The organism is Treponema maltophilum ATCC 51939 (genome assembly GCF_000413055.1).
Taxonomy (GTDB): Bacteria; Spirochaetota; Spirochaetia; order Treponematales; family Treponemataceae; genus Treponema_C; species Treponema_C maltophilum.
The window spans coordinates 304,598-419,940 of record NZ_KE332518.1 but is presented as its reverse complement, the minus strand read 5'-3'; the positions used below and the strand labels follow the sequence as shown (position 1 = coordinate 419,940).

Sequence of the window (115,343 nt, the reverse complement as noted above, 5' to 3'; positions counted from 1 at the left end):
CGACACTGTTTTGGGGCGACAGGTAGACAATCTTCCCGATTTTATCGGATAAAACCATTTCAAGGAACTCTTTGCAAATGCCTTCGTTCTGCATGACTTTACAAAACATAAAGTCATCGGCGATGGTTAAGTCATCAAAGCTTTTTGCCATAATGTACCTCCGTCCCTTATTATAGGCGCGGACGGATTAAAAATTTGATTTTTTCCGTCGGATGCCGTATAATGAGCGCATTGGTTTAATATTCTAAAACGGAAGGTATACGATGGTTATTTTGACGCTGAATTGCGGAAGTTCGTCCGCAAAATATCAAGTTTACGACTGGGACACAAAAGACGTTCTCGCATCGGGAATTGTAGAGCGCGTAACGCAAACGGGTTCCGGAATTACGCACGACGCGAAGGGCAAAGACGAATATGTAAAATTGCGGGAATGCCCCACTCATAAAGAAGCCATAGAACTGATTATGGAAACGATAACCGATAAAGATGTCGGCGTTATATCGGATATGAGCGTTATAAAGGCCGTAGGGCACCGCGTTTTGCACGGCGGCGATAAATTTACCAAATCGGTAAAGGTTACGCCGGAAGTTTTGGAAACATTCCGTTCGGTCGAAGACTTGGGGCCGCTGCACAACCCGGCAAATATTATGGGAATCGAAGCGGCGCAAAAGGTTTTGCCCGACGTTCCCCACTGCGCCGTCCTCGACACGGCATGGCACCAGACGATGCCGCCTTCTTCGTTTATGTATGCGATTCCGCACGAATGGTACGAAAAATATGCGGCGCGCCGATACGGCTTTCACGGAACGTCGTTCCTGTACACGGCAAAACGCGCGAGCGTGCTTTTAGGCAAAAAACCCGCGGACACGAACGTTATCATCGCCCACATCGGGAACGGCGCGTCCATGTGCGCGGTAAAAGAAGGCAAATGCTTCGACACGTCGATGGGTATAACCCCGCTTGAAGGTTTGGTTATGGGAACGCGCTGCGGCGATATGGACTGCGCCCTGCCCTTTTACATTATGCGCAAAACGGGCATGAGCGCCGCCGAAATGGACACCGCGCTGAACAAAAAAAGCGGCCTTTTGGGAATAACCGGCAAATACGTGGATCGGCGCGACGTTACCAAAGCCGCCGCCGAAGGCGACGAAAAAGCGCGCCTCGCACTCGAAATGGAATGTTACCGTTTACGCAAATATTTCGGCGCCTACCTTGCCGCTATCGGACCGGTGGACGCGATTGTCTTTACCGCGGGCGTCGGCGAGTTCGCTCCGCATATCAGGGCAAAAGCGGTTGCAGGCCTTGAGTTTTTAGGCATAAAGATGGATCCCGCGAAAAACGAACTTGCCCACACGCGCAACGCCGAAACCTGCATAAGCGCCGACGATTCGAAAATAAAAATCTTCGTCATTCCCACCGATGAAGAACTGGTTATGACCGAAGACGCATACGCGCTTATGAAAGGCACCTACGACGTTCACACGAATTTTACGTACAGCTTCCAAAGTAAAGACTATGTAAATAAGGCGCGCGAGGAAGGCTTAAAAAAAGATTTGGAAAAAAATCCGGAGCTTAAACGCATTCTTGCGCTGCCCCGGTAATTTTATGCGTTTTTAAGCAAAAAGCATGCCTTTTTGCACTTCGGCGGCCGTTTTTTCATCCGTGAGCATGGCCGCCAATGCAAAGCCCAAATCCGAAGCGGTTGCCGGCCCGCGCGATGTTACGAGGGTACCGGAACGCACGACTTTTTCCGCTGCAAAGCCTTCGGGTTTTGCAGCCGGCGCGTATTTCGTAAGATTTTCCATTCCCGGATAGCAGGTAAACGTTTTCCCGTCCAATAAGCCCAGCGGCGCAAGCACGACGGCCGGAGCGGCGCATATCGCCGCGATAATGCGCTTATGACGCTGCGCTTCTTTAAGCACAAAGGCGACATCGGCGTTTTGTGCCAAATTCGTACTGCCCGGCATTCCTCCCGGACAAAACACCGCATCGGGAAGCGTGCCGTTTTTTACTTCGCCGGCAAGTTCGGCGCAGCTTACGTCGGCCATTACCTTAATACCGTGCGCACCCGGAATTAACAGCGAACCGTTGGAAACGCCGGCCAAACGCACATCGACGCCCGCTCGGCGCAAAATATCGGCGGGAACGATCGCTTCGGTTTCTTCAAAACCTTCAGCCAATAAAACAACACAAGTCATAAAAACTCCTTTTCTTAGGGGAAGGAAGACACTTTTGCGACTAAAAGTTTCTTCCTTCCCCTAAAACCCCTTCCATCTTCCAAATAACGCTTAAGGGCTATCGCCCTTAAGAATCCCGACTTACAGCTATTGTTCCGGCATGGATGCCGGGAAAGCTGTATGGAATCGACGTTTTTGCAAAGCCGTTAGGCTTTGTAAAAACTCGCGTTGAAAATCGTACACGGATGTACGATTTTCAAACCCGCACTGCCAAAGGCCTCGCCGGCCTTTGGAATCCGGCGCCATTTGAGCCGCGAACTTGGGCACGGCCACGGATGGCAGTAAAAGCAATACGTTTCCGAGTTTGGTGAAGCCAAACTCGCGATGGGAATTGCACACGGAGGCGCAATTCCCATACCATCTTCCAAATAACGCTTAGGGCTTCGCACATTGTCTTGTAATAATAAACCTTTTGCGATAAAATGTATACGTATGAAACAGGTGTTGCTTATAGATACGCCGCCGCTGTTCCGCGAGTTCTTTAAGGAAAAGCTTACCTCGGAAAAAATCGGCGTGGAAACGCTGGGCAAAAGGGGCGACGCGTTCGCCAAAACGGTTTCGTTGCTGCCCGACCTTATCATTATAGATGTATCCGAAAGCATCGACGACCTGACCGATTTTTTTGAAAAAAAGCGCGCGGATCCGAACGCGTTTTCGATTCCGATAATACTGACCGGCCCCGATCCGTCGCGGGAGGTGCTTGCAAAACTGCCCACCTATCAGGTAATAAAATATTTTAACAAGCCGATTAAATTCGACATTTTTTTCGAGTTTATCGGGCAAACGCTGCGCACGCCCCTTTCGATAGACACGACGCCTTCCATTATGGAACTTCATTTAAATAAAAACATCATATTTATCGAAATCGCGCAAGCGCTGAACAGAGACAAACTTTCTTTGCTCAAATATAAAATCGACGAAATGATCGAAGCGAACAAACTGACTTCACCCAAAATCGTATTGATGATAAGCAATTTGACGCTGACCTTTATGGATGCCGTGAATGTGGAACTTCTTTTGCATAATGTTTCCTCCGATTCGCGCATTCAGCGTAAAAACATCAAAATATTGTCTACCGATCCTTTTATACGCGATTTTATAGACGGGCACGAAGAATTCAGAGGAATCGAAGTTGCCGAAGAATTGTCGCAGGTGCTCAAAACGCTCGTGAATCGGGAATCGCCGGGCAACATCGCCGACATAATAAACGAAGACATTTTGAGTACAACCGAGGCGGCGAACGAAGGTACGGTGGAAATGCGGTTTTTCTCCGAAAGCGGCGTTTTAAATACGAACGACCCGAACGCAAAAGCGCAAAAACTGCAAGCGGCGATAGTCGACGACGATCCGATTACACGGAAGATTCTCGAAAAAGCGTTTTCTTCTTTGAACAGCAGCACGGACATGTTCGATTCCGGCTCGAAATTCCTTGCCGCCGCAAACCAAAAAATATACGACATCGTTATTTTGGATATCTTTATGCCGGGAATTTCGGGTTTCGACATTCTTGCCAATTTGCAGGCAAAGCGCTACCCCAGCCCCGTCATCATATATTCTTCGACCGCGCAAAAAACGTCCGTTATGCAGGCGTTGAGTTTGGGTGCAAAAGCATATCTGGTAAAGCCGATGAAACCGGAGGCATTTATTCAAAAGGTTTTGGAGGTTTTGAATACCAGGATATAGGCTATGAAAGATTCGAAAAGCGATAACGCGGCCGACAGTCAATTTCTTGCAAACGCGATTCACGAAATTCGCACGCCGATTCAAACCATCATCGGTACCTTGGAACTTTTACAGCAAACCAAACTGGATTCCGAACAAACCGAATACGCGCGCCAAATACAGTTCGGTGCGGACATTTTGCTGTCTTTGGCAAACAATATTTTGGACTTTACGAAAATCCAATCAGGAAAATTTGCCATAGAAAAAATAGCGATGAACCTCATCGATCTTACCGAACAAACCGTCGACGTCATCTGCATCGAAGCGCACAACCGCGGCTTGGAAATCGTTACCGATATCGATTACCGCATGCCGCCGGTTATAAAGGGAGACCCGGTGCGTATTCAGCAGGTTTTGCTGAATTTTATAAAAAATGCGGTAAAATTTACCGCGCACGGCTACATACGCATACGCTTGTCGCAAGTCGAAGAAGAAAACGGCCGGCAGCTGCTTTTTGAAGTTGAAGATTCGGGCATAGGAATTCCCGCAGAAAAACAAAAAAACTTATTTAAGAATTTTTACCAAGCCGATCTTTCGACAACGCGCAGGTACGGCGGCACCGGGTTGGGGCTTTCCATATCGAAAAGTTTGGTCGCCGCAATGCACGGACAAATCGGCATGAGGCCGAACCCTTCAGGCGGTTCCGTATTTTGGTTTACCGTTCCGGCCGAATATCCGGCGCCGGATGAAGCGGCGTCTTTTTTTAACGAAAGCCGGTATTTTTCCGCGCTGCCGGACATTCCGGAAAACGTGTCCATTTTGCTTGTTGACGACAATCGACTTGCTTTAAAAAGTTTGTGCACCAAATTGCGGCTTTTCAATATCGAACACATAGATACCGCTTCGTCGGGCGAAGAAGCGCTCGGATGCATGAGAAAATCCGCTTCGGAAGGCAAGCCGTATTCGTTGGTGTTTATCGACATGCTTATGCCGAAGATGGACGGCTGGTACCTTGCAACCGAAATCAACAACGATACGAGCATAAACGACACCAAACTGTATTTGATGGTTCCCGAAGGGCAGATGGGCGGTGAAGCGAAAATGAAGCTGCTCGATTGGTTCAACGGCTATTTATATAAACCGATCAAATTCAATATGCTCAAAAAAGTGCTGCTCGACCATTTCGATACGCCGCTCGATTTGGAAGTCGTCGAACCGTCGGAAACGGAAGACGGGTTTTCGGCTTCGGGTCTTACGGTTTTGGCGGCCGAAGATCATCCGATAAATCAAAAACTCATACAAACGTTTATAACGCAGTTCGGAGCGAAAGTGCTGACGGCGGCAAACGGACAGGAAGCGGCCGACTGCATAAAAGAACACCCCGAAGTCGATTTGATTTTTATGGATATTTTAATGCCGATAAAAACGGGGCTGCAGGCGACAATCGAAATACGCGAAGGCGGCTATAAGGGACTTATCATCGCGTGCACGGCAAATACCGACGCGGACGACTTTAACCTGTACTTGGAAAACGGCATAGACGATATTTTAACCAAACCGTTTAAGCGCAAAAGCATCGAAGCGATTTTTAAAAAATGGGAAAAACGCCTGCGCGAAAAAAAGGCCGAACCGCAACAAGCGCCGGATCCGGCAAAAGCTTTTTGGGATACTTCCGTCTTCGAGAACAAAGCGAATCGCGACAAGGCAAAGGCCGCCGAACTTGTAGAGCGCTGCCTTTTCCTAAACGGACATCTTGTGCGGCGGGCATACGATTGTTGCAGCAAAAAAGAATTTTCACGGCTGCGCAACATCGGCTCGTGCATAAGGTCAAGTTCGGCCGAGCTCGGCCTCACCTTTTTGGCTCAGACGGGAAAAGATTTGGAAGACGCCGCTTTAAAAGCCGATGTCGACGCTTCCCGCGCAATACTGCAGCGCGCGGAAACCGCCCTTGGCGATTTTAAAAAAGCGGCAAAACGGCTGCAAGCCGATTGGTAAGGCTGCTGCATATGATTGCGCGGAATTTTTGAAAGGAGTTCCATGTATCTTTTAACCAACTATCACACGCACTCCGTTTTTTGCGACGGACAAAGCACGCTCGAAGAAATCGTCGCGGCGGCAAAAGCGCAAAAACTTTCGGTGCTTGGTTTTTCGTCGCACATGGCCTGGCCGTTTTGCATGGACTGCCAGATCGCCCCGAACGACTGCGCATCGTATTTTAACGCCGTGCGCGAGCTTGCACAAAAAGAAGCGCCCGCACTCGAAATTCTTGCCGGCACCGAAGCCGAATACATAAGCGGCATCACCTCTCCCGACAAAACTTTGTATGCTCAGTTTAAGCCGGACTTCATTATCGGCTCGGTGCACTATATTTTTTCCGATATACGGCAAAAACACCCTGTGCCGGAATTTTTTGCCGTCGATCAGGGAGCCGATGAAGTGCAAAACGGAATCGACCGCTTTTTTAACGGGAACGCAAAAAAGGCCGTGCAAACCTATTTTGCCCTTGAGCGCGACATGATACGCAATTGCGATTTCGATATCATCGGGCACGCCGACCTTGTCCGCAAGCGCAACGGCGTCTTACGCCTTTTTGACGAAAATGAAAGCTGGTACCGCCGCGAGCTGAAAGAAACGGCAAAAACGATTGCGCACAGCGGCAAAGTCACCGAAATAAATACCGGCGGTATGAGCCGTGCCGGCATGACAAGCCCCTACCCTTCGGCCGATTTTTTGTCGCTTTTAAAATCCTACGATGCGCCGATTATGCTCAATTCCGACAGCCACAAAAGCACAACCCTCACCGATCATTTTGCCGACGGACTGAACGCCGCGCGCAGCGCAGGCTATAAAGAACTGTGGTATTTAAGCGGCGGAAAATGGCTGCACCGGGAAATTCCTGCCGCCGTATAAATCCCGGCCGGAAGTCGGCATCGGATAAAACTATTCCGAACGTTTGCGTTTTTCGTCGGCGGTTTTGCAGTCGATGCATAAAAGCGCATACGGAATCGCTTTTAAGCGCTCCTTCGGAATCTTTTTGCCGCACTTCATGCACAAGCCGTATTTGCCCTGCTCGATGCGCGTCAAAGCCGAATCGATGAGCTTTAAGCGGTTTACGTCTTTTGACCCGACGGCGTCGAGCATTTTGCGGTCGATATCGTCGGATGCAATATCTATAACATCCTTGGCTTCCATGCTTTCGACGATTTGCCGAAAGTCGCTGCTGTTAGCCATGAGCTGGTCGATAATCTGTTTTTTTAAATCCAAAAGAGATTGCTTCATCTTTTCGGTAAATTCTTTTTCCATTACAAAACTCCCATAGTTGACAACATGTAGATTTACTCATAGAATTATATGCATGAATTCGTAAAAAGGCAAATTTTTTTTATCTTTTTTGGGCGTTTTTTGCCGAAAAGAATTCGTATGTCGATTTTGGAGGAATTGTGGCTAAGGAAGAAGCAATTGAAGTTGAAGGAATTGTAAAAGAAGCGTTGCCGAATACAATGTTCCGCGTAGAATTACAAAACAAACACATCATTCTTGCGCATTTATCGGGAAAGATGCGCAAACACTACATCCGTATCGTTCCCGGCGACAGCGTAAAAGTCGCCCTATCGCCCTATGATTTAAATCGGGGCAGAATTATTTTCCGCGAAAGATAAAAGGACATCCCGAAAAACCCGCCTTTAGTGTTTTTCCGAGATGCCGCCGTTTCCAACGCGCTCAGCGTTTGTCAAACGAAAAAAGTATTTTAAGCGAACGCACTATGCCGACAAAGCCGTTTACAACGGCCGCAAGGCATAGAATCGGGCCGAAGGGCAAAAGTATAATCGAATAGCGGAAAAACAAAAGTCCGGCGCCGAAGCTGAGTATATGACGCAAAAGTACGGCAAACACGTCTTTTTTGTGCGTTTGACCGTCATTTTCTTCCGTATAGGAATAGCGGTAAAAAGAGCTTCGGTTTTGACTTGACGCCTCTTTTTGCGCCTGCTCGTACCACGACCAAAAATCAAAACCGAAAGGATTGTCTTCGTTAAAGCCGTGGCCGTTCGTACCGTAAAATCCGCCGTTGTACGCCGATTGATTGTATGCCGACTGCGCGTATGCATCTGCCGAACCGAAACGATCGTAATCCGCACGCTTTTTTTCATCGCCCAAAACGGAATACGCGGCGCTCAGTTTTTTGAATTTTTCTTCCGCCGCCGCGTTCCCCGGATTGCGGTCGGGATGATATTTAAAGGCCGCGTCGCGATATGCTTTTTTTATTTCGTCGGCCGATGCGTTTTTGCTCACGCCCAGCACCGTGTATAAATCATCCATAATTTTTGTCCGAATCTTTGCCTATAAAATACCGCAGATACGCAAATGTTACAAGCGAAAAGACAAAAAAAGACCGCCTGTTATTGAGAAAGAAGGGAGAGGTTGGCGCGGATTATTACCCACGTTGCGCCGCTGCCGCCGTCAACTCCGCCCGGATGTCCGGAAGTGCCGAGTCTTTTATCCCGTTCAATAAAAGACCGCACAAGGTTTTTTAAAACGGGTTCTTCTTCGGAATGATTGCCCTTGCCGTGCACGATGAGCACTTTTTTTAAACGCCGCGAACTGCATTCGCTTATAAAGGCTCCGAGGCGGCTCCACGCTTCTTCTCTCGTAAGACCGTGCAAATCGATCTGCGCTTCGACCGGAAGATTTTTCAGTTCGGCGGCGCTTGTGTACTTCCGTTTATTTTCGGCACGTTCGAAATCTTTGTCTTTGTCGAAAACGCCGTAGCGGCGCAGCCAAAAATCCATCGGATTTACGCGGACTTCGTTTTCGCCGCTCCTGCGGTGCACTGACGATTCATTCCGCGCGGAATCCGCACACCGGCTTGACTGCGTTTTTTGCCCCGTGCTGCGAACCGCTTCGGACAATTTATGCGGGCGGCTCTTTTTTTGTCCTTCTTCCCATTCTTTTAATATGTCCGCAAAATCCACGCCGCGCCGTCCTTAATTCCGACAATATTCACTGCCGGCATTATTCTTATTCAATAATAATACATTCGTCTTTTAATATCCAGCCGCTGTGCCCGCCGGACACGGATACGAGGTACCAAGCGCCGCTTGCGCGTAGCACTTTTAAACGCATCCCGGCCGTTAAGCTTATCGTGCCCTTTGCATCCGGCTCGGGGATGGTGCGAAGCGGCGCAGACCTTGTAATAACGGCGCCGCGCGCCGATTCGGGAACGTTTTTTATAAGTACAAAGACGCACGCGATTTGCAGCGCAAGACAGAACACGGCAAAAAAAACAAAACGTCCGCCGATTTTATGACGGCGCACAAAAAGAGCGTATAAAACGATGAGCGATACAACGAGGATTCCGGCACACAAAAACGTCCAAACAAGCGACGGCTCATCCGGGTTTTGCAAAGAGGCTTCGCGTTCAAGATGTTTCCGTTCGGTGCGCACCGGCCACACAAAAATCGCAGTGCGTTCTTTTTTGCGAAGATCGGCCACGCGCCGGGCAAGAGCTTCCCGCTCCTTATTTTTTTCTTCAGACGAAGAAGCGCTCGCCGCGGACACAGACACCGCGCTCGCTGCGGGAGCGGAAGTCCCGGACGAATTCACTGCAGACAACGCGGCGGAACTTTGCCGAGCCCGTTTTGCAGACATGTTTTTTTTCGGAAGTACGGTCAATTCAAAATCGGCGACGGCAATCGTATACGGCTGTCCGTCGTATGCACGCGCTTTGACGCTGACGGCCGGCAATTTTTCCTTTCCTTCAAAAAAAGGCGTATAAACGAATTGGGCAATTTCGGTATCGGCGGTAAAATTTTCGGCCGTAGACGGAAGGTTTGTTTTTTCGCCGATTTTTTCAAACAAGCCTCGCTCAGGCACCTCCCAATCGATCGATTCGACTTTTTCAAAAAAACGCCCCGTAAGACGGATTGTCAGCGGCTCGCCCGCACGCGCCTGTCCGTCAACGACAAAAAAGAATTCGGGTACAAGAAGATAAGGGTTTTCGTACACGTCGACACGCTCAAAGGGAACGGTGACGGTTTTTCCGCCGAACGATACTCGTGCGGGCAAAAGCGAAAAAGCACCCGTTTCGCGAAAGCGGACGGTGTATTCAAAAAGAGTGCCCCTCTGAGCGCCGGCGCTGCCCCGTCCGCTGTCCGTACCGCTTTCACGGCCGGCGCTGCCGCCCTGCCTGTTATCGCCGGAAGCAAAAAGTTCCCTTTTTTCCGATCCGCGGAATTCGGTTCCGGAAGGAAGGGCGGCAAAGCGCACCGATACGGCGGAAGGCGGAATTCCGGGAAGCGCCAGCTCAAAAACGCAGTCTTCGCCTTTTTGTACGCCGCCTTTCGGAATACTGCCGTTCGAAACGTTTGAAGTATCCGAAGCGTTTGGCGAGGCGGACGAATCGCGCAAAACAAACCGTAGAGATTCATTCTGCACGGATTGCGCAGGCAAAGGAAATATGCAGGCGGCGCAAAGGCCGGCTAAAAGCGGCGCGGAATTCAACAAATTCAATAATCGATTGTTTCGTTTTGCGCGGGTTCCGCGTATTGACTTTTCCATCTTTTTTTATCGTTCTCCCTGATAAGCGAAAATACGGCGTCTTCGGCGCCCGGCGGCGCGCTTTGCGTTTGGGCGGGAACAAGTTCCCGAATGGCGCTTTTCGGCTTTAAGTGTTTTTGTTGAAGACTTAATTCGAGGTTTACCTTTGCGTCGAGGCTTGTTCCGTCGACGGCAAGGGCGCTTTTAAAGCAATCGGCGGCGGCGGCAAAATCTCCGGCGCGGTACGCGATAATTCCTTTATTGTAGCGCAGCGCGTACAAAAGCGGATCCGGCGCATCGGGCGCGACTTGATCGAATTTTGCAAGAGCCGCGGCATTTTCGTCCTGCATGAGGTACGAAGCGCCGAGCGCGTACAGCGCATAATTTAAAAGTTCTTCGCTGTGTATCTGTTCCGCGCGGGCGGCAGCCGCCAAAAACGCCGCCGCCGCTTTTTGATAATCGCGCCGCGACCAATAGTAAGAACCGAGCAGTACGGTTCCCTGTTCTTTTTTCCACGAAGAGCAGCCCGAAAGCGTCAAAAGCAGGCACAAAAATACAAGCGGCGCTTTTTTTACCGGCCCCAACTGCACGCAGATAAATCCCGCAAGAAAAAGAAAAATGCCGGCAAGCAAAAACCACGCGTGATGTTTTGCTTTTTGCATTTCGTATCCCGTTGCCGAATCTTTTGTACCGGAAAGCGGTGACGAAAAAGAGGCGACGGCATCCGCAATACGAGAGGCCGCCTTTTCGTCGGAAGCGGAAATATAATGCACCGTATCGGACTCGGCGGCCTTTTCCAAACGAGCTTTACGCAAAGCGGTTTTTACCGGCGTTTTGCCGTCGCCTGCAAGGATTTCGGTTTCGGCATCGGTTCCCGTTCCGACTAAAAACACATGCACGCCGAAGCTTGAAGAGCGCAAAATCGAACGCGCGATATTGCCTTCGGTTTCATCGCCGTCGGTAAAAACGACGATAAACGAATTGCGCGCCGATTGCGGCGGGAAAGCGTCCAATGCCCGTTCTATGCCGGAGGCGATGTTCGAACCGGGCGCCGAAAGCATCGCAGGCGAGAGCACCGAAATAAGATTTTCGAGGGCATTGTAATCTTCGGTAAGCGGCAGCGCCAAAATGCCGCCGCCCTTCGCCAAAACGACCGCGGCGGACGCACCGTTTATGCGTTCCGAAAGCGAAAGCGCAATGCGCTTGGAAGCATCCAAGCGCGAAAGCTTTTCCTTTTTGATAAACACGTCTTCGGCAGTCATACTGTACGAAATATCGAACACAAAGCAAAGCGCGCTACCGCTGCGCTCAACCGGCACCGGTTCGATTCCCCATGTAGGGCCGGCAAGTGCGATAACGATGCACAGCCAGGCGAGCGCCCACAGTACCGAGCGCACGCGCAGCTTAAACAGCTTCGTTTTGCCGTGAGGGTCGGACGCGGCGATGCGCGCAATGTTCCGTATATGAGCAAAAACATAAATGAGGGCGATCGGAATTGCCGCCGAAAGCAGCAGAACTTCGGGGCGTTCAAAAAGCATCATAGGCTCCTCACATTTCCTTTAAATACACGCGGCGTAAAAGCCATGCGGCGCAAAAGCACAAAAGAGCGGCTGCCGCACAGTGCGGATAAAACGATATTTTTTTTTGCTTTATGCTGTACGTTTGCCGTACCGAATTTTTTATCGTGATATTTTGCAGCGCCGCCGAAAGCGAAGAAAGGGTTTCCACCGAATAATAGCTGCCGCCGCCTGCCGAAGCGAGAGCGCGCAAAGACGCATCGTTAAAGCCCGAATCCAAATAACCTGAATAGATTTTCCCGCTTGCAGGATCGGTGTACTCGATGGGAACGGAACCCTTTGTTCCGATTCCGGCAATATACAGCAAAATCCCGTTGTCTTTTGCGAGAGCGGCCGCCGTGTTCGGATGGACGGCTCCGGCGTTGTTTTCTCCGTCGGTTAAAAGCACAATGATTTTTACCGGAGCGGCAGAGGATTCAAGATGGTAGACCGCCGTGCTTATGCCGACCCCTAAAGCCGAGCCGTCGCCCATTTCGCCGACACCCATTGCCGCAAGCCGTTCGAAAAACGTTTTTTGGTCCAAAGTCGGCGGAACCAAAAGTGCGGCTTGCGAAGCGCAGGCGACAAGCCCGTACGAAATACCCTTGTTTTCGCGCGCTAAAAGCGAAATCGCCTGCTTTGCCGCCTGCAAACGGCTCGCGCCGGCTATATCGAGCGCCGCCATCGAAGGACTTGTATCCACGACAAAAACAACGTCCGCACCGCGCGACATAAAAAGCTTTTCCTTTTCCAAAACCGTCGGTTCGGCGAGGGCCGCGACAAGGGCAAAATAGCCCAAGGCAAACAGCGTCTTCGACATAAAACGCACCGTCGTACCGACGGAACTTTTCCATTCAAATGCCCGGCCGTTCCAATCGGCAAAAGAGAATGAAAACACCGGCGGAGAAGCCGCATTCAATTTGTGCAAAATAAAATACAACAACGGAGTCAGCAAAAAAAACAGCGCAAAAGGATGCTCGAACCCGCTCATACCGCCTCCTCCGTTTTTTGATTTTCGGCTTCCCGCTCTTCCGGCTGTTCAAAATAAAGCAGGGCGGAACGCACGCGCTGCACCGAGTCGATTCTTTCTTCCCGGGAAAAAACGCTTTCACCGGAAAAACGGATGTAATCGCAGCGCGCGCACACTTCATACAAATCCTGCATATACGCGTAAGAGCGCTCGGATGCGCTGTGCGCAAAAAACTCGGAAAAAGCGGGAACCAATTCGGAGCTCGTTTTCGCCGTAAACGGATAGGAAAAACGGTTTTCAAGATAGCTGCGTATAAGGCGCGACACACGTGTGCAAAAAACGCCGGACGGAAGCGCTTGTCCCCTTTTTTCCAAAAACAAAAGCTCGCGGCACACCGCGCGAAAACTTTGCGAAGAAAACATGCGTTCAAAAAAGGCTTGAAAAAAACCGCGGATAAGAGCAAAGCGGATAAGCAGCGCCGTTACAACCGCAAAAAAAAGCAACAGTACGGCGCAAAATGCTGCCACCGCGTAGGTTGTGCCCGGAATGATAATCGGTCCCTTAACGGGCCGCAACTGTTTTTCGCCGGTTTTTTCCGTGATGGATTGAATATGTACCGGCGGAATGTCCGTTAAAAACGGACGCACGGAAAGGCCGAGTACCGACGACAAATCAAAGGCGCTCATGTCGATTTCGCCCGTTTTCCACGGAATAAAAACAATCGACAGCACGTATGACGGAGGACTTCCTTTCAGCCGCATGCTTTGAATCGTATAATCGTCCGTAAAAAAGATACGTTTAAGTTCTTCGTTTTCGGAACGCGATCCGGGCGATACATCCGACATATCGGATACATCCGTAAAGGCCTGCACATTCAGCGAAGGAGAATCGCCTTCGAATAATTTTTCGGCAAAAGAAAATTCAAAACGGATTTCCGCCTCATCGCCGACATACACGTCTTTGGGCATAACGGAAACCCGGCCGTCCGGCACGCAAAAAAGAGCCGCAGCGCACAAAAAAAAGGAAAGGAGGCAAAGCGTAAAACGCGCACGCATAGGCTACCAATCCCTCGACGAAAAAAAGCGCATAAGCTCATAAAGCGGATCGTCTTTTACGGAAATATTCATATACGAAGCGCCGCGTCGCAAAAAAACGCTTTGCAGGCGTTCGGTATGCCGCCGGTGGAAATTTTTCCATTCGCGCTTAAACGGTTCGGAAGACGTCGGCAAAACCGTGCGCATGCCGCTTTCCGTATCCGAAACGGGAAGTCCGCCGCACGAAGGGATTTCTTCGTCGAACGGATCGCTTATATGAATGCCGACCGTTTCATGCTTGTGGCTCAGCAGGGCAAGTTCTTCTTCGTAGCCGCCGCAGCGGAAGTCCGAAATAACGGCGACGAGAGAACGGTTTTTTAAAAGTTTTGACGCGCCGCGCAACGCTTGAGCCAGAGCGGTGCCTTCTTTTTCCCGCGGCGGAACGGCATTCACTTTGGTAAACAAAAGCATTGCGTGATCTTTTTTGTTTTTGGGGGCCGCCGAAAAAAGGATTTCTCCGTCAAAAAAAACGGCGCCGACGGGGCCCGCGTTGTACAGCGACGAAAGAATTAAAAGCGAAGCCGTTTCCGCAGCCGTGTCGAGGCGGCTTTTGCCTTCGGCACCGCCGTCCATCGAAGCGGACATATCGACAACCAAAAAGAGGATAAGTTCGCGGTTTTCTTCGAACAGTTTTATAAAGGGCTTTCCCATGCGCGCGGTTACGTTCCAGTCTATGGAACGCACATCGTCGCCCCACAGGTATTCGCGCACGCCGGCAAAATCGGCGCCGCGCCCCTTGTAAAAAGAACGCGAAGAACCCGAATGAAAACTGTCCGAAAGCGTGCGCGCGCGAAGATGAAGCAGGCGCGCTTTTTCGGCAAGGGCGCCGGTATTTTGCGGTTTTCCGTTTTGCGGCTTTCCGTCGGGACTTTTCATAATCAAGGCACCGGCATCAGCGAAAGGATTTTTTCGATTAAGTCGTCGGCGCTTACATTGTCTGCGGCCGCTTCGTACGATAAAATCAAACGATGGCGCAGCACGTCCGGCGCGGCCGCTTTAACGTCTTCGGGCAAAACGAAGGAACGGCCGGCAAAAAGCGCACGCACCTTTGCGCAGCGGTTCAAAGCGATGCTTGCGCGCGGAGAAGCGCCGAACGAAAGATATTTAAGCACGGCGGAGCCGGAAGCCGAGCCGGTGTTCTTTTTGTCTTTGTCGGGGCGGGTTACGTTTACAATCGACACGATGTAGCGCACAATGTCGTCGGTAACGGTAACGTCGTCCAAAAGCGAACGGCACAATTCGATCGATTCGGCATCGAAAACGCGCGCGACGGGCACTTCTTCAAGCCGGCCGCCGCTTTTTACGATGCGCTGTTCTTCTTCGCCCGACGGATAATTCAGCAGGATTTTAAGCAAAAAGCGGTCGAGTTCGGCTTCGGGTAAATTGTACGTTCCTTCCTGATCTATCGGGTTTTGCGTCGCCATAACGAAAAAGGGCTTGGGAAGTTCAAAGCTTTGTTCGCCGATCGTAACCTGATATTCGCCCATAGCTTCGAGCAGGGCCGACTGCACTTTTGCGGGCGAACGGTTTATTTCGTCCGCCAAAAGCAAATTCGTAAATACCGGCCCCTTGCGCACCGAAAAGCGTCCGGCGCCCTGTTCGTAAATAAGCGTACCCGTTACGTCGGCGGGCAAAAGATCGGGCGTAAACTGAATGCGCTTAAAAGAGAGGCCGGACATATCGGCAAAGGTTTTTACCGCCAGCGTTTTTGCCAAACCCGGAACGCCTTCAAGCAAAATATGACCGCCGGCGATGAGGGCCGTCAAAATGCCGTCTATAACATGCGTTTGGCCAACAATCCGCTTTGCGGCTTCAATGCGGCAGTTTTCGATTATCGAGCGGCAGCGCTCGAATTCCTTTTGATTTTTTTCCGTACCCTTGGTTCCGTCAGCCATATTTTATTCCTTAACTTTGTTTTTTCATTGACACAGTTGCCCGCGTCGCATATTATACCATATCATGATACACGCATTAGCACAAGAATTAAATACCGTACTCGACGGCACCAGTTTGGGCTGTCTGCTTTCCGATTTGGGGCGCAGAATTTATTTTCCGAAAGGAATCATCGCCCAAAGCGCGGAAGCAAAGGCTTCGGCTTACAAAGCGAACGGCACAATCGGTATGGCATGCGTGAAAGGAAAAGCCGTAACGCTTCCGTCCGTGCAAAAGCACTTGCCTTTTTTAACGGCGGACGAAGCGGTCGCCTATGCGCCGACTGCGGGTATTCCGAAACTGCGCGAACTGTGGAAACAAAAAATCATCGAAAAAAACCCCACGCTTAAAGGGAAAACCTTTTCGCTGCCGGTCGTTGTGCCGGGCCTTACGGCGGGCGTTTCGTATTTGTGCGATCTTTTTATATCGGAAAACGATGTGTTGCTTGCCGGAGACCCTTCGTGGGACAATTACGCCCTTATTATAAAAGCGCGGCGCAATGCGCAGTTTTTGCAGTTTCCGATGTTTTCCGGCAGCGGCTTTAACCTCGACGCGTTTCGCGCCGTTATGAACGAAGAAAGCAAAATGGGCAAAATACGCGTTTTGCTCAACTTTCCGCAAAATCCTTCGGGCTATTCTCCGACAAGATCCGAAGCGAAGGAAATCTGTTCGATTATCCGCGGAGCGGCCGAAAAAGGCGCGTACGTTATGGTGTGGTGCGATGATGCGTATTTCGGGCTCAATTACGAAAAAGACGTCGAAACCGAGTCGCTGTTCGCTTTTTTGGCCGACATTCACGAACGCGTTGTCGCCGTTAAAATAGACGGCCCGACCAAGGAAGACTATATTTGGGGCTTCCGCACCGGTTTTTTAACCTTTGCCGGCAAGGGCTTAACCGAGACGCATTACGAAGCGCTTTCGAAAAAAATAACGGGAATTATCCGATCTTCGGTTTCATGCGCATCGACGCCCGCGCAGTCCATTATGATAAAGGCGATCGAAAGTCCCGAATTGGAAAGCGAAAAAAACGTTTTCCGCGCCATGCTCGAAAAACGCTACCGCAAAGTGCGCGCCTTTGTCGACGCAAAACCGAACCATCCCGTGCTCGAACCGCTGCCGTTCAATTCGGGCTATTTTATGAGTTTGCGCTGTAAAACGGTCAGTGCCGAAATTCTTCGGCGCAAGCTCCTTTCCGAATACGGTATCGGCACAATCGCAATCGACAACGAAACGCTGCGCATCGCATTTTCGAGTCTCGACGAAAATACCGTAACCGGCGTGTACGAAGCCGTATACAAAGCCGCCGAGGATTTGGCAAATGAATAAGATTGTGCGTGCGTGCGTCTTCGCGTGCGCCATTGTCTGTGTTTTGTTTGTATCGTGCAAGGGCGCAAACGGCGCATACGAAGATCCGGTCGTTTTATGGACGAACCAAAGCGAATTCGTTACCTATGCCGAATTATTCAACGCATCGAGCGAAAAGGTAAAAGTGCTTGTCGTCTACAAAGAAAATCCGCTGGAATCTTTACCGCCGGCAAAAGACGAACGGCTGCCCGACATCATCGTCGGCCCGTGGCTTAAAAACAGACGGCTGCGCGCCAACTTTTTGCCGCTCGATTACCTGTTCGACGACCAGCTTTTAAAACGCGCAATATTTTATCCGCAGCTTTTAAAACCGGGAAACGTCAACGGCAAGCAATACCTTTTGCCGGTCAGCTTCAATTTGGGCGCGCTCATTTTTTCGACCGATTACACCGACCTGATTCCCGACAATTACATGCTGAGTCCCGACCAAATACGCGATGCGGGCGCTCTGCTGAATAAACAAAATGCAAAAGGCGTATACACGTCGATGGGTTTTGCCCCGCGCTGGATCCCCGAATTTTTATACCAAACGGCCAAGCTGAACGGAGCCGATTTTTCCGAATCTTCAAGGCAGCGGAGTTCGTTCGCATGGAACCAAAGCGCGCTCGATAAAACCGTCGATTACCTTCGCTCATGGACAACAAGTATAAACACGTCCGCAGCGGCCGAAGACGATTATCAGTTTAAATATCTGTACAATCCGCACATAAAATGGGTAACCGAAAAACACTGCCTGTTCGCTTACATTACCAGCGACACGCTGTTCGGTACGGCGCCCGAAAAACTGCAGGACGTGGATTTCCGCTGGATTCGAAAAGACGAAATGCTCCCCGTCGAAGACGATATGATTTCGATGGGAATGTACAAATACGCAAAAAATTCCGCCGCCGCCGAACTTTTTATCATTTGGTTTATGAACGCGACGAATCAAAAAGCCATGCTCGAATGGCGGTCGAGCCTGAATTTATATACGCGGACATTCGGCATTTCCGGCGGATTTTCGTCCGTACGCAGCGTAAACGAACGCATCTTCCCGATTTTTTATCCCGAACTGCTGGGCAATCTGCCGGCAGCCGACTATCTTTCGGTGCCGAATATTTTGCCGACGAACTGGAACCAAATAAAAGCGAACGTCATTCTGCCGTATTTGCTTGCCGAAGCGAACGCAAGCAATCCGCTGCACGGAAAAACAATCGACCAGTTCACGGCCGAATGGAAACGCCGCCTGTATTAAAATTCATTTAACTGATTATTTTTTCTTCCGATAATTAAAACAGGAGGAGATATGATCAGCACACTCGGTGATTTAAACGGTATCGCGCAATCGCGCTACAGCTTTGCCGCCGTGTCGTCCGTCTCATCCGCGGCGGGAAAACTATACGTTCCCGTAGCGCCCGCCCTCGTCGGCTACAGCCAATTCAAACACGTTGCGGGCGTTGCCGCCGGAAAAGGCCAAAGCGGCGTCAACATAAGCAAAATAAGCATTTTAAACGCGCTCATCGAGCGTTTGGCGGGCATCAAAAAAGGCTCCGCCCCCGCTGCGGACACGTCGCAGCTGACCGACAACCAAATCGACAATCTTATACGGGACTATCAAAGCCGCATACAAAACATCGTCGGCATTGCAAAATCAAACCCCTACGCTTTAGGCGGCGCCCCGGCAAACAAAACCGCCGTTCTTTTTTCAATCAGCGCATAAAAGCCCGATTTATCCAGGGAGAGAGGAAACCCCGTTCAGAGCAGGGTTTCCTCTCTCCCTAAAACCCTCTCTCCTTCCCGCACTGCCAAAGGGGACACCCCTTTGGAAACCCCTTCTTACAGCTGACAATTGTAAATCCAATATAAAGTATGAGCAATTCTTCAGAATTGCGAACTTAAAGTTCTATGTATGCGATGGTTGAAGTGAAATAAACAAAGACTGACGCACCGGCACTGCCCTGCCGCGAGGTGAGAAAGAATTGTACTGCCTGTACAATTCTTTCTTCGAGTTTATGCGATGCATAAACTCGCATATTTAAAGCTCTTCCGACATCCATGTCGATACAATCCCCCAGCAGGATAAGATATGAGTGATTTAGTTCTGTCAGGACGCCAGACAAGTTGTATGTGTGCGAGTTTTAGGCTTGTGCCTAAAACTCGAATTCAAAACCGAACCTCCTGTTCGGTTTTGAAACGTGATTTTGCTCTAAAAACGTAACCGCGCCGCATGCGGGCAGAGGCATTGCCGTATGCATTATTTTGCTTATTTCCTCTTTCCTTTTCCTCTTGTAACGATCGGCAAAATACGCTATAGTTTTACCGATACGGCGTAAGTTTTTATCAATTATATAAAATACGGCTCGCCGCCGGACAAAGGAGTAGCGATAAAACAAAACGTCCGCAATGCCGCCGCTTTGTTTTATCCCGGATTTGCGTTGCAAACCCGCATATCGATTGCGCTTTCTCAACGGATGTTTGTGAAAGCGCCGCTAAAAACTTTTTCGGGAATCCACATCCCCTGCAAAAGTTTTTAATAGGAGTTTATATGAAAATAGATGAGATCAAAAACCCGAAAGCACGCGCTTGGGTGGATGAATGTGTAAAAATGTGCCAGCCGGACAGCGTATACGTATGCGACGGCTCCAAGGAAGAATACGATCGCCTTATGAAACTTGCCGTTGATGCGGGTTTGGCAATTCCGCTTAAGAAAAAACCGAACAGCTTTTTGTTCCGTTCTCTGCCTTCGGACGTTGCACGCGTTGAAGCGCGTACCTATATCGCAAGCCGGAAAAAAGAAGACGCCGGTCCCACAAACAACTGGATCGACCCGACCGAATTAAAAGCCACGATGAAAGGCTTGTACACCGGCTGCATGAAAGGCCGCACGATGTATGTTATTCCGTTTTCAATGGGGCCGGTCGGTTCCGGCATCGCCAAAAACGGTATTGAATTAACCGATTCGGCATACGTTGTCTGCAATATGGATATTATGACCCGCGTCGGAACCGCCGTTTTGGACATCATCAATAAAACGGGCGAATTCGTTCCCTGTCTGCACTCGGTCGGAAAGCCGCTTGCAAAGGGCGAATCGGACAACGGCATTTGGCCCTGCGCCGATATGGAACACAAATACATTTCGCAGTTCCCGGAAGAACGGCTTATCTGGTCGTACGGTTCCGGCTACGGCGGAAACGCGTTGCTGGGCAAAAAGTGCTTTGCGCTTCGCATCGCATCGGTTTTGGCGCGCGACGAAGGCTGGCTTGCCGAGCACATGCTCATCTTAAAACTGACCAACCCCGAAGGCAAGGTAAAATACGTTACCGGCGCTTTCCCCTCGGCATGCGGTAAAACGAACTTGGCTATGCTCATTCCTTCGATTCCCGGATGGAAGGTTGAAACGGTCGGCGACGACATCGCATGGATGAAATTCGGTTCGGACGGCAGATTGTACGCGATTAACCCTGAAGCGGGATTCTTCGGCGTCGCTCCCGGAACATCGGAACATTCCAACAAAAACGCGATGGAATCGTGCAAAAAGAACAGCATCTTCACCAACTGCGCACTCACCGAAGACGGCGATGTGTGGTGGGAACAAATCGGCTACCCCGCCAAAGGCAAATTGGTTGACTGGAAGGGCAATACCCGCGATGCGCTGCCCACCGACAAGAGCCCCAAAGGCGAAGAATTTGCTCACCCGAACGCGCGCTTTACGGCTCCGGCAAAACAGTGCCCGTGCATTGCAAAAGAATGGGAAGATCCCAAAGGCGTGCCGATTTCCGCATTTTTGTTCGGCGGACGCCGCCCCTCGACGATTCCGCTGGTACACCAGGCACGCGATTGGAACCACGGCGTATTCCTCGGTTCGATTGTCGGCTCGGAAGTTACGGCAGCCGTTATTTCCGATCAAGTCGGACAAGTGCGCCGCGATCCTTTTGCCATGCTGCCCTTCTGCGGCTACAACATGGGTGACTACTTCCAGCACTGGATCAACATCGGCAAAAAATCGAGCGCGGACAAATTGCCCAAAATCTTCTACGTTAACTGGTTCCGCAAAGATGCCGACGGCAACTTCATTTGGCCCGGCTACGGCGAAAACAGCCGCGTATTGGCGTGGGTATTCGACCGCTGCGACGGCAAAGACAACTACGTGGACACCGCCATCGGCTATATGCCCAAAGAAGGCGCGATCAACACCGACGGTCTTAAAATCAGCGCCGCGGCAATGAAAGAAATCACTTCGGTCGATAAAGAAGGCTGGAAAAAAGAAATCGCGGACATCCGCGCAAACCACTATCCGAAATTCGGCAGCCACTTGCCCAAAGAATTGGCCGCCCAGTTGGACGTTTTGGAAAACAATTTGAAAAAGATGTAAAAACTTTTCCCGTCCGCATTAAGGCGGGAATGAGAACAAAGAGCCGGGTCTGTCAAAAAGCGGTATGCTTTTTGACGGATTCGGCTTTTTTTTACGGATTTTTCGGCTTTTGTGTATTCCCGGATTATACGAACCCGCATTGACCATTTTTACTCCGAACGCTATGATGACTCCATGAATAAAATACAACCCATCTTTTCCGAAGCGTTTACCGAACTCTCATCACAAACGCTTGCCGCCTTTGAGCGCGATTTCGACGCGGAAAGGGCATATACGCTTGCGATGAACGGTGCGGTAAAAAACGGTATTGCCGCAAGCTGCATCGATTACAAAGAAAACCGCAGCATGCAAAACAACTTTTCGGTTTCCATAGACTCCGGCGACATAACCGACCAAAAACAATCCGGCCGCTGCTGGATGTTCGCGGCGCTCAACGTTATGCGTTTAAAAGTTATGAAAAAGCTGAAGCTTAAAAACATGGAACTGTCGCAAAGCTATCCGCTGTTTTGGGATAAATTGGAAAAGTCGAACTGGTTTTTGGAAAACATTTTAGCCACGCTCGACGAACCGCTTAACGGCCGGCTTTTGCACTTTTTGCTTGAAGCGCCCGTCGCCGACGGCGGACAATGGTCGATGTTTGCCGACTTAATAAAAAAATACGGCGTTATTCCCAAAGACGCGATGAACGAAAGCTTCGATTCGTCGGCTACCAAAGACTTGACAAAATACTTGACGCTCAAGCTGCGCGAATACGCCTGCACGCTGCGCGAGGAACACCGGTCGGGCAAAAGCATCCGCGAACTGCGCTCCCGCAAACAGGCGATGATGAACGAAGTCTACCGCATGCTGTGCATATCGTTAGGCAAACCGCCGGCATCCTTTACGTGGGAAACGCGCGACAAAGACGATAAATTTATCCGTATCCGTTCAACCCCGCAGCAATTTTTTGCCGATTACGTGGACATGAAATTGGACGATTACGTAAGCCTCATCAACGCGCCGACAAAGGACAAACCCTTCGGCAAAACCTATACGGTAAAGTATTTGGGCAATGTCGCGGGCGGAACACCCGTTATCTATTTGAATCTTCCGATTGAAGACTTAAAAAAAGCCGCCGTAGCCCAAATGAAAGCGGGAGAAGCCGTGTGGTTCGGAAGCGACGTTCAGCAGTGGTTTTTAAAAACCGAAGGCTTGTTGTCGATGAACGCACTGCGTCCCGACCTTTTATTCGATACCGGCTTCCCGCTTACCAAAGAACAGCGCTTGGATTACCGCGAAAGTTTAATGACGCACGCGATGACCTTTACGGGAGTCAACCTTGACGAAAACGGCAAAGCCGACCGCTGGCGCGTGCAAAACAGCTGGGGCAAAGATGTGGGCAAAGAAGGCTTTTGGGTAATGAGCGACGAATGGTTCGATCAATTCACCTATCAAATCGTCGTCAATAAAAAATACCTGACCAAAGCGCAGCGCGAACTTTTCACACAAAGCCCCATAGAACTTGAACCTTGGGATCCGATGGGCAGCTTGGCAAGAAGGTAAAATGCGGTATGAAGAAAAGACTTTCGGCATTTCTTGAGCCCTGCGCGCATTCTCTTGCCTATACGATAACGATGCACCCCGAAAACGATCCCGTCATCGAGTCGCTTGCCTTCGATTCGCGGCACGTGCGGGAAGGTTCGCTTTTTTTTGCGCTGCCCGGCATTCACGTTCACGGAAACGAGTTTGCCGAAAAAGCGATCGCCGCGGGAGCCCGTGCGGTCGTATACGAGGGACGGCTGCCGGATGCGGCGGTTGCGGCCGCAAAAGCTCATAAAACGGTACTGGTTCACACGCCGGACAGCCGTTTTGCGATGTCGCCCCTGTCGGCAGCCTTTTACGACTATCCGGGCAACAAGCTCTGCGTTGCGGGCGTAACGGGAACCGAAGGGAAAAGCACTACAGTCTTTTTTTGCTGGCAGCTTTTGCGCTTTGCCGGCAAAAAAGCGGGCTTTATTTCAACCGTGCAGCATTCCTTCGGCGGCGAAGCCTGCGACAACAGCGAGCATCAAACCACTCCGGAAGCGCCGATCGTACAGGAATATTTGTATAACATGGTTCAAAACGGCTGCGAATACGCCGTTATCGAAGCGTCGTCCCACGGCCTTTCGGTAAAAACAAACAGACTCGGCGACGTTCCTTTCGACGCCGCGGCTATGATGAATGTCAATCACGAACACTTGGAATTTCACGGCACGTACGAACAATATAAAAGCGATAAAGCCAATTTATTCAGAAACCTTGCGCGGCACGCTCACGAAAAATTTATTTTGAACACCGAACGCACAATCGAACCGGTTGCCGTTGTCAATGCCGCGGATCCGGCCGCGCAGTATTTTGTGCAGGCCGCCTCCGGCTTTCCGGTCGCCGGTTTTATTCCGCCGGACATACTGCAAACGTCCGCAAAATCGCAAGAGCCGGATGAGGCTTTGTTCAAAGCCGGCCTATACGCGATAGAAAACCTTGAAGAAACGCGGCACGGCATAGGTTTTACGCTTAAAAAAGGCGAAACGGCAATCAGTGTGAACGCGCCCGTTGCGGGTTCCTTTAACGCATGCAATATTACCGCCGCGCTGATTATCGTATCCGGCATAACGGGAATACCGGGCGAAGAGCTTGCCCGCTCGGCGCGGTCGCTTACACCCGTCAAGGGCCGCATGTGCCGTATAACAAAGGGGCAAAACTTCGACGTATTTATAGACTATGCACACACGCCCTCGTCGTTTATGATTGTATTTCCGCCGATGCGCAAAAAAACAAAGGGGCGCATTATCAGCGTGTTCGGTTCCGGCGGAGAGCGTGACACGCAAAAGCGGCCGCTCCAAGGCAAAATCGCGTCCGAATACAGCGATATCGTTATTTTAACCGACGAAGATCCGCGCGGCGAAGATTCCATGGAACTGCTCGAAATGATTGCACAGGGCTGCGAGGGCATGACGCGCGGTAAAAATCTTTTTTTAATTCCCGACCGGCCGCAGGCAATCCGCAAAGCGTTTTCTTTGGCGCAAAAAGACGACGCGGTATTGCTTTTGGGAAAGTCGCACGAAAATTCCATCATCTATAAAAATAAAACCGTTCCCTATGACGAAACGCGCGAAGCCGAAACGGCTTTGGCCGAAATGGGCTTCGGAGAAAACTAAGGCATTACGATTCAGAGGTTTATTATGACTGTTGCAGTATTATTCGGCGGAAAAAGCGGCGAACATGAAGTATCCCTTGTATCCGCATCTTCGGTTGTGCGCCGCATCGACCGCACAAAACACTCGCTCGTTCTTATCGGAATTGCAAAAGACGGCGTTTGGTATGTGCAGGACGAAAGCGAAGCAGAGCGCGTCGTCCGCGATACGAATGCGGTACTCAAAATCGCGCAGGACTCATCGCGTATCGTCAGTCTCGTGCCCGGAGGTGGCACCGAGCGAGCCCTGCAAATCGGTCAAATCGACACAAACAAAGACGGCGCAAAACAGGCGAAGAAACTTGCGGTCGATATAGTTTTTCCCGTTTTACACGGTTCGTACGGCGAAGACGGGCTTGTGCAGGGGCTTTTGGAAATGGCCGAACTTCCCTACTGCGGCTGTTCCGTAGCAAGCAGCGCGATTGCGATGGACAAAGCGCAAGCAAAAAAAATTTGGGCCTATGAAGGACTTCCGGTTGTGCCGTTCGCGTGCATAAAAAAGAGAGCGCTTGAAGACGAAACGCTGCAAAAAAAATTGGACGAGGCGGAAAAACGCTTCGGCTATCCTTTGTTCGTAAAGCCCTCCAGTGCGGGAAGCTCGGTCGGCGCGGCGAAGGCGGGCAATCGAAAAGAGTTCGAGCGTGCCGTGCACGAAGCGTTTTTATGGGACGAAAAAATATTGATTGAAGAATGCATCGATGCGCGCGAAATCGAATGTTCCGTTACCGGCGACAGCCTATCCTGCGGAAGCGCATCCTGTGGAAGCGGCGCCGAAAAAGCAAGCGCCGTATGCTCCTACGAGCCGGGTGAAATCGCGCCGACTCACGGCTTTTACGATTACGAAGCAAAATATACCGACCCGAACGGCGCGCGTCTTTTAATTCCCGCTCCGATAACGGCCGAACAGCGTACAGAAGTACAGGCGATGGCCGAACGCGCATACGCGGCCTTGGACTGCAGCGGCCTTGCGCGCGTCGATTTTTTTATCGATAAAAAAAGCGGCAAACTGTATTTGAACGAAATAAACACCATGCCCGGTTTTACGCCGATAAGCATGTTCCCCAAAATGTGCGAACAATCGGGCCTCCCGTACGACCGGCTGATAGAACTGCTTTTGGAACAGGGCTTAGACCGCTTTAAAAAACGCCGCGCGCTTAAAACAAGTTTTACATAAACGTACACGCTATCATTTTTTTTTGCTGCCGCGCAGGTTGTACAAATAACGCTTGATTTTTTGACTCGCGGTTTTTTCGAACGATGTTACCGGCTTTACCGAGCCGACCTTTGAAAAACGGTTTACCTTATTGTTTACAAAATATTTTATTTCGGAAAGTATTTCCTCCTGCTTGTATAAAAGACCTTCTTTGATGTCTTCGACCGCTTGGCCGACGGAACTTAAAAGGCCGCGGCTTTTCAGCTTTTCTTCGTCGAGCTGGACGAGGGCGACAAGACCGTCCTCATCTTCAACAACCAGCGATTCGACAACGTCGGGGTGCTGGTTAAGCACAAACTCGATATCTTCGGGATAAATATTTTCGCCGCCGGAACCTAAAATCATGTTTTTCAATCGGCCTTTGAGCGAAAGCCACATACCGTTGTGCAGCTTTCCCAAATCGCCCGTCTTAAACCAGCCGGGCCCGCAGGAATCTTCTTCCGTAGTAAAAGCCGCTTGCGTTAAAGCGCTTTCGTTGTAATAACCTCGCATAACGTTTTCGCCGCGTGCAATAACTTCGCCGACACCGCTTTCGGGATCGGGATCCAAAATTGTAAGCTCGACACCTTGAAGTATCGGGCCGATGGTTCCGGGAACCGTGTTGCCGGGATTCGAGCCTGCAAGCAGCGGCGATGTTTCGGTAAGTCCGTAGCCGACGGCGTACGGGAATTTCGCATCTTTCATAAAAATTTCTACGGCGGGATCTATCTTTGCGCCGCCGATGCCGAAAAACTTAAGCCGGCCGCCGAACAGTTTTTTAAGGGAAGATCCCGCGATGCGATGAAATATCTTTTGAAAAAAACGCTTGCGGTACAATCTGCGTAAAAGCTCGCTTTTCGTAAAAGTCGGCACCACCTTATTTTTATAGATTTTTTCCATAATCATCGGGACGCTTAAAACAACGGTCGGCCGCACCTTTTTGAATGCCGGCAGCAGGGTCGATATTGCCGGCGCCCGTTCCAAATAATACACGCAAGCCCCGTTTAAAAACTGCATCACAAAGCCGATCGTAAACTCGTACACATGCGACAGCGGCAAAAAGGACAGGCACTTGTCCATCTTGTTTACGCGGTGGACGGTTTGACACTGGATGGCCGTGAACACGAGATTTTTATGCGTGAGTACGACGCCCTTTGAGCGGCCGGTGGTTCCCGAGGTATAAATTATCGATGCGATGTCGTCTTCTTTTACCGCAACTTCCGGCAGCGGCTCCCCGTCCTCGGAAGCGGCGGCACAAACCGAAGCGGAAACGGACAGCGGGCTCGAAAGGTCCGCGCCGGCGTTTTTGTCATTGCCGGTAAGGGTCGATTGCACAAGGTCTTTGCCGTTTTCGCGCAAAACGCAAAAGTCTTCCATGCGTATGATGTTTTGCACCTGTGCGGAAGGAATTGCGTCGAGCTTTACCTTCAGTTTTTCGGAAACGATAATCGTCGAAACGCCCGCATGAGTAAGAATGGTTTGAACTTCGCCTGAAGTAAAATCGGGCAAAAGCGGAACGGCGATCGCCCCGGAATTGACTATCGCAAAATAAGATGCGCCCCAATTCGGCGAACTTGCCCCGTATACGGCAACCTTTGCGCCCTGCCGTATGCCGATGCGATATAACACGCGCGCCATGTGCGCAACAAGCCCTTCGATTTGGGCATAGGTAAGCGGCTTGCCGTTTGCAAACGATAATGCGGGACGGTCTTTAAAACAGGAAACCGAGTGCTTAAAAAGCGCCGGAAAAGTGTAAGAACCTAAATCGTATACGGTTACCATTAACGGCTCCGCGCAAAAGATTCGATACGCATAAGCGTTTCGGCGCGCTCATAGCCGACCGACACAATGTTTACGGGAGTATCGCAATAATCTTCGATAAACGATATATAAGAGGCGGCTTCTTTCGGAAGTTCCGAAAACGAGCGGCAGTTCTTTAAAACGGTTTTCCAGCCTTTGAATTTTTCGAGTACGGGTTTAGCCCGATTTAAAGCACCTATGTCGGCGGGAAAATCGGTTACGATGCTTCCGTCAATATCGTAAGCAATGCACGCTTCGATTGTATCAAGGCTGTCGTAAATATCGAGATGGGTGAGCACCAAATCGGAAACCGAATTAACGCGGCACGCATAGCGCAGGGCGACCAAATCCAAATAACCGCAGCGCCTCGGGCGGCCGGTCGTAACACCGTATTCGCGGCCGGTTTCGCGCACAAAGCGGTACAGTTCGCTTTGGCTGGCTTCATCGAATTCGGTCGGTAAGGGGCCGTTCCCGACGCGCGTCGAATACGCTTTAAACACGCCGAGCACGCGGTCTATGTCGCGCGGCCCGATTCCCGCTCCGACTGCGGCGCCGGACGAACCCGACATTCCCGACGATACGTAGGGGTATGTTCCCGAATCCAAATCGAGCATAGCGCCCTGAGCCCCCTCGAGCAGCACGCGGCTTTGCCGCAGGCGGTACATGTGCGAGCACATGTCGATTTTCATATCTTTAAGCCGATCTTTATACGGTTCGATAAAGGCCGTATCTTCGGCCGGCATTTCGGCCGCTTTTTCTTTCCAAAACAAATCTGCAATACGTATGCCGTCGCGCTCCGACTTCATCGAATACGCGGTGCCTATGCCGCGTCCCGTAGTGCCTATCGGATGTTTGCGTTCGCTGTCCCGTTTTTTATCTTCGGCACGGTAACGCGGGAATACCACATGCGCGCGATCGGAAATAAACACGCGGCCTTCCCAGTCTACACCCTGTTCTTTAAGCATAGCCAATTCGGCAAACAGAGCTTCCGGATCTATAACCATGCCCGTTCCCAAATACACTTTTTTGCCGGGATACAAAATTCCCGAAGGAACCAAGTGCAGGGCGTATTGCTTTCCGCCCGCGACAATCGTATGGCCGGCATTCGCTCCGCCCGAATAGCGGACAATCACGTCGGCTTCGGCGGCAAGGTAATCGACTATTTTTCCCTTACCTTCATCTCCCCATTGAGCGCCGATAACTACAGTATTCATACGCGCAGTATAACACAAGTGCCCCCGCGTGCATAGACTTGCGCAATAAAAGCGCACGGAGTATACTCAATGCGTTTATGAACATCGTACTGTTTTCGGAAAGCGACGGCTGTTTTTTCCCGGCCGGTGATGCCCGCGCACGCCACATTCGCACCGTACTCAAAAAAAAAGAAGGCGACACCTTTGAAGCCGGCATTGAAAACGGAAAAGCCGGAACGGCGCGCATTATCCGCTCGGACGAAACGGGTGTGCGTTTTGAATTTACACCGCTTTCGGACGGCAAAAAGCCCTACCCGCTCGATTTGATTGTCGGCTTTGTGCGCCCCATTCAGCTTAAAAGGCTTTTTCGCGACGCGGCAGGTTTGGGCGTATCGCGTATTTTGCTTTGCGGAACCGAAACGGGCGAAAAATCATATATGGAATCGAAGATTGTCGAACGGGGCTCCGCATACGAAGCTTTAAAAGAAGGCAGCATGCAGGCAAAGAGCACGCACATTCCGAAGCTCGAACTTTTTCCGTCGGTAAAAAGCTGTCTCGGCGCGCTGCACGGCGAAGAACGGAATTTGCCGGAAGCCGCGCGGCATAGCGCGTACAAGTACATCAACGCGGCCTTGGATAACGTAACACCCGAGGAGCCTTTAAGTTCGTACATACGACGCGAGCTTGCTGCCGCAGCCGCTAAAGGCCTTTTTGAAGAATATCCGTTCCGCATCAGGGCCGCAATCGGAAGCGAGCGCGGATGGACCGACAACGAGCGTTCCCTTTTTAAGCAAGCGGGTTTTACGCTCTGCGGCATGGGAGAACGCGTTTTGCGGACGGAAACGGCGGCAACAACGGCAGCCGCAATCATTTTAAACGCGCTGGGGGTATTATGAATCGCGATCAAATCAAAGAACTTTTGCTTTCGCTCGAAAACAGCGATTTGGATTTCGAAGTGATTTTCAGCGGAAAATCGAGCAAAAAGGTAAACGGTTTGTACAAGTGCGAAACGCGCGAAATTATTTTGCACAATAAGAATTTCAATACGGACAATCAGCTCATCTATACCGCGATCCACGAATACACACACCATTTGTTGTATGAAGCGGAAGCCGCGCAAAACGGCGGATTAAAACCGCGTAAATACGCGAAAGCGCACGGCAACGCTTTTTGGGCGAAATTCCATTCGCTTTTGGAAATCGCCGAAAAAAAAGGCCTGTACAGCATCGGACTTGAAAACTCGCCGGAATTGGCCGAACTGACCGAACGCATTAAAAAAGATTACCTTGAAAAAAACGGCGTGCTTATGCAGGAATTCGGCAGACTTTTGCTGAAAGCGCATGAATTGTGCACCGCCGCAAACATACGCTACGAAGATTACATAGACCGCTATTTGAAAATCCCGCGTCAAGCCGCGCATAGCATTGTGCAGGTTTCTTCGGCCGATTTGAATCCGGCCGTCGGTTTTGAAAACATGAAAATGCTTTCGGCGATACGTTCAAAAGAAAAGCGTGCACAAGCCCAAGAGCGGCTCGAACAGGGAAACAGTCCCGATTCGGTGCGCGCCTTTATGAAAAAAAAGGCCGAAACCGTCGACATAAAAACAAACCTCGAACGGGAAAAGCTGCGCCTTGAAAAAACGATTAAAACGCTCAGCGACCGTTTGGAAGCCGTGGAGGAAAGCCTTGCAAAACTTTGACAGCCGCGCAGTCGCTGTATGCGCCCAGCTCTGTTTCGGTGCGGTATGCTTTGCCCAATCGGTGCAGGCGCCCACACCGCCCGAAGTTCCGACGGTAAACGTTCCTTCGGTGAGCGCTCCGACGTTGAGCGCACCTGCGCTCAGCGCGCCGACTTTCAATGCGGGTGCGGGTACGGCTCAAAAACAGCCTCAATCGAACGAACAAAAAAAGGCGCAAAACTCTTCCGCGGCAGCCGCAAGCGGCAAGCTCGTCTCCCCTTCCCTGAGCGCCGCGGACATAAGCATGCTTTCAAACCTTTTCGGTTCGGGAAACCCGCTTTCGCTCAATGCGCTCGGCGGCAATACTGCCGCGGCGAATGCGGCCTCTCTTTCCGCATCACAGGGTGAAACCGCCGCTCTTTTGCAGGCGGTATTGGAAAAGCTCGACACCCTTCAAAAAACGGTTGAACAAAAATCGGCCGCGCCATCCTCGCCGCACGAGGCGGCAAACGGCGGAAAAATCCTTCGTTTTATATCGGGTTCGTACAATATTTTAGCCGGCTGTACCGCCGTTTTTATTTCAAAGCCGGAAGCCGACGGCAGTTTTTTGCTGACCGGCGACCGCACCTACCGCACGGGCGGCGGCACCTTCGGCGAAACCTTTTACATGCTTTTTAAATCGCGTGCGGACGGTATGTTCAACGTGGCGGTCAGCGTAAATCAGCACACGGAAAATCCGCAGTCCGTACTCAAAAGTCTTGAAAAATGCCCCGTACTCACCGCCGCAAAAACCGGCAATTTGGTAACGATGCGCACGCAAACGCCGAACGGTACGATCGATTTACTGCTCGACATCGATTTCGAACCGCAAAGGAAGACCCGATGAGCCGCGCATCAAACGGAAACGAGGGCAAACTCCATGCCGGTTTAATTGAACTCGGCATTTCGGGCAGTGAAGCCGCACAATACGGCAAAAAATTGCTCGCATATGTGAAAGAACTGCAGCTGTTCAATTCGGCCTACGATTTAACGGCGGCAAAAACCGAAGACGACATTATCGTGCGCCACGTTTTGGACAGCCTTTCGGCGCGCAGCGAATTGCTTAAATTAAAAGAGCGTATTTTAAAAAGCCGCGGCGCCACCGATACGAATGCGCCTCCCGACATAAATCCCGCAAATAAGACAAATGATCCAGCCGGCGGCCATTTTGTGATTGCCGATATCGGAAGCGGAGGCGGCTTACCCGGCATTCCCCTCGCAATTACTATGCCCGATACGCATTTTGTCCTCGCCGAACGGATGAGCAAGCGCTGCGCCTTTTTGGAAAACTGCGCGGCAATCCTCGGCTTAAAAAACGTCCGCGTACAAAACGTCGAAGCCGAACGGATCGAACCGAACAGCTTCGATATTGCCGTTTTTAGGGCATTCCGTCCCTTGGACAAAAAAATGCTTAAGGTGCTGCTCCGGACATTAAAAGACGGCGGCGTTTTGGCCGCTTATAAAGCGAAGCGCTCCAAAATCGAAGAAGAAGCGGCAAACGCATTGTCCGTCCTAAACTGCGGCAGTGCGCACGGCATTGAAATCGTCCCGCTGCACGTTCCCTTTTTGGAAGACCGCGAACGCCACTTATTGATAATCCCGTCGCTGCAATAACTCTGCGTTCAAACTCCAACATTGCTATAACTTATTAAATATTTTCAGCAGTTGCGCCTGCAATAACTCCGCGTTCGAACTCCGACGACTTAAGCCCTATAGACAGATGTGATTTTTCTTTTTTCAGCATTTTAGGCTGAGAATTATTGATTTTTATGGTATAATGAAGAAGGATTGAAAGGATGTTATACGCACAGCCCACTGGGCTAGTAGCGAAAGTTAAAAAAAATTGGAGAAATTTATGAAAAGACATTTATTAGTAATTGTTGTTTTATTCTTAAATATTTTAGTATTTGCACAAAATAAAGGAATTAATGTTGATTTACAAGTTGGCGAAGAAGATTTATTTATCGAATTCATAGATGAAAAAACATATACATTTTACTCTCCTTTTGGCGGTCACCTTTGGGGAAATTATCCGTACACATTAGAAAAAGGTGTCCTTACATTAAAAAATAACGGAACGAAAGTTTTTGATATAGAACGATTGAACAATTTAATTTTTCCAAAAGGAAACAGCAGTACTTTTGTTTATGATGAAAATTATAGAGATTTTTATTGTACAGGTATTTATAAAAACGAAAAGCTCATTCTTCGTGATTTTAAGAATCCGACATCGGTAGGAAGCGAATGCTTCCTGAATGGGATAAAAGTGATAAAGTATGATAAAAGTAAGTCAAATATTATAGCAAAGGAAAATTTGAAAATAAGAAATGCTCCAAATCTCAATGCTGAAACTGGTAAGTTTAACTACAGTACATATTTTTGTCCTGCACCACCATCCGTTTCAAGACATCCATTGGGAAATTCATTTACACCATATTCAGATTATATTGTTCAAGATAATGGATATTTACCATTACTTCTTGCGGGCTTAGTCGTTTACTACGATGCAGTTACTGTTCAAAAAGATACGATAGATGGAATTACTGCTCCTTGGTACAGAATTGCAATGTATGATCGCAGTGATGAAGGTACTGACCAATATTTCTGGGTTTTCGGCGGATATATAAAGGAAGTCACAGATCCTGATAATCCAGAATATGTAAAAGTTTTAGTTCAAAATGCTGTAGGTAAAGGTGTTTTGAAAAAAGAATAATTCTTTTTTGTGATAAAAGTATTTATTCAGATAATAAAAAATTTATCTGTAAGAAAGATAAATCGTATAACAAAGGTTCGTAGCCGACAGCGAGTCAAGCCCGCTGCAGTACAACCAGTTGTTAGACTTTTTGGGTTAAAATATATATGGCAATATAAAGCAAGTACTAAAAGATATGTATATTGAATATATAGAAGCAGAAGGTAGATTGAATGTTAAATAAAAAGCTAATGGAATACTTTCATAAATACTTTATAGAAGAAAGAAAATATATAGATAGGATTGAAGCTGGTGATTTTAGTTCATGTGAATTGCCTGGTTTTTCATATAAGCTTTTTTCAGATAAAAACAGCATTCTTATTCAGGAAATTATTCCTAATATTAGAGAAAACACGACCGAATATGAGAAAGATATTAAAAATTCTTTTTTTAAATATTTAGATGAGTGCATATATGAAAATAATCGAAAAATAAAAGAAACGAAAGAAAACTACAAAAGTAATTTATCTGAATTTAAAGATAATAACTTAAGATTAGGCATATTAATTAAACCTTATCAAGAGGGAATCGATATATTCAACGAACTTAAAAAAATTAATACTGCTACTGAAATAATTACATACTATACTAATTATTTTGAAAAAATAAAAAATAATGGATACTGTGATGAGGATGCTGATATCTATGCGTATTATAGAATTTTTGAGAACTTATATAGACTCTACAAATTGGAAAAAGAGCCTGAACTTGATTACATTTCTCCCAATAAACTAGAAAATATTTATTCAAATAACGGTATATCTTTATTTGAAAACGACAAAATGTATTCCCAATGGAATTTGTTAACATTCAATCCGAAATATATGACAATAAAGGAGCTTAATCCACCTAGAATATATGATAAACGAATTAATTCATTGATATATCCTAAAAATATGAATTTAGAGTCTTTAAAATTAATAAAAAACAGTATTGCTACCAAAGAAATTGTTGACTTTTCATTTAGACCAAATTACTTTTCAGTAGGCGAAAATCAAGAAGATGGTGCTTATTCTATGGAAGAACTTGAATTTGGAAAGAAAATCGAATTATCTAATTTAAATGAAAATATTGTGTCAAAGTTATATTCTACGGAATTTGATACGCTGTGGGTCAAAAAGGAAAATAATGAAATTATTTTTGAAGAGTTGCCAAATAAAGAACGGTATTATCATGATGATAGTATTGTTTTTACAAGGATGGTCCATCTTGTATTTTTTCAAAATGAGAATTGCTGTTTTATAAAGCACATAGATTATGAGCTGATATATTATTCTATAGATGAGTATATCGCTAGGTTGGATGATGTAAAGCAAAAAGGAACTATAAAGAAAAGAAACAAAATATTCAAAATAGATAATTCCCGTATACCATTATTAAAAGATAAGGATACTGATTTTTTGATACACATATTATATACATATTTTGAATTTGAAGAACTAATTACTGAGTATTTTGAAAAAATTTAAAATTATAAGTAACTTATAAGACAATAATTAGAGAACTCACAAAATTTTTGATTTAAAGATAAAAATCAAATATGAACAGATATTCATAGTATTATTCATGCTTATTACAAAATAAAAAGGAAGCAGACAACTATTCCTAGAAAAATAGTTATTGATTCTCAAAAGTCTAACACTCGCTTCAACCTGACATTTGTTTTGTCACGAAAGTTGCTTGACGGTCGCCTACGGCTCCCTTTTGGTGCAACTTTCGCGCCAACTTTGCCTTACGCTTTGCGTCGGCAAAGCCACAAATGCAGGTCAAGCGAATGTTAGGTGCACGCCTTCGGCGGGCAAGAAAGAAGATTATTTACACATAAAGATAAATGCGGTAAATATATATCTGTAATAATCGAGAGGAGAAAAGGCCGGAAATGAACATATAAGATTTATATAAATTATCTTCACCATAATAATTATAGGAGTTTTATATGTACGGTCCTCAACCCAATGAAATACACCCCATGAAGGGGTTTGATCAAGTATGTTTTATTAAGAATATAATTACTAATCCAAATATAATCGTTGGTGATTATTCGTATTACGATGATCCGGTAAATTCGGAAAACTTTGAAAATAATGTTCTGTATCATTATCCATTCATTGGAGACAAATTAATTATTGGAAAGTTTTGTGCCATTGCCCGAGATGTTAAGTTCATAATGAATGGTGCAAATCATAAAATGAATTGTTTCACAACATATCCATTTTCAATATTTAGAAATGGATGGGAAAAAGTAACACCGGAAATGGAAGAATTACCAATTAAAGGGGATACGGTAATTCAGAATGATGTGTGGATTGGTTATAATTCTTTAATAATGCCCGGAATAAAGATAGGCAATGGTTCAATAATTGCATCAAATTCTGTTGTAATAAAAGATGTAGAACCATATTCAATCGTTGGAGGAAATCCTGCAAAATTAATACGAAAAAGATTTGATAATGAAATTATTGATCTTTTAGAAAGTATAAAATGGTGGGATTGGCCAATAGAAAAAATAACGACAAATCTCGAGATACTTACCTCAAATGATGTAAGTAAATTACGAGAAATTAGTGATATGAAAATCACCTAACCCCCGCTTCAACGCTGACATTGCGGACGAGCCACAAAGCAGGTTAAGCGGATGTTATGTGGACGCCTCACGGCGCGGGTATTTAGATGTATTGAATGTTTTATGAGGTAAAAATGAAGAAATATATTCCCGGTTAATAAGTCTATTTATCTTATGTAGTTGCCAAAGTACAGGATTTCTAATGGCTAAAGCAAAGATTACAGTGATAAATGGAGCATATCCCTTCTGAACAATATATTGAATTGACTTAGATTACTTGTGATGATTATGAATGATTTAGGCAGTGGAGCAAACCCGCTTTTTTGAAAAAAATCCTTGACAAAAAGGCTATACAATGTATATGCTAAAAAATAATGGAGGTTTATTATGCAGGTTGTAGTTCAGAAATGGGGTAATAGTCTCGGATTTAGAATACCCTCTCTTTGGGCAAAAGATAATAATGTAAAGAATGGAAGCAAAATAGAAGTACTCGCAGAAAAAGGAAAAATAGTAATTCTTCCTCAGAAAAAAACTCTTGATGATATGCTGGCAATGGTTACTTCTGAAAATGTTCATTCGGAAATCTCGACAGATTATTCAGTAGGTAACGAAGAATGGTGAATTCAAATTATGTTCCCGATAGAGGCGATTTAGTTTGGCTTGATTTTAATCCGCAAGCAAGATATGAGCAGAAAGGTCGTCGTCCTGCAATTTGCATTTCACAAAAAAGATACAATCAAAAAGTCGGACTTGCTTTATTTTGTCCTATTACGAGCCATATAAAAGGCTATCCTTTTGAAATTGTATTGGATAATCATTCGATAAATGGCTGTATTCTTAGCGACCAAGTAAAGAACCTTGATTATAAAAAAAGAAGTTGTGATTTTATAGAAAAAACAACAGAAGAAGAGATAAATGCTGTTGTAGATAATATAAAGTTGTTGATTGAGTAATCACCTAACACCCACTTAAACGCTGACAACACGGTCAAGCCGCAAATGCAGGTTAAGCGGAAGTTATGTGGATTACCCTGTGGACAACAGAGGAAAAAATTAATGAAAGTAAAAATAGTGCTATTCCTTTTTATATCTTCCATTAGTCTTCTTTCTTGTAAAAAGAGATCTGCAAATGATTTATTTGAAAGTTTTGTGCATAAAAAACTTAATGAGAAATATATTGTATTAAAAACAGCCAATGTAAATTCTATCGAAGCCTTGGATAAGACTTATCGAAAGATAATAGAAAATCATAGTAACACAACTTTGCTACTTGAAAAGGCAAAATCTACAAAAGAAACGAAATATTGCATTCCCAATTTGGTTTGTCCTATGACGGAGGGTGATGTTGCTATTTGTATGCTTCTCGATATGTATAAAATGTCTGATGATTACTTTAAAAATGTAATGTATAAAAATATAAAAAGAGAAGTACATAGTGCAGCAGATTTCTGGCATTATATTCATGTATCCGAAGATAACAGAAATGAAATTATAAAGAAAATTACCAACTGGATTGAAATTTATACAAGCAGTGATTTATTATTCCATTGGAGTGAAGAAGAAATTATCAATCATCGTTTTGAGCTTATATCCGATACGAAAATAGAAACTTTTGTATTTCATAAGGCGGATGATGGAATGCAAACAGTAACTTGTACTTATGGCAAAAAGGATTCTTTTATTACCGGTCCAATTGAATATTGGGGTATAGAAAACGGTTTACTTTGCATTTATCAGTATGGAAATATGCCTTCAAAAAAACAAATTAGAATCGGTAAAATTCGAATTGATGAAGAAAAAGGAATTCTATATGCCTATAGAAATAATAAAAAAGTTGAATATCAATATATAAAAAAATAAACTCACATAACCCCCGTTTCAACACTGACAAACGGGTCGAGCCCGTTTGCAGGTTAAGCGCATGTTATGGCGACAGCCTATCGGCTTGCTTTTTAGGAGGAAAATGAAAAAAGTATTTTTGGTATTTTCAGCATTGATTGTCATATCTTTATCGGTTTTTGCGCAAAAAATAAAATTTAGAATCGATGGGAAGCTATATAATAAGCAAATATATGACGAAAACAATAATCAGATTACAAATTTTAAGAACTGGGAACTAATTCAAGATTTCTACATTTCTCCTGACAATAAAAAAATGCTTGTTTATCATAGACCTGATAAGGCTAAAGCCTTCCTTATGACATTATATAATCTGGAAACAAAGAAAATAATAGCTGAATGTGAGCCTGGATGGGCATGTAATGATGTAAAATGGACAAAGAATTACTTGATTAAAGTTTGGGGCACTTCCGGAGGAGGAATAAGATTTGAATACAGGAGCTACGAAGATCTTTCTATTGTCAGAGTAGTAAGCTCATACTATCCATTTGAAGATGTCGAAGGCAACATTTTAATTAACCCAGACTCTATGATGAAAAAGATTGTATTTTACCATTATTCTGATGGGACTGAAATAAAAACAATTGATTGTATAAAAGAATTAGCAGATAAAAAGATTTATGCCGGTTGGATACAAATCTATGAAGTTAAAAAAGTAGGAAAGCAGAAATATAAATTTTATATTGAAGGCAATCTAAACATAGAAGGAAGACAAGAAGAGGAATTCAAAACCGTTATCGAAATTGAAATAAAATGTAAACTTTAGGGCGGAATAAGGATTATTATGGATTATATAGCATTGCTCAGGGGTATCAATGTCGGAACCTCGGTAAAAATCAATATGAAAGAATTGAAAACATTGTTTGAGCAATGCGGTTTTTCAAACGTTTCAACATACATCAATTCCGGGAATGTGATTTTTAAATCACATGATAAGAAAAACAGTATCACGGAGAATATTGAAAAAGCATTACATATAACGACCGGGAATGAAGTAAAAGTATTGGTAAAGACAAAAAGTGAGATGGTGAAAATAGCAAACAGCATCCCCGGTGATTGGCGAAATAATGATAATCAAAAAACCGATGTAGCGTATTTATTTGAATCAATAGATACTGAAAACATAATAAATGAATTACCGATAAAAAAAGAATATATACACTTAATATATGTTAAGGGTGCGTTAATTTGGAATGTTCGACGGGAAGATTATAATAAAAGCCGTTTGAATAAAATAATATCGCATAAAGTATATAAAGATATGACAATACGAAATGTTAATACGGCTCGGTATCTTGCAACGTGCTGATAAAAAAATTACCTAACATCCGCACTGCGCCACTTATCGTTAATAACGCTGTTTCAAAAAAATTCAAGTATAGAGAGCGGTTTAATCCCGCACGTTCTTAATTATATTCAATCAATTATGGAAAAACTTAACAATCTGTGCTATATTGAAAATGGTAAGGAGTGTAAAATAAAAGCCGTATAAATAGCACGACTTTTATGGGAGGTTATGTATGCCGTTAACTGCTGTTCAGGAAAAATTGAAGACAATTCCGGATGAATACATGGATGAAGTGTATAATTATTTGGAATTTTTACAATATAAAATACTCTATAAAAAACAACATGAAGAATCTGTAAAAAGATTTCCTAATCGTCGCCCGGATATTTTAAAGCAACGGAATTTCTATATGTCACCGGCGTTTGACGAACCATTGGAAGATTTTAAGGAGTATATGTGAAATATTTTTTAGATACTCATGCACTTCTTTGGTATTTGTTTGATAGTGAAAATCTATCTAGAACGGCTAAAGAAATAATCAATAATGAATTTTGCTACTACAGTAAAGTTTCATTATGGGAAATTGCGATAAAACAGGCCCGTAATCTTCTTCAATATAAAAATTCAATCCAAGATATTATAGATGCCTGCAGGGAAGAAGAATTTGCAGAACTTTTAGTTTCCGGTCAATCTTTAGAATTAATAAAAAACCTGCCTGATATTCACAGCGACCCATTTGATAGGCTTCTCATTACAATGGCACAAGAAAATAATTTAACGATTGTTACAAAAGACACAAAGATTCCGTTGTATGATGTAAAAACCGTTTGGTAAAACAGAATAAAACAAATGAACGCAGTTATTTCCGTGTTGAATATAACTAAAATAAAGGATGTTGAAAGAGTTAGAATATTAGAGCCGTAGCCTAAAAAAATATAAATAGTTTCGTTAAAGAAAAATAATGAAATAGAAATATTTATAATTACGGTTGGATATTTCTACTCATTTACTTTCATTTTTCTACAAAAGATGATACGGTAATCTACAAATGTCTATAAGTGCTTTAGGTAATCGAAATAGTCCCGGGAGTAATTATGAAAATAGAACATGTTGCGTTATATGTAAATAATTTGGAAAAATGCAAAGATTTCTTTTTAAAATATTTCAACGGAAAATCAAATAACGGCTACCATAATAAAACAACAAATTTCCGCTCCTACTTCATTACATTTGAAGACGGAACTCGTCTTGAATTAATGAATAAACCGGAAATAATTGATGATGAAAAGAATCTTACAAGAACGGGATTTGTTCATATTGCATTCAGTGTAGGAAGTAAAGAAAACGTAGATACTCTTACGGAAAGATTAAGTAATGACGGATTCAAAGTAATCAGCGGTCCGAGAACTACCGGAGACGGATATTACGAAAGTTGTATACTTGGAATAGAAGATAATCAAATAGAAATTACTGTTTGATGTCATTTTGCCGGAACATAGATTCGTAGCCGACAGCGGGTCCCCCCGCTGCACGCTGCAATATCTCCGCGTGCAAAATTCAACGTCTTTAAAGCTTATTGAATATTTTCAGCAGTTGCGCCTTGTCCACCAAATCTATGGGGCGGCCTTCGACGTATTTCTTCGCATCTTCCGAATAGGTGCCGGCCGTTACGCAAATGCCGCGCCCGGCTTTTAAATCGCGGATACGTCCGTGAAAATCGCGAATAAACAATTCGCCTGTGGATCCGGTGTTGCGGTAAAAACGGAATACAACGGAATCTTCCCATTTTATCGTATCGATTTCGGTTTGGATTTCGGCAACGTCGGGCTTGGCGTCCACCGCAAGAATTCGAACCGTCGCCTTCGAATAAAACACCGAAACGATTTTGCGGCACAGCGCGACAAAGTCGCTGTTCGTTGCCATCAAGTATGTTTTGAGCGTATTGTTTTGGCTTAATTCCTGATATCGCGTGATCAGAGCGCGCACATCTTTATAGCCGGGAACGGTCATTTGAATGGTTTGAAGCAGGGCCAGCGCTTTCACCATGTCGTTTTCCTGCAGATAAATCTGTGCCAGGTTATAACGGATTTGCGTGAGCACATCGAGCGGAGCGTCTTCATGCTTGAGGCCGATTTCGTAATCCTGAATAGCCTGCGCGTTTTGATTGCCGAACGAATGAATGCTGCCGGCCAAAAGGCAGGCTTTCGCACCGTATTCGGGATCGGGGCGCAAATGCATAAAAACCTTCAGCGCTTTATCGCCCATACTGCACGCATACATCGAATCGGCCAACGAAAACAAAATCTCGCGGCTTTCGGGCTTTACTTCCAAAGCGCGCTTCAAATACGGCAGCGCTTCGCGGAACAAGCGGCCGCGGTACAACGACAGTCCCAAATATTCAAACACTTCGGGAATTTCACTTCCCTGCGATAACGCTTTTTTAAAGCACGGAATCGCCTTATCGTAATCTTTATTAAGATAAAAAGCCTGCCCCAAATAAAAGTTCGTTTCAAAACTGTCGGGCTTTTCGCGGCGCGCAACCGAAAGCGCCTTGAGCGCATCGGAAAGTTTTCCGAGCTTTACGGAACAAATTCCGTAGCGCAAAGCGGTTTGGAACATATCTATTTCGGGATACATCGGTACGAGTTCGGCAAGCGTCACAAGCAGCGGGAACGCTTTTTCCCATTGTTGTTCTTTATAGTACAACTCGCTCAAAGGAAGGAGCGCTGCCGGATCGCGCGGATCCTGTGCAAGCCTTTTTTCAGCCGCTCGTATAATGGAACCGCGGCTTTTCGGTTTTTGTTTTTTTTGCTGCCCGTTTTTGGACGAGGCAAAAATAAGAATCAAAGCAACTACGGCGCATGCGGCTCCAATTCCAATTAATATAGGAAATAATGAATCCATAAAGGACATTATGCCTTCGATTAAACATAATGTCAAGAAAAGAAATTTAGCCATTGACAAGATTGTTCAAGCATACTACGATTAAGTGAGGTTTTTATGAGTAACGAAATTATCGGAATAAAACAGGCGGACGGATCGTTTTACCCCATTTTGCAGGACGGAAAGCCGGATAATAAAACAATCGAACTGACGACCGTACGCGACGGACAAACGACAGCCCGAATCCATTTGTATAAAAAAGAACCGGGCAGCATCGACGAGCCCGCTTACGTCGACACTCTGCTCATAGAACATCTCGTTCCGCATCCCAAACGGGAACCGACGATGAATCTCAACATCAACCTCGATGAAAACAATGTGCTTACGGCAAAGGTTGTCGACTCCGAAACCGGCAACAGCTCCGACATCCGCGTTTCATTGGTAAATATGCCCGAATCGCAGCTGCAAACTCAAAGCGATTTTACGGTAACCGATGCCGAACCGGTTTTTGCCGAAGATGTACACACGGCAATGCCCGATTTCGACACGGACGAATTCGCAGTTCCGACTGCCGATGAGCCGAAAGAAAAGCCGGTGAAAGATGAACCGGTCGATCTTAAAGATGCACCGGATACGCCTGTTGAAAAAAGTACCGAATCAAAAGACGATTTTGCCGACTTCGGCGACTTCGATTTGGAAGACAGCGATTTGAACTTTGACGATTCCGACGGCGAAAAATCCGCAGCGGCCGCGATGCCGGAAATCCCCGATTTTTCCGAAGAAACCGAAAGTACCGAAGGATCCGAAGCACTCGGCGATGACGCAGCCGACAGCACAATGCCGGGCGACACGGAAATGGCCGCCGGCAAAACCGACGATTTTTCGTTCGACATGCCCGACTTCGACGCCGATGAATTCGATGTATCGACTGACGAGTCGAAAGAACGGCAGACGGAAGAAAAACCGACCGATATTGGAAGTGTACCGGAGACGTCTGCCGAACAAACCGCCGAATCCGAAGACAATTTTGCCGATTTCGGCGACTTCAATTTGGAAGACAGCGACTTGAACTTTGACTCGGCTGAAGATAAAGAAAACGATTTTGTAAAATCACCATCCGCAGCAAAGGAGAATCCGCCCTTGTACGATTTGAATTTACCCGACGACATAGACGAAAACGCCGGCAAAAAAAAGTGCCGCATTCCGATGCTCATCTGCATTATCTGCGCACTTTTGTGCATCCTCGCCGTCATCGGCATCTTTTTACGTCTTCCGTGGAAAAATCGCGGCGGCACGCAAAACGCCGATGCGAATATCGTTACGGTTGAGCCGCCCGATCAAAAGGAGCAGCCGAAAGACGCCGTTCCTCCCGCTCCCGAAGAAAACACAATCGTTATTGTGGAACAGGAAAAGGTGGAAAAGCAGGAAGTCATCCCCGAAAAAACCGAACCCGCTCCCGAAGCAAAACCGCAAACGGTTCGTTATCTTATAAAATGGGGCGATACGCTCTGGGACCTTTCGGATACGTACTATCGGAATCCGTGGCTGTATCCGATTATCGCGCGCGAAAACAAGATAAAAAATCCCGATTTGATTATCGCGGGAACCTATATCAACATTCCGCCCCGATAACGAGTATGCCGCGCACGAAATTCTTTTTTCCGCTCTTATTAGTTTGTTCCCTTGTGTCGTGTGCGGCGCGCAAACATGATTCTTCACCTTCCTTATATGTTGAAGGATTACAGGCCCTCGGCAAAAACAACGGACAAGCCCTGCGTTGTTTCCGTGAAAGTTTAAAAACCGACGGCAGCCTGTGCGCGCTGTTGAGCAAAGAAGAACTTTTACCCTTGCTGTATGAACAGCTTTCTTTCAATGAAATCATCTCCCTTACGGAACCGCAAAACATCGCGCCGCAACGGTCTTCCCCAGCGCCGCAAAACGCCGCGGGAAAAAATACCGAAATCGATTTTATTGCACAAATCGAAAACAAAAATCTGTTGCGGCGCTGGCGCATCGCAGCCTTAATCCGCAGCGGAAACCCGCACGCGGAAGAAGAACTTTCACAGTGGCTCGCTTCCGAACCCTTCGGCACCGAACATGCACGTTTTTCGGCAGACGAACATCTTATCCCGTTTTTTTCCGATATGTCGGATAGGCTCCAAAACCTTATCGCGTTTAAAAACACCCTGTACGCCAAAAACTATGCGCGCGCACTCGACATTTTAAAAGACCGGGCACAAAACGCAGAGAGAGCGGAACGTACGGACGAATCGAAAAACACCGTATCGCGCTTTTTCGATTTTTGCGGCCGAAGCGAAAATGCCGTATCGGAGGTATGTGCCGCAGTCCTGTACGGAAGCCGCGATGCGGCCGAGCGCGCGGACTATGCCGCACAAATGCAAGATGCCGCACGCCTCTTTGACGAAGGGGATAAACGGGCGCTTTTCTGCCTCTTGTGCGCCGCCCGCCTCTATGCCCGAAGCGGAGAATCTTACCGGGCGCGCGCCTTTGAGCAATTCGAACTGCTGCTGCAAACGGTAACCGACGCGCAATTGTTCGACAGAATTTTGTGGAACTATGCCGATGCGGCTTTGAAAAATTCCGCGCGGACGGCAATCGGCATCCTGCAAAAATATGCCCCGCAATGGCGCGATCCTTCCTTTTTTGACGATACGCTCGAACTTTTGTCTTACGAACTTCTTGCGGCACGCAATTGGAAAGGCTATTACGAAGTGTACCGAAATTTGTCGCAGTACATGTCGGCCGATGCCTGCTCAAAATACGCCTTTGTCGCCGGCCGCCTTGCCGAAACGGGCTTGCTTGCGTCAACAATTCCCGACGCCGACTATAAAAGCGCATACGAGATTTCCTATAAAAACACCGAAGGAAGCCTATACTACCGGCTTTTGGCCGCCGAACGTTTGGACATTCCCTTTGCAGACATAGAGCGCTCGCTTTTGCAGCGTAAAAAAAAGCAAAGCGTTTGGCCGAACGCGCAAGCCGAACGGCTTTTAAAAGAATGTGCTGAAAACGGCTGCGACGATAAGCTTTACCCGCTTTTTTTACGATTTAAAGATCATATCGGTTCGGAAGCGGCATCACAGCTGAACGCCGCGCTCATAGAAAAAAAACTGTACCCGCAAGCACTCAGAACCGCCGTATGGACATTCGGCCAAAGCGATGTTCCCATAAAGAACACGCAGCTTCAAATGCTGTACCCGCGTTTTTACAACGACACGGTTGAAAACCTGTGCATGCGTTATGCACTTCCCGAATACCTTGCCTATGCGCTTATCCGCAGCGAAAGCTTTTTCGATAAAGACATTCGTTCAAATGCGGGAGCCGTCGGCTTAACGCAGCTTATGCAAAGTACCGCATCCGACATTGCGCGCAAACTCAAAATCCGCAGCTACGATATCGCGGATCCGGGCACAAACATCGAATTCGGAATCTTTTATTTGAAAGAATTAATCGGCCGCCTGAACGATTCCAATCTGCTCGCCCTCTTTTCGTACAACGCGGGCATCACTAAAGTACGCCGCTGGAATGCCGCATATCCGGAGCTGAGCAAAGATTTGCTTTTGGAAGTTCTTCCCTACACCGAAACGCGCGAATACGGCCGCAAAATACTCACGGCCGCATCGCTATACGCGTGTCTGTATTACGGCAAAACAACCCACGATATAGTGCGCGAAATTATGCGCTGAATCCTTCTTATATCTTTGTGTACTTTTTTCCGCATAAGCGTTACAATGGGTTTATGCGTTATTTTTTATCGTATTTTAAACCGCACCGAAAACTTTTTTTCGCGGATTTACTGTGCGCGGCCTTTATCGCGGCAGCCGACTTGTCTTTTCCCATGCTCACCCGCTACAGCATAAACAACTTTTTGGGAACGTCCGACTTTCGCTCCTTTTATATTTTTATCGCCTGCATGGTCGCCTTATACGCGGTGCGTACGGGCGCGCAGTATTTTGTAACCTACTTCGGCCACCTTTTCGGAGCGCGCGTCGAAACCGACATGCGACGCGACATATTTGCCCACATCGAAAGCCAATCCTTCTCTTTTTTCGACGGCACCAGAACGGGCCAACTGATGTCCCGCATAACAAACGATTTATTCGAAATAACGGAACTCGCCCATCACGGCCCCGAAGACCTTTTTATCGCCTTTTTAACACTCAGCGGCTCGCTCATACTTATGCTGACAATCCGGTGGGAACTCGTCGCCATATTGGCGTTTTTTTTACCGCTCGTTATCCTGCACACCGCCCTTTCGCGAAAAAACCTCATGGCCGCCTCAAAAAACGTCAAAGAGAGAATCGCCGAAATCAATACGGCTACGGAATCAAGCATTTCCGGCATACGGGTTACCCAAATATTTACAAACGAAGAATACGAAAAGGCGCGCTTTGAAAAAAACAACCGGTGCTATTACGCGGCAAAACGCGGATTTTACCGCGCCATGGCTTTTTTCCATTGCCGTTTGGATTTTTTTACGTCCATATTGAATGTGATTATCATCGCGGTCGGCGGCTATTTAATTATGCAAGCAAAAATGAATTTAACGGACTTGATAACGGCAACTCTTTTTTCCGCCGCTTTTTTACAGCCGATACGCCGCCTTACCGCCTTCGTCGAACAATACGTAACCGGCATGGCAGGCTTCAAACGATTCACCGAAATCATGCGCACATCCGAAGAAATCAAGGACAAGCCGAACGCAGTCCGTATCGATTCCGCAAAGGGCGACATCGAATACGAAAACATCGGGTTTGCCTACAACAACGGCACCACCGTTTTGGACAAAGTAAACCTGTCGATTAAAGCCGGACAAACGGTAGCCTTTGTCGGCCCTTCCGGCAGCGGCAAAACGACGCTTTGCAGTTTGCTGCCGCGTTTTTATGAATTAAACAGCGGGCGCATAACGCTTGACGGCCGCGACATAACGGACATCCGCGTCGAAAGTCTGCGCCGGCAAATCGGCTTGGTACAGCAGGACGTTTTTTTGTTTGCCGGAACCATAAAAGAAAACATCGCTTACGGCAAAACCAGCGCAACCGACGACGAAATTATCGAAGCCGCCCGCCGTGCCGAAATCCACGACGATATTATAAAAACCGATAAAGGATACGATACGCTTGTCGGCGAGCGCGGCATACGTTTGTCAGGCGGACAAAAGCAGCGCATAGCCATTGCACGCATTTTTTTAAAAAATCCGCCTATTCTCATACTTGACGAAGCGACTTCCGCCTTGGATACCGCAACCGAAATAAAAATCCAAAAATCCTTTGAACAACTCGCAAAGGGGCGCACAACGCTTATCATAGCGCACCGCCTGTCCACCATCCGCAACGCCGACCGTATCGCCGTCGTAAGCGACGAAGGTATTTGCGAACAGGGTACCCACCGCAGCCTTTTAGCCCGCAACGGTCTGTATGCATCGCTTTACAACGCGCAAAAAGATTTATTGGGGTAAAAAGAAACGGCGCTGCCGGACGAGAGCAGCGCCGCATGGAGACTCAAATATTTTTACATAATAGAAAACACACACCCTCGTATCAACGATACGGAGGAACATTATGGCCTACAGTAAGCGCCGATAAATACCGGGAGCATTCATCGGCATTGTGCGCTCCGATTAAAAAGAAGCGGCTTCTTTACCGAAAGCGCTGCATTTTGCAATGTCGTCGCCTTCCGGTGTAAGATGAACGATCAAACCGGCATTTTTAAACAATTTGCCGCCGGCCGCACGCACGCGGTCTTCCCATGTGCGCATCCATTCGCCGTCACCCCAGTCGTATGAACCGAACAAAGCGACCTTCTTTCCGGACAACGAGCCTTCGATAGAAGAGAAAAAGGGTTCCATTTCGTCTTCTTCAAGAACTTCGGCGCCCATCGCGGGACTGCCCAAAACGAGCAAATCGTAAGCGCCGATATCGCCGGCGGAAGCGGATCCGGCTTTCATCATGGTGACATCGGCACCGCCCGCTTTAAGACCTTCGCAAATGAGTTTTGCCATCTCTTCGGTATTACCGGTTGTACTGGCATAAATCACGGCAGCTTTCATATAAACTCCTATAAAATATTATCCTTAACTAATCAAGTTAAATATAACTAACTTTATCAATAATGTCAAGCGGTTTTAAAAAATTTATCGATTTTTTACCCGCCGACATTTCCGTACATGCGGCGGCTACGGGAACCGTAATTTCCCAAGCCGCCGGATCGCGCCGTTTTCAGGATAAACCGAAAAACGGCGCTCATGTGTTTATTTCTTTTTGCCGAAAGCGTTCATGCCCAAATAGCGCGCAGCCTTTCCCAATCCTTCTTCGATGCGAATAAGCTGATTGTATTTGGCAACCCGTTCGCTGCGGTTCGGCGCACCGGTTTTAATTTGTCCGGCATTCAAAGCGACGGCCAAATCGGCAATCGTCGTATCTTCGGTTTCGCCGGAGCGGTGCGACACAACGGCCGTAAAGCCCGCCTTGTGAGCCATCTTTATGGCTTCGAGCGTTTCGCTTATCGAACCGATTTGGTTAAGCTTGATAAGGATGGAGTTCGCGCAGTCCAGCTTGATTCCTTTTGCAAGCCGTTCCGTGTTTGTAACGAACAAGTCGTCGCCGACGAGCTGAATTTTATCGCCCAGTTCTTTGCGTAAAAGTGCCCAGCCTTCCCAGTCTTCTTCGTCCAAACCGTCTTCGATTGAACAAATGGGATATTTTTCGACCAAGTCTTTCCAATGCTGCACCAGTTCGGCGGAAGTGAATTTTTTGCCGCTCTTGGGCATTTTGTATTCGCCTTTTTTCGATCCCTTCCATTCGCTCGACGCGGGATCCATAGCCAACACAAAATCTTTTCCGGGCTTGTAGCCGGCTTTTTTTATCGCTTCCAAAATAAGTTCGATGGCTTCGGCGTCGCTCGAGACGTTCGGCGCAAAACCGCCCTCATCGCCGACCGAAGTAGCCAAGCCCTTCGACTTTAAAATCGCGGCCAAAGCATGGAATACTTCCGTGCACCAGCGCAAGCCTTCGGTAAAGGTCTTCGCGCCGACCGGCATAATCATAAATTCCTGAGAATCGACGGTGTTTGCCGCGTGGGCGCCGCCGTTCAAAATGTTCATCATGGGAACCGGCAAAACGTTTGCGTTGGAGCCGCCCAAAAATTTATACAGGGGAATATCCAAAGACATTGCGGCCGCTCTGGCGGCGGCAATCGATACGGCAAGAATCGCGTTTGCCCCGAATTTCGCCTTGTTCGGCGTTCCGTCGGCTTCGATCATAAGACGGTCCACTTCGTAGGTATCCAAAGCGTCGGCGCCGATCAGTATATCGTTGATGGGGCCGTTGATATTTTCGACCGCTTTGGAAACGCCCTTTCCGCCGAAGCGTTTTTTGTCGTCATCGCGAAGTTCGACGGCTTCATAGGTTCCCGTCGATGCGCCGGACGGAGCGGCTCCGCGGCCGATGGTTCCGTCGGCCAGCATCACTTCCGCTTCTACGGTAGGATTTCCGCGAGAATCGATTATTTCGCGTCCCGTTACTGAAACGATTTCAGCATAATTCATAGTATCACCTCTCTATAAGATAAACACGGCCGCCGAACGATTTTTTCGGCAAACCTTAATACCCGATGTTTTTTACGCTTCCCGTATGTGGGTAACTTCAAAGCCTCTGTCGCCGACGGCTTCTTTTATCGCGCGCGATGAAACGGATTTTGAAAGTTTTGCCGAAGCGCTGTTGTTCTGTAAGCTGACTTCGGCCCTTACGCCGTCAAGTTTATTCAGCGCTTCGGTTACGCTTGTGCTGCATTTTTCGCAGTGCATGCCGGCAATATCGATATGCAGCGAAGAACCGGCCGGAAACACTTTGCCGTCGTCTTCTTTTTCGGCGGAAGAAGCACAGCCGCACGAAGATCCGCATCCCGAACAGCAGCTGCACCCGCCGTTTTTTCTGTTCCGAATCAACGAAAAGATTGCCAGCGCAACCAGCGCAAGTACCGCTACTCCCACAATAATATTTATCATACACATCTCCCGTAAAAAGTTTTATCGGAAACTTCACTTTTAACTTACTACAAAAAACGTAAAAATACAAGCGCCATAAAAAAAGGGTACCGTAAAAGGCCGCATGCACTTCCGATAAGGCGTGAAAAAAGAGAGCGTTCAGGCAATTGTCGCTCGGCTTCGCCTCGCTAGCGAGTTTGTGCGGCAAACTCGAGATAAAAAGCTCCGACATCATTTTAGAAGCGGTTTTGTATTATCCCGCTTTTTTTTTCACACTTCTCTCATAAGCAGGCGGACAGCCATAAAAAAAGGGCACCGTAAAAGGCCGCGTGCGCTCCTTTTCGGCACCCTCAATGTGCGCCCGAATTTCCGTCCGTACCGATATTTTATCTCCGGTTATCGGCGGAACGTAAAATCCGACATTCGCATTATATAAATAAGAATCCTATCCAGTACACAAGCAAAGCGACAATGTAAGCGGTTCCCATTTGAATGCCGACACCGCCCAAGGTTTTTTTCCACGTTTTCAGTTCGCGCTTCATCGAACCGACGGCGGCAAAACAGGGCATGCACAAAAGGTTGAACAGCATGTACGCCAACGCCGCATTGGGTGTGCGGATGTCTTTTTTCATCGTCGGAAGCGCGTTTTCGTCGGCACCTTCAAACAGGATGCCTTCGGAATAAATGTCGGGAGCGGCTTCGGGGTCGTACTCGCCGTTTTCAAATCCGAGTTCTTCCAATTCTTCCGCGCTCATTTTACCGAAGAATTCGGCAAGATATTCTTCCGATGTATCGTCGCTGTACAATTGTGCAAAGGTAACGACGACGTTTTCTTTTGCGATCCAGCCGGTAACGACGCCGACTGCCGGCCGCCATTCACCGAATCCCAGCGGCTTGAATATGGGCGCAATGAAGTTGCCGATCGACGCCATAAAACTGTCGTCCATCGCGCACATAACGGTCGGCTCTTCACCTGCCGCTTCGCTTTCTTTCAGATTTTTTCCGTTCAAAGAACCAAGGTTGAAATTCGACAAAACCCAAATCAAAATCGTCGACAGTAAAATAACCGTACCGGCCTTAACGCCGAAGCCTTTTACCTTTTCCCAGCCGAGCATAAGCACGCTTTTGACCGTAGGCCAGCGGTATTGCGGCAGTTCCATAATAAAGTTGGACACGGCCGACTTGAACATGATTTTATTCATTAAAAGAGAAACGATAATCGCGACAACAATGCTCGACATATAAATCGCAAACATAATCAGCGTCGTATGCTTCGGGAAAAAGATTGCCGAAAACATCGCGAATATCGGAAGTTTTGCACCGCAGGGCACCATGCCGGTGATAATCGCCGTAATGCGCCGGTCTTTTTCGCTTTCCAGCGTGCGGGTCGCCATAATAGCCGGAACGCTGCATCCGAATCCCATCAAAAGCGGAATAAAGGAGCGGCCGGAAAGTCCGAATCTGCGGAATATGCGGTCCATAACGAAGGCGACGCGGGCCATATAGCCGCTGTCTTCAAGGAAGGCCATCAATACATAAAGCACCAAAACGAGGGGCATAAAGCCTAAGATGGCGCCGATACCGCCGAAAATACCGTCTACAACCAAACCCTTTGCCCAGTCGGCGGCTCCCGCGGCTTCAAGGCCGCTCGAAACCAATCCGGTAAGATATTCCCACACCGTTCCGACAAGGCTTTCAAGCCAGCGGCCCGGACCGTTTATGCCCAGGAACAAAAAGTTTTCGCTCAAAGCGCACGCAAACATAATGTACATAACAACGGCGAATATGGGCAAAGCCAAAAAGCGGTTCGTTAAGATTTTATCGATTTTATCGCTGACCGTTTCTTCGGCTTTTCCGGCGGCCGCCTTTGATGCTTTTACGACCGTCTGCTTGACGATTTCGGCGATATATTTATAGCGTTTATCGGCGATAACTTCTTCCGAATCGCCCTTATCGTATATTTTGGCGAGCTTTACGCCCGTTCCTTTTTTTGCCGCTTCCACGGCCGCCTTCATCAATTCGTCGGTTCCCTTTCCGTTGCGTCCGCAGGTGGGAATTACCGGAACACCCAAAATTTCCGAAAGTTTTTTTGCATCGATTTTATCGCCTTTTTTTTCGACTTCGTCGATCATGTTGAGTGCGATAACGGTAGGAACTCCGGTTTCCAAAATCTGCAGCGTTAAATACAAGTTCCGTTCAATGCTGGTTCCGTCCACGATATCGATAACCGCGTTCGGTTTTTCGTTTACGATATAATCGTGGGCGATTTTTTCTTCTTCGGAATACGGCGAAAGCGAATAGGTTCCGGGAAGGTCCAAAAGCGTCACCGTTTTGTCTTTTCGGTATTCGCCTTCTTTTTTGTCAACGGTAACGCCCGGCCAGTTTCCGACGTGCTGGCGGGATCCGGTAAGCGCGTTAAAAACCGAGGTTTTTCCGCAGTTCGGGTTACCGGCAAGAGCAATGGTATATTTCATATTTTCTCCTATCGTGTAATATCCTGTAAAAATTATTGAACTTCGATTTGCCGCGCTTCGTTTTTACGCAAGCTCAGTTGATAACCGCGGAGCGTAATCTCCAAAGGATCGCCCAGAGGAGCCGTTTTTATCATCGTTATTTCCACGCCGGGAGTAATTCCCATGTCCAAAATCCTGCGCTTAAGCAAAGGATCGCCCGTCCCGATCGCCGTAACCGCGGCTTTTTGACCGGGCTTTAAATCGATTACTGTCATATAACCTCCGTAAACAGTTAAAATAATATCTATATGTAAAAACACTAAGCCCTAAATTTTTAATTGTATAGAGGAATAGGACATCTCGAAAAAACGACCTTGAGCGACTTTTTCGAGATGCCGAGAGTTGTAACTCGCCGTATTGTCGCGAGTTACAACATCGCATTTTTAAAGTTACCTCTAAAAACTGCAGTTTTTAGAGGTTCCCGATAGTTAATAGACCGTAATTCTTTGCGCAAGGCCGCGGTTTAACGCTAAACGCACGCCTTTTATCTTTAAAATAAGGCCGGATGAGTTTTCACCGATAACTTCCACTTTTTCACCGGGAACCAATCCTATGTCGAGTAAATGCTGTTTGAGATTTTCGTCGCCGTTGAAACTTTGTATCGTCCTCGTTTCACCGCACGCAACCATCGCCAAGGGCATAAAGAGCCCCTCCTTCCTGTGATTAGTATATACTAACACTATAAAAGGTGTCAAGAGAAAATTGAGAATTTTCAGGACTTCGGCATGCACGAAAATCGATAAAAGGAAGTTCTTCCGCCGAATGGACGCGTGAAAATAAAAAAGCGCCGGAGCGGAACCGCAATGCGGCCGATCTCAGGCGCTTTTATACGAAAAGCGGTGTTTGTCCGAAAGTGAAGTTTTCGGACGAGCTTTCCTCTTACCAGCGATAATGGGCGAAAGCCTTGTTCGCTTCGGCCATTTTGTGGGTATCCTCTTTTTTGCGGTAAGCGGTGCCCGTATTGTTGTAGGCATCCAAAAGCTCGGACGCAAGGCGCTCGCCCATACCGTGTCCGCTTTTTGCACGCGCAGCGGTAATTACCCAGCGCATGGCGAGGGCTTCGCGGCGGCTTTCGCGGATTTCGATCGGAACCTGATAGGTTGCACCTCCGACCCGGCGCGACTTTACTTCGACCAGCGGCTTTACGTTGTCGAGCGCTTTTAAAAACACTTCCAAAGGATCTTTTTCCGTTTTTTGCTTTAACGTATCCAAAGCTTCGTAGACGATGCGCATACTTACGGATTTTTTGCCGTCGAGCATCATGCGTCCTACAAACTTCGATATAACCGTGCTGTTATAGCGCGTATCGGGCATAACGGGACGGTTAATGCTTTTATTTTTTCTTCCCATTTACTTTCTCCTTATGCCTTCGGGCGTTTTGCACCGTACTTCGAGCGGCCGCGCTTGCGGTCTTCAACGCCGAGCGTATCTTTCGTACCGCGGATGATGTGATAGCGCACACCGGGGAGGTCTTTAACACGGCCGCCGCGGATAAGAACGACGGAGTGTTCCTGCAAATTGTGTCCGATGCCGGGAATATAAGCCGTTACTTCTATTCCGTTGCTTAAACGGACGCGAGCAACTTTGCGGAGCGCCGAATTAGGTTTTTTCGGCGTAAAGGTCATAACGCGCGTGCATACGCCGCGTTTTTGCGGACAGGATTGAAGCGCGGGAGACTTCGTCCTGTTCATTACCGATTTACGACCCTGTCGGATCAATTGATTAATTGTAGGCATGTGCCTGATTCTCCTATACTATAAAACCGGTCAGCACTCCGGCTAAAATACGATATTTTTGACAGTGTATCAAAAATCCCGATATTCTGTCAAGGCACCCGAAAATCGTATAGCCGAAAGCCGGCTCGATCGAAAACGGGTGCTTAAAAAGCGTTTTTTAATCTTCCTCGCGTTCCGTTTCGTACAACGCGTCTTCTTCGGCTGCGGCTTCCATCGCTTTTTCAAGTTTGCGCCGCTCAAGCACTTCATTCATCTGAATATCGAGGTCGGCCGTGTTTTCATCGAACAGCTTAACGTTGCGATAATTGCGGATACCCGTACCGGCGGGAATAAGGTGACCGATGATGACGTTTTCCTTTAAGCCGCGCAGATTGTCGGCCGAACCGGCAATGGCGGCGTTCGTGAGTACGCGCGTGGTTTCCTGGAAGGAAGCCGCCGCAATAAAGGAATCGATATTCAGCGAAGCCTTCGTAATACCTTGGAACATCGGGCGCGCAATGGCCGACTGACCGCCTTCGGAAAGTACGCGGCGGTTTTCCTCGTGGAATTTATACTTATCGACTTGCTGGCCGAATATAAAGCGCGTGTCGCCGACCGCAACGATTTCAACCTTGCGAAGCATTTGGCGCACAATGATACCGATATGCTTGTCGTTTATACTGACGCCCTGCATACGGTACACTTGCTGAATTTCATCCATAAGATACGTTTGCAGCGCATGTTCGCCCAAAATGGCCAAGATATCGTGCGGACTGATCGAGCCGTCGCACAGCTGTTCGCCGGCTTCAACCGTATCGCCGTCGCGCACCAAAAGGCGCTTGGTCATCGGAACCAAATGTTCGAACAGTTTGCCGTATTTGTCGACAACCGCAACGACGCGCTTGCCCTTTGTAATTCCCTTAAACTGTACGGTACCGCTGATTTGCGCCAACACGGTCGGGTTCTTCGGCTTGCGCGCTTCGAACAATTCGGATACGCGCGGCAAACCTCCGGTTATATCGCTCGTTTTGGAAGACTCTTTAAGCGTCTTCGCAAGCGTCGTACCGGCGGTGATTTTCATCTTATCTTCAACCGAAAGAACCGCGCCGCCGGGAAGGTAATAGCTTCCCTTTTCGTTGCCGGCTTCGTCGGTAATAAGAATGCGCGGCTGCTTGGTGTCCAAGTGCAAATCCGTAATGCGCTTTTCGATATTGCCCGTTTCTTCGTCCAAATCTTCCGAAAGGGTCGAACCGGGAATAATATCTTCGTAATGCACATAGCCGGAAACTTCGGCAATAATCGGATCCGAAAAGGGGTCGAAGGTGGCAAGCGTTTGGCCCGCTTCGACAAAATCGCCGACATTAACCAAAACGGTCGAACCGTTTTTAATTTCGATTTTCAAGTCGCTTGTCGCCAAATACAGCTTTTTGCCGCGCACCATAATGCGGGCCGCTTCGGGGGCAAGCGTTTTTTTGCCCTTCGTTTCAAAAAGCGGCGTATCTTTCAACACGCGGTCGCCGTCCTGCACGAGGAGCGTCGCACTGCCCGGCGAATATTCGCCGATAATGTGCGTTACGTCCATAATACCCTTGCGGGTAAACAGGCGCGTTTTGTCCTTCATGACGACGTGAGTTCCCGTAATATTTTGAATGATAACGGGGTATTTTAAAACGATGCGGTTTTCTTCGCTGATTTTCGACGCGGTACCGCCGACGTGGAAGGTACGCATCGTAAGCTGAGTACCCGGCTGGCCGATGGACTGCGCGGCGATAATGCCGACCGCTTCTCCGATTTCAACGATTTTGTTGCGTGCCAAGTTACGGCCGTAACACTTGCAGCATACGCCGTGCCGCGATTCGCAGGTTAAAACGGTGCGCAGCTTAACGGTTTCAACTCCGGCCGCGTCGATCTTTTCGGCAAGTTCATCGTCGATGTATTGATTTACGTCGCACAAAAGTTCGCCGGTAATCGGGTGCAAAACGCGCTCAAGCGTATAGCGGCCGACGATTCGGTCTTTCAACGGCTCGATTATATCGTCGCCGTCTTTTATCGCGGAATACTCGATACCGTTTATCGTGCCGCAGTCTTCTTCGTTTATAACGACGTCCTGCGCAATATCGACCAAACGGCGGGTAAGGTAACCGGCGTCTGCGGTTTTAAGCGCGGTGTCGGCCAAACCTTTGCGGGCGCCGTTTGTCGAAATAAAGAATTCGATAACGGAAAGACCTTCTTTAAAGTTTGCGCGAATCGGAAGTTCGATAATATCGCCGTTCGGCTTTGCCATAAGGCCGCGCATTCCGGCAAGCTGACGGATCTGGTTGCGGCTTCCGCGGGCGCCGGAGGAGGCCATCATGTAAATCGTGTTAAAACCTTCTTTGTCGTTTTCGAGCTTTTTCATCATCACGTTCGTAAGCTCTTCGTTGGTTTTTGACCACACTTCAACGACGCGGTTATAGCGTTCATCCTGCGTAATATGACCTTGGCGGTACTGCTTCATAATGGAATCGACTTCTTTGTTAGCCTTTTCCATCATGCCGGTTTTTTCTTCGGGAACCAAAATATCGTCCATCGAAATGGTCGCGCCGAAAAAGGTTGCGTACCGGTAGCCGACGGCTTTAATCGCGTCGAGCATTTTTACCGTCAGCCACGGACCGCAGCTTTTATGCACGGCTTCGATAAGTTTTTTAAGTTCTTTATCGCCCATCAGTTTATTGACGAATTCGACTTCGGCGGGAAGTTCGTCGTTGAAAGCAATACGGCCGGCAGTGGTCGAAACGATTTTGCCGTTGTACGGCGCTTTTTTTATCGGAACCTTTACTTCGGCCTGCCAATCGATACTTTTCGATTCTGCGGCAAGAAGCACTTCGTTTTCGCTGCTGAAGCGCTTGCCCGTTCCTTTTCCCGAAGGTTTGATTTTTGTCAAATAGTAAATGCCGAGCACCATGTCCTGCGAAGGGTAGACAATCGTCCTTCCGTTTGCGGGGTCAAGGAGGTTGCGTGCCGAAAGCATCAATGTCCAGCATTCCATTTGCGCAGCCTGCGTAAGCGGAACGTGCACGGCCATCTGGTCACCGTCAAAGTCGGCGTTGAACGCGTGACAAACGAGCGGGTGCAATCTGATTGCCTTTCCTTCGACCAGCACCGGTTCGAAAGCCTGAATACCCAAACGGTGCAGCGTCGGCGCACGGTTAAGCATAACCGGATGTTCGCGCACAACTTCGTCCAAAATGGCAAACACTTCGCTCGATTCTTCTTCGACAAGGGTTTTCGCTTTTTTAATATTGAACACGATGTCCTTATCGACCAGTTTTTTCATAATAAAAGGTTTGAACAATTCAAGCGCCATTTTTGTCGGCAAACCGCACTGCCACAACTTCAGTTCGGGCCCGACGCAGATAACCGAACGGCCGGAATAGTCGACGCGCTTACCGAGCAGGTTTTGTCTGAAACGCCCCTGCTTTCCTTTAAGCATGTCGGAAATCGATTTAAGCGGGCGGTTCGAAGCGCCTTTTACGACGCGTTTGCGCTTTGAATTGTCGAACAGCGAATCGACGGCTTCCTGAAGCATGCGCTTTTCGTTGCAAATGATAATGTCGGGCGCGTTTAACTGAATGAGCCGCTTTAAGCGGTTGTTGCGGTTTATGACGCGGCGATACAAATCGTTTAAGTCGGAGGTTGCAAAGCGGCCGCCGTCAAGCTGAACCATCGGGCGCAATTCGGGCGGGATGACGGGAATCGCGTCCAAAATCATCCACGAACATTTATTGCCCGAAGCGCGGAATTTTTCAACGATATCGATGCGTTTAAGTAAATGCTTGTCGCTCTTTGCACCTTTTTCGATCATTTTTGCGCGCAATTCTGCGGCAAGTTCGTCAAGGTTTAAGTTTTCAAGCAGGGTTTTTATCGCTTCGGCGCCCATACCCGCCGAAAAAGAGCCGCCGTAGCGTTCTTGAGCTTCCAAGTATTCGTCTTCGGTTAAAAGCTCCATCTTTTTAAGGTCGGTATCACCCGGATCGATAACGATGTATTTTTCATAGTACAAAACGGAGCGGAGAGCGGCGACCTGCAAGTCGAGCAAAAGACCCATGCGGCTCGGAACGGAACGATAGTACCAAATGTGCGACACGGGAGCGGCAAGTTCTATGTGCCCCATGCGTTCGCGGCGGACTTTAAAATGGGTTACTTCAACGCCGCAGCGGTCGCAGATAACACCCTTGTAGCGTATCGACTTGAATTTTCCGCAATAGCATTCCCATTCCTTTGTCGTACCGAAAATCCGTTCGCAAAACAAACCGTCCTTTTCGGGGCGCAGCGTGCGGTAATTTATGGTTTCGGGTTTTTTAACTTCTCCGTACGACCATGCACGGATGGTTTCCGGCGAAGCCAGTTTTATCATCAAGCTGTCAAAATCTTGAATATCGCGCATTTTATCTCCTAAAAGTTCGAGCCGGCCTTTGCTATCAGCTCTTCATCCCGTTCGGTAAGCGCAATTTGCTTACCTTTTACATCATAGATTGTAAAGTCCAATGCAAGACCGCGCAGTTCCTGTACCAAAACGTTAAACGATTCGGGAACGCCGGCCGCGGTGGAAGGTTCGCCCTTTACGATGGATTCGTATATCTTCGAGCGTCCGTTCATATCGTCGGACTTGATTGTCAAAAGTTCCTGCAAAGTATTCGCCGCACCGTAGGCTTCAAGCGCCCACACTTCCATTTCGCCCAAACGCTGACCGCCGAATTGAGCTTTACCGCCCAAGGGCTGCTGCGTAACCAGCGAATACGGACCGGTGGAACGCGCGTGCATTTTATCGTCGACCAAGTGGTGCAGCTTTAAGTAATATATAACGCCGACAAACACTTCGTTTTGAAAGGGTTCGCCCGTGCGCCCGTCGCGCAAAACGGCCTTCGAATTGGCTTTAAAGCCCGCCTTTTGCAGTTTTTCTTCGATCTGTTCGGTGGACGGCGATTGGAATACGGGAGATTCGTACCATTCGTTTAAGTACAAACCGGCAAGTCCCAGTTCCGATTCGAGAATCTGACCGATATTCATGCGGGAAGGAACGCCCAAGGGGTTCAAGCACACGTCGAGCGCGGTACCGTCTTCCAAATAGGGCATGTCTTCAACCGGCAAAATGCGCGCGACGATACCCTTGTTGCCGTGCCGTCCGGCCATTTTGTCGCCTTCGCGCAGTTTGCGCTTGGTTGCAATCAAAACCTTTACGACCTCGTCGACACCGGGGTTCAAATCGTCGCCTTCGGAGCGGCGCAAACGCTGAACGTCGATAACGGTGCCTTCGATTCCGTGCGGAATGCGCAAAGACGAATCGCGCACTTCTTTCGCTTTTTCACCGAAAATCGAATTAAGCAGCTTGAATTCGGGGGTCGTGTCGGTTTCGCTTTTCGGCGTTACCTTTCCGACCAAAATATCGCCGGAATGCACCTTCGCCCCGATGCGGATAATACCTTCGGTATCGAGATTGTCCAAGGTTTTTTCGCTCGTATTCGGAATATCGCGCGTTATTTTTTCGGGGCCGAGCTTTGTTTCACGAATTTCGATCGTAAATTCTTTAATATGAATCGACGTAAACATATCTTCGCGCACAACCCGCTGCGAAATAAGAACGGCGTCTTCGTAGTTGTAGCCGTTCCACGGCACAAAGCCGACCAAAATATTGCGTCCCAAAGCAAGCTCGCCGTTTACCGTCGCCGGTCCGTCGGCAAGCACGTCGCCTTTTTTCACCTTTTGTCCGACCGAAACAACCGGGCGCTGGTGATAACAGGTATCCTGGTTGGTTCTTTGATATTTAAGCATCGTGTACGAATCGATATCGTCGGCGCTCTTTTGCTTATCCGGCTTTACGCGGATTTCTTCCGAAGAAAGATAACTTATCGTTCCCGGTCTTTTTGCCTTTATGAGAACGCCCGAATCGTAGGCGCATTTGGCTTCCATACCGGTACCGACTCGCGGCGGTTCGGGGAACAAAAGCGGTACGGCTTGGCGCTGCATGTTGCAGCCCATGAGGGCGCGGTTTGCGTCGTCGTGTTCCAAAAAGGGAATAAGGGCTGCGGAAACCGAAATAATCTGCTTGGGCGAAACGTCCATATACTGCACGTCTTTCGGGTTGCGCGACGTATAATCGCCGTAGCGCCGGCACGCGATGCGGTCGCCGGCAAAAGAACCGTCTTCTTTCATACCGACCGACACTTGCCCGATATAATACCGGTCTTCATCCATCGCCGAAAGAAAATCGACGTGGTCGCCGGCTTTGCCGTCTTCGAGCTTTCTGTACGGCGCTTCCAAAAATCCGTATTCGTTTACGCGCGTATAAATCGCAAGCGACACGATAAGACCGATGTTCGGACCTTCGGGCGTTTCGATCGGGCACATTCTTCCGTAGTGCGTATAGTGAACGTCGCGCACTTCAAAACCGGCGCGGTCGCGCGAAAGACCGCCGGGGCCCAGCGCGTTTAAGCGCCTCTTGTGCGTAAGTTCGGCAAGCGGGTTTACCTGATCCATAAACTGCGACAGCTGGCTGGAACCGAAAAATTCTTTTATCGAAGCGACAATCGGTTTTATCGAAATAAGGTCTTGCGGCTTCATCGTTTCGGTTTCTTTTAAGCCCATGCGCTCTTTTGCAATGCGCTCCATGCGGCTGAACGCCGTTTTAAGCTGATTGGTCATAAGCTCGCCGACCGAGCGGACGCGCCGATTGCCCAAGTGGTCGATATCGTCTATGTTTTCATCGCCGATGTATACCTTGATAAGATATTTCATCGTCGCAATAATGTCCTGCTTTACAAGCGTATGTTCGGTAATGTCTTCTTTTACGTTGAATTTTTTATTCAGCTTGTAGCGACCGACCCGTCCCAAATCGTAGCGGCGCGGCGAAAAAAACATGCTGTTCAAGTCTTTTTCGGCAACTTCCACCGTGATGGGTTCGCCGGGCATAAGCACTTGGTACACCGCCGAAAGCGCATCTTCGAGCGTAGGCTCGTCCGATTCGGCACCTTCTTTTACAAAACGTATTTCTTCGCGCTCAAAGCAGTTGATAATCATCTGCGAATCGAGCGAGCTTTCACCTTCGAATTTGATAACCGAAAGTGTTTTGATTTCCGGGTGCAAAAACAATTCGTCTATATTGTGCGGTTGCAGTTTTTCGCTCGCGCGGAACAGTTTCTTTTTTTCGCCCGTTTCGGCGTCGGCAACGTAGACCGCGTCGGCAAGAACCTTGCCGACCAACGAATCGCGGAATTCGCGCGTATCTTTAATTTTAATCTTTTCCGTGTCGTAAAACATGCGGATGATTTCTTCGCGGGTGCTGAATCCGAGCGCGCGTAAAAAGATGGTTCCCAAAATGCGTTTTTTGCGGTCGATCTTTGCGTAGATAAGTTCTTTCTTTTGATCTATTTCGAATTCGAGCCAGCTTCCGCGGTACGGAATAATGCGGCTCGAGTACACGCCTTTTTCGTGATTGAAAATAACGCCGGGCGAACGGTGTATTTGCGATACGACAACGCGTTCGGCTCCGTTTATGATAAAGGTTCCGCGATCGGTCATCAGCGGAATGTCGCCCATGTAAATCGATTTTTGCCTGATTTCGCCCGTTTGCTGAAAAATCAAATTGATGCGGGCTTTTAAAGGAACGGAATAGGTAAGCTCTTTTTGCTTGCATTCCAATTCCGAATATTTGATATTCTCTTCGTCGAGCTCGTAAAATTCGTATTCCAACAGCATATCGCCGTTGGGACTTTCAATGGGGAATGTGGAACGAAAAACCTCTTCAAGCCCTTGAACGGCGAGCGGCTCATGTTTATCCAGCTTTTCCTTTTGCAAAAAACTTTCATATGACTGAAGCTGAATATCTATGAGGTTAGGCAGTTCCATAAAATTACGGATATTTTTTCCGATATACTGACGATTCACCGTCCGGCTTTTCGCAAGCATCAAAACCCCCTTGCTTTTGCGTATAGACAGATACGGGGCTGTTTCAAAACACCGCTCAAGCGATCGGTGTTTGACAGCCCCTTTGCGAAATTATAATTTTAAATCATGGAAGCCGTCCGAAAAGCCGCCGAGACGGAACGTTCCGGACAACTCCGCACACGGGTTATGCAATCTTGACAACACCGCCGGCGGCTTCGATCGTTTCTTTAATCTTTGCCGCATCTTCCTTGGACACGCCTTCTTTAATCGTTTTGGGTGCGCCTTCAACCAAGTCTTTGGCTTCTTTTAAGCCCAAGCCGGTGATTTCGCGGACCGCCTTGATCGCGGCAATCTTTTTAGCCGGATCGGCGCTTTCCAGCGTTACCGTAAATTCGGTTTGTTCTTCACCGCCTGCCGCGGGAGCACCGGGGGCACCGGCAGCGCCGGCTACCATAACGGGGGCCGCCGCAGTTACGCCGAATTTTTCTTCCATAGCTTTTACCAGCTCGGAAGCTTCGAGAACCGTCAAGGATGCGATCGCATCAAGTATTTGATCTTTTGTCATTGCTGCCATTATTATCTTCTCCTTCATTTAGGCATTTTTTATTATACGTACAGGACGACAGCTGCGAAGCCTGAATCGTAATCGTTTTTATTCGGCCTTTGCAGGCTCTTCGGGTTTTGCCGCCTCGGCCGACACAGCACTCTCGGCAGGTGCCGCAGCGGGCTTTCCGGCAGATGCAACCGGTGCATCTGCAGATGCGGCGGGCTTTGCTTCTTCCGCGAGTTTAGCCTCCGCTTCAGCCTTTGCGCTTTCCGGTGCGGCCTCAGCCTTGGGTGCGGCTTCCGCAGGCTTTGCTTCTTCCGCGGGTTTAGCCTCCGCTTCAACCCTTGCGCTTTCCGGTGCGGCCCCAGCCTTGGGTGCGGCTTCCGCTTTAGGTGCCGAACCGCCGGCTTTTTCCTCGGCTTGCTTTTTTTCCACATACGCAAGCAAGGTTGCCGCCAGTTTTTGCACGGGCGCGTTGATCGTCGAAGCAATCATAGCCAAAAGCTGCTTTTTGCCGGGCAGTTTTGAAAAGGCTTCTATCTTTGCCACATCGTAAACTTCGGTCTCGATACAAGCCCCTTTTACCTGCAACCCGGGAACGTCTTTCGCAAAATCGAACAGAATCTTTGCAACTTCGTTGGCGTCTTCGGCGGTTAAAGCGATAGCCGTCGGACCGGTTAAATACTTGGCAACGTTTTCGATTTTCATTTCGTCGAACACGACGCGCGCATACGTATTTTTTACAACCTTAAGCTTTGCGTTTTTTTCGTTCAGCTTGCGGCGTAAATCGGTGATATTTTCAACGGTCAAACCGCGGTAATCCGCAAAAATAAAACCCTTATAATCTTTAAATACGGCCTTTGTCGCCGCTATAGCCTCGAGTTTTGCGCTCTGGATTTTTTTCGCTACGATAGCCATGGTTATTCTGCCTCCTTGTAGTCAACCCATACACCGGGGCCCATTGTCGAGCTGACGGATACGGACTGAACAAAACCGCCTTTTGAAGCGGCCGGCTTTTTGCGGGCAACCTCGGCCAAAAGTGCCGATACGTTTGCCGCAACATGGGCGGCATCCATCGAAACCTTTCCGACGGACATATGGATAACATTGCCCTTGTCGGTGCGGAATTCGACGCGTCCTTTTTTCAATTCGCCGATCGCTGCCGTAATGTCGTTCGTAACCGTTCCCGTTTTGGGGTTGGGCATTAAGCCTTTGCGTCCGAGCACCATACCCAAGCGGCCGACGTCCTTCATCATATCGGGAGTCGCAACGGCTATGTCGAAATCGAGCCAGCCGCCCTTCACTTTTTCGATATATTCGTCGGCTCCTGCATACGCGGCACCCGCGTCCATCGCTTCTTTAATGCGGTCTTCTTTACAAAAAACCAGCACTTTCTTTTCGCCGCGGAACTGATGCGGAAACACCAAGGTGTCGCGCACGGTTTGGTTTTTGTCGAGATTCACCCAAATATGCGCTTCGACAGTTTCATCGAATTTCGCAAATTTAAGCTCTTTGACCAAAGCGCAGGCTTTTTCAACGTCATACGCCTTTGCGGGATCGTATTTTTTCAGCGCTTCGCGATATTTTTTTCCGTGTTTCATATTACCGCTCCACCTCTACACCCATACTGCGCGCAGTACCGGCAATGATTTTTTTCGCCGCTTCAATATCGTTTGCGTTGATGTCGGGCATTTTCGTCTTTGCAATTTCCTCAAGCTTCGCTTGCGAAAGTTTTGCAACCTTGTCTTTCAAAGGGTTGCCCGAACCTTTTTCGATACCCGCAGCCTTTTTAATAAGTACGGCGGCAGGCGGCGTTTTCAAAACAAATGTAAACGATTTGTCCTGAAAAACGGTAATAATAACCGGAATAACCAATCCCGGCTCCATCGTTTTCGTACGGTCGTTAAACTGCTGAACGAACTGCGGGGCGCTCACGCCGTGCGGTCCCAAAGCGGGGCCTACGGGCGGCGCGGGAGTCGCCTTTCCGGCGGGACACTGCAGCTTAATAACGGCCGTTACCTTTTTCTTTGCCATCTATTTCTCCTTATATTGGTGCGGCGGGATTTTCACCCGCCTAACGGAAAACGCGACGCGCCTTCCTCCCAAAACGGGAATTCCTTATATTTTTTCTACTTGAGTAAGATCAACTTCAACGGGAGTGGCCCGACCGAAAATACCGACCGTAACGCGCAGTTTGTTTTTTTCCAAATTGACTTCTTCGATTGAACCGGAAAAAGAAATAAACGGCCCGTCGATAATTTTAACCTGCTCGCCGACCGCAAACGTTTGTTTTACGCGGGCGGTTTTTTCGCCCTTTATTTCGCCCGACTTTTGCAGCAAAGCGACGGCTTCATCGTTGGAAATAGGGCGCGGGCGCACGGTGCTGTTCGTACCGACAAAACCCGTTACACCCTGTATGCGCCGAATCGCCGAACAAATCGGCTTCCAGCCCAAATCAGGCAAATCGAGTTCTATCATAATGTAGCCGGGCAAAAACTTTTTCGACACCGTCCGCTTTTTCCCGTCGCGGACTTCCACAACGTCTTCAACCGGAACTTTTACGTCCAAAATCACATCAGAGGAGAGGTCGCCGTTTTCAACCATAGAACGGATAGTCCGCTCTATTTTACCCTCATACCCCGAATAGGTATGAAGGATATACCATCCCTTTGCCATCAATATACCTAAAACACAAAATTGAAACCGGCTGTGAACAACATATCCAAGGCCCCGAGAAAAAGGGCTACGATCACAGTGGAAATCAATACGACCTTTACCGATGAAATAACGTCTTCGCGCGTCGGCCACACAACCTTTTTCAGCTCGGCAACGGATTCTTTAAAAAACTGGACGATCTTCATATACACCAGTCCCCGCTATTTATTAAGATACAGGCCAGGAAGGACTCGAACCCTCAGCATTCGGTTTTGGAGACCGACACTCTACCATTGGAGTTACTGGCCTAAGCACGGCACACAGCCGCCCCCGCAGAGTCGTTATTTGACTTTCGTTTCCTTATGAAGAATATGTTTGCGGCAAAACGGGCAATACTTGCTTTTTTCCAGCTTACCCTGAATGTTTTTACGGTTTTTATACGTAGTATAATTCCTGCGTTTGCATTCCGAGCATTGCAGTGCAATAATTTCAACCGCCGATTTTGCTTTTTTTGCCATTTGACATTCTCCTTACACGACTCCCCGAGGAATCAGCCTCCGAGCGGGATCGAACCGCTGACCTCAACCTTACCATGGTTGCGCTCTGCCGACTGAGCTACAGAGGCCTGCACTAATTCGGCAGCGCCGATCGGGCACAGCCTATCCCGCCCGAACCGCCGGGTCGAAACGAGATGTCCTATAACTATATAGAAGTCGGAACCTTTTGTCAATAATAAAACGGGGAATTTTTAAAATTTAAACGTTGACAATTCGTCCCGTCAGGCTTATAATACAACAAAACCGTGCTCGAGCACGGAACAAAACAGGTGCAATACCTCCGCGTAAAGAGAGGAGAACGTGCTATGAAGAAAGTCAAATACGGAATCATAGGTTTTGGCCAGATTGCCGAAACCAGAATAGCTAAAGAAGGATTTGGATTAGATACTTCGCGGTTTTCAGGGAATCCTTATGCCAGTCTTGTGACGGTATATAATAGAAATCCTGCTAAGAGAGCGGCCGTAGAGCAATTGGGCTTAATATGGAAGAACAATTTTTCGGATTTTATAAACGATCCTTCGATCGACGCGGTTGTTGTTTCAACAAACAATAAAACCCATGCAGAATTCGCTCAACAGGCATTTAAATCCGGTAAGCATGTATTTTTGGAAAAACCTGCCGGGACAAATCTTGAAGAAGTGGTCAAACTGGTAGAAGAAGCACGTTTACGCGGCCTAAGTTTGGGAATAAATCACATGATGACGAAGAATTGTTTTAATATATTGGCGCGAGATATGATCCGAAACGGATTCATAGGAGATTGGCGGAATTTAGCTTTGCATATGGAGTATCCGAGCGGATTTTCCGACTCGGAAATTCGCTCGTGGCGCTGTGCCGATCCCGAAGAACTCGGAGGGCCAATCGGAGATGTAGGAAGCCATTGCTTGTATATGGCCGAGTTCCTTACAGGCGAGATAATACAGAGCCTGCAATGCGTCTATCTTCCCAAGCATATGCCTATCGCTGTCGAGGACGGTGCAATTATAAGGTTTACTACGGAGAGTGGGCGTTCCGGTACGGTACATGTAGCCTTTGATGAATATCGAGGTCCCGAAAATACCCTATTCCGCTCGCACGGATACACTGTATGGGGAACAAGAGGTGCCTTATACGGAAATGCGACTCTTTTTCAATTGTCTGGGTATAAGGATGAACCTGCTCGAGTGGAACTTATTTCTCAGGTTGACGGAGTTGAACAACACCATGTTCCGGAGCATATCAACGATATTTACATGGAACAGATTTCCGAACACGCCCGTTCAATTGCCGAAAAGAAGCCGCAAGACGGCAAAGAAGCACTTCATAATATGGAAATGATTGTAGCCTCGCACCGTTCCGCACGGGAAGGAGGAACTCTCCAGAAAATATCTTCTTTCACTGATTAGGAGGAATCGTATGAAGATTCACGGTGCGGGATGTTGTCTGGTTGATTCAATTTACTTGAATTGCAGGTATGATGATGAAAGATTTGCTCCTTTTTGGAGTAAAAACAGAGGGGATGGGGGATTAATCGAGGGGGGGCTTGTTTTCAGTGAAGACCTTGAATCTTATACCGGGAAAACGCATTTTGATATTATTAAAACTCTATCGGCGGGAAGAGCGGCCGATAAAGAAAACATCGGCGGACCTGCTGTCGTAGCTTTAATTCATGCAGCTCAAGTACTTGCTTCAGAAAATGCGGAAGTTTCATTTTACGGAGCAATCGGTGATGATGAACGAGCAACATTAATACGGAAGGCTCTTTCGACTACACCATTACACTATTCTTTTAAACCTGTTGAGAATCGCTTAACTCCTACAACAGAGGTGTTCGATGATCCTTCCCGAAAAGAAGGGAAAGGAGAACGATTATTTGTCAATACAATCGGAGCCGCTTGGGATTTCGCGGCAAAAGATCTTCCTGACGATTTTTTTAACTGTGATATTTTGCTTTTAGGCGGAACGGCGCTGGTACCCCGACTTCATGACGATTTATTTGCCGTATTGCATAAAGCGAAGGAGAAAGGAACGTTTACCGTGGTGGGTACCGTATTTGACTTTCGTAATGAAAAGAAGAACCCGAACGGCAAATGGCCGCTGGGGAGCAAACCTTCATATTCATACATTGACTTACTCGTTGCAGATGAAAAAGAGGCATTACGTCTGACCGGAACGGAAAAAATCGATACTGCCGTCAAAAAACTAATAGACTTTGGGGTAGGAGCATTTATTATTACCCGCGGTTCATTGCCGATGATTGTATGGTCTTCAGGCAAACAAATTGAAGCGCTGCCTGTTTCACAGTTCCCTGTCAGCAAATATATTGATCGAATCATTGAGGCGAACCCCAGTTTGCGTAAAGATACAACCGGATGCGGTGATAATTTTTTGGGAGGAGTCTTAGTCGCGATAGCAAAATGCCGGAACCATGAAACCGGAATGATAGCTAAGCCGATTTCGATGAAAGATATTTGTGCATGGGGAGCATCTTCGGGCGGACTCACTCTTACGTATTACGGAGGAATGTTTTATGAAAATTTCCCGGGCGAAAAACTTCGGCTCCTAGAGCCGATTGTAAAATCATACTACCATGAACAAGAGATCCTGCCATGAACGGTCAGTTTGTACAATGGGGAGGGGGAAATATCGGTCGATCGTTCATAGGTCAAGTTTTTGCAGCAAATGGCTATAGGGTAATATTCATAGATATAGATCAAACATTAATTAAGTATCTTCAAAATAACGGCAGCTATACGGTTGAGACCGTATTTTATGGAGAAACAAAAGAAATTGATGTAAGAGGGGTTTCTGCAATTAATGCGAACGATTCTCTTGCCGTGTCTGTCGCAATTACCGATGCGGATATATTGGGAGTATCTGTAGGTAAGAATGTCTGGCCTCATATTGCCGAACCTCTTGCAAAGGCGATCTCGGATCGATTTGCGGTTCGACCTGATGCCCCTTTGGACATCATTCTTGCTGAAAATATCCATCACGGCAAACAGTTTGTAACGGATCTTCTAAAACCGCTTTTTGCTCCGAATTTTCCGTTTGATTCGTATATCGGTCTTGTAGAAACAAGTATCGGGAAGATGGTTCCGATTCAGGATTCCGCATCTTTGTCGGCACTCCGTGCGGAACCGTATGATGAGCTTATCGTTGATCGTGACGGTTTTATCAATCGGATTCCCTCGGTTAAGCAGTTACACCCCGTCAGTCCTATCTGCGCATATGTAGACAGAAAACTGTTCGTTCATAACATGGGACATGCTTGTACTGCTTATTTAGGATTTCGGAAAAACAAAAACACGCGATTAATCGCTCAGGTATTGGCCGATTCTTCAATTAAAGAACAAGTGCGCCTAACGATGATACAAGCGATGGATATTCTAGTTTCAATGTATCCGAAAGTATTTGATCGGAGTTCCTTAAAAACTTATATTGATGACTTATTGTTCCGGTTTTGTAACTACTCTCTTGGTGATACCGTATTCAGAGTCGGGAAGGACTTGGCACGGAAATTACGTTTTGACGATCGGTTCTTTGGAGGCATTCTTGCCGCCGAGGAACGGGGATTGGATTGGAGTTTATTGAGGGAAGCATATATATCGGCATTTTCTTTTTGTTGCGAAGGCCCTGACGGAAAATTATATGAACCCGATCGATTATTCTTAAATTTACTTAATGAAACGAAATTCGAGCAAAAAGTTTATTTTGCCAGTTGTTGGGAAAAAAGCGGATTGCCTTTAGACTTGTACGAACGGATCAATGTCAAGTTTATGCCTTTATTAGACTGAATAAAAACGAGCACTAAAATTCCTCGACTTTTTTCTTGACAGCAGGCTAAAACGATTATATAATAATTAAAACCGTGCTCGAGCACGGATAAACGCTGTAAAGGAGGCTTATAATGAAGCGTACCTGGAGTATTATCGTTACTGTATTGCTGACAGCAAGTATGTTATTTGCAAACGGAAGCAAAGACGAAACGGGAAGCATTAGAATAGGGGTTTCTATGCCGACAAAAGAGGTTCAAAGGTGGAGTCAGGATGGTGACAACATCAAAATGCTATTGGAAAAGTCGGGATATAAAGTTGACTTACAATATGCAAATAACGATATTGCCGTACAGGCATCACAAATTGAAAATATGCTGACTAAAAATTGTAAAGTTATCGTTATTGCTTCGATTGACGGCTCTGCCCTGACGGAAGTCTTAAAAACGGCAAAAGAAAACGGTATACCGATTATAGCGTATGACCGGCTTATTATGAACAGCGATGCCGTACGTTATTACGCAACATTCGACAATTATAAAGTTGGTCAATTTCAAGGAACATATCTGCGCGACGCACTTAAATTGGATTCGATCAAAGAGCCCGTATATATTGAACTGTTCACAGGTTCCCCTGATGACAACAATGTAAATTTCTTTTTCCCCGGAGCGATGGATGTATTAAACCCATACATAAAAAAAGGAAAACTAATTGTACGTTCGGGACAAACAGAAAGAGCTCAAGTTGCCACACCCAATTGGTCAACGGAAGAAGCGCAAAAAAGAATGGAAAACTTAATTAGCGCATATGGTTACGGTCCTAATGGTACAAAACTGCACGCGGTTTTATCGTCAAATGATTCAGTTGCTCAAGGCATTACAAACGCATTAGTTGCAGCCGGATACACGAAAGAAAACTTCCCGCTGCTTACAGGACAGGACTGCGATATCACTTCCGTGAAAAATATGATTAAGGGGTATCAAAGCATGTCGGTATTTAAAGATACCAGGACGTTGGCAGCAAAAGCAGTCGAGATGATTAACGCATTGGTAAAAGGAACGCAACCGCCAATTAATGATACCAAAACATACAATAACGGTACCGGAATTATTCCTTCTTACCTGTGTGAGCCGGTTTTTGCAACCGTCGACAATTATAAAAAATTATTGATTGAAAGCGGCTACTATACCGAAGCACAGTTAAAAAACTGAGTTGATTGTTTGAAGGGATGGGGCTGTACAACGACTTAATTTTAAACTCGTCGGGGATGGCGAAAAAGTAACAAACTTTTGAAACATCCCCACTGCTCCTACATTGCGCTATAACCGTATAAAACAAACGGAGGGTGTTTTGGATCAAACACTGCTTGAGGCAAGAAACGTTACAAAAACTTTTTCCGGCATTAAGGCACTTAACGATGTTAATTTAAAAATTACACGGGGAGAAATTCATGCTATCGTAGGGGAAAACGGCGCCGGGAAATCCACGTTAATAAATATTTTAAGCGGGATTTACCCTTACGGAACCTATACCGGTGATATAATATATGAATCCGAACTCTGTACCTTTCATTCGGTAAAAGACAGCGAACAAAAAGGAATTGCCGTTATCCATCAGGAATTGGCTCTTGTACCCTACCTAAGTATTGCTGAAAATATTTTTTTAGGTAACGAAAGGGGATGTTCTCTTAAGATAGACTGGGATAAAACATATGCACAAGCCGATACTTTGTTGCAAACCGTAGGTTTGTACGAATCTCCTCATACGTTAATTAAAGACATAGGAGTCGGGAAACAACAATTAGTCGAAATTGCCAAAGCATTGTCAAAAAATATTGTCTTGCTTATTCTTGATGAACCTACAGCATCTTTAAATGAAACGGATTCACGCAAATTATTGAATCTATTACTTGAACTCAAGAAGAAAAACATAACTTCAATTATTATCTCACATAAATTAAATGAGGTATCTTTTGTCGCAGATAAAATAACCGTTATCAGAGACGGTTCCGTGATAACAACTCTTGATAAAAGAACAGATTACTGCGGTGAAGAAATAATAATCAATGCAATGGTCGGCAGAAATCTATCGGAACAATTTCCTCTGCGGCAAACTCCCATAGGTAATATTCTCTTCGAGGTAAAAGACTGGAACGTTGAGCACCCCCTTTATGCGGGACGGAATGTTTGTGAAAACATAAACATTAACTTACGCAAAGGTGAAGTTGTCGGCATAAGCGGCTTGATGGGGGCAGGACGAACGGAGTTTGCCATGAGCTTGTTCGGACGTTCATATGGTGCAAATATTCGTGGACATATTTTTTTGAATGGAAAGGAAATTTATCTCAAAACGGTAAAAGATGCTATAAAGCATGGGATAGCCTATGTAACCGAAGATCGAAAAGGAAACGGGCTTATTTTACACACGAATATTTATAAGAACACAACTTTGGCAAACCTACATAAGGTATGCCGCCACAATATTATACAAGCCGACGAAGAGCACGCCGCCGCCCGGGAATGCGTAAAAAAACTTAAAACAAAATGTACAAGCATAGATCAGTTCACAATCAATTTATCAGGAGGAAATCAACAAAAGGTTTTACTCGGAAAATGGATATTTGCCGAACCTGACATACTCATATTGGACGAGCCGACCCGCGGTATAGACGTAGGTGCAAAGTATGAAATTTATTGCATAATAAATCAACTTGTTGCAGAAGGGAAATCCATCCTTATGATTTCTTCGGAATTACCGGAAATTTTAGGAATGTGTGACAGAATCTACGTAATGAATGAAGGAAAAATCGTGGGAGAAATTCCGCGAGCAAAAGCTTCACAGGAAGCGATAATGGCTTGCATCGTTCAAACGGAAAAGGAGAATACAAATTATGTTTAATACCTTCGCTATTAAAACTATGCTCAAAAAGAATACTATGTTTATAGCACTTATCGCCCTGATGATTTTATTTCATCTGCTTATCAGCGCAGTAGGCAGCGGCTCTTTATTTGCTCCGACAAATATTTCGAATATTATCAGCCAAAACTCTTATGTTGTCATCCTGGCAACAGGAATGCTTCTTTGTATTTTAAGCGGTGGAAACATAGACTTATCTGTCGGATCTATTGTCGCCCTTGTCGGTGCTTTAGCGGCTTATTTGATTATTATCCTACACTGGAATATTTATATAGTCATGATATTATGTTTATTCACCGGTATTGCAATCGGTGCTTGGCACGGATTTTGGATCGCCTACATACGCATACCTGCGTTTATTGTAACATTGGCGGGAATGCTTTTATGGAGAGGAGTAGCGTTAATCATTCTTAATGGCTTAACTCTATCTCCTTTTCCGGAAAGTTATCTACGATATTTTACGGGATTTATTCCGGGGATAAAAGACAAGACACTGATATTCAACGTGACAGTCGGAACGGCAATTTTATGTTGTCTCATTTTTACTATAAAAGAAATTATACAACGTATACAAAAAAGACGAAAAGCATATTCCGTTGAAAACATCGGAATCTTCCTTATACGCATCATTCTTATCTCCTCAATGGTAATATTTTTAGCAACATTGCTCGGCCGGCATAAGGGGATTCCGGTTATTTTAATTCTTTTAACTTTTGTTGTTCTAGTTTATACGTATATTACGCAAAATACGGTACCCGGCAGATATTTGTATGCAATGGGTGGTAATGAACGTGCGGCAAAACTGTCCGGCATCGATACGAACAAAGCTTTATTCTTCGTATATGTAAACATGGGTTTTCTTTCAGCTCTCGCCGCTTTAGTTTGTGTCGGTCGATTTAATTCGGCAGCTCCCACAGCCGGCATAAACTATGAACTGGATGCTATCGGTTCGTGTTTTATCGGCGGCGCTTCCGCATACGGTGGAACGGGAACCGTCGGCGGAGCAGTTGTCGGAGCTATTTTTATGGGAGTATTAAATAACGGTATGTCTATTTTAGGGATAGATTCAAACTGGCAAAAAGTCGTAAAAGGGCTTGTTCTCTTAGCGGCTGTTGCATTTGACGTACTGTCTAAACGCAGAGAAAAAGGATCGGTTTAATTTATAAATCGGACACAAGGGAAACAATGAAAGACTGCATAGTTGCCGGTATTGATTTGGGGACGCAAAGCCTAAAAGCGGTTTTATATGACTGCGATCAAAAACATATCGCCGCACAAGCATCCTGTGCTTTGGACCTGATTTCCGAAGATGACGGAACGCGGGAACAAAAAACACAATGGTACGATGAAGCATTAAAAAACGCCTTTGAAAAGCTTCCGTGTGAATTGCGCAAGCGCGTACAAGCCGTCGGTGTGTCGGGACAACAGCACGGTTTTGTTCCCCTTGATAAAGACGGACAAGCGCTTTACAACGTAAAACTGTGGAACGACACTTCTACCGCCGAAGAATGCCGCCTTTTAACCGAAAAAGCCGGCGGGGCAGATGCGGTGCTGCAAGAAGCCGGCAACCTTATGCTGCCGGGTTTTACCGCGCCGAAGATACTGTGGTTTAAAAGGCATTACCCCGAACAGTGGAAAAAACTGCGCTATATTATGCTCCCCCACGATTACATCAATTACATATTAACCGGAAACTACGTTGCGGAAGCGGGAGATGCATCGGGAACAGCCCTTTTTAATCCTGCAAAACGCGCATGGTCAAGTAAACTGTGCTCGCTTATAGATAAAAATTTATACGATTTGCTTGCACCCCTTATCGCTTCGGATAAAAAAGCGGGAACGGTAAGTAAAAAAGCCGCCGAATTGCTCGGAATTCCTGAAGGGATTCCCGTATCATCGGGCGGAGGCGACAATATGATGGGGGCGATCGGCACGGGTACTGTCAGCGACGGCTTTTTAACGATGAGTATGGGAACCTCGGGAACGCTGTACGCGTATTCGGACAAATCCATTGCCGACCCGCTGCACGGTTTGTCGGGTTTTTGCTCGTCTACAGGCGGCTGGCTTCCTCTTTTGTGCACAATGAACTGTACGGTTGCAACCGAACAAATCCGCTCTCTGTTCGGTTTATCGATAAGCGAATTCGATTCCCTTGCATCAAAGGCACAACCGGGTTGTCAGGGAGTGCGGATACTGCCGTTCTTTAACGGAGAGCGGACGCCGAATTTGCCGAACGGCAGGGCAAGCATTAACGGCCTTACAATGACAAATACAAGCAGGGAAAACATCTGCCGTGCGGCAATGGAAAGCGCGGTGTTTGCCCTTAAAGGCGGCTTGGACACCTTTAAAAAACTGGGCTTTGAACCGAAAAAAATACGGCTTATCGGAGGAGGCTCGAAAAGCCCGCTATGGAGGCAAATTGCCGCGGATATTATGAATGTGCCGATTACAGTTCCCGCATCGGAAGAAGCTGCCGCATTGGGAGCGGCCGTACAGGCGCTGTGGTGCCTTGAAGGCGGAGGTGCGGAACGGATAAAAGAACTGTGCAGCGAACACATTCAATCGGATAAGACAAAGTCGGCCGTGCCGGGAAACTCGGCAGGCGAATACGAAAAAGCTTACGCCGACTACAGGGGACTTTTGGACGGCATAAAAGTTTTATATGAATAGATAAACGGTATAGAATGGTTGCATTCGAGTTGGAAGCAGCGGTAAAAAACCGCCGGTATTCAATCAGAAGGGCGATGCAGAACACCGTTTATCATCATATCGTTGTTCTGCATTCCGAGTTTGCGTTGCAGACTTATATATTATAGGAGGTTTATATGTCATATTTTAAAGGGAGCACCGAATACTTCCCCGGTATCGGTAAAATAACGTTTGAGGGGAACCAATCCAAAAACCCTTTGGCATTCAAATACTACGATGAAAATAAAATCGTTTTAGGTAAGCCGATGAAAGAGCATTTGCGTTTTGCAATAGCCTACTGGCATTCTTTTTGCGCTGCAGGAGAAGATCAATTCGGTATGGGGACAATGCAGTTTCCGTGGAACAGCAGCAAAGACGCAATGACGAATGCCGAAAACAAAGCCGATGCGGCCTTTGAGTTTATCACAAAGATAGGCGCCCCGTACTACTGCTTTCATGACAGGGACGTCAGCCCCGAAGGAGCAACTCCGGCCGAAAGTGAAAAAAATCTTATAAAGATTACCGACGGTCTTGCCGAGCGGCAAAGAGAAACCGGCGTAAAACTCTTATGGGGAACGGCAAACCTGTTCAGCAACCCGCGCTACATGAATGGAGCTGCGACAAATCCGCAATTCGATATCGTAGCGCATGCGGCAGCACAAATAAAGTGTGCCATAGATGCAACGATAAAGCTCGGCGGACAAGGCTACACCTTTTGGGGCGGACGCGAAGGTTATATGTCGCTGTTGAATACCGACATGAAAGCCGAAAAAGAACACCTTGCCCGCTTTTTAATCATGGCGCGCGACTATGCGCGTAAGCAGGGTTTTACCGGCTGTTTTTACATTGAACCGAAACCGATGGAACCGACCAAACATCAATACGACTTCGATGCGGAAACGGAGATTGGTTTTTTGCGTGCCTATGGTTTGGAAAAGGATTTTAAGCTAAACATAGAAGCAAATCACGCAGAACTTGCCGGACACGACTTTTACCATGAATTATCGGTATGTGCCGATGCGGGTATGCTCGGTTCCATCGATGCCAACCGCGGCGATGCAAGGAACGGCTGGGATACGGATCAGTTTCCCACAAATATATACGAAACGACCTTGGCGATGCGGGTACTTTTACGTATGGGTGGTTTTAAGACCGGCGGATTCAACTTCGATGCAAAAAGACGGCGCAACTCAACCGCCCCGGAAGACTTATTTATCGCACATATCGGCGGTATGGATATGCTGGCATTAGGATTGGAAAAAGCCGCCGCCCTTATTGAAGACGGCCGGCTCGATGCCATGCTTAAAGAACGGTATGCGTCTTTTGCCGGCGGAAAAGGTGCCGACTTTGCATCGGGTAAGATGACGCTCGAACAGCTCGCCTCGCTTGCTCAGTCCTATGAGTCCGTTCGCCCCGCCTCGGGCAAGCAAGAATTATGTGAAAACATCCTCAATGAAGTTATTTTTAATAATTGAGGATGAGGGCGGAGAATTAAAGATTTACATATCCCGATAAAAACGCTATACTTACTGAGGGAAGCGTCGCTAAAAGTTTGTGAAAACCTTTACTTGGCGTTTCCCTTACTATTTTACAAGGAAAAAACGGTGTCGGTTACCATAAAAGATATAGCGGTTGCAGCAGGTGTTTCGCGCGGCACAGTAGATCGTGTATTACATAGCCGTGCCGGTGTAAATTCCAAAGTAGCACAAAAAGTTCGTCGTATCGCCGATGAATTGGGATTTGTACCGAATAGGGCCGGCAAAATCCTTGCTGCACGTAAACAGCCAATGCTGTTTGGCTGTTTGCTTCCAGATATAGGGAATCCTTTTTTTGATGATATTATTGCCGGATTCCGCCGGGCAGAAAAAGAATTAAGTGATTTCGGAGTATCCTTGCACATAGAACATATAAAAGGTTTTGATATTTCCACTCATATTCACACGATTGAGAATTTAGCTTCCATGAATCTTTCCGGATTATGTATTGCAACAATGGATATACCTGAAATTCAATATACAATACAAAACCTTATCGATAAGGGACTTCCGGTTATCAGTGTAAATACGGATATTCCGGATACCGAACGATTGTGCTATGTAGGACCGGATTATGTAAATGAAGGTCATACAGTTGCAGGTATGATATCTCTTTTAACAAAGACCCAATTACGAATTCTAATTATTACGGGTTCTTTTCATGTCCGAGGGCATAACGAACGTATTAAAGGCTTTATTCAGGGGTTAAAAGACAGACACTCTACTTATACGGTTTTAGGGACATTTGAATCATTGGATGACGGCGAATGTGCATATAAGGAAACACTAACAGCTTTAGAAAAATATCCGGAGACAAATTGCATATTTATAGCTGCTGCAGGAGTTGAAGAGGTTTGCAAAGCCGTTCGTTTGTGGTGCAAAAAAAGCGGCTCCAGAAAAAAACCTTATATCTTATCATTTGATGATATGCCTGCTATAAAATATTTGGTAAAAGAAGGCTTTATTGACTTTACGATTTGTCAAGAACCCGAGCAGCAAGGATATATGGCTGTTTCAAAATTATTTTCGTATTTGATGGATGAAAAAAAAGGCAAACCGGACGATTATATAACTTCTACGATTATAAAAATCAGAGAAAATATATAAACTCGTTTTCCCCTTGCCTTTCGGCAAATTCTTTACTAAATTTGAAATCGTCATAAAATATGTTATACTGATAGTATGGACGGAACAGATGGACTTGAGCGTTAACGAAGCGGGCCTTGCAGCGGGCGAAAAGGTTTTTGCCGACGAGCCGCCCGAATACAAGGTGATTTTACTCAACGACGATTATACGACAAAAGAATTCGTTACCGAAGTTTTGGTTCGCATATTCCGAAAAACGCCGGAAGAAGCCGTAACACTTATGGAAAAAGTGCATACGAGCGGCTCGGCTGTCGTCGGCATATACGTATACGACATAGCGGCAACCCGTACATCCGCAACGATACAGGCGGCGCGGAAAAACGGCTTCCCGCTTCAGTGTGCGATGGAGAGAGTATAGTGGGGAGAATATAATTGAAAATAGGTCCTAAATTGCAAGCCGTATTGAAACGGGCTTTTGCCGCGGCAAAGCGCGCAAAACACGAATTTCTTACTCCGGAACACGTGCTCTATGCGGCCCTTGAAGACGATTGCGTCCTCAATATTTTACTGTTGTGCGGAACGGATCCCGGTTTTATACGCAAAGATCTTGAACAGTATTTTGCCGAAAAAATACCGCAGGGAACGGGAAGCGAACCGATAGAAACGCTGGGCTACCAATCGGTGATGGGGCGTGCCGTCATGCAGTGCGCGTCGGCCGATAAAACGACCGTGGAACTCACCGACGTGCTGGTCAGCCTGCTCGATGAGCAAAAAAATCACTGTTCCTTCTATTTAAAAAAAGCGGGCCTGTCGCGCCTTGCACTTTTGGAAACGATCGGCTATGTAAACTCGTATGCCGACGGCGACGGCTTTATTCAAAACGTTCAGGGGCAAAACGCTCACTCGCAGCCGGCTCAAGCTCCCGCCGCGGACAGAAGCGACTCCGAAGAAGCCGAAGAGCAGCCGCGTAAAAAAACGGCTTTGGAACGTTATGCGCGCAACCTTACCGCCGAAGCCGCAAAAGGCGGTCTTGAAGAATTGATCGGCAGAGAAGACGAACTGGAAAGAACCATGCAGGTGTTGTGCCGCAGAGTAAAGAACAATCCGCTGCACGTCGGAGATGCCGGCGTCGGAAAAACCGCAATTACCGAAGGCTTGGCGGTCCGCATCGCAAAAAAGCAGGTTCCCGATTTACTTCGGGATTTTGAAATATTCAGCCTCGATATGGGAGCCCTCGTAGCGGGAACAAAGTACCGCGGCGATTTTGAAGAACGCATAAAAAAACTTACCGATGAGCTTTTAAAGAAAGAAAAAGCGATCTTATTTATAGATGAAATTCATACGATTATCGGGGCGGGTTCGGTTTCCGGCGGCAGTTTGGACGCGTCGAATCTTTTAAAACCCGTTTTGACGACGGGAAAAATACGCTGCATAGGCTCGACCACTTTCGAAGAATATTCGCGTTTGTTCGAAAAAGACCGCGCGCTTGCCCGCCGTTTTCAAAAAATCGATATTGCGGAACCCTCGCGCGACGAAGCCGTGCGTATTTTGCAGGGCGTAAGTAAAAAATACGAAGCCTACCACAACGTCATTTATTCGAAAGAAGCGCTTGAAGCGGCCGTCGACCTTTCGGCGGCGTACATAAACGAACGGCGCTTGCCCGACAAAGCGATCGACGTTATCGATGAAACAGGCTCTTGGCTGCGTCTGCACGCAAAGCCCGGAAGCAATTCAAAGCCTTGCGGAAGCGAAGGTTTATCCGATTCGGCGCCCGTAAAAGTCGGCACCACCCTGATCGAAAAAACCGTCGCCCGCATTGCGCGCATCCCCGAGCACAGCGTAAACAACAACGAAAAAGAAAGGCTGCGCACCTTGGCCGACGATTTAAAGCGCAATATTTTCGGGCAGGACGACGCGATAGACGCCGTTGCAAAAGCGATAAAAAGAGCGCGGGCCGGATTCGGTAACCCCGACAAACCCGTCGGCTGTTTTTTGTTTGCGGGCCCCACGGGTGTCGGCAAAACCGAACTTGCAAAATCCCTCGCCGAACGCATGGGCGTAAAGCTTTTGCGCTTCGACATGAGCGAGTATCAGGAAAAGCACACGGTCAGCCGCCTTATAGGCTCGCCGCCCGGCTATGTCGGATTTGAAGAGGGCGGACTTTTAACGGCGGCCGTGCGCAAAGAACCGCACGCCGTTCTTTTGCTCGATGAACTGGAAAAGGCGCACGGCGACATTTACAATATTTTGCTGCAAGTTATGGATTACGCTTCGCTTACCGACAATCAGGGACGAAGCGCCGACTTCCGCAATACGGTTTTAATAATGACAAGCAACGCCGGCGCGGAAAACATCAACAAATCCTTTATCGGCTTCGGGGAGCGCAGCCGAAGCGAAAGCGCCGTACAGGAAGCAGTGGAACGCACTTTCAGCCCCGAATTCCGCAATCGTTTGGATGCGGTTATTCCTTTCGCCCATTTAAGCAAGGCGGTTATCGAAGACATCGTAAAAAAAGAAACGGCAAAACTTGCCGAGCGCCTTGCCGAGAAAAAAGTTGCGCTGCGCGTAAAACCGGAAGCACTCGCCCGCTTGGCCGAAGAAGGCTATTCGCAGGAATTCGGTGCGCGCAACATAAGCCGCACAATAGACGAACGGCTCGCCGCTCCCTTGGTAGATGAAATTCTGTTCGGTTCTTTGTCGAACGGAGGAAGCGTTACCGTATCCGAAAAAGACGGCGGCATAACGCTTTCGTTCAAAAAAGCACGCCGCACTTCTTCCGCAAAAAAAACCGAAAAGCAGCCGGACGGACAAAGCGCATGAGCGGCAATTCCGCCCCGCACAACGGAAGCGATCCGGATTTTCCGTATTTTTCCGTCGATTCGTGGTTTCAGTTCCCCGATCCGCAAAAGAGCGGTACCGACATAGTCGGGAGCGGCGGGAATTTATCGCCGGGCATGCTTCTTTCGGCCTACCGGCAGGGAATATTCCCCTGGTACGGCAAAGACGAACCGATACTGTGGTGGTCGCCCGACCCGCGTTTTGTGCTTTTGCCGCAGGATTTTCACGTTCCTTCGCGGCTCGACCGCGCAATAAAAACAAACAAAAGCGGCTTTACCTACACCATGGATAAAAACTTCTTCGAGGTAATAAAAGCCTGCGCCGCGTTAAAGCGGCCCGAACAGGACGGCACGTGGATAACGGACGCAATGATCGATTCCTACGCCGAATTCCACCGGCTGGGCTTTGCCCATTCGTTTGAAACATGGCAAAACGGAAGCCTTGCAGGCGGTTTTTACGGTGTGCTCCTCGGGCAAGTCTTTTTCGGCGAATCCATGTTCAGCTTTGTGCCGGATGCGTCAAAATGCGCTTTCGTACGCTTTGTGCGCGCATTCGGTGCGTGCGGCGGCAAACTTATAGATTCCCAAGTGTACACCGACCACATTGCCCGCTTCGGCGGTAAAAACATAAGCCGCGACGCCTTTTTGCGTTTGGAAAAATCGTATTTGCACACGCCCTTGCAAGCAAATCTAAAAGAAGCTTATATTCTCAATGCAAGGTGATATGCGGCGCGGGTTGCTTCAAGCACTCTGCCGGCGGCGTGACTGTCACCGATATTGTACGCTTCCTTGGCAACGCGTTCTTTTTGAATTTCAAAAAAGAAGCTTTCATCCGCCTTACCGCCCATCGCAAGTACAACCAAATCGGCTTCAAGACTGAGCGGAGCGGTTTTGTTTTCGTCTATCTTTTTTGCAAAGGGATTTGCAATATTCGGCGGCAAAATCGGTTCCCACGTATTGTACGGATCGGGCACGCCCTTCGAAACATTCTTTACGATGTTGACGATATTTTTCCCGAACGAAACGACTTTCGCGCAGTTAAGCAAGCGGATATTCGCTTTTTTCATATAATAGAGCAAATGGCCGCGGTTTGCCGTGCAGGTTCCTTCCATCATGTGCGGCAGCATTTCCACAACGGAAACGTCTTTTCCCAGTTCGTATGCGAGCCAATAAGCGGTTTCGCAGCCGACAACTCCGCCGCCGATAACGGCGATTTTTTTCGCACCTGATGCAAGTTCGGGCTTTACAAGCAGTTCTACGGCTTGCACGGTTTTTACCGAATCGGTGCCTTCAAAACGCGGCGTTATGTCCTTTGTTCCGTAGGCACACACAAGGGCGTCGTATTTTTGTTCTTTAAGCCAGGGCAGCGTCGCCGTTTGATTAAGGCGCAATTTAAAGTTCGGCAGTTTTTCGGCTTCCCGCACTTCGTTTTTAAGATAGTCGAGGTAATTGCGTATGTCGTATTTGATTTTCGGCATACAGCCGGGAACGATTCTTCCGCCGAGGGCGCCCGAACTTTCAATTAAATCGACGGTATGACCGCGCCGGGCCGCCGTCAGTGCAAACACAATACCCGCAGGACCTCCGCCGATAACGCCTATTTTTTTCACTTCATCGGTTTTCGGCTCGGCCAACGGGAACACGTCTTCAAAGCCCGTGCGGGGGTTGACGGCGCACTGCGGGTGCCCGCCTTCTATAAATTCGTTTATGCACCCTTCCTGACAGCCGATGCAGGGGCGTATTTTTTCAACATCGCCGGCGTAAGCTTTATTGCACCAGTTTTCGTCCGCCAAAAGCGGCCGACCGAGCATAACCATATCGCACTTTCCATCGCGCAGCGCCTGTTCGGCAATATCGGGATAGCCGAGTTTTCCGACCGCAACAATCGGCACGGGCACGCCCGCATTGGAAAGAATACCCTTTTCCTTAAAATGCTTTTTAACGATTTCCGACACTTCCAAAAAGCAGCCGGAGGGCATTCCCGACGGCGGGTGAGGCAGCCACCAGTTATCGTAACAGCCCAAATCGACGTCGAACATATCGACGCCGGCCTTTACGAGGTTTTCCATGTACGCAAGCGTTTCCTGAACGGAGCGTCCCTTGGTAAACTTTTTAAGCGAAGAAATCTTTTTCATGTCGGCGCCGTACGTTTCATTCAACGCAAGCGACAAATCGATGCGGTACATGATGGGATAACGGTCTCCGGCGCGTTTTCTGATCGATTTAACCAGTTCGATTCCGAAGCGCTGCGGGTCGGCGTATTTGCCCAGCACTCTTCTGTTGAATGCGCGGTTCGTCATTTGTTCGAGCAAATAGCCTTCGTGACCGTGCAGGTACACGCCGTCGAGCAGACAAGCCTTTGCATCGGCGGCCGCTTGGCCGCAATTTTTAACGATTTTATCGAGCTGAACATCCGTCAGCGGAAAACACGGAACGGCGGGAAGATAAAAGTTCGGATTCAACGATGCCGACTTGGGAAATTTCGTTTGAGTCAGTACGCACATGGGCGGTCCGACTCTTCCCAAGCCCGGCGTAAATTGAACGAAAATGCGGCTCCCGAAAGCGTGAACGCCCTGCGCCAAGTCGCGCCAGCCGGCCATAACGGTACGCGTGCGGTCTATGCGCGGGAAGGTACTCAGTTTACCCAACTCGGTTACCGTCGGGTCTATGCCGTGACTTATCGGAATAAGCCCCGTAGTCAATAAGCCGCAGCCGCCTTTTGCGCGCGCAAAAAAGTACTGAAGCATTTTGGCGTTCGGACGGCCCGTTTCTTCGGCCATATTAAGGTTTCCCATCGGCGCCATAACCACACGGTTTTTAATCATCATGCGGTTTACTTGAATCGGTGAAAAAACGGCGGAATACGGATACAGGTTTTTCGTCATAAAGGCGCATGAACCGGCCTTGTTTTCACCCCCTTGTTGAACCCAATTACCGTAGCCGTCAACAAGATGTTGAATTTGAGAGTCTGTGTGCATGTTCGTCCTCTTGTAATGTAGATAAAAATATATTTTATGGTATGCGTCAGTATAGAACCGATTTTCGGAACTGTCAAGTTTTTGCGGTAAAAGAAGGTGAATAGAGGGCGGCCAAACGGATCGCTTCAATCATGCTGACGGCACTTGCCTGTCCCGTGCCGGCAATATCGAAGGCGGTGCCGTGATCGACCGACGTGCGCAAAATACTCATACCGCCGGTTATCGAAACGGTGCGCTCAAAGTCGAACGTTTTTGCGGCTATGTGCCCCTGATCGTGATACAGCGACAGTACGCTGTTGAATTTTCCCTGCAAAGCCAAATGGAATACCGAATCGGCACCGACGGGGCCGCACACCGGCAAGCCTTCTTCGGCCAATTCGCGGACGGCAGGCGCCACTTCGGTTACTTCTTCGCTGCCGAAAAGGCCGTGTTCGCCCGAATGCGGATTTAAACCCGCAACGGCCATAGTGCCGGCCACAACGCCCAAGGTTTTGAGCATTGCCCGGCAGCGTTTAACGTAATCTTTGATGCGCTCTTTTTTTACCATATCGCAGGCTTGCCGAAGCGAAACGTGGCGCGTCAAAAAGAAAATCCGCAAATTGCGCACTTGAAACATCGTAAGCGGATCTTTCGTATTTGTAAGAGAAGCAAAAATTTCGGTGTGGCCGATAAAGTTTACGCCGCCGGCTTTAAGCGATTCTTTATTTATCGGCGTTGTGGCGACGGCGGCAACTTTTTTTTGCAAGGCAAGTTCGACGCTTTTTGCAATATATTCGTATGCGGCCCTTCCGCACATGCCGTCAACCTTGCCGTATGCAAAGCGCGCTTGATCGATATTGTCGATATTCAGCACATTCAATACGCCGCGCTCGTAGATGCCGTCTTCGGCTTTTTGTACGGCGTGAATGCGCAGATCGCTTTTTGTAACGCGCAGCGCCCGTTCCATCACTGCGCGGTCACCGACCGCAAGACAGCGCGCCGATTTTTGTGTTTGTTCGTCGGCAAAGGCTTTTGCGACTATTTCCGGCCCGATTCCCGCAGGATCTCCTATGGGAACGGCTATAAGGGGCTTTTGCGCAGACTGTCCGTCCATGAATTTTCCGCCTCCGACATAAAAAAAACCGGCCGAAACCGGTTTTTACAATGTTCAACGATACGACAAGCGGCGCTTATGCGTTGCGCGAGTAATATTCAACGACACTCTGAATGTGTCCGACCGGCTGCACATCGGAAGCCGCGGGAAGCACGGTAACCGTCGCCGACAAAGCTTCGTTGTCTATGGAAAGCCACGAACCCCTTGCGCCCTGATTAACCGTCAAATTATGCCTGATAAGATTTTGAATGCCTTTTTTGTCTTTCGTCGTAATAACGTCGTTTACGCTCACGCACATCGAGGGAATGTTTACGGATTTACCGTTTATAAGAAAGTATGCGTGTGAAACCATTTGTCTTGCCTGAGCACGGCTGACGGCAAAACCCATGCGATAAATCGTATTGTCCAAGCGCTGTTCCATCAATGAAATCATGTTATCGCTTGTAACGCCGTGCAGTCTGTTCGCTTTTCTAAACAAGTTTCTGAATTGACGTTCCGAAATGCCGTACGCAAATCTGAATTTTTGTTTTTCCTTCAACTGTTCGCCGTAAACAGACATTTTGCCCCGTTTTTTCATGCCGCGTTCTTTTCCGGGACCGTTCGGCTTGCGGCTTAAAAGTTTATCGTACTTGGGATTTCCGTAAATGTTTATGCCGAGCCGTCTGACTGTTTTTCCTTTAGGCTGTCTAATCGCCATGTTTCACCTCGTAAAAAGATAGAGTAATTATTATACGGAAATGCTTTTTTTTTGTCAAGACTGATTTTGATAAGCATATTGCATAAATCGGGTAAAATCGGTATTGTGGCGATATGGAAGAAATTTTGAATTTGCTGCGCGCGAATGCGCGTCTGTCGGCCGACGATATCGCCGTGATGACAAAAAAAACGCCCGACGAAGTGCGTTCAATCATAAAAAAACTTGAAGACGAGGGCGTTATTTTAAAATATGCGGCCATCGTAAATCCGGAAAAAATAAACGGCGAAGGCGCTTCGGTGCGCGCCGAAATAGAGATTCAGGTAACGCCCGAACGCGAACACGGCTTCGATGCAATCGCCGAGCGCATTTACCGCTTTCCGCAAGTGCGCGCGCTCTACCTTATGAGCGGCAGCTACGATTTAAAAGTGATTATCGAAGGCGAAAGTTTGCAGGACGTTGCATTTTTCGTTGCGCGCAAATTGTCGGCGCTCGAAGGCGTGCGGAGTACAAAAACGCACTTTATTTTAAAGACCTATAAAGAAAATGACGTCGTCTATGTAAGCGGAAAAACCGACGGACGCGAAGGGGTAACCGCTTAGTATGGAACAAAACACGAGAGAAGACCGCTTTTCATATCTTATGCGCGGCATTCCTCCGTCGGGGATCCGCAAATTTTTCGATTTGATTATCGGCCGCGACGACATTATTTCGCTGGGCGTCGGCGAGCCGGACTTTGCCACGCCGTGGATTATCCGCGAAGAAGCCTTTTATCACTTGGAGCAGGGACACACTTCGTATACGTCAAACTGGGGCTTAAAAGAACTGCGCGATGCGGTTTCTTCCTATTTAACAAAGTATAACCTGCACTACAGCAGCAAAAACGAAATATTGATTACGGTCGGTGTATCCGAAGCGGTTGACGCGGTGTTGCGTGCAATTTTAAATCCGGGCGATGAAATCATTATCTGCGAACCCTGTTACGTGTCCTATCAGCCGCTTGCGGCTCTGTGCGGCGTAAAGCTCATCCATTTGGATACGAGCAAAACGGACTTTTATCCGACAGCCGAAGCCATAGAAAAAGCGATTACGCCGAAAACAAAGGCGCTTATGCTCTGTTCGCCGAGCAATCCGACCGGCCGCATGATACCCGAAGCCGAATTGAAAAAAATTGCCGAAACGGTAAAAAAGCACCGCATTTGGGTACTGTCGGACGAAGTGTACTGTGAATTGACCTACGACAATCACAAACATTGTTCGATCGGTTCGTTTCCGGGCATGAAGGCATACAGCGTTATTTTAAACGGATTTTCAAAATCCTTTGCGATGACCGGCTGGAGAATCGGCTTTTTGTGCTGCCCGAGCGACTTAATGGAACAAATCCACAAACTGCACCAATATTCGTCGATTTGCGCACCGATTATGAGCCAGTACGGAGCGCTCGAAGGGCTGCGTTCGGGTATGGACGAAGTTGAAAAAATGCGGCTGTCCTACCAGCAGCGGCGCAATCTTATGTACAAAGCTTTTCGCGATATGGGACTTTCGGTTACCGAACCGGAAGGCGCTTTTTACATGTTCCCGGACATCCGCTTTACGGGCTTAACGTCCGAGGAATTCGCAACCGAATTGATCGAAAAGCACCAAGTGGCCGTTGTGCCCGGCTCGGTGTTCGGTGCATGCGGCGAAGGATTTATCCGCTGCTGCTACGCGACGGACATCGCAAAGATAAAAGAAGCCCTGCGCCGCATCGGCGAAATGGTACAGGAATATAAAAGATAAACGAAAAGCGGAAAACGCTGTCCCGCGCTCAGTACATTTACAAAGCATGCATGTTTTGCTCTGTATTCATCGCCTCCCGCAAAATAGCATTTATGCGGCTTTGATACCCCTTTCCGTAAGACTTAAGCCATAAAATAACATCGGCGTCCAGTCTGATCGATAAAGGCTGTTTGACGGGACGATACATTTGCATAAAGTCGACTTCCGTTAATTCGGGAATATCGGAAGTACCCACGGGTTCATCGTTCAGAGCTTTCAGCTGTTCAATTCTTTCTTTTGTTAAATTGTACTTTGCTTCCGTAACAGTCATTGATTTTATCATAATACAGTCCCTTTTCGACTCACACGCAAGCAAGCGCCGTTTCAAACATGGGCTCGAGGGCGCTCATGCGCTTCGATTTGGGCAAGCCCTTGCCCGTTACGCAGGAATCCGTATGCGTAAGAATCGACAGCGCTTTTTTGCCCAAGCGCGCCGCCGTACAATAGAGCGCATAGGTTTCCATGTCCTGCACCAAACAACCCATTGCCGACCAGCCCTGCCACGATTCTTTGCTGCCTAAAGCGTTATAATCGGAAAACATATCCGAAGAAAATACCGCTCCGGCATGATAACGGAAGCCCCTGCTCGATGCTGCGTCCGCCGCTTTTTTGAGCAAGTCGAAATCGGCACAGGGATTAAAAGTGCCCGGAAGGTTGAATTGGTACGCATAGTTCGAATCGGTAGACGCGCTCATCGCCAAAACCAAATCGCCGAGCTTTAAAAAGGGCTGCAAACCGCCGGCCGTTCCGATGCGGATAATACGCTCCGCGCCGTACCACGTGTATAATTCGTACGCATAAATGCCCGCGGAAGGTCCGCCCATACCCGAAGCCATAACGCTTACTTTTTTGCCCTGCCAAGTGCCCGTAAAGCCGAGTACATTACGCACGCCCGTTACCTGACGCGGATTTTTAAAATAGTGCTCCGCCACGTATTGGGCACGAAGCGGATCGCCGGGAAAAAGGACGGTCGGTGCTATGTCGCCTTTTGCGGCGCTGTTATGAGGTGTTGCCATACGGCCATTATAGCACTAAAAAACCGAAATGTGTATACTGAAAACATGATTCAAGTGCGCGCCGAACATGTAAGTTTTGTGTATCCCGACCGCGGTATCCGCGCTTTGGACGACGTGTCGTTCACGGTGAACAGGGGCGAATATGTCGCCTTGCTGGGTGCGAACGGATCGGGCAAAAGTACGCTCGCGCGCATTTTGGCGGGATTTTTACCGTGTACGCAGGGAAGCGCATCGATTGAAGCCGGCGGCGAAACGGCCTCATGCACGGGCGCCGGAATCGTCTTTCAATCGCCGCGCGACCAAATCGTTGCCGAAACCGTCGCCGCCGATACGGCCTTCGGTCCGGAAAACATCGGAGCCGTACCCGGCGAAGTCGAAAAACGCTGCGCCGAATGCCTGAGTCTGACGGGGCTTTCGGCAGTGCGCGATGCAAAAACCTCATCCCTTTCGCCGGGCCAAAAGCAAAAGCTTGCCCTTGCCGGCATTTTGGCGCTGCACCCTTCCGTGCTTATTTTGGACGAAGCGACATCGATGATCGATCCGCTTTCACGGCAAAGCATCCTCGATTTTCTTGACGAACGGCACGCGGCCGGTTCGACAATCATTCATGTTACGCACGACCTTGACGAAGCGCTCAAAGCCGAACGCGTTATCGTTTTGGACGACGGACGCGCGGTATTCGACGGCCCGACAAAATCTTTGCAAAACGGCGCAAACGCGATTATAAAAAAGCTGTTTCCGCCGCTCGTACGGCGCGCGGAAAGGCACGCGGCGCATCCTGCGGAAAAACCGAAAGCCCGAGACGACTGCAAAAGCGCGCGAATCGAATCGGCGGATCTTCCCGCCCTCTCGTTTTCCAAAGTCGATTTTGCCTATACAAAGGAAAATCCCGTGTTTGCCGATTTTTCGTTCGACTTTTATAAAGGAAAACTGACGGCTCTTGTCGGCGCATCGGGTTCGGGAAAATCGACGCTCTTCGAACTTGCTTCCGGCCTTTTAAAACCGGAAACCGGCACCGTGTACGCACGCGGAACACCGGTACTTGCACTGCAGGAAAGCGAAAGCGCCCTCTTTGAAGAATTCGCTGCCGACGACGTTGCCTTCGGCTTGCGAAACGATTTGCAAAACAACTCGGCGGACGTTCAATCTCTGCGCGATAAGGTACGGTGCGCCATGAACCTGTGCGCCCTTCCCTTCGATTTGTTCGCCGATCGGAAAATATACACGCTTTCGGGCGGCGAAAGAAGAAAGCTCGCCCTTGCCGGCATTGCCGTTTTGGAGCGGGAAGTCTACCTTTTCGACGAACCGACCGCGGGGCTTGACCGGCCTTCGTGCGTGCAAGTGCTGAACATGATGGCGGATCTTGCGGCACAGGGTAAAACCGTCGTCTTTTCAACGCACCGTCCGGAAGAAGCGGCCTTTGCCGATGTCATCGCCGACTTGGACGTTTTGCGCGCGGGTACCGGAAAAGCGGGCCCCGGAAACGCGGACACCGTAAATACGGGTGTCGACGCAACTGCGGGCACAAATCCGCTGCATAAAAATGCTTTGCAGCCGGTACCGCTTGCCGATACCGCTCTTTTGGATTCTTTGCGCCGCACATCGGCAGGCATATATGAAAAGCGCGCAAGCGTTTTGCATCGCATGACGCCGCTTGTAAAAATCGCGCTTTTTTTGCCGTTCTTTATCACATCTCTGTGCGTGCAGAACATCCGCCTGCTCGCAGCCGCAACCCTTTGCGCCCTTGCGTACTGCGCGCTTTCGCGTTTTTCGTTTGCAAAGCTTGCGCTGATATTTTTAAAGTTTTTGCCGTATCTTGCCGTGTTTGCCCTGTTTCAGTTTTTACTGTTCCCGACCGCACCGGGCGAAGCGGTGTTTTTTGCATGGCGGCATTTCAGCATTACGCCGTCAAAGCTTGACTTGGCGACGCGCACCGTGCTGCATGTAACGGCCGCGTTACCGTTTTTAAGCGGCTTTATGTATTCGGCAAACAGAAGCGAATTGCTCGACGGCTTAAAAAAGACTCTTTCGCCCTTGGATAAAATCGGCATAAAGACAAAATACGTTTCTCTAACCTTTGCACTCGTGTTCCGCTTTATACCCGTTTTGGCCGAAGAAGCTTCGCAAATAATAAAAATCCAGCTTATCCGCGGCGGCCTTAAAAAAAAGCGCGGAGTGTTCCGCAGTCTGCGCGCTTTATTGCCCCTTTTTGTACCGCTTATCGTACAAACGCTGCGCCGTGCCGAAGCCTTTGCCGAAACGCTCGAAGCGCGCCGTTTTTAGATTTTTTGCACACTGGTACAATATGTATTTTGATATTATACTGCACGCATGGAAAAAATCAATGAGTTTGCGTTTTGCCCCGCTTGCGGCAAGCGCGAAGCGGCGTATGAAGACGGACGCAAGTGGCGCTGTGCAGCCTGCGGCTTTACCCTGTATAATAACACGGCGTCGGCGGTCGGTTTGATTATTCCCGTAAAAACGGAAGACGGCTTGTCGGTACTGTGCATAAAACGCGGGCGCGAGCCGCGCAAAGGCTATTACGCACTGCCCGGCGGCTTTACCGATCCGGACGAAAGCGCCGAACGGGCATGCATGCGCGAGTGCCGCGAAGAAACGGGCTTGACTCCCGTATCGCTGCGGTACGTGTGCAGCGCGCCGAATACCTACAAATACAAACACATCGTCTATAAAACCTGCGACCTTTTTTTTGAAGCGCTCCTTCCCGAACCGGAACCTTCCGCGCTGAACGCGCTGTGCGCCGAAGACGCCGACGAAATAAAAGGCTACAAACTTTTCCCGGTATCAAACGCCGAATCGGTCGACACCATTCCGCTCGCCTTCCCGTCGGCAGCCTATGCGCTTAAAACGTGGATAAAGGAAAAAAAGCCGAGTTAATTATTTGCTTTGCCGGGTTGTTTTTGTATCAACATCCGCCTTTTATAAATTCCTGAAACGTGAGATTCTTTCCTTTTTGGTATGCTTTTTCGGCATCTTCAAAATAACCGGCTATGAGAAATAAAATTTCATCGTTTTCCGTTTCGACTTCATCGTCATAAGCGCAATCAAGCGATAACAATTTTTGATTTTCCGCAATTTTATTTTCCAACGTATTTTTAAATTTGTCGGGGCAAATATTCCTCAGTTTTTTAAAACATTCGTCCTTATCAAAATTATCGATGAATACCGTTTCCAAAATAAAATATCTGACGGCAAATTCCACATCTTCCGCCTCAAAACTCAGTTTTTCGTAGCGGGCTTTCAACGCCTCGGAATTATCCGAGTCAATCAGTACATTCAATAATTGAGCCAGCAATACGGGATTTTCTTTTTCGTATCTTTGTATATATTGTTCGATTTTTTCTTTCGAAAGCTCGAAGGGGAGATTTCGCATGGCGGCAAATAAAAAATCCAATTGCGCATACGCTTTCTTTTCTTCATAAAATGATAGGGCATCTTGAATTAAATTGCCGTCTTTTATTTTTTGCAGCAAAACCTCATCCTTTGAGCCGGGAATAAAGTCGCAACTCCAATACAGATAGCGGATAAAATTCAGCGCTCCCTCGTATTTTGCAGGATATATCGAACGGAGTAATTCTTTTAATCCGCTATAAATTTCTTCCGGCGGATAGGTTTTTAATATGTGCGAAACTTTTTTTCCGTCGCCCTCGGCAAATCCGTAGTTTGCCGTCAATAAGCTTCTTAAATCTTCCGTCATGCGTTAGCCTGCAATGTCAGCCCCTGCCGTACGGAATGCCCATGAGCAGTTCACACACTTTTTTCGTTTGCTCGGGAGCGTCTTCTTTTTTGCCGCCCGCTTCAACGCGCCGGATTTCTTCCAAAATGATTTTATGATTTTCGGGCGTTACTTTAAACGTCATGCCGACGATAATCCCGACAATAATCATAACCAGCGGCATAAACACAAAGGCGATGCGCACGCCGTGCAGGGTGTATTCCTTTTGAAGCGGTTTTTGCACTTCACCGATTCCCGAATACGGATATTTGATTTTTTCCAACAGCAGCTTCAAATTATACAAGTCGGCTTTCGAATAAAAATCACGGGGAACGGCAAAACGATACATGTCTCCGTCCTTTGCATACGCGGATTTTAAAAACAACAGCGTGTCCGCGTCGTGAAAGTTTGCGGCATCGAGCGAAGCAAGTATAAAGTCTTCAAAAATATCGGACGGAATTTCGGCATAGGTTTTATGCGTTTCAAAATAGCTTGCGGCTTCTTTAAAGCGGTCGGTACCGGCTTGGCGTTTTTTTGCCGCCTTGTATATATCGTTTATCATGCCGTCGACGGGGCGCGAAAGATATTTTAAATGAAGGTTGCCGTCTTCGCCCTGCGCATAAAATGCTTCAATTGCGGCAAAGTTTTCGCCGTGTTCTTCACTCAGTTCGCGCGCTTCGTTAAACTGTTCTTGCGTTAAAATCGACGGCACGGGATTTTTATAGCCGATGCGGCTCAACACCGCGCCGATGCTCGTCATAATCACCAAACCCAAAAACAGCTTTCGCGTAAGCGACATTGCCGCCGAGTATGTTCCGGCTCGGCTTTTGCCGCTCATAAGCTTGTCGATATCGCTGATAAAGGGCAAAAGCTGGTGCGGAATAAGATTGTTCGCCGATACGCCGATTCCCATCAGCACCATGTTTAAAATGAGCACGACCGGCGGCGTTTCGGGCGTATGAAAAAACATGCAAAACAGCGACACGGCAAAAATAATAAGCGCCGTAACATAGACCGGTTTATGGCCTTTTTTATTTATAAGCCAGCTGTGAACGGGCAGCGTTATCATCATCGTTATCAAAAGGGAACCCTGCACGATAACGAAGATGCCGCCGCGGTTCAAATAATCGACCATATAAAACAGCACGAGCGACATAAAAATATCGAGCGCGCCGTACGAACACACGTACATGGCGATGTGAATGCGGCATGATTTGTTTTTAAACAGCGACAAAAAGTTTTTAACGAACGATTCCCCCTTGGGCGTGTTGTGCTGCTCGGACTGAATTTCCCACGTGCCGAAATACAGCGGAATCCACGGCAGGGCGAAAATGAGCGCAAAAACGCAGCTCATCATAAAATAGCCCGTTTTACTGCCGTGAAAACTGTCGATAATCGGCTGCGCCAAAAGGCCGCCCAACAAGGTTGCCACAAACGAAAACATAAGGCGCGAGCTGTTCAGCTTGTTGCGCTCCGAAAACGACTGCGTCATTTCGGCGCTCAGCGCGGCATACGGAATATACGAAACCGTTGACACGGTAAAGAATACGATGTACGCAAAGGTATAAAAGATGAATTTACCGATTTGACTTTCGAAGTTCGCGGGAAACCAAATGAACATAAACGAAAGGGCAATCGGCACAATCGATACCAAAAACCACACGCGCCGTTTGCCGAAACGGTTTTGCGGCGTATTGTCGGAAATGTAACCCATAAGCGGATCCGACACCGCGTCCCAAAATTTTCCGATTCCGGGAATCAAACCCGCCAAAAGAGGGTGCAAGCCGACGACATTCACCAAATAATACATCGCAAACGTCGTTACAATAAAAAAGCAGCCGCCTCCGTACAAGTCGGCCGCTCCGTAAGCCAAATAATTTTTCCACGTTAACCTGCGCTGAGTCTTCATGCGTTTCATTATACAGCGCATATTCGGAGCACGCAAGCAAAAAATTTTATTGACAAGTGAGATTCTATGACTTATGATTTATCCTATAACCCGAACCGTCTCCCGGGTTTTCGGGAAAAAAAGAAAGGAGAAATTAAAGATGAAAAAGTTTTATTCGGCAGTCTTTGTGCTTGCCGTTTTTTTTGCCGCCAATACGTATGCCGCCCAATATACGATGAAAATCGCAAGCAGCAACCCGGCGGACCCCTTGGCCATGCCGGCTTCCGCCGCATGTGCCATTTTTCAGGCAAAGGTGGCCGAATACACGAACGGCCGCGTAGAGGTTAAAATATTCCCCGACGGCCAACTCGGCGATCAGCTTTCGGGGCTTCAGCAGGTAAAAACGGGCGAAATTCAGGGAAATGAAATTGCTATGGGTATCATGGCAAATTTGTATCCCGAAATCGCATTTACCGACTTGCCTTATATTATCCCGGATATGAAGGTTGCGCAGGATCTGTATAAACGGGACAATCCTTTTATGAAAACCATCCTCCAAGACATGGAAAAAAAGACGGGCGTCGGAATTCTGTTTTTCGCACCGCAGGCATACAGAAACCTTTCCACCACCAAAAAACAGGTAAAATCCGTAAAGGATCTGAAGGATTTAAAAATAAGAACCATGCAGGTTAAAATGCATATAGACATGTTTAATGCGGCCGGTGCACAAGCGGTTCCCGTTCCGTGGCTCGAAGTATACACCAGCTTGCAGACAGGCGTTGTGGACGGGCAGGAAAACCCGATCGCAACAATCAACGCAATGCATTTTTACGAAGTGCAAAAATATATTACGCTGACGCGGCACGTGCATCTTGTCGGTGCGGTAACATATAACGTTAAATGGCTTAAGAGCCTGCCGGCAGATTTGCAGGTTGCGATTATGAAAGCCGCCGCCGAGTCAAGCGTCGGTTCGGAAGCGCTCGCCGTTATTTACGATGTTTCGAATGCCGAAAGCATGCAAAAAAGAGGCGTTGTTATTTACGAACCCACGCCGGCTGAAATTCAGGGATTCAAACAGGCAATGCAGCCTGCCGCTTTTAAATGGTACACAAACAAGATAAAAAACGGCGACAAAATCTTAAATGATTTGCAAAAAGAAATTCAGCGTCTTCAGGATTCATATAAGAATTTGATCTACTGATGTTTCGCAAAGATTGAATACTATGAATACTGAATTAAATCGCATAGAACGCATTCTTCGATTTACAATAGAGCAGCTTAATAAATTACTGTCGGCATTAATTTTATTGATTTCATTGTTTTTATTTATGCAAGTGCTTTTCCGATACGTATTTCATTTTCCGCTCTATTGGGTCGAAGAGGTAGTAAAGTATTTGATGATCTATGTCACTACGATAGGCGGCGGAGTCGCCTTTTACGATTCGGGGCATCCGCGTATAATCGTCTTTTGTAATATGCTTCCCCAAAAAATCCGCCCCTATTATGAAATCGTCTTAAGAATCCTGATATTGTTTTTTGCCGGCGTTTTTATATTCATCGGCACCAAATACGCTTTGGACAATTGGTGGATCGCAACGAGCGCACTTGAGATCCCCTATACATGGCCGTATTTGGCTTTGCCCATCGGCGGCTTGGTTATCTTTTTTATCCTAATATTGGACAACTGTGATATTTTGTTCCATAAGAGAAGCTTTTTGGAAAGCTTTGACTATGTCGGAGAACTGAAATGAATTTGTCTCTCTCTATAATGCTGGTGCTGTTCGGCGGGCTCGCGATTCTAGGTGTGCCGCTGTCGTTCGCGACCGGTATCAGCGCACTGGCTTTTTTTCTCATAAGCGGCAGTTCTTTAAATACCGTCATTCATACTTTTTTTACGAGTATAAATTCATTCGTACTAATGGCCATTCCAATGTTTATTTTTGCGGGACAAATCATGTCCGAATGCAAAATTTCGGACGGAATCATCAAATTTTCCGATTTGATTGTCGGAAGGTTCCGCGGCGGTTTGGCGCAGGTCAATATTCTTGCCAGTATGTTTTTCGGCGGTTGCAGCGGTTCTGCTCTTGCCGACGTAACCGGCTTAGGCAGCGTTTTAATTCCCGCGATGGAAGAAAAAGGTTATTCGAGGGAATTTTCGGCGGCGGTTACCGTTGCCTCATCGATACAGGGACCTATTATTCCGCCCAGTATTCCGATGGTTATCTTTGCTTCCGTCGCACAAGTATCCACCGGTGCACTTTTGATAGGAGGAGCCGTGCCCGGTGTTTTGCTCGGGCTCTCGCAAATGCTCATTGTATACTTTATCTCCAGAAAGCGCGGTTATAAATCTACCGACAAAGTATATACGATGCGGGAAAAATTGGCAATTTTCAAAGAATCGGTTCCGGCGTTGATTATGCCGCTTCTTCTCATGGGCGGAATATTTTTCGGTATTTTTACGCCGACCGAAGCGGCTGCGGTCGCGGTTGCGTATTCCATACTTATAGGCTTTTTCGTGTATCGCAACCTGTCTTTAAAAAAACTCATAGAAATAGGCAAACGGGTTGCGCGGGATTCGGCATCGATATTTTTTCTTATCGGAACCGCCGGCATATTCGGCTGGATTTTGGCCATGGCCGAAATCCCCGCAATGCTGTCGGCTGTTATATTGCGGCACGGAACAAGCCCGTATCTTCTGCTGTTTCTTATAAACATTCTTTTGCTCATTTGGGGTATGCTCATGGACGCCGCGCCGGCCATTCTTATTTTCGGACCGATACTGACGCCTATGGTTGAAGCGATGGGTATAAACACCATACACTTCGGCGTTCTAATGGTTTTTAACCTTATGATCGGCTTGATGACTCCGCCCTACGGACTGTGCCTTTTTTCGGCGACGACAATTTGTAAAAGTTCAATAGGTGAGATTACAAAAGAATTAATACCTTTTATTTTTATCAGCGTCATCGTCCTTTTTGTAATAACCTATATCCCGGAAATCGTTTTGTTCTTGCCGAGGCTTTCAGGACTTCTCGGATAATATTCCGCCCGCCCGATTTACGGCAATTGCTATAAAAAAGGAACCGTCCGCATCGGTACGGTTCCTTTTTGTAAATTCCCGCAAAAAATTTATCCGAATTATTCGCTTACTTCTTCAAACCGATACGTTTCTTCGTTCGTATCGAACACGTAGTTATATGTCCGCAAGGCGTCTACGCTGATTTCCTGTTTGCTCGGGCGGTACGTTGTCGTAACGCTGCGATAAAAAAAGCCGGGGCGTGTTTTTGAAAAGCTCGACTCTACCGTATGCGTTCCGGGCGCGGCATAAAAACCGGTTCTTAAACCTTCCGTAAAGAAAACGGGCTTTTCGCCGTCAACCGATATAACCGTTATGCCGCCCGCACCTAAAATCGTTTTGAGTATTGCGTTTTTTTTACCGATAAAGATTTTCGACGCATTGGGATTTTTTTCAAGCCATTCCTGTTTACGCTGCCGGTCGCCTTTCAGCCTGAAAACCATATAAACTATGTAAATAAGGGCCGCGATCGGAATAATGATAAAATAATAAAGATGCGTGATATTCATATAAAATCTCCTATTTTGTGTATATGTTTTTTAATTTCGCGTCGACTGTTCGGTATTCAGCTTGGTAACGCTGTCCCGACCGCCGATGCCTAAATCTTGCAATAATTCTTCAAACTGACCGATACCGATAAGTTCGCAATTTACGTCTTCTTCTTTTTCTCCCTGCCGCGTAAGGTAGAGCGTACATTCCGTATCGCCGCTCGACGTAACGGTTTTTGCCCTGATTGCGGTAGTTTCCAAAGGATATGAATCCGTCTTTTTGCCCTTTTTAACGGTCAATGTCGCATCGTCAACTTCTATAACGATCATGTTGCCGATGATAACCAGCCAAATGTAAAGGGCAAAAAACGCGGCAAAAATCGCCGCACGAATCATAACGGAATCCAGCCATATCGACGCGATAATCGTAACGAATACGGCCGCCGCACATCCGAAAACAACGTTTAACAGAATGCGGTACAATCTTGTTTTGTAAACATGCTTCATCAAACCTCCCTGTAATCATAAGGAATCGTCCGAAAATATCCGACTTTAACGGCCGTACGGACAACCCCCGTTTTTTACAGACGCCATGATATAATTTTCAAAATCATTTTGTCAACCGAACACAAAAAACCCGTAAAATAATACACAAAAATAACGCTTGCTTTTTGAAAACACCTGTGGTACTATAATTTTAGGGAACGTTCCCGAAAATTATTATGGATTCGATTATCGATATTGCAAGAATGGCCGACGTTTCGAAAAGCACCGTAAGCCGCGTGCTTGCGGGTACAACGTACGGCGTCAGTGACAAAAGCCGCGAAAAAGTTTTGGCGGTCGTAAAGCACCGGCACTTTGTCAAAAACAGGGTCGCCTCCGCCATGCGCACCAAAAGGTCTTTAACGATTTTGCTTGTCGTCCCCGACATAACGAACACCTTTTGGGCGGAAGTTGCGCGCGGAGCCCAAAACGTATTCGACGAAGCGGGCTACAGCGTTTTTCTCGGGAACAGCGATCGGCAAACGGAACGGGAACTGCGATATATACGGCTGGCAAGGGAAAACAAAGCCGACGCCGTAATGATAAACGCGCCCGAATTGAATTTAAAAGAAGCGTTTGCCGGTTTGAACTGCCCGGTTGTGCTGCTCGGCGACCGAGCCGACGATTGTTCGTATAAAAAAGTCGGAACCGACATAGAAAAAGCGATGCGCACCGCATTGGACTATTTGGTTCAAAAAAAGCATACCGATATCGGCTTTGTAAGTCCGCTGCGCCTCGACACGGAAGGCATCGACCGCAACAAGCGCTATGTCGTTTACAAAGACTTTATGGAGCAAAAAGGACTTGCCGTACGGGACGACCGGCACTTTAACGTGCAGCTGTCTTTTGAAGGCGGTATCGAACTTGCCCGTCTTTTTATACGGATGAAGGACAAGCCTTCGGCGATCGTCGCGGGTAACGATGCGGTTGCCATCGGCTTTATACGCGAAGCGCAAAAAGCGGGTGTTCGCGTCCCGCAAGACGTTTCGATCATCGGCTTGGACGATATTGAAACGGCCGCCATGATTACTCCGGCGGTAACGACCGTCGCAAAGCCGAAACGGGAAATAGGAGCAACCGGGGCTCGCATGATTTTGGATATGCTGAACGGAAAGAAAAACGTCGTCAGCACATTTTTAACGCCGTTTTTAATCGAACGCGAATCGGTTGCGGAACTGAAATAAAGCGGAATTAAAATAAAAAGGTATGCATATGGATTGTGTTAAGATTTTATCGCCGTGCGGAATTTTAGGCTACGGTTTTCCTCCCGAATCGCTGAAAGCGGGCTTGGCGGACGAACCGGACGCTATTGTCGTCGATGCCGGTTCCACCGACGCGGGCCCGCACAAATTGGGCGCAAAAACCGCCATCGTAAGCAAAACAGCCGCAAAAAAAGACCTGAGCTTGTTAATTTCGGCCGTATACGAAAAAAATATTCCGCTTATAATAAGTTCCGCGGGCGGAAGCGGCGGCAAAGAACACATCGACTGGACGCTTAAAATCATACGGGAAATATTTTCCGAGCGGAATTTCGCCCCCGTAAAAACCGCCGTCATTTGGGCGGATATTCCGAACGACGTTATTATCGAAAAAATCGCACAGCATAAGGTTCATCCTTTGGGAACGAATGTTCCCGAATTGACGGCGCAGACGCTCGAAACCTGTACCGGCGTCGTTGCCCAAATGGGAGCGGAACCCTTCATTAAAGCGCTCGACGAAGGCTTCCGTTTGATAATCGCCGGAAGGGCATACGATCCGTCTCCGTTTGCGGCAGTCGGAATTCGGTGCGGCTTCGATGCGGCTTTGTGCTACCATATGGGAAAAGTGCTGGAGTGCGGAGCGCTGTGCTGCGATCCGGGTACGACAAAAGACTGCATGATGGGCGTTGTGTACAAAGATTCTTTTGAAGTGTACCCCTGCGACGCAAAACGTACATGCACGACGCTGAGCGTTGCCGCCCACACTTTTTACGAAAAAGACCATCCCTATCTGCTGCACGGCCCCGGTGTCGACATGGACTTAAGCGGCTGCCGCTTCGAACAAGTCGGCGAAAACCGCGTCAGGGTAAGCGGCAGCAAAATGAAGGATTGTCCCTATACCGTCAAGCTCGAAGGCGCGAGTTTCGATTCGTACAGAACCTTCGTTCCGGCGGGAATCCGCGACCCGCTTTTGATTTCAAAACTCGACGAAGTCGAAAAAGCGGTAACGGAAAGTGTCGCCGCCCAATACGGCGAGATTCCGCGCGATTCGTATAAAATCAATTTTATCAATTACGGCATAAACGGCGTTATGGGCGAGCTGGAAACGGCAAAAGATACGCCGCACGAAGTGTGCGTCTTGTTTGAAGTGCTTGCCGACACGCAGGAAAAAGCGTCGGCAATATGCGCATCGCTTCGTTCCACGTTTATGCACTACGGCTACGAGGGGCGGAAATCCACCGCGGGCAACCTCGCCTTTCCCTTTGCGCCCAGCGACATCGAATTCGGCAAAGTGTATAAATTCACCGTATACCATTTAATGGAAATTGACGATCCGCTTATGTATTTTCCTATTGAAGAATGGGATCCGGTATCGGGGAGGTTTATTTGATGGCGGACAAATTGGTCGATTTGGCAAAAATGCTCAGAAGCAAAAATTCGGGCCCCTTTATGATTACGCTGGACGCTCTTTTTACACTGCCTGAAACGTATTTCCGCGTAAAAACGAGCGGCGTTATAAACGAACGGACCGTGCGCAAACTGTACAATCTCGGCGCAACCGAGCCGATAAGTATCGTTTTTTTCGACAACGCTTTGGGTATAAAAATAACTTTTAACCGCAAAGTTTCGTCGGGGACGGCTTTGGACAGGGACGTGTACGGAGCGCAGCAACACGCGCCGCTTATGGACTTATTGATACCGTAAAGAAGGATGCGATATGAAGGAAAAAAAGTTTTTGCAAAAATTACGGGACGAGCGCACGCTGTACGCACTTTTATTCCCTACAATACTGTATTTTATATTGTTTAAAGTACTGCCGATTATCAATATGCGCCTCGCTTTTTTTCAATTCCGCGCACGCGGCGGCTGGCCCTTCGTCGGCTTAAAATATTTCAAAATGATTTTCAGCAGTTCGGCCTTTGCACAAATCCTCGTCAACACGCTTATTATCAGCTTTATGAAGTACGTTTTGCTGTTCCCTTTTTTCGTTATCTTTGCGCTGCTGCTCAACGAAGTAAGAAGCGGCCTGTTCCGCAAATACGTGCAGGTTGTCAGCTATTTGCCGCACTTTTTGTCGTGGGTTGTTATCGCCGGCATATGGATAAGCGCGTTGTCGCTGAGCGGCAGCGTCAACCAGTTTTTGGGCTTTTTCGGCCGCAGTCCCGTGGATTATATGACCGACCGCAATTCGATACGCTGGATACTGATGCTGTGCGAAGCGTGGCGGAGTTTGGGCTGGGATTCCATCATCTTTTACACGGCCATCATTTCGATAAATCAAACCTTATACGAAGCCGCCGAAATCGACGGAGCAAACCGGTGGCAGACAATTACGAATATTATCTTTCCGGCTTTGGTAACGCCTATGATTACGATGTTCATTCTTAACTTGGGATTTTTCCTTAATGCGGGCTTTGATCAAGTGCTGAACTTTACCAACGCCGCCGTGGAAAGCACGATCGATATTTTGGACACCTACATTTACCGCATCGGTATAGAGGGCGGCCAATATTCTCTTGCCACCGCGGCAAGTTTAATAAAGGGAGTTATCGGTATTGCACTGGTACTTGCAACGCACGTTATAAGCAAAAAGACGACGGGAGAAGGAGTATGGAAATGAAAAAAAACGGAACTTCCTATGCGGTGCAGGCGGTTCTCATCGGCGTTCTTTTGTTTTTATCGCTTACGATGATTATTCCCGTGCTGAATATTTTTGCAAAGTCGATTTCCGACCCGAAACAGTCGCCGCTTATGAAGGGCTTGGAAATACTTCCGCGCGGCATGGATTTTATAAACTATAAAATCGTCTTCAGCCATCCGGTTTTGGTGCCCGCGCTGTGGAATTCCGTCCTTATTACGGTTATCGGAACGGCACTGAATATTTTGCTTACGACGACGGCCGCTTACGTGCTCACCAGGCCGCGCTTAACTTTGAAAAAACCGATTATGCTGTTTTTAATCGCAATGATGCTTTTAGACAGCGGCTTTGTTCCCGAATACCTCGTCGTGCAAAGGCTCGGTTTAATGGGATCGAAATGGGCGGTTATTTTAGTTACGGCCGTCAATGTGTATTATCTGATTATCATGATGCGGTACTTTGAACAGGTGCCGCAATCGCTTGTTGAAGCGGCCGTTATAGACGGATGTTCGCACATACGGATGCTTTTTTCGGTCTTTTTTCCGCTCGCAAAATCGGGCGTTGCGACGATAACGATGTTCTATTCGGTTGTAAGATGGAATGAATATTTCAGGGCGAGCATTTATTTAACGAAAAAAACGACCGACACCGTTTTGCAGGTGATTTTGCGGCAATTCGTTGTTTTGGGCGACACCGTGTCCATTATCGGGCAGCAAAACCTGTATGATTACAATGAATTGGCGCGCATCGATTACGGCGCCCTTAAGGCCGCGACCATCGTCGTTGCGGTCATCCCGATTTTAATACTCTACCCTTTCGTTTTGAAGTTTTACAATAAAGACGTTATGGCCGGAGGAATAAAGGAGTGAAGCGCCTTTGCGTTTTAATTAACGCTTGAAATACTTAAAACTTTTTTATATAGGAGGATTTTATGAAAAAGGTTTTATCGGTAATGCTTTTTGCGGCATGCGCAGCCGCATTGTCGTTCGCAGCCGGAACAAAAGACGGCGGCAAACAGGGCTTGGGAACGCCGGACTCGCCGGTTAAGGTAACGTATTTGTGCAAAGACGTCGACCCGGTAACCGACAAGGCTTCGGTAAGCGCCTTGGAAGAAAAAATCGAAAAGGGCTTGGCGGCGCAGGGAAAATATATCGATTTGGTTATTCTTTCGGCGCCCACGGGTTCTTACAAGTCGGTTGTTCCCATCGCGTTCAGAACGGGACAGATTTCGCCGGACATCATCTATTTTCAGGGCGGCGATTTGCAGATTGCGCAGGAAGGTTTGCTTGAAGATTTAACGCCGTACATAAAAAAATCGGAAAACGTAAAAGCGATAATGTCCGACCACAACAAAGCGGCCATGGCAAATTATCCGTATTTGATGTGGCTCGCACCCGCGCGCGTTCAAATTCCGGTTATGCGCGAAGATTGGTTCAACAAATTAAAAACAGGCAAAACGCTGCTGCAAAATCCCACGGCGGATAATTATTACGCTTTATTCAAAGAAATGAAAGACACGGGCCTTTGCAAATGGCCGATTACGACCGACGGCGGTATTTTAAAACTCGACTCGGTTTTCAATCACGCATTCGGCGTAAGCGCCACGATTGTTAAAGACAAGGGCAAATGGGTCTATTCGGTTGCAACCGAAGCCAACAAAAACAAAATCGCTTTTTATGCAAAATTGTATAAAGACGGTTTGTTGGACAAGGAATACGTAACCAAAGCGTGGGACACCATGGAACAGGCGTTCTATGAAGGAACGGCCGGTTTTGTCAGCGGTACCGCCGGAGATGTTATCAACGTATACAACAACAAAATGCTGAGTACGCAAAAACAAAAGCTCGTCGTGCTTCCTCCCGCAAAGGGCATAGGACAGGCATACCAAAACGTCGACGTTACCAAAGAGCCGCGCGGCTTTGCCATCAATGCGGCGTCGGAAGTTAAAGACGCGGCTTGGGCGGTTTTGGAATACATGGCGGGTCCCGAAGGCCGCATTTTGGATAAACTCGGTTTGGAAGGCGTGCATTACAACGTCGTCAACGGCAAATACGTGCTTACCAAGGATTTCCCCTCATGGTGGGCAAAATTCTGGCCGACGATGAACGGGCTCGATTTAAGCAAGGTGCAGGGCGAAGTACTTACCGCGCCGGCAATCGAATCTCTTAAAGCGGCCGAAAAATACTTTGCGGCGGATACGAACGTTATTTTGCCGGAAGACTTAACGCCTTTAAAAGACGCTATGGATAAACTCTACACCGAATATTCGACCGACATTATCCGCGGCGTACGGCCGATTTCCGACTACGACGTATTTATCGAAAAATGGAACAAAGCCGGCGGAACCAAAATTTCCGAATATTTGGCGAAGGTATTAAAATAAACAAAATTAAATAAAATCGGCGGGCGCCGAGAAAGCCTTTTAAAAAGTCTTTGAGGCCCCGCCCTTTTTGAAACGGCTTCGGGAGAGTTAAGCTATAATGAAAAAAATATCGCAGCAAATGTATTTGGAAAAAATATATGCGGGCTTTTTGGGCAAAAATATCGGCATACGGCTGGGGGCGCCCGTCGAGCCGAGCTTGTGGACGCGCGAACGCATTAAAGAATTTTACGACACCATAACCGACTATGTTAAACCGTTTAAAAACTTCGCCGCGGACGACGATGCGAACGGCCCCGTGTATTTTTTACGCGCGCTCGAAGATTCGCGCGAATGCAGCGCCGAGTCGGTAGGCGAAGCGTGGCTCAATTATACGAGAGAAGGCATCGGTATGTTTTGGTGGGGCGGCTACGGCATATCGACCGAACATACCGCCTATTTTAACCTGTTAAACGGCATGCGCGCTCCGCTTTCGGGAAGCGCCGCCGTCAACGGAAAAGTGCGCGCCGATCAAATCGGCGGCCAGATTTTTATCGACACGTGGGGACTTATTCATCCGTCGGATCCGGAACGTGCCGCATCGGATGCGAAAAAAGCCGCTTCGGTTTCGCACGACGAAGAAGGCTTGGAAGGAGCGGCCTTTATTGCCGCCTGTATTGCAGCCGCCTTCGACACGGACGACGTATATAAAATCATCAAAACGGGACTGCGTTATGTGAAAGCCTCGTCGGTGTATCGCAAAGTCGTAAAAGCGGTTCTCTCATTTCAAAAAGAACATCCCGCTTCCGACTGGGAAGACTGCCTTGCTTTTTTGCACGCGCAATACGGCTACGATAAATACCCCGGAGCATGTCACATCGTTCCGAATGCGGGCGTCTGCGTTATGGCGCTCATTTACGGCAAAACTTTTTCCAAGGGAATTGAAATCGCCACGATGGCCGGTTGGGACACCGACTGCAACGCGGGAAACGTCGGCACCATTCTCGGTGTTGCCGGGGGCATAGAAGCGATTCCGCAGCATTACAGAAAACCGGTAAACGATTCGATCGTGCTGTCGGGAATCAGCGGTTATTTGAACATCCTCGACATTCCGTCTTACGCGCACTATTTATACTCGCTTGCTTTTAAAACCGAAAAGACTCCTTATGCAAAAGGAGAAATCCGTTTCGATTTTTCTCTTCCCGGCAGCACGCACGGCTTCAGGCTGTCGAACGAAAATCTGTTCGCACTGAAAAACAGCGGCAAAGGCTTGGAAGTGCTTTTTGACCGCTTGGTTCGGCCGCAATCGACGCGTTTGTTTTATAAACCGTTTTATCGCAGAGAAGATTTCGACGACGAAAGATACATGCCGGTTTTTTCGCCGACCGCCTATCCGGGACAAACGGTCGAACTTATTTATTCGCTCAACAGAATACGGGGCGAAGCGCTCATCATCTATCCGTACGTGCGCGCGACGGACGGCACGATAGTAAAACTCGACCGCTGCATACGGCGCGACCGCGAAGAAGGAGATACGCTCATTTCATTTAAAATACCCGAAGTCGGCGGAGCTTTGATAGACGAAATCGGTTTGATTATCGAAGGAACTTCTCCGGCAAAGGTAAAGGATTTCGGTATTTTATATTTGAAGCGTTTTTCCGTAACGGGAAAGGCGGCATATCGTATCGATTTCAAAAAACAGTATGCCGAATTCGCATCGATTACGCCGTTTTCGTTTAACCGGGGCGCATGGACTTTGGAAGGCAAAAAACTTTCATGTCTTTGCCTGCACGACGCGCAAGCCTTTACCGGCAATTATTTTACCGAAAATGCGCGGGTGAGCACCAAGGTTTGCATTCACCGCGGAGATTCCGCGCTCGTATCGCTTCGGGTTCAGGGAGACCGGCGCGGCTATTATGCGGGATTCGACGGCGACGGAATTTCCATCCTCGCAAAAAAAGACGGAAAGCTTGTCCGGCTTGCGCATAAAGTGTTCAAGTACGAAAACGAAAAAGCGTATACGTTTACGTTTTCGGCCGCCGCCGATGCGCTCAGCTTTGAACTCGACGGAACGGAAGTTTTAACGGCAAAAGACGCCGATATAAAATACGGTATGACGGGCTTTTATTTAAGCCGCGGCGGCCGCTGTTCTTTCGAAGGACTTTCCGTTACGGAACTGTAAATAATTGAGAAGTTTTTATTGGAGTACGATAAAAAGCACCGTCTGAAATGGCGCCGGTGCTTTTTATCCCGAGTTTGCTTGGCAAACTCGCTTATTTATTGGAGTGTGTATGCTTAAAAAAGAAGATGCGTTAAAAGATCGGAACGAAATAAAAAAACGGGCGACGGGAGCCCTTATCGGTTTGGCTGTCGGCGACTCTTTCGGCGATGCGTCGAGAATGCAGGCAAACAGAGAAAACTACGGTTTTATCACGGACTTTTCCGCCGGTTCGGCATGGAGTACGGACGATACCGAATTTGCGCTGCTTACGGCAAAAACGCTTATACGGTGCAAAGGAAAGCTCACAAGCGAAGAAGTCGTAAAATCGTGGATGGAGGACGTTGTCGTTCAGGACGAATATAAACGCGGCGGCGCAAGCGAAAAAGCCGCGGCGGACAACCTGAGAGCGGGATTGCTCCCGCCGTTGACGGGAAAGTATTCCACCTTTAACACGAGCGACGGCAGCGCGATGAGAATTCCGCCGATAGGCATTATGTGCGCCGGAGATCCCGAAAAAGCGGCCGCGCTTGCACAAATAGAATCGGAAATCAGTCATGCCGGCGACGGAGTATGGGGCGCTCAAGCGGTTGCGGCCGCCGTTGCCGTCGCGATGGCGGACGGAACAATCGACGAGATTTTCGAAGCGGCAATGGCGCCCATACCGCAGGATTCGTGGTTGTATTATTCGATGACAAAGGTGTTCGAAATTATCGAAAAAGAGAATTACGACATCGCTTCGTGCTGGATGAAAATTCACGATGCGACCCGCGCAAGCACGTGGGCAACTACGGCCGAAGCGGTTCCGGCGGCTTTCGGGTGCTTAAAACTTATGCACAAGGATTTTAAATCGGCGGTGCTGCTCGCCGGAAATTTCGCTCGCGATGCCGACACGATAGGCGCTATCGCCGGTTCCGTTATGGGCGCAAAATATTCAATCGACGGCATCCCCGAACATTGGGTAAAAAAAGTGCGTTACCCGAGCGGCACCTGTCTGCAATTTACCAAGGGCTTGGATATTATCGAAATTGCCGAAAAACTCGCCGAACTGAATTACGTGTAATTATGTTCCGCACACGCGCATAAGACGCAAAATGTCTTTGAACGTGTGCTCCAAATCTTTTTCGGCGCGGTTTTTCGCTTCGCTGAAGGGAACGGCAAGGCGATTTATGCTGAAGATTGCGCTTACGCCGCAGTCGTAGGCATTTTCGCTGCCGTCGGCCGCATCTCCCACTACGGCAATAACGGGCACTCCCGCTTTTTGTGCGCGACGCGCAACGCCGATAACGACTTTTCCGCGCAAACTTTGACTGTCGATTTTTCCTTCGCCCGTAAAAACGCAATCGGCACCCTTGAGTTTGCATTCAAAATCAACCGTATCCAAAACGGTTTCGATTCCCATCTTAAGGCCCGCTCCCGAAAAGCACAGCATGCCGTACCCCATTCCGCCGGCGGCTCCGGCGCCCGGAACGAACGCGGCATCCGCTCCTATGTCGCGCTTGACGATTTTTTCAACGCGGCGCAGTCCTTCATCCAATTCGTGCACCAGCTTTTCATCGGCGCCCTTTTGCGGACCGAAAATATATGCGGCTCCGTTTTCGCCGTACAGCGGATTGTCTATATCGCACATGGCCGTTATACGGGCGCGCTTTAAAAGCGGATTAAGGCCGGACACGTTGATGCGGCAAATATCTTTGAGCGTACCGCCTACGGGCACAAAGCTTTTGCCTGCGCCGTCAAAAAATTGTACGCCCAGTGCGGCGGCGGCCCCGCAGCCGGCATCGTTCGTCGCGCTTCCGCCGAGCCCGACAATAACGCTCGTACAGCCGTTTTTCAGCGCGTCTTCGATGAGCTGGCCTGCACCGTAAGTTGTCGTAAGGGCGGGATTCAGTCTCCCGGAAGCAAGCGGAAGACCGGCACACGAAGCCATTTCTATAACGGCGGTTTTTCCCTCAGAGCCGGCATCCGCGGCATCCAAAATTCCGTAAAAACTTTCCATGTCTTCAAAAAAAGGATTTTTGACGCGCACGTATTTTTTGATTCCGCCCAGCGCTTCCAAAAAAGCATCGACGCTGCCCTCCCCTCCGTCCGCAACGGGAATCGAAAGCGCTTCGCAGCCGGGAAAAATCTCGCGGACGGCCTTTTGCATTATCGAACAAATACGGGCGGAACTCATGGTGCCTTTAAACGAATCGGGGATAAGCAGGATTTTTTTCATAACAATTCCGCCGCGCTCCTTCGGAACGGCCGATCAATCCGTCCATGCGGATCAATCGGCTCGATGTTTTAACCTGATGAGGTTTTTAATCAGAAGAATAAAGACAACAGGAAAATTCCGATCATAGCCGCTATGCCGATGACAAGGGTCATAAGCGTTTGCGTTTTATAACCGTCTTCCGTATCCAAACCGCCGAAGTTTACGACGACCCAGAAATAGCTGTCGTTTGCATGCGACACGGTCATAGCGCCCGCGCCGATCGCCATAACGGTGAGCGACGACAGTATAACGCTGTCCAAGCCCAAAGGTGCCATAAGCGGAGCAAGAATTCCCGCCGTCGTCGTAATGGCAACCGTCGAAGAACCCTGTGCCGATTTGAGAATGGCGGCCAAAACAAAGGGGAAAAAGATGCCGACGGTTTTTAAAGCGGATGCGTTGTCGGTAATATAGCCTACCAAACTCGATTGGGCGATGACGCGGCCCAAAACGCCGCCTGCAGCCGTTACAAACAAGATCGGACCGACGACTTTAAGCGTGTCGTTTGTCAAATCGTAAAAGCGCTCTTTTATTTTTTGCGTATGAATCAGCAGTACACCGAATAAAACGCCCACGCCGAGCGCGATAATGGGCGCTCCGAGGAATTTCAGCACTTGCGCAAAAACGCCGTCCCACTTTGCCATAGAAGCGATCGACGACAAAGCCATGAGCAAAATCGGAACGACTATCGGTGCGAGGGCGGCAAAACCGTTCGGCAGTTTTCCGTAGCCGGCAACCAGCTGCTCATAGGTTTTTACCGTTTCGGCGCCCGAGCGCTCCTCGGAGGCCGTAACTTTTTTGCCGATATATTTTGCAAAAAAATAGCCGGCAATAAGCGGAAAAATCGAAGCCAATGCGCCGATACCGATAACCAAAAGCAAATTGTCGCCGATTCCCAGCGCATTTGCCGCAGCAATGGGGCCCGGCGTCGGCGGAATAAACACGTGCGAGATATACAAACCTGCAGACAAAGCGATCGTCATGGCGACGCTTGACGTTTTTGTGCGCTGCACCAATGCTTTGCGGATCGGGTTTAAAATAACGAATCCGCTGTCGCAAAAAACCGGAATCGAAACAATCCAGCCCATAATCAGTATCGCCAACTCGGGATTTTTCTTTCCGACCAGTTTTACGACCATGTCGGACAGTTTTAAAGCCGCGCCGGTTTTTTCAAGAATAACGCCCACCAAGGCGCCTAAAATAATCACAATACCGATACTGGTAAATGTTCCGCTAAACCCGGCTCCGATTATTCCCGGAATCTTATCCAGCGGAATTCCGGCAACAAATGCCAAAAGCAAAGAGACTCCCATAATAGCCAAAAACGGATGAATCCTCAGCTTCGAAATGGCAAAAATCATCAGTGCGATCGCGGCTATAAAAGCAACAATCAGCGCAATACCCTGCATATGTTCCTCCTTATATGCATAATAAAGACTGTAAAAAGCCGCCGCTTTTTGACAATCTTCAGAGAAGTATAAGGCTGTTTTCTTTTTACGGATATGTTACAAAAACCTAAATTAATATGATTTTTATGTCTTGCAAAACAAATTTTGTATATTTTTATCCGCCATGCGCCGGCAGTCGGATGAATGATGCGTCCGGTCGGGCGACGGACGGACGAGTGCATCTGAAAAGTTTACTTTTCAAGGTCGCGGTAAAAATGAATCGCGTTGTAAAACAGCGACGAAAAGCGAATGGAGCGCGGATCGTAGCCGGTTTGCTTTTTTAATTTATTCAGCCGGTATTGGAGCGTGTTTTTATGCATAAACAATTTATCCGCCGCGCGCGAAATCGAACCTTCTTCCAAATACAGCGTGTCCAAAACGGTTATCCAGTTTGAAATTTCTTCTTCGCTGCAGGATTTAAAAATACGCGAAATATATTCTTTTTTTACCGGATCGGGAATTTCGCCCGAAAAGATTTCCATATTGATTGTGTCGTATAGGCGCGGCTCTTTGCTCGGCGAACGCAGGCAGGTTCTTAAAGCTTTTTCCGCCTTTAAGCGGGCCGAATTTATCAAACGGTAATCTTCCGTTCTGCCGTCGAGGCCCGCCGCCAAAATCAGCGGAAGGCGTTTGTCGGCCGAATCGCGGATCGTGCGCACGAGCGAAAGAAGCTGCTTGTCGGAACAGTCGGCGACGGCGCATATAAGTTCGTTCCCCGAAACCAAAAACACCGAATGCTTTTCGTGACGGATCAGCGTGCGCACGGTTTTCCATGCACTGTCGATGCAGCTTTGCACGTCGGCAGGATTGAGCGGCGCATCGAACGCTTCTTCTTTTACGACCGGCTCAAAGATAAATACCCGGCGCGGCACGGTTATATCGAAGCCCAAAGACTGCCCCTGTTTTTCCAACCGGCGGTTTATCGATTCGGCATCGCCGTACAGCCATTCGTTCAAAAAACGGTTTTTTATGCGCTCGTCCATATCGCTTTGCTGTTTGTAATATTCATCGAGCATAAGAATTTCGGTCATCTTTTTGAGCATGCGGCCGTATTTGATAACTTCGCGGTACGGCCCCGTAACGCCGATAACCGCAACCGGTTTGTTTTGAAAACGCACGGCGATATTCGTTCCCTGTAAAGCACCCGGATATTCGGTATTGGAATACACGACGATTTCGTCCAAGTCTTCATCGATGATTTTCTTTGCCGCCGCATGGAAGGTATCGAGGCGGGCGGGATCGGTCGTTGCAATAATGATGCCGTCGGCATTCATCATGTTTATCCTGCGGCCGATAATGCCGCTTATTTCTTCGACTATAACCTGCGCGGTTTTTGACGATAAGGTCATGATTATATTATATCCGTATAATCACTTTTATAAAAGTAAAAAAAACGCTATAGTACGGATATGCATAAATCGATACATACCGCGGCGGCGTTTGCCGCGCTCACGGCAGTTATTCTGTCTTTGGGCCTTGTCTCGTGCAGTAAGAACATAAGTCCTTCCCAAACACGCCCCGTACTCGGCACCGTCTGCACGGTTCAGCTTTTCGAATACGGCAAACAAAAATATTACGATACGCTGTTCGAATGCCTTGAACAAATAGAAGCGCACATGAGCATGAACATTCCCTCGTCGGATATTGCGCGCATAAATGCGGCTTCAGGCGAGCAAAAAATTGCGGTACACGAGGATACGTTTAAAGTTATACGGCGTGCGCTCGACATTGCGCAGTTGTCCGACGGAGCCTTTAATCCGGCCTCGGGAGCTTTGGTAAAGCTGTGGAACATCGGAAGCGACGCTCCGCACCTTCCGTCGCAGGAAGAAATAGAGGGCGCGCTTGCGCTGTGCGATTGGCGCTCGGTTGTGTTATCGGAAGACGGAGAAGAAAAATCCGTATACCTGCCCGTAAAAGGAACGGCGCTCGATTTGGGCGGTATCGCAAAGGGTTTCGCCGCCGACGAACTTGCCGCTTTAATAAAAAAGCTGAAAATACCGCGAGCCATTATCGATTTAGGCGGCAACATCTATGCGGTCGGCGAAAAAAAGGGAAAGGAAGCGTGGAAGGTCGGCATAAAAAATCCCTTTGACTCGGCCGCGGCGCCGGTTATCGCCTTAAGCGTCAAGGATGTTTCGGTTGTAACGTCGGGAGTATATGAACGCTTTTTTGTGTACGAAGGCCGTCTTTTTCACCATCTTTTAGACTGCAAAACGGGATATCCGGCCGACAACGGCCTTATGTCGGTAACCATCGTAAACGAGTCTTCAATGGACGCCGATGCGCTCGCCACGGCCGTATTCGTTATGGGTAAAGAACGCGGCATGGATTTATTGCGCCGCATAAATACGCAAGGACTGTGCATCGATACCGAAAAAACAATCGACGCGACCGACTCGATTAAAACGCAAGCCCTTTTACTGAACGAGGAATTTTCAATCCGCTGACGGTTTCACACGCACACAACCGAATTTTCGGCGTCGGAAAACGGGGCGGGAACGTATTTATCGGCTTTCCAATCGTTTTCCCATTTTTTCCCGTCGATAAGGTAGCGGAATTGATATTCGCGGCCGCTTTCAAGCGTGAGTTTTACGGAAAAAGCACCGCTTTTTTGTTTTTTCATCGGAGTTTCGACCGTGCTCCAATTATTGAAGTCGCCGCACAGCCATACCTTTTCCGCCCCGACTGCGGCCTTCGCATCGAGCGAAAACGTAACGCCGCATTTTTTTCCGCTTTTGTCGTATGTTTTTTTCAGTGCCATAGGTCCTCCTAAAAATGTTTTTCTTAGGGGAAGGAAGACACTTTTGCGACTAAAAGTTTCTTCCTTCCCCTAAAACCCCTTCCATTTTCCAAATAACGCTTAAGGGCTACCGCCCTTAAGAATCCCGCCTTACAGCTATTTTTCCGGCACGGACGCCGGAAAAACCGTAGGTAATCGACGTTTTTGCAAAGCCGGGAGGATTTGCAAAAACTCGCGTTAAAAATCGGACAGGGAAGTCCGATTTTTAAACCCTTCCTCCTTTTCCAAAAAGTTCAAATACAGTATACTGGCAAAAATCGTTTTTGTGTAGTTTTTTTTACGATTTTACGTGTTTACTTGATTTACAGGAGTTATCTATGGCGGAAAAATATTTATTTACGTCGGAATCGGTCGGAGAAGGCCATCCCGATAAATTGTGCGATCAGATTTCGGATGCGGTATTGGATGCGTGCTTAAAGGACGATCCGGAAAGCCACGTCGCATGCGAAACCTTCGCTTCGACGGCGCTGATTTTGGTCGGCGGAGAAATTACGACGCATACCTTTGTCGATGTGCCGACCCTTGCGCGAAAAATTGCGGGCGATATAGGTTATACCGATGCGGCCTACGGTTTGGACTGCGATTCGATGGCGGTGTTGAATATTATTCACGCCCAATCGCCCGACATCAATCAGGGCGTGACGGGCGAAGGCTTAAAGGAATTTAAAGGACTGCAAGGGGCCGGAGATCAGGGAATGATGTTCGGCTTTGCCTGTACGGAAACAAGCGAACTTATGCCGGCGCCCATTATGTACGCTCATAAAATATTGCGCCATGCGTCAAAAGTACGCAAAAGCGGTACCTTTGATTGGCTGCGCCCCGATGCAAAAAGTCAAGTTACCGTCGAATACGAGGGACATAAACCCGTCCGAATCGACAGCGTTGTCGTATCGCACCAGCACGGCCCCGACGTAAAATACAAAACGATAAGCGAAGGTATTATCGAAGAAATCATCAAACCGGTGCTCGAAAGTTCCGGCTTGTTGGACAAAAAAACGAAGTTTTTCATAAATCCGACGGGGCGCTTCGTTATCGGAGGACCGGCGGGAGATACGGGGCTTACCGGACGGAAAATCATAGTCGACACTTACGGCGGCATGGGACGCCACGGAGGAGGAGCGTTCAGCGGTAAAGACCCGTCGAAAGTAGACCGATCGGGCGCCTACATGGCGCGCTATATCGCCAAAAATATCGTTGCGGCAAAATTGGCCGAACGCTGCGAAGTACAGCTTGCCTACGCAATCGGCGTGCCCTTCCCCGTTTCCGTTATGGTTGAAACCTTCGGCACGGGCAAGGTTCCCGAATCGAAACTTGCCGAAGCGGTAACAAAGGTGTTCGACTGCTCGCCTTCCGGCATCATACAAACGCTCGATTTGAAAAAACCGATTTATCAAAAGACCGCCGTCTACGGCCATTTCGGACGAAAAGAATTCAGCTGGGAAAAAACCGATAAGACGGACGCATTAAAAAATGCCCTCACCTGACGATTTCCGCAAACTGACGCCGGAAGAAATAACCGAAGTATTCCGGCGCTTCGAAAAGCAAAATCCCGCCCCCGCGACGGAATTGAAAGCGCAAAATCCGTTTACGCTTTTGGTGTCGGTCGTGCTTTCGGCGCAGGCAACCGATAAAAGCGTAAACAAGGCGACCGAGCCTCTGTATAAAATCGCGGACACGCCCGAAAAGATTTTGGCGCTCGGCGAAGACGGCCTTATCGCGTACATTAAAACAATCGGTCTGTACCGCTCAAAGGCAAAGCACGTTATGGGTTTGTGCCGCATGTTGATTGACGAGTTTGACGGCAAACTGCCCCGCACGCGTGAAGATTTGCAACGGCTGCCGGGCGTCGGGCGCAAAAGCGCAAACGTCATTTTGAACGTCGTCTATTCCGAACCGACGATGCCGGTCGACACCCACCTTTTGCGCATATCGCCGCGCATAGGCTTGTCGGAGGGAACAACGCCGATCGAAGTGGAACAAGACCTTCTCGCATGCATTCCCGCCGAATTTTTAGGACGTGCCCACCACTGGCTTATTTTGCACGGTCGCTACGTGTGCGTCGCGCGCAAGCCGCTGTGCAGTCAGTGCCTTATTGCCGATTTGTGTAAGCGCAACGGCGTTACCGAACACAGATAAAATCGTGCCGGTTGCCCCGCTCCCGTTC

General features: G+C 47.8%; 104 protein-coding genes and 2 tRNA genes (1 of these 106 cut by a window edge). 60 read left to right on the top strand and 46 right to left on the bottom strand.

Features of this window, described 5'->3' with window-relative positions; translation table 11 throughout:
• Positions 1 to 151, bottom strand: partial view of an Rpn family recombination-promoting nuclease/putative transposase gene (locus tag HMPREF9194_RS01945; protein ID WP_016524683.1) — the 5' portion only. 638 nt of this gene lie to the left of the window's left edge; the window shows 151 of its 789 coding nt (coding positions 1–151); it begins with the start codon at positions 149 to 151; its stop codon lies off the left edge, out of view.
• A gap of 112 nt (positions 152 to 263) precedes the next feature.
• Here HMPREF9194_RS01945 and HMPREF9194_RS01940 point away from each other — a divergent pair, with 112 nt between their 5' ends.
• Positions 264 to 1,601, top strand: a complete 1,338-nt coding sequence (locus HMPREF9194_RS01940) for an acetate kinase (protein WP_016524682.1) — start codon at positions 264 to 266, stop codon at positions 1,599 to 1,601.
• A 12-nt stretch (positions 1,602 to 1,613) separates the two neighbouring features.
• On the opposite strand, the gene HMPREF9194_RS01935 is transcribed toward HMPREF9194_RS01940, so the two are convergent.
• On the bottom strand, positions 1,614 to 2,198 hold the full coding sequence (locus HMPREF9194_RS01935; RefSeq protein WP_016524681.1) for a DJ-1 family glyoxalase III: 585 nt from the start codon (positions 2,196 to 2,198) through the stop codon (positions 1,614 to 1,616).
• Positions 2,199 to 2,669: 471 nt separating this feature from the next.
• On the opposite strand from HMPREF9194_RS01935, the gene HMPREF9194_RS01930 reads away from it, so the two are divergent.
• Genes HMPREF9194_RS01930 through HMPREF9194_RS01920 form a run of 3 tightly spaced genes read left to right on the top strand, consistent with a single transcriptional unit; the run spans position 2,670 to position 6,809 of the window.
• Positions 2,670 to 3,920, top strand: coding sequence for a response regulator (locus HMPREF9194_RS01930; protein WP_016524680.1), 1,251 nt, complete (start codon positions 2,670 to 2,672; stop codon positions 3,918 to 3,920).
• Positions 3,921 to 3,923: 3 nt separating this feature from the next.
• Positions 3,924 to 5,894, top strand: coding sequence for a response regulator (locus HMPREF9194_RS01925; RefSeq protein WP_016524679.1), 1,971 nt, complete (start codon positions 3,924 to 3,926; stop codon positions 5,892 to 5,894).
• Positions 5,895 to 5,936: 42 nt separating this feature from the next.
• Positions 5,937 to 6,809: a histidinol-phosphatase gene (locus tag HMPREF9194_RS01920; RefSeq protein ID WP_016524678.1), complete on the top strand. Its 873-nt coding sequence runs from the start codon at positions 5,937 to 5,939 to the stop codon at positions 6,807 to 6,809.
• Between the two features lie 30 nt (positions 6,810 to 6,839).
• Here the strand turns inward: HMPREF9194_RS01920 and HMPREF9194_RS01915 are convergent, their stop codons facing one another.
• On the bottom strand, positions 6,840 to 7,202 hold the full coding sequence (locus HMPREF9194_RS01915; protein WP_016524677.1) for a TraR/DksA family transcriptional regulator: 363 nt from the start codon (positions 7,200 to 7,202) through the stop codon (positions 6,840 to 6,842).
• Positions 7,203 to 7,336: 134 nt separating this feature from the next.
• On the opposite strand from HMPREF9194_RS01915, the gene infA reads away from it, so the two are divergent.
• The gene (infA, locus tag HMPREF9194_RS01910) at positions 7,337 to 7,558 is read left to right on the top strand and encodes a translation initiation factor IF-1 (protein ID WP_483855279.1); all 222 of its coding nucleotides are present in this window, start codon (positions 7,337 to 7,339) and stop codon (positions 7,556 to 7,558) included.
• A gap of 61 nt (positions 7,559 to 7,619) precedes the next feature.
• Here the strand turns inward: infA and HMPREF9194_RS12530 are convergent, their stop codons facing one another.
• The 8 genes from HMPREF9194_RS12530 to HMPREF9194_RS01870 form a co-directional block, all read right to left on the bottom strand.
• Complete coding sequence (locus HMPREF9194_RS12530; protein WP_016524675.1) at positions 7,620 to 8,216, bottom strand: DnaJ domain-containing protein; 597 nt, start codon at positions 8,214 to 8,216, stop codon at positions 7,620 to 7,622.
• A gap of 80 nt (positions 8,217 to 8,296) precedes the next feature.
• Entirely contained in the window at positions 8,297 to 8,869 is a 573-nt protein-coding gene (locus tag HMPREF9194_RS01900; protein WP_016524674.1) for a Smr/MutS family protein, read from the bottom strand.
• A 46-nt stretch (positions 8,870 to 8,915) separates the two neighbouring features.
• Positions 8,916 to 10,454, bottom strand: coding sequence for an SH3 domain-containing protein (locus tag HMPREF9194_RS01895; RefSeq protein ID WP_016524673.1), 1,539 nt, complete (start codon positions 10,452 to 10,454; stop codon positions 8,916 to 8,918).
• The gene (locus tag HMPREF9194_RS11740; RefSeq protein ID WP_084663055.1) at positions 10,403 to 11,974 is read right to left on the bottom strand and encodes a VWA domain-containing protein; all 1,572 of its coding nucleotides are present in this window, start codon (positions 11,972 to 11,974) and stop codon (positions 10,403 to 10,405) included. The genes HMPREF9194_RS01895 and HMPREF9194_RS11740 overlap by 52 nt, the downstream gene beginning before the upstream one ends.
• 7 nt (positions 11,975 to 11,981) lie before the next feature.
• Entirely contained in the window at positions 11,982 to 12,980 is a 999-nt protein-coding gene (locus tag HMPREF9194_RS01885) for a VWA domain-containing protein (RefSeq protein WP_016524671.1), read from the bottom strand.
• Positions 12,977 to 14,014 (bottom strand): hypothetical protein, encoded by a 1,038-nt coding sequence (locus tag HMPREF9194_RS01880; RefSeq protein ID WP_016524670.1) that lies wholly within the window; start codon positions 14,012 to 14,014, stop codon positions 12,977 to 12,979. Before HMPREF9194_RS01880 ends, HMPREF9194_RS01885 begins: the two co-directional genes overlap by 4 nt.
• A 3-nt stretch (positions 14,015 to 14,017) precedes the next feature.
• On the bottom strand, positions 14,018 to 14,929 hold the full coding sequence (locus tag HMPREF9194_RS01875; RefSeq protein ID WP_016524669.1) for a DUF58 domain-containing protein: 912 nt from the start codon (positions 14,927 to 14,929) through the stop codon (positions 14,018 to 14,020).
• 2 nt (positions 14,930 to 14,931) lie between these two features.
• Positions 14,932 to 15,948: an AAA family ATPase gene (locus tag HMPREF9194_RS01870; RefSeq protein ID WP_016524668.1), complete on the bottom strand. Its 1,017-nt coding sequence runs from the start codon at positions 15,946 to 15,948 to the stop codon at positions 14,932 to 14,934.
• Positions 15,949 to 16,012: 64 nt separating this feature from the next.
• Here HMPREF9194_RS01870 and HMPREF9194_RS01865 point away from each other — a divergent pair, with 64 nt between their 5' ends.
• The 7 genes from HMPREF9194_RS01865 to HMPREF9194_RS01830 all read left to right on the top strand — a co-directional run bounded on the left by HMPREF9194_RS01865 (position 16,013) and on the right by HMPREF9194_RS01830 (position 26,089).
• Entirely contained in the window at positions 16,013 to 17,311 is a 1,299-nt protein-coding gene (locus HMPREF9194_RS01865) for an aminotransferase class I/II-fold pyridoxal phosphate-dependent enzyme (protein ID WP_016524667.1), read from the top strand.
• On the top strand, positions 17,304 to 18,584 hold the full coding sequence (locus tag HMPREF9194_RS01860) for a type 2 periplasmic-binding domain-containing protein (protein WP_016524666.1): 1,281 nt from the start codon (positions 17,304 to 17,306) through the stop codon (positions 18,582 to 18,584). Before HMPREF9194_RS01865 ends, HMPREF9194_RS01860 begins: the two co-directional genes overlap by 8 nt.
• A 51-nt stretch (positions 18,585 to 18,635) precedes the next feature.
• Entirely contained in the window at positions 18,636 to 19,049 is a 414-nt protein-coding gene (locus HMPREF9194_RS01855; protein ID WP_016524665.1) for a hypothetical protein, read from the top strand.
• Between the two features lie 825 nt (positions 19,050 to 19,874).
• Positions 19,875 to 21,701, top strand: a complete 1,827-nt coding sequence (locus HMPREF9194_RS01845) for a phosphoenolpyruvate carboxykinase (GTP) (RefSeq protein ID WP_016524664.1) — start codon at positions 19,875 to 19,877, stop codon at positions 21,699 to 21,701.
• A 174-nt stretch (positions 21,702 to 21,875) separates the two neighbouring features.
• Complete coding sequence (locus HMPREF9194_RS01840; RefSeq protein WP_016524662.1) at positions 21,876 to 23,243, top strand: C1 family peptidase; 1,368 nt, start codon at positions 21,876 to 21,878, stop codon at positions 23,241 to 23,243.
• Between the two features lie 8 nt (positions 23,244 to 23,251).
• Positions 23,252 to 24,880 carry a UDP-N-acetylmuramoyl-L-alanyl-D-glutamate--2,6-diaminopimelate ligase gene (locus HMPREF9194_RS01835; RefSeq protein WP_016524661.1) on the top strand — a complete coding sequence of 543 codons (1,629 nt, stop codon included), beginning with the start codon at positions 23,252 to 23,254 and terminating at the stop codon, positions 24,878 to 24,880.
• A gap of 24 nt (positions 24,881 to 24,904) precedes the next feature.
• A complete protein-coding gene (locus HMPREF9194_RS01830; RefSeq protein WP_016524660.1) occupies positions 24,905 to 26,089 on the top strand; it encodes a D-alanine--D-alanine ligase family protein in 1,185 nt (394 codons plus the stop codon).
• Between the two features lie 12 nt (positions 26,090 to 26,101).
• Here the strand turns inward: HMPREF9194_RS01830 and HMPREF9194_RS01825 are convergent, their stop codons facing one another.
• Together HMPREF9194_RS01825 and purA are read right to left on the bottom strand one after the other, a co-directional pair.
• Positions 26,102 to 27,889: an AMP-binding protein gene (locus tag HMPREF9194_RS01825; RefSeq protein ID WP_016524659.1), complete on the bottom strand. Its 1,788-nt coding sequence runs from the start codon at positions 27,887 to 27,889 to the stop codon at positions 26,102 to 26,104.
• Positions 27,889 to 29,121, bottom strand: a complete 1,233-nt coding sequence (gene purA, locus HMPREF9194_RS01820) for an adenylosuccinate synthase (protein WP_016524658.1) — start codon at positions 29,119 to 29,121, stop codon at positions 27,889 to 27,891. The genes HMPREF9194_RS01825 and purA overlap by 1 nt, the downstream gene beginning before the upstream one ends.
• Positions 29,122 to 29,198: 77 nt before the next feature.
• Here purA and HMPREF9194_RS01815 point away from each other — a divergent pair, with 77 nt between their 5' ends.
• The 15 genes from HMPREF9194_RS01815 to HMPREF9194_RS01745 all read left to right on the top strand — a co-directional run bounded on the left by HMPREF9194_RS01815 (position 29,199) and on the right by HMPREF9194_RS01745 (position 40,796).
• Positions 29,199 to 29,996, top strand: a complete 798-nt coding sequence (locus HMPREF9194_RS01815; protein WP_016524657.1) for an RsmE family RNA methyltransferase — start codon at positions 29,199 to 29,201, stop codon at positions 29,994 to 29,996.
• Positions 29,993 to 30,799, top strand: a complete 807-nt coding sequence (locus HMPREF9194_RS01810) for a hypothetical protein (protein WP_016524656.1) — start codon at positions 29,993 to 29,995, stop codon at positions 30,797 to 30,799. The genes HMPREF9194_RS01815 and HMPREF9194_RS01810 overlap by 4 nt, the downstream gene beginning before the upstream one ends.
• On the top strand, positions 30,786 to 31,664 hold the full coding sequence (locus HMPREF9194_RS01805; RefSeq protein WP_016524655.1) for a hypothetical protein: 879 nt from the start codon (positions 30,786 to 30,788) through the stop codon (positions 31,662 to 31,664). The genes HMPREF9194_RS01810 and HMPREF9194_RS01805 overlap by 14 nt, the downstream gene beginning before the upstream one ends.
• Positions 31,661 to 32,431: a 16S rRNA (guanine(527)-N(7))-methyltransferase RsmG gene (locus HMPREF9194_RS01800; RefSeq protein ID WP_016524654.1), complete on the top strand. Its 771-nt coding sequence runs from the start codon at positions 31,661 to 31,663 to the stop codon at positions 32,429 to 32,431. The genes HMPREF9194_RS01805 and HMPREF9194_RS01800 overlap by 4 nt, the downstream gene beginning before the upstream one ends.
• Positions 32,432 to 32,672: 241 nt before the next feature.
• Positions 32,673 to 33,530: a hypothetical protein gene (locus tag HMPREF9194_RS01795; protein ID WP_016524653.1), complete on the top strand. Its 858-nt coding sequence runs from the start codon at positions 32,673 to 32,675 to the stop codon at positions 33,528 to 33,530.
• Between the two features lie 212 nt (positions 33,531 to 33,742).
• Positions 33,743 to 35,038 carry a hypothetical protein gene (locus HMPREF9194_RS01790; RefSeq protein WP_016524652.1) on the top strand — a complete coding sequence of 432 codons (1,296 nt, stop codon included), beginning with the start codon at positions 33,743 to 33,745 and terminating at the stop codon, positions 35,036 to 35,038.
• Positions 35,039 to 35,505: 467 nt separating this feature from the next.
• Positions 35,506 to 36,153, top strand: coding sequence for a Vat family streptogramin A O-acetyltransferase (locus HMPREF9194_RS01785; protein ID WP_016524651.1), 648 nt, complete (start codon positions 35,506 to 35,508; stop codon positions 36,151 to 36,153).
• A 366-nt stretch (positions 36,154 to 36,519) separates the two neighbouring features.
• Positions 36,520 to 36,753 (top strand): AbrB/MazE/SpoVT family DNA-binding domain-containing protein, encoded by a 234-nt coding sequence (locus HMPREF9194_RS01780; protein ID WP_016524650.1) that lies wholly within the window; start codon positions 36,520 to 36,522, stop codon positions 36,751 to 36,753.
• Positions 36,747 to 37,085, top strand: coding sequence for a type II toxin-antitoxin system PemK/MazF family toxin (locus tag HMPREF9194_RS01775; RefSeq protein ID WP_016524649.1), 339 nt, complete (start codon positions 36,747 to 36,749; stop codon positions 37,083 to 37,085). Before HMPREF9194_RS01780 ends, HMPREF9194_RS01775 begins: the two co-directional genes overlap by 7 nt.
• Positions 37,086 to 37,187: 102 nt before the next feature.
• The gene (locus HMPREF9194_RS01770) at positions 37,188 to 37,991 is read left to right on the top strand and encodes a hypothetical protein (protein WP_016524648.1); all 804 of its coding nucleotides are present in this window, start codon (positions 37,188 to 37,190) and stop codon (positions 37,989 to 37,991) included.
• Positions 37,992 to 38,094: 103 nt separating this feature from the next.
• Positions 38,095 to 38,796: a hypothetical protein gene (locus HMPREF9194_RS01765; RefSeq protein WP_016524647.1), complete on the top strand. Its 702-nt coding sequence runs from the start codon at positions 38,095 to 38,097 to the stop codon at positions 38,794 to 38,796.
• Between the two features lie 18 nt (positions 38,797 to 38,814).
• Positions 38,815 to 39,339: a DUF1697 domain-containing protein gene (locus tag HMPREF9194_RS01760; RefSeq protein ID WP_016524646.1), complete on the top strand. Its 525-nt coding sequence runs from the start codon at positions 38,815 to 38,817 to the stop codon at positions 39,337 to 39,339.
• A 211-nt stretch (positions 39,340 to 39,550) separates the two neighbouring features.
• A complete protein-coding gene (locus HMPREF9194_RS01755) occupies positions 39,551 to 39,778 on the top strand; it encodes a DUF2281 domain-containing protein (RefSeq protein WP_016524645.1) in 228 nt (75 codons plus the stop codon).
• Positions 39,775 to 40,152 carry a type II toxin-antitoxin system VapC family toxin gene (locus HMPREF9194_RS01750; protein ID WP_016524644.1) on the top strand — a complete coding sequence of 126 codons (378 nt, stop codon included), beginning with the start codon at positions 39,775 to 39,777 and terminating at the stop codon, positions 40,150 to 40,152. Before HMPREF9194_RS01755 ends, HMPREF9194_RS01750 begins: the two co-directional genes overlap by 4 nt.
• 260 nt (positions 40,153 to 40,412) lie before the next feature.
• The gene (locus tag HMPREF9194_RS01745; protein ID WP_016524643.1) at positions 40,413 to 40,796 is read left to right on the top strand and encodes a VOC family protein; all 384 of its coding nucleotides are present in this window, start codon (positions 40,413 to 40,415) and stop codon (positions 40,794 to 40,796) included.
• Positions 40,797 to 40,884: 88 nt separating this feature from the next.
• Here HMPREF9194_RS01745 and HMPREF9194_RS01740 read toward each other — a convergent pair whose 3' ends face one another.
• The gene (locus tag HMPREF9194_RS01740; RefSeq protein WP_040846456.1) at positions 40,885 to 42,222 is read right to left on the bottom strand and encodes a tetratricopeptide repeat protein; all 1,338 of its coding nucleotides are present in this window, start codon (positions 42,220 to 42,222) and stop codon (positions 40,885 to 40,887) included.
• Positions 42,223 to 42,318: 96 nt separating this feature from the next.
• Here HMPREF9194_RS01740 and HMPREF9194_RS12465 point away from each other — a divergent pair, with 96 nt between their 5' ends.
• Genes HMPREF9194_RS12465 through HMPREF9194_RS01725 form a run of 3 tightly spaced genes read left to right on the top strand, consistent with a single transcriptional unit; the run spans position 42,319 to position 47,680 of the window.
• The gene (locus HMPREF9194_RS12465; protein WP_016524641.1) at positions 42,319 to 43,833 is read left to right on the top strand and encodes a LysM peptidoglycan-binding domain-containing protein; all 1,515 of its coding nucleotides are present in this window, start codon (positions 42,319 to 42,321) and stop codon (positions 43,831 to 43,833) included.
• Positions 43,834 to 43,838: 5 nt separating this feature from the next.
• Positions 43,839 to 45,908 carry a flagellar assembly lytic transglycosylase gene (locus HMPREF9194_RS01730; RefSeq protein WP_016524640.1) on the top strand — a complete coding sequence of 690 codons (2,070 nt, stop codon included), beginning with the start codon at positions 43,839 to 43,841 and terminating at the stop codon, positions 45,906 to 45,908.
• A gap of 53 nt (positions 45,909 to 45,961) precedes the next feature.
• The gene (locus tag HMPREF9194_RS01725; protein ID WP_016524639.1) at positions 45,962 to 47,680 is read left to right on the top strand and encodes an ABC transporter ATP-binding protein; all 1,719 of its coding nucleotides are present in this window, start codon (positions 45,962 to 45,964) and stop codon (positions 47,678 to 47,680) included.
• Between the two features lie 162 nt (positions 47,681 to 47,842).
• Here the strand turns inward: HMPREF9194_RS01725 and HMPREF9194_RS01720 are convergent, their stop codons facing one another.
• The 19 genes from HMPREF9194_RS01720 to HMPREF9194_RS01630 form a co-directional block, all read right to left on the bottom strand.
• The gene (locus HMPREF9194_RS01720; RefSeq protein ID WP_016524638.1) at positions 47,843 to 48,271 is read right to left on the bottom strand and encodes a flavodoxin; all 429 of its coding nucleotides are present in this window, start codon (positions 48,269 to 48,271) and stop codon (positions 47,843 to 47,845) included.
• A 201-nt stretch (positions 48,272 to 48,472) separates the two neighbouring features.
• Entirely contained in the window at positions 48,473 to 49,768 is a 1,296-nt protein-coding gene (gene eno / locus HMPREF9194_RS01715) for a phosphopyruvate hydratase (protein WP_016524637.1), read from the bottom strand.
• Between the two features lie 72 nt (positions 49,769 to 49,840).
• On the bottom strand, positions 49,841 to 50,227 hold the full coding sequence (locus HMPREF9194_RS01710) for a heavy-metal-associated domain-containing protein (protein WP_016524636.1): 387 nt from the start codon (positions 50,225 to 50,227) through the stop codon (positions 49,841 to 49,843).
• A gap of 407 nt (positions 50,228 to 50,634) precedes the next feature.
• On the bottom strand, positions 50,635 to 52,680 hold the full coding sequence (gene feoB / locus HMPREF9194_RS01705; RefSeq protein ID WP_016524635.1) for a ferrous iron transport protein B: 2,046 nt from the start codon (positions 52,678 to 52,680) through the stop codon (positions 50,635 to 50,637).
• A 32-nt stretch (positions 52,681 to 52,712) separates the two neighbouring features.
• Positions 52,713 to 52,934 (bottom strand): FeoA family protein, encoded by a 222-nt coding sequence (locus HMPREF9194_RS01700; protein WP_016524634.1) that lies wholly within the window; start codon positions 52,932 to 52,934, stop codon positions 52,713 to 52,715.
• A gap of 213 nt (positions 52,935 to 53,147) precedes the next feature.
• On the bottom strand, positions 53,148 to 53,360 hold the full coding sequence (locus HMPREF9194_RS01695; RefSeq protein WP_016524633.1) for a FeoA family protein: 213 nt from the start codon (positions 53,358 to 53,360) through the stop codon (positions 53,148 to 53,150).
• Positions 53,361 to 53,598: 238 nt separating this feature from the next.
• Positions 53,599 to 54,069 carry a 30S ribosomal protein S7 gene (gene rpsG, locus HMPREF9194_RS01690; RefSeq protein ID WP_016524632.1) on the bottom strand — a complete coding sequence of 157 codons (471 nt, stop codon included), beginning with the start codon at positions 54,067 to 54,069 and terminating at the stop codon, positions 53,599 to 53,601.
• An 11-nt stretch (positions 54,070 to 54,080) separates the two neighbouring features.
• Positions 54,081 to 54,455: a 30S ribosomal protein S12 gene (gene rpsL / locus HMPREF9194_RS01685; protein ID WP_016524631.1), complete on the bottom strand. Its 375-nt coding sequence runs from the start codon at positions 54,453 to 54,455 to the stop codon at positions 54,081 to 54,083.
• A gap of 157 nt (positions 54,456 to 54,612) precedes the next feature.
• Positions 54,613 to 58,860, bottom strand: coding sequence for a DNA-directed RNA polymerase subunit beta' (gene rpoC / locus HMPREF9194_RS01680; protein WP_016524630.1), 4,248 nt, complete (start codon positions 58,858 to 58,860; stop codon positions 54,613 to 54,615).
• A gap of 8 nt (positions 58,861 to 58,868) precedes the next feature.
• A complete protein-coding gene (gene rpoB / locus HMPREF9194_RS01675) occupies positions 58,869 to 62,378 on the bottom strand; it encodes a DNA-directed RNA polymerase subunit beta (protein WP_016524629.1) in 3,510 nt (1,169 codons plus the stop codon).
• A 163-nt stretch (positions 62,379 to 62,541) separates the two neighbouring features.
• Complete coding sequence (gene rplL, locus HMPREF9194_RS01670; RefSeq protein ID WP_016524628.1) at positions 62,542 to 62,931, bottom strand: 50S ribosomal protein L7/L12; 390 nt, start codon at positions 62,929 to 62,931, stop codon at positions 62,542 to 62,544.
• Between the two features lie 78 nt (positions 62,932 to 63,009).
• Positions 63,010 to 63,822, bottom strand: coding sequence for a 50S ribosomal protein L10 (gene rplJ, locus HMPREF9194_RS01665; RefSeq protein WP_016524627.1), 813 nt, complete (start codon positions 63,820 to 63,822; stop codon positions 63,010 to 63,012).
• A 2-nt stretch (positions 63,823 to 63,824) separates the two neighbouring features.
• Positions 63,825 to 64,505 carry a 50S ribosomal protein L1 gene (gene rplA, locus HMPREF9194_RS01660; RefSeq protein ID WP_016524626.1) on the bottom strand — a complete coding sequence of 227 codons (681 nt, stop codon included), beginning with the start codon at positions 64,503 to 64,505 and terminating at the stop codon, positions 63,825 to 63,827.
• A 1-nt stretch (position 64,506) separates the two neighbouring features.
• Positions 64,507 to 64,938 (bottom strand): 50S ribosomal protein L11, encoded by a 432-nt coding sequence (gene rplK, locus HMPREF9194_RS01655; RefSeq protein WP_016524625.1) that lies wholly within the window; start codon positions 64,936 to 64,938, stop codon positions 64,507 to 64,509.
• 84 nt (positions 64,939 to 65,022) lie between these two features.
• A complete protein-coding gene (nusG, locus tag HMPREF9194_RS01650; RefSeq protein ID WP_016524624.1) occupies positions 65,023 to 65,580 on the bottom strand; it encodes a transcription termination/antitermination protein NusG in 558 nt (185 codons plus the stop codon).
• A gap of 8 nt (positions 65,581 to 65,588) precedes the next feature.
• The gene (gene secE, locus HMPREF9194_RS01645; protein WP_016524623.1) at positions 65,589 to 65,765 is read right to left on the bottom strand and encodes a preprotein translocase subunit SecE; all 177 of its coding nucleotides are present in this window, start codon (positions 65,763 to 65,765) and stop codon (positions 65,589 to 65,591) included.
• A gap of 30 nt (positions 65,766 to 65,795) precedes the next feature.
• Positions 65,796 to 65,868: transfer RNA gene (locus tag HMPREF9194_RS01640), tRNA-Trp, on the bottom strand.
• A 32-nt stretch (positions 65,869 to 65,900) separates the two neighbouring features.
• Positions 65,901 to 66,077, bottom strand: a complete 177-nt coding sequence (gene rpmG / locus HMPREF9194_RS01635; RefSeq protein ID WP_016524622.1) for a 50S ribosomal protein L33 — start codon at positions 66,075 to 66,077, stop codon at positions 65,901 to 65,903.
• A gap of 34 nt (positions 66,078 to 66,111) precedes the next feature.
• Positions 66,112 to 66,184 (bottom strand) — tRNA-Thr (locus HMPREF9194_RS01630).
• 237 nt (positions 66,185 to 66,421) lie between these two features.
• On the opposite strand from HMPREF9194_RS01630, the gene HMPREF9194_RS01625 reads away from it, so the two are divergent.
• The 12 genes from HMPREF9194_RS01625 to aat all read left to right on the top strand — a co-directional run bounded on the left by HMPREF9194_RS01625 (position 66,422) and on the right by aat (position 81,656).
• Entirely contained in the window at positions 66,422 to 67,501 is a 1,080-nt protein-coding gene (locus HMPREF9194_RS01625; RefSeq protein ID WP_016524621.1) for a Gfo/Idh/MocA family protein, read from the top strand.
• Positions 67,502 to 67,511: 10 nt separating this feature from the next.
• Positions 67,512 to 68,708: a carbohydrate kinase family protein gene (locus HMPREF9194_RS01620; RefSeq protein ID WP_016524620.1), complete on the top strand. Its 1,197-nt coding sequence runs from the start codon at positions 67,512 to 67,514 to the stop codon at positions 68,706 to 68,708.
• Positions 68,705 to 69,892 carry a mannitol dehydrogenase family protein gene (locus tag HMPREF9194_RS01615; RefSeq protein WP_016524619.1) on the top strand — a complete coding sequence of 396 codons (1,188 nt, stop codon included), beginning with the start codon at positions 68,705 to 68,707 and terminating at the stop codon, positions 69,890 to 69,892. The genes HMPREF9194_RS01620 and HMPREF9194_RS01615 overlap by 4 nt, the downstream gene beginning before the upstream one ends.
• A gap of 113 nt (positions 69,893 to 70,005) precedes the next feature.
• Positions 70,006 to 71,082 carry a multiple monosaccharide ABC transporter substrate-binding protein gene (chvE, locus tag HMPREF9194_RS01610; protein WP_016524618.1) on the top strand — a complete coding sequence of 359 codons (1,077 nt, stop codon included), beginning with the start codon at positions 70,006 to 70,008 and terminating at the stop codon, positions 71,080 to 71,082.
• A gap of 139 nt (positions 71,083 to 71,221) precedes the next feature.
• Entirely contained in the window at positions 71,222 to 72,769 is a 1,548-nt protein-coding gene (locus HMPREF9194_RS01605; protein ID WP_016524617.1) for a sugar ABC transporter ATP-binding protein, read from the top strand.
• Positions 72,762 to 73,946 carry a multiple monosaccharide ABC transporter permease gene (mmsB, locus tag HMPREF9194_RS01600; RefSeq protein WP_016524616.1) on the top strand — a complete coding sequence of 395 codons (1,185 nt, stop codon included), beginning with the start codon at positions 72,762 to 72,764 and terminating at the stop codon, positions 73,944 to 73,946. Before HMPREF9194_RS01605 ends, mmsB begins: the two co-directional genes overlap by 8 nt.
• Positions 73,947 to 73,972: 26 nt before the next feature.
• The gene (gene xylB, locus HMPREF9194_RS01595) at positions 73,973 to 75,457 is read left to right on the top strand and encodes a xylulokinase (RefSeq protein ID WP_016524615.1); all 1,485 of its coding nucleotides are present in this window, start codon (positions 73,973 to 73,975) and stop codon (positions 75,455 to 75,457) included.
• A gap of 155 nt (positions 75,458 to 75,612) precedes the next feature.
• Entirely contained in the window at positions 75,613 to 76,950 is a 1,338-nt protein-coding gene (gene xylA, locus HMPREF9194_RS01590; RefSeq protein WP_016524614.1) for a xylose isomerase, read from the top strand.
• 129 nt (positions 76,951 to 77,079) lie between these two features.
• Positions 77,080 to 78,117 (top strand): LacI family DNA-binding transcriptional regulator, encoded by a 1,038-nt coding sequence (locus HMPREF9194_RS01585; RefSeq protein ID WP_016524613.1) that lies wholly within the window; start codon positions 77,080 to 77,082, stop codon positions 78,115 to 78,117.
• 88 nt (positions 78,118 to 78,205) lie between these two features.
• Positions 78,206 to 78,514 carry an ATP-dependent Clp protease adaptor ClpS gene (locus tag HMPREF9194_RS01580; RefSeq protein WP_016524612.1) on the top strand — a complete coding sequence of 103 codons (309 nt, stop codon included), beginning with the start codon at positions 78,206 to 78,208 and terminating at the stop codon, positions 78,512 to 78,514.
• 14 nt (positions 78,515 to 78,528) lie between these two features.
• Entirely contained in the window at positions 78,529 to 80,916 is a 2,388-nt protein-coding gene (gene clpA / locus HMPREF9194_RS01575) for an ATP-dependent Clp protease ATP-binding subunit ClpA (RefSeq protein WP_016524611.1), read from the top strand.
• Positions 80,913 to 81,656: a leucyl/phenylalanyl-tRNA--protein transferase gene (aat, locus tag HMPREF9194_RS01570; protein ID WP_016524610.1), complete on the top strand. Its 744-nt coding sequence runs from the start codon at positions 80,913 to 80,915 to the stop codon at positions 81,654 to 81,656. Before clpA ends, aat begins: the two co-directional genes overlap by 4 nt.
• On the opposite strand, the gene HMPREF9194_RS01565 is transcribed toward aat, so the two are convergent.
• The 3 genes from HMPREF9194_RS01565 to rpsD all read right to left on the bottom strand — a co-directional run bounded on the left by HMPREF9194_RS01565 (position 81,635) and on the right by rpsD (position 85,701).
• On the bottom strand, positions 81,635 to 83,911 hold the full coding sequence (locus HMPREF9194_RS01565) for an NAD(P)/FAD-dependent oxidoreductase (RefSeq protein ID WP_016524609.1): 2,277 nt from the start codon (positions 83,909 to 83,911) through the stop codon (positions 81,635 to 81,637). The two genes, aat and HMPREF9194_RS01565, sit on opposite strands and share 22 nt — an antisense overlap.
• A 73-nt stretch (positions 83,912 to 83,984) precedes the next feature.
• The gene (pdxA, locus tag HMPREF9194_RS01560; protein WP_016524608.1) at positions 83,985 to 85,004 is read right to left on the bottom strand and encodes a 4-hydroxythreonine-4-phosphate dehydrogenase PdxA; all 1,020 of its coding nucleotides are present in this window, start codon (positions 85,002 to 85,004) and stop codon (positions 83,985 to 83,987) included.
• A 76-nt stretch (positions 85,005 to 85,080) separates the two neighbouring features.
• A complete protein-coding gene (gene rpsD / locus HMPREF9194_RS01555; protein ID WP_016524607.1) occupies positions 85,081 to 85,701 on the bottom strand; it encodes a 30S ribosomal protein S4 in 621 nt (206 codons plus the stop codon).
• 113 nt (positions 85,702 to 85,814) lie between these two features.
• Between rpsD and HMPREF9194_RS01550 the strand changes: the two genes are divergently transcribed.
• Together HMPREF9194_RS01550 and HMPREF9194_RS01545 are read left to right on the top strand one after the other, a co-directional pair.
• A complete protein-coding gene (locus tag HMPREF9194_RS01550) occupies positions 85,815 to 86,300 on the top strand; it encodes an Lrp/AsnC family transcriptional regulator (protein WP_016524606.1) in 486 nt (161 codons plus the stop codon).
• Position 86,301: 1 nt separating this feature from the next.
• Positions 86,302 to 87,477 (top strand): pyridoxal phosphate-dependent aminotransferase, encoded by a 1,176-nt coding sequence (locus tag HMPREF9194_RS01545; RefSeq protein WP_016524605.1) that lies wholly within the window; start codon positions 86,302 to 86,304, stop codon positions 87,475 to 87,477.
• Between the two features lie 37 nt (positions 87,478 to 87,514).
• Here HMPREF9194_RS01545 and HMPREF9194_RS01540 read toward each other — a convergent pair whose 3' ends face one another.
• Both HMPREF9194_RS01540 and HMPREF9194_RS01535 read right to left on the bottom strand, forming a co-directional pair.
• A complete protein-coding gene (locus tag HMPREF9194_RS01540; protein ID WP_040846451.1) occupies positions 87,515 to 87,787 on the bottom strand; it encodes a BrnA antitoxin family protein in 273 nt (90 codons plus the stop codon).
• Positions 87,788 to 87,818: 31 nt separating this feature from the next.
• Positions 87,819 to 88,532, bottom strand: a complete 714-nt coding sequence (locus HMPREF9194_RS01535; RefSeq protein WP_016524603.1) for a purine-nucleoside phosphorylase — start codon at positions 88,530 to 88,532, stop codon at positions 87,819 to 87,821.
• Positions 88,533 to 88,577: 45 nt separating this feature from the next.
• On the opposite strand from HMPREF9194_RS01535, the gene HMPREF9194_RS01530 reads away from it, so the two are divergent.
• Both HMPREF9194_RS01530 and HMPREF9194_RS01525 read left to right on the top strand, forming a co-directional pair.
• Positions 88,578 to 90,815, top strand: coding sequence for an ATP-binding cassette domain-containing protein (locus HMPREF9194_RS01530; RefSeq protein WP_016524602.1), 2,238 nt, complete (start codon positions 88,578 to 88,580; stop codon positions 90,813 to 90,815).
• Between the two features lie 48 nt (positions 90,816 to 90,863).
• On the top strand, positions 90,864 to 91,430 hold the full coding sequence (locus tag HMPREF9194_RS01525) for an NUDIX hydrolase (protein WP_016524601.1): 567 nt from the start codon (positions 90,864 to 90,866) through the stop codon (positions 91,428 to 91,430).
• 28 nt (positions 91,431 to 91,458) lie between these two features.
• On the opposite strand, the gene HMPREF9194_RS01520 is transcribed toward HMPREF9194_RS01525, so the two are convergent.
• Together HMPREF9194_RS01520 and HMPREF9194_RS01515 are read right to left on the bottom strand one after the other, a co-directional pair.
• Positions 91,459 to 92,250: a hypothetical protein gene (locus HMPREF9194_RS01520; RefSeq protein ID WP_016524600.1), complete on the bottom strand. Its 792-nt coding sequence runs from the start codon at positions 92,248 to 92,250 to the stop codon at positions 91,459 to 91,461.
• Between the two features lie 16 nt (positions 92,251 to 92,266).
• Entirely contained in the window at positions 92,267 to 94,177 is a 1,911-nt protein-coding gene (locus tag HMPREF9194_RS01515) for an MFS transporter (RefSeq protein ID WP_040846449.1), read from the bottom strand.
• A 139-nt stretch (positions 94,178 to 94,316) separates the two neighbouring features.
• On the opposite strand from HMPREF9194_RS01515, the gene HMPREF9194_RS01510 reads away from it, so the two are divergent.
• The 3 genes from HMPREF9194_RS01510 to HMPREF9194_RS01500 are packed head-to-tail and all read left to right on the top strand — an operon-like array spanning position 94,317 to position 97,196.
• Entirely contained in the window at positions 94,317 to 95,357 is a 1,041-nt protein-coding gene (locus tag HMPREF9194_RS01510; protein WP_016524598.1) for a TRAP transporter substrate-binding protein, read from the top strand.
• Between the two features lie 22 nt (positions 95,358 to 95,379).
• Entirely contained in the window at positions 95,380 to 95,907 is a 528-nt protein-coding gene (locus HMPREF9194_RS01505; protein WP_016524597.1) for a TRAP transporter small permease, read from the top strand.
• Entirely contained in the window at positions 95,904 to 97,196 is a 1,293-nt protein-coding gene (locus HMPREF9194_RS01500) for a TRAP transporter large permease (protein ID WP_016524596.1), read from the top strand. Before HMPREF9194_RS01505 ends, HMPREF9194_RS01500 begins: the two co-directional genes overlap by 4 nt.
• Before the next feature lie 98 nt (positions 97,197 to 97,294).
• On the opposite strand, the gene HMPREF9194_RS01495 is transcribed toward HMPREF9194_RS01500, so the two are convergent.
• Positions 97,295 to 97,741 (bottom strand): hypothetical protein, encoded by a 447-nt coding sequence (locus HMPREF9194_RS01495; protein WP_016524595.1) that lies wholly within the window; start codon positions 97,739 to 97,741, stop codon positions 97,295 to 97,297.
• Between the two features lie 30 nt (positions 97,742 to 97,771).
• A complete protein-coding gene (locus HMPREF9194_RS01490; RefSeq protein WP_016524594.1) occupies positions 97,772 to 98,227 on the bottom strand; it encodes a hypothetical protein in 456 nt (151 codons plus the stop codon).
• A gap of 215 nt (positions 98,228 to 98,442) precedes the next feature.
• Here HMPREF9194_RS01490 and HMPREF9194_RS01485 point away from each other — a divergent pair, with 215 nt between their 5' ends.
• From HMPREF9194_RS01485 to HMPREF9194_RS01450, 8 genes are all read left to right on the top strand, one after another.
• Entirely contained in the window at positions 98,443 to 99,447 is a 1,005-nt protein-coding gene (locus HMPREF9194_RS01485; protein ID WP_016524593.1) for a LacI family DNA-binding transcriptional regulator, read from the top strand.
• A gap of 22 nt (positions 99,448 to 99,469) precedes the next feature.
• Positions 99,470 to 100,852 carry an acyclic terpene utilization AtuA family protein gene (locus tag HMPREF9194_RS01480; RefSeq protein WP_245540712.1) on the top strand — a complete coding sequence of 461 codons (1,383 nt, stop codon included), beginning with the start codon at positions 99,470 to 99,472 and terminating at the stop codon, positions 100,850 to 100,852.
• Positions 100,852 to 101,166, top strand: coding sequence for a DUF4387 domain-containing protein (locus tag HMPREF9194_RS01475; RefSeq protein WP_016524591.1), 315 nt, complete (start codon positions 100,852 to 100,854; stop codon positions 101,164 to 101,166). The genes HMPREF9194_RS01480 and HMPREF9194_RS01475 overlap by 1 nt, the downstream gene beginning before the upstream one ends.
• Positions 101,167 to 101,179: 13 nt before the next feature.
• Positions 101,180 to 102,082 (top strand): ABC transporter permease, encoded by a 903-nt coding sequence (locus HMPREF9194_RS01470; RefSeq protein ID WP_016524590.1) that lies wholly within the window; start codon positions 101,180 to 101,182, stop codon positions 102,080 to 102,082.
• Complete coding sequence (locus HMPREF9194_RS01465; RefSeq protein ID WP_040846112.1) at positions 102,073 to 102,969, top strand: carbohydrate ABC transporter permease; 897 nt, start codon at positions 102,073 to 102,075, stop codon at positions 102,967 to 102,969. The genes HMPREF9194_RS01470 and HMPREF9194_RS01465 overlap by 10 nt, the downstream gene beginning before the upstream one ends.
• Positions 102,970 to 103,031: 62 nt before the next feature.
• On the top strand, positions 103,032 to 104,483 hold the full coding sequence (locus HMPREF9194_RS01460) for an extracellular solute-binding protein (RefSeq protein ID WP_016524588.1): 1,452 nt from the start codon (positions 103,032 to 103,034) through the stop codon (positions 104,481 to 104,483).
• 97 nt (positions 104,484 to 104,580) lie between these two features.
• Positions 104,581 to 106,641 carry an ADP-ribosylglycohydrolase family protein gene (locus HMPREF9194_RS01455; RefSeq protein ID WP_016524587.1) on the top strand — a complete coding sequence of 687 codons (2,061 nt, stop codon included), beginning with the start codon at positions 104,581 to 104,583 and terminating at the stop codon, positions 106,639 to 106,641.
• 109 nt (positions 106,642 to 106,750) lie between these two features.
• A complete protein-coding gene (locus tag HMPREF9194_RS01450) occupies positions 106,751 to 107,740 on the top strand; it encodes an ADP-ribosylglycohydrolase family protein (protein WP_016524586.1) in 990 nt (329 codons plus the stop codon).
• Here HMPREF9194_RS01450 and HMPREF9194_RS01445 read toward each other — a convergent pair whose 3' ends face one another.
• From HMPREF9194_RS01445 to HMPREF9194_RS01435, 3 genes are all read right to left on the bottom strand, one after another.
• Complete coding sequence (locus HMPREF9194_RS01445; protein WP_016524585.1) at positions 107,741 to 108,895, bottom strand: glycerate kinase family protein; 1,155 nt, start codon at positions 108,893 to 108,895, stop codon at positions 107,741 to 107,743.
• Between the two features lie 89 nt (positions 108,896 to 108,984).
• Positions 108,985 to 110,340, bottom strand: coding sequence for a GntP family permease (locus tag HMPREF9194_RS01440; protein WP_016524584.1), 1,356 nt, complete (start codon positions 110,338 to 110,340; stop codon positions 108,985 to 108,987).
• A gap of 230 nt (positions 110,341 to 110,570) precedes the next feature.
• Entirely contained in the window at positions 110,571 to 111,728 is a 1,158-nt protein-coding gene (locus HMPREF9194_RS01435) for a CdaR family transcriptional regulator (protein WP_016524583.1), read from the bottom strand.
• 60 nt (positions 111,729 to 111,788) lie between these two features.
• Between HMPREF9194_RS01435 and HMPREF9194_RS01430 the strand changes: the two genes are divergently transcribed.
• On the top strand, positions 111,789 to 112,826 hold the full coding sequence (locus HMPREF9194_RS01430; RefSeq protein ID WP_016524582.1) for an FAD:protein FMN transferase: 1,038 nt from the start codon (positions 111,789 to 111,791) through the stop codon (positions 112,824 to 112,826).
• 5 nt (positions 112,827 to 112,831) lie between these two features.
• On the opposite strand, the gene HMPREF9194_RS01425 is transcribed toward HMPREF9194_RS01430, so the two are convergent.
• Positions 112,832 to 113,140, bottom strand: a complete 309-nt coding sequence (locus tag HMPREF9194_RS01425; protein ID WP_016524581.1) for an isoamylase early set domain-containing protein — start codon at positions 113,138 to 113,140, stop codon at positions 112,832 to 112,834.
• 356 nt (positions 113,141 to 113,496) lie between these two features.
• On the opposite strand from HMPREF9194_RS01425, the gene metK reads away from it, so the two are divergent.
• A complete protein-coding gene (metK, locus tag HMPREF9194_RS01420) occupies positions 113,497 to 114,663 on the top strand; it encodes a methionine adenosyltransferase (RefSeq protein WP_016524580.1) in 1,167 nt (388 codons plus the stop codon).
• Entirely contained in the window at positions 114,650 to 115,315 is a 666-nt protein-coding gene (gene nth / locus HMPREF9194_RS01415; protein WP_016524579.1) for an endonuclease III, read from the top strand. The genes metK and nth overlap by 14 nt, the downstream gene beginning before the upstream one ends.
• Positions 115,316 to 115,343 lie beyond the last annotated feature (28 nt).

Bases quoted from the DNA above. Each gene is read 5' to 3' on its own strand.
- HMPREF9194_RS01940 (WP_016524682.1), top strand. From the start codon at position 264: ATGGTTATTTTGACGCTGAATTGCGGAAGTTCGTCCGCAAAATATCAA.
- HMPREF9194_RS01935 (WP_016524681.1), bottom strand. From the start codon at position 2,198: ATGACTTGTGTTGTTTTATTGGCTGAAGGTTTTGAAGAAACCGAAGCG.
- HMPREF9194_RS01930 (WP_016524680.1), top strand. From the start codon at position 2,670: ATGAAACAGGTGTTGCTTATAGATACGCCGCCGCTGTTCCGCGAGTTC.
- HMPREF9194_RS01925 (WP_016524679.1), top strand. From the start codon at position 3,924: ATGAAAGATTCGAAAAGCGATAACGCGGCCGACAGTCAATTTCTTGCA.
- HMPREF9194_RS01920 (WP_016524678.1), top strand. From the start codon at position 5,937: ATGTATCTTTTAACCAACTATCACACGCACTCCGTTTTTTGCGACGGA.
- HMPREF9194_RS01915 (WP_016524677.1), bottom strand. From the start codon at position 7,202: ATGGAAAAAGAATTTACCGAAAAGATGAAGCAATCTCTTTTGGATTTA.
- HMPREF9194_RS12530 (WP_016524675.1), bottom strand. From the start codon at position 8,216: ATGGATGATTTATACACGGTGCTGGGCGTGAGCAAAAACGCATCGGCC.
- HMPREF9194_RS01895 (WP_016524673.1), bottom strand. From the start codon at position 10,454: ATGGAAAAGTCAATACGCGGAACCCGCGCAAAACGAAACAATCGATTA.
- HMPREF9194_RS11740 (WP_084663055.1), bottom strand. From the start codon at position 11,974: ATGATGCTTTTTGAACGCCCCGAAGTTCTGCTGCTTTCGGCGGCAATT.
- HMPREF9194_RS01885 (WP_016524671.1), bottom strand. From the start codon at position 12,980: ATGAGCGGGTTCGAGCATCCTTTTGCGCTGTTTTTTTTGCTGACTCCG.
- HMPREF9194_RS01880 (WP_016524670.1), bottom strand. From the start codon at position 14,014: ATGCGTGCGCGTTTTACGCTTTGCCTCCTTTCCTTTTTTTTGTGCGCT.
- HMPREF9194_RS01875 (WP_016524669.1), bottom strand. From the start codon at position 14,929: ATGAAAAGTCCCGACGGAAAGCCGCAAAACGGAAAACCGCAAAATACC.
- HMPREF9194_RS01870 (WP_016524668.1), bottom strand. From the start codon at position 15,948: ATGGCTGACGGAACCAAGGGTACGGAAAAAAATCAAAAGGAATTCGAG.
- HMPREF9194_RS01865 (WP_016524667.1), top strand. From the start codon at position 16,013: ATGATACACGCATTAGCACAAGAATTAAATACCGTACTCGACGGCACC.
- HMPREF9194_RS01860 (WP_016524666.1), top strand. From the start codon at position 17,304: ATGAATAAGATTGTGCGTGCGTGCGTCTTCGCGTGCGCCATTGTCTGT.
- HMPREF9194_RS01855 (WP_016524665.1), top strand. From the start codon at position 18,636: ATGATCAGCACACTCGGTGATTTAAACGGTATCGCGCAATCGCGCTAC.
- HMPREF9194_RS01845 (WP_016524664.1), top strand. From the start codon at position 19,875: ATGAAAATAGATGAGATCAAAAACCCGAAAGCACGCGCTTGGGTGGAT.
- HMPREF9194_RS01840 (WP_016524662.1), top strand. From the start codon at position 21,876: ATGAATAAAATACAACCCATCTTTTCCGAAGCGTTTACCGAACTCTCA.
- HMPREF9194_RS01835 (WP_016524661.1), top strand. From the start codon at position 23,252: ATGAAGAAAAGACTTTCGGCATTTCTTGAGCCCTGCGCGCATTCTCTT.
- HMPREF9194_RS01830 (WP_016524660.1), top strand. From the start codon at position 24,905: ATGACTGTTGCAGTATTATTCGGCGGAAAAAGCGGCGAACATGAAGTA.
- HMPREF9194_RS01825 (WP_016524659.1), bottom strand. From the start codon at position 27,889: ATGGTAACCGTATACGATTTAGGTTCTTACACTTTTCCGGCGCTTTTT.
- purA (WP_016524658.1), bottom strand. From the start codon at position 29,121: ATGAATACTGTAGTTATCGGCGCTCAATGGGGAGATGAAGGTAAGGGA.
- HMPREF9194_RS01815 (WP_016524657.1), top strand. From the start codon at position 29,199: ATGAACATCGTACTGTTTTCGGAAAGCGACGGCTGTTTTTTCCCGGCC.
- HMPREF9194_RS01810 (WP_016524656.1), top strand. From the start codon at position 29,993: ATGAATCGCGATCAAATCAAAGAACTTTTGCTTTCGCTCGAAAACAGC.
- HMPREF9194_RS01800 (WP_016524654.1), top strand. From the start codon at position 31,661: ATGAGCCGCGCATCAAACGGAAACGAGGGCAAACTCCATGCCGGTTTA.
- HMPREF9194_RS01795 (WP_016524653.1), top strand. From the start codon at position 32,673: ATGAAAAGACATTTATTAGTAATTGTTGTTTTATTCTTAAATATTTTA.
- HMPREF9194_RS01790 (WP_016524652.1), top strand. From the start codon at position 33,743: ATGTTAAATAAAAAGCTAATGGAATACTTTCATAAATACTTTATAGAA.
- HMPREF9194_RS01785 (WP_016524651.1), top strand. From the start codon at position 35,506: ATGTACGGTCCTCAACCCAATGAAATACACCCCATGAAGGGGTTTGAT.
- HMPREF9194_RS01780 (WP_016524650.1), top strand. From the start codon at position 36,520: ATGCAGGTTGTAGTTCAGAAATGGGGTAATAGTCTCGGATTTAGAATA.
- HMPREF9194_RS01775 (WP_016524649.1), top strand. From the start codon at position 36,747: ATGGTGAATTCAAATTATGTTCCCGATAGAGGCGATTTAGTTTGGCTT.
- HMPREF9194_RS01770 (WP_016524648.1), top strand. From the start codon at position 37,188: ATGAAAGTAAAAATAGTGCTATTCCTTTTTATATCTTCCATTAGTCTT.
- HMPREF9194_RS01765 (WP_016524647.1), top strand. From the start codon at position 38,095: ATGAAAAAAGTATTTTTGGTATTTTCAGCATTGATTGTCATATCTTTA.
- HMPREF9194_RS01760 (WP_016524646.1), top strand. From the start codon at position 38,815: ATGGATTATATAGCATTGCTCAGGGGTATCAATGTCGGAACCTCGGTA.
- HMPREF9194_RS01755 (WP_016524645.1), top strand. From the start codon at position 39,551: ATGCCGTTAACTGCTGTTCAGGAAAAATTGAAGACAATTCCGGATGAA.
- HMPREF9194_RS01745 (WP_016524643.1), top strand. From the start codon at position 40,413: ATGAAAATAGAACATGTTGCGTTATATGTAAATAATTTGGAAAAATGC.
- HMPREF9194_RS01740 (WP_040846456.1), bottom strand. From the start codon at position 42,222: ATGGATTCATTATTTCCTATATTAATTGGAATTGGAGCCGCATGCGCC.
- HMPREF9194_RS12465 (WP_016524641.1), top strand. From the start codon at position 42,319: ATGAGTAACGAAATTATCGGAATAAAACAGGCGGACGGATCGTTTTAC.
- HMPREF9194_RS01730 (WP_016524640.1), top strand. From the start codon at position 43,839: ATGCCGCGCACGAAATTCTTTTTTCCGCTCTTATTAGTTTGTTCCCTT.
- HMPREF9194_RS01725 (WP_016524639.1), top strand. From the start codon at position 45,962: ATGCGTTATTTTTTATCGTATTTTAAACCGCACCGAAAACTTTTTTTC.
- HMPREF9194_RS01720 (WP_016524638.1), bottom strand. From the start codon at position 48,271: ATGAAAGCTGCCGTGATTTATGCCAGTACAACCGGTAATACCGAAGAG.
- eno (WP_016524637.1), bottom strand. From the start codon at position 49,768: ATGAATTATGCTGAAATCGTTTCAGTAACGGGACGCGAAATAATCGAT.
- HMPREF9194_RS01710 (WP_016524636.1), bottom strand. From the start codon at position 50,227: ATGATAAATATTATTGTGGGAGTAGCGGTACTTGCGCTGGTTGCGCTG.
- feoB (WP_016524635.1), bottom strand. From the start codon at position 52,680: ATGAAATATACCATTGCTCTTGCCGGTAACCCGAACTGCGGAAAAACC.
- HMPREF9194_RS01700 (WP_016524634.1), bottom strand. From the start codon at position 52,934: ATGACAGTAATCGATTTAAAGCCCGGTCAAAAAGCCGCGGTTACGGCG.
- HMPREF9194_RS01695 (WP_016524633.1), bottom strand. From the start codon at position 53,360: ATGCCCTTGGCGATGGTTGCGTGCGGTGAAACGAGGACGATACAAAGT.
- rpsG (WP_016524632.1), bottom strand. From the start codon at position 54,069: ATGGGAAGAAAAAATAAAAGCATTAACCGTCCCGTTATGCCCGATACG.
- rpsL (WP_016524631.1), bottom strand. From the start codon at position 54,455: ATGCCTACAATTAATCAATTGATCCGACAGGGTCGTAAATCGGTAATG.
- rpoC (WP_016524630.1), bottom strand. From the start codon at position 58,860: ATGCGCGATATTCAAGATTTTGACAGCTTGATGATAAAACTGGCTTCG.
- rpoB (WP_016524629.1), bottom strand. From the start codon at position 62,378: ATGCTTGCGAAAAGCCGGACGGTGAATCGTCAGTATATCGGAAAAAAT.
- rplL (WP_016524628.1), bottom strand. From the start codon at position 62,931: ATGGCAGCAATGACAAAAGATCAAATACTTGATGCGATCGCATCCTTG.
- rplJ (WP_016524627.1), bottom strand. From the start codon at position 63,822: ATGGCTATCGTAGCGAAAAAAATCCAGAGCGCAAAACTCGAGGCTATA.
- rplA (WP_016524626.1), bottom strand. From the start codon at position 64,505: ATGAAACACGGAAAAAAATATCGCGAAGCGCTGAAAAAATACGATCCC.
- rplK (WP_016524625.1), bottom strand. From the start codon at position 64,938: ATGGCAAAGAAAAAGGTAACGGCCGTTATTAAGCTGCAGTGTCCCGCC.
- nusG (WP_016524624.1), bottom strand. From the start codon at position 65,580: ATGGCAAAGGGATGGTATATCCTTCATACCTATTCGGGGTATGAGGGT.
- secE (WP_016524623.1), bottom strand. From the start codon at position 65,765: ATGAAGATCGTCCAGTTTTTTAAAGAATCCGTTGCCGAGCTGAAAAAG.
- rpmG (WP_016524622.1), bottom strand. From the start codon at position 66,077: ATGGCAAAAAAAGCAAAATCGGCGGTTGAAATTATTGCACTGCAATGC.
- HMPREF9194_RS01625 (WP_016524621.1), top strand. From the start codon at position 66,422: ATGAAGAAAGTCAAATACGGAATCATAGGTTTTGGCCAGATTGCCGAA.
- HMPREF9194_RS01620 (WP_016524620.1), top strand. From the start codon at position 67,512: ATGAAGATTCACGGTGCGGGATGTTGTCTGGTTGATTCAATTTACTTG.
- HMPREF9194_RS01615 (WP_016524619.1), top strand. From the start codon at position 68,705: ATGAACGGTCAGTTTGTACAATGGGGAGGGGGAAATATCGGTCGATCG.
- chvE (WP_016524618.1), top strand. From the start codon at position 70,006: ATGAAGCGTACCTGGAGTATTATCGTTACTGTATTGCTGACAGCAAGT.
- mmsB (WP_016524616.1), top strand. From the start codon at position 72,762: ATGTTTAATACCTTCGCTATTAAAACTATGCTCAAAAAGAATACTATG.
- xylB (WP_016524615.1), top strand. From the start codon at position 73,973: ATGAAAGACTGCATAGTTGCCGGTATTGATTTGGGGACGCAAAGCCTA.
- xylA (WP_016524614.1), top strand. From the start codon at position 75,613: ATGTCATATTTTAAAGGGAGCACCGAATACTTCCCCGGTATCGGTAAA.
- HMPREF9194_RS01580 (WP_016524612.1), top strand. From the start codon at position 78,206: ATGGACTTGAGCGTTAACGAAGCGGGCCTTGCAGCGGGCGAAAAGGTT.
- aat (WP_016524610.1), top strand. From the start codon at position 80,913: ATGAGCGGCAATTCCGCCCCGCACAACGGAAGCGATCCGGATTTTCCG.
- HMPREF9194_RS01565 (WP_016524609.1), bottom strand. From the start codon at position 83,911: ATGCACACAGACTCTCAAATTCAACATCTTGTTGACGGCTACGGTAAT.
- pdxA (WP_016524608.1), bottom strand. From the start codon at position 85,004: ATGGACGGACAGTCTGCGCAAAAGCCCCTTATAGCCGTTCCCATAGGA.
- rpsD (WP_016524607.1), bottom strand. From the start codon at position 85,701: ATGGCGATTAGACAGCCTAAAGGAAAAACAGTCAGACGGCTCGGCATA.
- HMPREF9194_RS01550 (WP_016524606.1), top strand. From the start codon at position 85,815: ATGGAAGAAATTTTGAATTTGCTGCGCGCGAATGCGCGTCTGTCGGCC.
- HMPREF9194_RS01545 (WP_016524605.1), top strand. From the start codon at position 86,302: ATGGAACAAAACACGAGAGAAGACCGCTTTTCATATCTTATGCGCGGC.
- HMPREF9194_RS01540 (WP_040846451.1), bottom strand. From the start codon at position 87,787: ATGACTGTTACGGAAGCAAAGTACAATTTAACAAAAGAAAGAATTGAA.
- HMPREF9194_RS01535 (WP_016524603.1), bottom strand. From the start codon at position 88,532: ATGGCAACACCTCATAACAGCGCCGCAAAAGGCGACATAGCACCGACC.
- HMPREF9194_RS01530 (WP_016524602.1), top strand. From the start codon at position 88,578: ATGATTCAAGTGCGCGCCGAACATGTAAGTTTTGTGTATCCCGACCGC.
- HMPREF9194_RS01525 (WP_016524601.1), top strand. From the start codon at position 90,864: ATGGAAAAAATCAATGAGTTTGCGTTTTGCCCCGCTTGCGGCAAGCGC.
- HMPREF9194_RS01520 (WP_016524600.1), bottom strand. From the start codon at position 92,250: ATGACGGAAGATTTAAGAAGCTTATTGACGGCAAACTACGGATTTGCC.
- HMPREF9194_RS01515 (WP_040846449.1), bottom strand. From the start codon at position 94,177: ATGAAGACTCAGCGCAGGTTAACGTGGAAAAATTATTTGGCTTACGGA.
- HMPREF9194_RS01510 (WP_016524598.1), top strand. From the start codon at position 94,317: ATGAAAAAGTTTTATTCGGCAGTCTTTGTGCTTGCCGTTTTTTTTGCC.
- HMPREF9194_RS01505 (WP_016524597.1), top strand. From the start codon at position 95,380: ATGAATACTGAATTAAATCGCATAGAACGCATTCTTCGATTTACAATA.
- HMPREF9194_RS01500 (WP_016524596.1), top strand. From the start codon at position 95,904: ATGAATTTGTCTCTCTCTATAATGCTGGTGCTGTTCGGCGGGCTCGCG.
- HMPREF9194_RS01495 (WP_016524595.1), bottom strand. From the start codon at position 97,741: ATGAATATCACGCATCTTTATTATTTTATCATTATTCCGATCGCGGCC.
- HMPREF9194_RS01490 (WP_016524594.1), bottom strand. From the start codon at position 98,227: ATGAAGCATGTTTACAAAACAAGATTGTACCGCATTCTGTTAAACGTT.
- HMPREF9194_RS01485 (WP_016524593.1), top strand. From the start codon at position 98,443: ATGGATTCGATTATCGATATTGCAAGAATGGCCGACGTTTCGAAAAGC.
- HMPREF9194_RS01480 (WP_245540712.1), top strand. From the start codon at position 99,470: ATGCATATGGATTGTGTTAAGATTTTATCGCCGTGCGGAATTTTAGGC.
- HMPREF9194_RS01475 (WP_016524591.1), top strand. From the start codon at position 100,852: ATGGCGGACAAATTGGTCGATTTGGCAAAAATGCTCAGAAGCAAAAAT.
- HMPREF9194_RS01470 (WP_016524590.1), top strand. From the start codon at position 101,180: ATGAAGGAAAAAAAGTTTTTGCAAAAATTACGGGACGAGCGCACGCTG.
- HMPREF9194_RS01465 (WP_040846112.1), top strand. From the start codon at position 102,073: ATGGAAATGAAAAAAAACGGAACTTCCTATGCGGTGCAGGCGGTTCTC.
- HMPREF9194_RS01460 (WP_016524588.1), top strand. From the start codon at position 103,032: ATGAAAAAGGTTTTATCGGTAATGCTTTTTGCGGCATGCGCAGCCGCA.
- HMPREF9194_RS01455 (WP_016524587.1), top strand. From the start codon at position 104,581: ATGAAAAAAATATCGCAGCAAATGTATTTGGAAAAAATATATGCGGGC.
- HMPREF9194_RS01450 (WP_016524586.1), top strand. From the start codon at position 106,751: ATGCTTAAAAAAGAAGATGCGTTAAAAGATCGGAACGAAATAAAAAAA.
- HMPREF9194_RS01445 (WP_016524585.1), bottom strand. From the start codon at position 108,895: ATGAAAAAAATCCTGCTTATCCCCGATTCGTTTAAAGGCACCATGAGT.
- HMPREF9194_RS01440 (WP_016524584.1), bottom strand. From the start codon at position 110,340: ATGCAGGGTATTGCGCTGATTGTTGCTTTTATAGCCGCGATCGCACTG.
- HMPREF9194_RS01435 (WP_016524583.1), bottom strand. From the start codon at position 111,728: ATGACCTTATCGTCAAAAACCGCGCAGGTTATAGTCGAAGAAATAAGC.
- HMPREF9194_RS01430 (WP_016524582.1), top strand. From the start codon at position 111,789: ATGCATAAATCGATACATACCGCGGCGGCGTTTGCCGCGCTCACGGCA.
- HMPREF9194_RS01425 (WP_016524581.1), bottom strand. From the start codon at position 113,140: ATGGCACTGAAAAAAACATACGACAAAAGCGGAAAAAAATGCGGCGTT.
- metK (WP_016524580.1), top strand. From the start codon at position 113,497: ATGGCGGAAAAATATTTATTTACGTCGGAATCGGTCGGAGAAGGCCAT.
- nth (WP_016524579.1), top strand. From the start codon at position 114,650: ATGCCCTCACCTGACGATTTCCGCAAACTGACGCCGGAAGAAATAACC.